The following is a 115,343-nucleotide window of genomic DNA, read 5'->3' on the forward strand; positions in this document are numbered from 1 at the left end:
AAAACCTTTACCCTTGAAGAACTAAAAGCTCAATTTAAGCATTACACCTATCAGCTAACGCTTGAGTGTGGCGGAAATGGGCGTGCCGAGTTCTCACCGGCCGCTACCGGTAACCAGTGGACAACGGGAGCGGTAGGCTGCCCACGCTGGACGGGGGTAAGGCTAAACGATGTTTTAAAGGCCGTGGGTGTTAAAGATGATGCGGTTTACATTGGTTATTACGGTGACGATCAGCATTTAAGCCGAACACCGGGCAAAGCGGCTATTTCGCGAGGCGTGCCCATCGACAAAGCGATGGAGGACGAGTCGTTAATCGCGTGGGCAATGAATGATGAACCGCTTCCCTTAATGAACGGCTTCCCGCTGCGGCTTGTATTTGGTGGCTGGCCTGCATCAACGTCAGGTAAGTGGCTTAAGAAAATTGTAATTCGAGACCGCGTGCACGACGGTGCAAAAATGCTGGGTAAAGCCTATAGGATGCCGTGTAAACCTGTAGCGCCTGGCGCGAAAGTTGCCGACGAAGACATGTGTATTATTGAAGCTATGCCAGTTAAGTCGCTTATTACCTTTCCAAAGTCTGGCAGCGACCACTCTCTTAAAGAAAAGCTAACCGTTCGGGGACATGCATGGAGTGGTGAAGGCAAAATTGCCAAGGTGTTTACCTCTATTGATTTTGGCCAAACCTGGCAGCTTGCTCAGCTGAACGCACCGGCAAACAGACACGCATGGCAGCAGTTCAGCACGCAGATAAACTTCCCCCAGCAGGGCTATTACGAAGTATGGGCTAAAGCACAAGATGAGCATGGAAAATCACAGCCTATGGTGTTACCTGGATGGAATCCAAAAGGGTATTTAAACAATGCCTGTCATCGTATCGCTGTGCGTGTGGTGTAGGTATATGAGTACGAGATTTTATGTATGTTAAGTGGGGCAATTGATATGGCTAGCATAATGGTTCGATTTATTGCCCTAGTAGGAGTCCTTCATCTACCCGTTGCAGCGGCCGATATTGAGACGAATAATACGAAAAGCATGACAAATTCACCAAAAGAGCACGTGCAGCCTGCTGTGGATCCCCAGTCAGGCCTCGTAAAAGCAGAAGGATTTAACTTAGTGTTAGCCCATTGCAGTGCCTGTCACTCGACTTCTCTTATTACTCAGAATGCCATGAGCCGTGAAAGGTGGCTTGAGACTATCCGCTGGATGCAAAACACACAGAAGCTGTGGTCACTGGGTGAGGCAGAACCAACGATATTAGATTATCTATCAACCTGGTATGGCCCTAAAAAAAGCGCTCGTCGTGCGCCTCTACCACCTCATTTACTGCCTGCAAACTAAAAGCAGAGCTAATAGTTTAATTTATCCCCTCAGTTTTATAATTTTCTGCCGATAATCAAACAATAACGCTACTTCAGACTAATGGCTAAGACGATATAACCTCTGTTAGTCTGAACAAAATAACTCTATAAAAATTATTGGTAACTAAACATGTTTGTATCACGCAGCAAATTCGAAGAAAAAGAAGCGCAAGTTCAGCTACTAGAAAAGCGACTTCAAGAAACGTTAGACAGGGTGTCTTTGCTTGAAGCCGAAAATGCAGAGCTGACTGCCGCTTTAGAGATTGCTAAGCACGAAGATGTTTCATCTGCCAATGCCACAGTAGTTAAATGTCTAGTAGATTCACTGTCACAGGTTGAGGGCGTTCGCGAAACGGTTTTACATTCTTACGAACGCATTAATGCCGAGAGTCAGTCTATTGTTGATATAAATGATTTATTTAGTGAATCGGCCTCTACATTGAGCAAGATTGTATCTGACATGAGCGGCCTGAATGTTCAGATGGGAAGTATGAGCGAGCGTATTTCTGGTCTGTCTACTACAGCTGACAATATCAATAAGTTTGTAACCACTATCACCAGCATTTCTGATCAGACTAATTTACTTGCCTTAAATGCAGCGATTGAAGCGGCCCGTGCAGGTGATGCTGGACGAGGCTTTAGTGTTGTAGCTGACGAGGTAAGAGCACTGGCAACTGAGACAAATAAGTCTGCTACAGAAGTATCAGAGCTTGTAAACGGTATTATCCAATCAACATCGAAAGCGGTGTCAGGTGTTAATGAACTGCGTGGTAACAATGAAGAGTTAGAAACAGGCATTAACCAGCTTAATAGCAGTTACGAGACTATGGTTCAACATTGCGACAGCATGAAGACCACCATTAGCGAAGGCGCAATGGCTACGTTCATTCAAACTGTAAAATTAGATCACGTGGTGTGGAAAGCAGGGGTTTATGAGGTGCTCTGTGGCTTCAGTAACAAATCAGCAGCTGACTTTAGCGATCACGTAAGTTGTCGTTTAGGACAATGGTATAATGAAAATTCAACTAATCCTATCGGTCAGACGACAGCCTTTAGAGAGATTGAAGCGCCGCATGCAAAAGTGCATAGTAGTGGTGTTGCAGCAATAAAAGCAAAACAAGCGGGTAATATTGCTGAGGCAGATGCAAAACTTATAGAAATGGAACAGGCGAGCGAGCGTGTAATGATGCTTCTTGATCGCTTGGCCGGTTAAAACTATCAAGCGCTGAAGCACACAAAATAAAGCGTGCTCTTATAATTGACGGGCACGCACAATGGAGGGCTTTTAGGTGAGTGAAACATCGTATTCCACCGAAAACGAACGCATTCGTGCGCTTGAAGCCCGTGTTAATTCGCTAGAGCGACAGCTTAAGCGTCAAAAGATTGCACGTAAAAACGCTGAATCTTTCTTAGAAACTTATTCGCAAGATGCCTATTTAGCCAATCAGGCATTACGCAAAGCACTCAAAGACTCTAAACAGAGGGAGCGAGAGCTTCTTTACCTTAATCGAACAGCATCCCAACTTACTCAAGCAACATCCGGAGAAAGTTACATATTTTCGGCCCTTGAATCTGCCGTAGAGTTTAGCGGTGCGTTTTGCGGCAAAGCTTTTACCGTAAGAGATGGCGAACTCATCATTGGTAACGATGACAGCGTGCTGGTTCAGGGGCAGGGCTGGATTACGTCACCCACGTTAGCGCAATTTATCAAGCAGGAAACACCATTAGATTTACGAGAAAGCTATTCCCACTGGTGTGTTAGTGCAGTAATACAGCCTGAAACAGAAAAAGAGTCTCGCTTACTTCACTTTATGCATGAAATGTCGAAAGGGGAATATACGTGGTTAGTATTGTTGACCAAAGACGATAACCTAGAAGAAGAAACGCTTTACGTTTTAGATACCACAAAGCACTACCTCAACATCACCTCTCGATACCAAAATAAGAAAAGTGAACTAAATACTAGGCAACGAGAACTGAGTAACGTGAAAAAGGATCGGGACTTCCTTGAAGAAAGATTGGTCAGTGCAGATAAGATGGCCATGCTAGGTCAGCTAGCCGCAGGTATCGCCCATGAAATTAACAACCCTATTGGTTATGTGCGAAGTAATACTGTCGTTGCAAAAGATATCTTTAACGACTATCAGCGTGCGCTTGAGGAAATAGGTAACCTTTGTAAAGACGCTGGTGGTGACGTTGCAGCGCATTTTATGGCGCTTGAAAAGCGTTTTTCGCTTAAAGACAGTGCAACCGAAATTGCGGAAATGTTTGATGAGTCTCATGAAGGTATAGAGCGTATTATCGAAATCGTGAAAGCGTTAAGAAGTTTTTCTTATCCGGGTTCGGGCAAGCATTCCGAAATTAGCGCTATCGAAGCCATGAATACAGCGATTAAGCTTACCAACAATTTGCATCGTTATCGCAATACAGTGCGCTTTGAAGTACCAGAGGAAGATGCTTTCTTTAACGGCAACTCAGGACAAATTCAGCAGGTGCTTGTCAACTTTTTAACCAATGCGATATATGCCACACCTGAAGGGAAAGGCATAACGCTAAAAGTACAGAAGGAGGGTGGCAGTGCCTGTCTCATCGTTGAAGACGAGGGTAGAGGCATGTCAAAAGAAACGCTCAGCAAGGTTTTTACACCTTTCTTCACAACTAAACCACCAGGCGAGGGCACCGGGCTGGGTATGTCAATTTCTATGACCATTGTCGAGGAGCATAATGGCAGGATTGATATTGTAAGTGCTGAAGGCAGAGGCACAAAAGTGTCTGTTGTATTGCCACTGGTCTAAAGTATAGAGTGCTTTTTTAACTCACTGATAAAATGTAAAATTTCTCTAATTTTTTGCTTAAGCTAGACAGCGGCTGTTTATGTTCTAGTCTTATGAGAAAGCAAAGATTCTCTGCTTTAAGGACGAACGCTTTGCAAAATGGAGAAAGTATTCAATGAGAAATAACCAGCCTGTTACCCAAAAAGAGTATAAATTTCCCCCTCACTACCGCCTTATTTCATCCACCGACAAACGTGGTGTTATTCAACATTGTAATAGTGAGTTTGTGGAAGCAAGTGGCTTTACCCGCGAAGAATTAATAGGCAAAAACCATAATTTAATTCGTCACCCCGATATGCCAGCCCCCGTGTTTAAGGAAATGTGGCGTACTTTAGAGTCTGGACAAAGCTGGCTGGGATTAGTAAAAAACAGAAGGAAGAATGGCGATCACTACTGGGTTTCGGCATTCGTGACTCCCGTTTATGAAGGTAAAACAATTGTGGGGTACGAGTCTGTTCGAGTTCCTGCGTTAAATGATGAAATTGCCAGAGCTACAAAGGTTTATGAAAGAATAAGAGAAGGCAAATCGCCAGTATCGCCAGCGGTTCGCCTTATACAAATGCTTTCGCATTTAGCTCCATCATTAATACTCAGTGCGCTAATGGTTTTGATCTTGGCGTTTACACATGGCGCTGTTGCTGCTGGCATAGCGCTACTCGGCGCTATTATTTTAATGTTGGCTCAACAAACTAAAGCCAAAAAAGATTGGCACGGACTACTTGCGCTTAGCCCTGAAAGCTACGCAAATGAAACGGTGTCACAAACCTACTTCCCAGATCCACCACATATAAGCCAAGCTAAACTCGCGCTAGGCTGTGAACTTGCTAGAAATCGCACGGCATTAACCCGAATTAAAGATGCATCAACAGGTCTTGAGAACATAGCTAATACAACCCACCATCAGGCAGAAAGTACTAGCGCCGCCGTTGTACAGCAAAACCAAGCTACTCAGCAAATAGCGTCTGCCGTGACGCAAATGAGTCAGGCTATCCAAGAAGTGGCTGAGCGAGTTGAAGGAAATGCGAAAAGCGCAAAAACAGCCGCAGCTAATGTAGAAACAGGTAACCAAAAAGCTGAACAAGCCATGCAGGCAATTGTTGCTTTGCGCGAGGCGGTAGAGTCAATTTCAACAACGGTAACTGAGCTCGCTCAGTCAACCAGTGATATAGGTGAAGCGGCCAATATTATATCCACCATTGCCGAGCAAACTAACCTACTTGCGCTTAATGCTGCCATTGAAGCAGCTCGGGCAGGTGAGCAGGGAAGGGGGTTTGCAGTTGTTGCCGATGAAGTACGTACATTGGCTTCTAAAACCCGTGAATCAACCGATAAAATTCATAATATCATCAGTGAATTGGCTGAGCGTTCCGATCGCGCTGTGCGGGTATCCACAGAAGGGCTAGCTTCAGCAGAGCACGGCAGCATAATTGTGGAAGAAACCCGAGGTGCATTATTTGAAATAAATAACGCGGTGAAAGGTATTGCTGATGCTACGGTAGAGATGTCTTCTGCTGTAGAAGAACAAAGTACGGTGGCAGAACATATTAATCAACAGTTGGTTGAAGTGGCTGATGGCGCGTCTGAAACTCAGCGCTCCTCTGAGGCATCGCTAGCAGCGAGCCACGATTTACGCGCTACGGTAAATCAAGTTCACGAGCTTATTTTGCGCTTCAGTACAGACAAGCGGGTAGGAGAGTAGCCCTCTCCCCCCGTGTGGGCTTCGTCTAGTTCGTATTGAGCCCAGCATGTAGGCCGCGTTTATAGGCGGCAACGGCTGGGAACAGCGAAACCAAGTAGGTGCACCCCAATATAAGTAAAATGATAATAACGCTGCTTTGCCCAAACAGCGGACTACTTAAAAACAATCCATAGGTACTGCTTAACCAGGGTTTTAGTATGCTCATAAGCCCTGCTACTAAGCCTAAACTCAGTGCGGCACTCACAATTGTAAGCAGCATAGCTTCAATTTGTATGAGTAGCAGTAAGGTAAATGGCCCTGCTCCTATGGTACGTAAAACAGCGATTTCTTGATAACGCTCACGCATAGTTGCAAGTAGCATAGTCGCTAACCCAATTAGCGCGCAAATGACGATAAGACCGGAAAGACCAAGCAATAGCGACTCTACATTTCCCATAATTTGCCAAAGCTCAGCGAGCGCCATACCCGGTAGTATCGCCATAAGCGGCTCTTTTTTACTTTGGTTGATTTGATACTGCAGCTGTAGCGCTGTAACGCGATGTTTTAGCCCAAGCATCACCACAGATACTGACTCAGGCGTAAACGCTTCGCTGTTGTACGTCTCATGTTCACCGGTATGCTCGCCGTGCTCGTGCTCGTGCTCGTGCTCGTGCTCGTGCTCGTGCTCGTCTTCGATGGTTTTATTACTCGATTTACGGCCTAACATTGAGGTGGGCGAATGCTTAGGCCCTGTGTGGGCCTCTTCAAGTCCCTGCAAGGTGACATACACAGCCTTATCCACCGGGGTGCCTGTTTTATCTAAAATGCCGGAAATAGTAAAAGGGTGATCGTCGTGATTATTGAATGAGACACTGCCTAAGCCGTGAGAAATAATAATCTCATCACCCACTTCATATCCCAATGATTCCGCTATATCAGCACCAACTACCGTAGATAGCGGCTGTGTAAATGTCGCTCCATCAGATAATTTTAGTGACTGCATGTCACCGTATTTAAAGTGTTCAAAGAAGCTGTTGGTCGTACCTACCACTCTAAAGCCTCGGTGAGTATCACCTAAAGAAAGTGGAATGAGCCACGAGACCTGTTCGTTGGATTTAAGCGATGCAACACTCGTATATTCAATGCCCTTAGTGGGTGTTCCTATATTAAACACCGACGACAATAGCAGGTTAAGCTGGCCGCTCGGTGCGCCGACAATAAGGTCAACACCTGACACTGTACGCGTAAAGCTGGTTTTCACTTGGCTGCGAATTATATCAACGCATAAAAGCAAACTAATGCTGATGGTAATGCTTAACAGCGTAAGTATTGCCGTTGTTTTTCTGCGCTTTAGACTTTCAATAGCAATAGTACTTAGCATTACGCACGCTCCTGTGCTTGCTCAATGCCACCGAATGAGGATATTGCATGGTTCGAGCTTGGGCTCAATTCACTAATACTGCAATGACGGTCAAAATAGCTCTCCATGGCTTTATCATGGCTAACGAAAATCATTGTGCTCTTACCTGCAACCTCTTTTAACAGCGACATAAAGCTATCTCGCGCATCGCTATCTAACGCCGAAGTAGGTTCATCGACAATTAATAGCTGTGGGTCATTAATGAGCGCTCGGACTATAGCTACCCGCTGCTGTTGGCCAATACTCAAAGCATCTGCCTTCGCATGTAGTACCTGTGAAGGTAGCTGTAGCTTGTCGAGTAAATGGAGAAGTTTATCTTCTCCCGCCGTTTTAGTTGTTTTACTACTTGCGAAGTACACCGCAGCGTTAATATTTTGCGCCACAGAAAGATACGGAATAAGGTTGAACTGCTGAAAGACAACGCCAATATTGCGTGCTCTAAACTTGTCTCGCTGACGGTTTGATAAAGAAGAGAAAGGCTGCGACAACAAAGTTATGTTGCCTTGGGTGGGTGTCAAAGTACCGCATAACAAATTAAGCAAAGTACTCTTTCCGCTACCCGAAGGGCCTGATAGAAAAACATGTTCACCTTGTGGCACCTGCCATGCTTTTATATCAATGACGGGCGGGCTTTCTTTACTGTACGAAAACTGTAAATTGTTTACTTCAATTGCTGGGTTGCACTCTTCTATCAATGCGTTGTGCTTTTCAGACACTGCGTTGCGCTGGGAATGAGTGCTATTGTTTTTATTGATGGTATTCACGCTAAGCCCGACCTGTATTTACGTCTTATATTCACATTAGCAAAGGCGGTACCTTGTTTCTTATTTGTTTTCCTACTTATTCAATCAGCTAGAAGCAAGTAAAGAACATAGCACCGCTTAAAAGTGATGTTATCAAATAACATCACTTTGCAAAGACATGTTATCAGAACTTACGCATTTAAAGCGGCAGTTGCTCTCACTTATTGTTCATCATAACGATATAGAGGGCGAGTTGAGCTACATTATCAGCCGTTGGCCTGCAGCTTTACTACTTCTGCGCTTTCATCTTCTAATACGCTTTCTGCTGTAGCGCCTTTAAATATTTTGCCGACTTTATCTTTGTTTTTCGCCAGCATGATTGTGAGTTCTTCAACCACGCTATCGTCTAGCTTAATGCCTTTAGCATGAATATATTCAGCGAGGTTATCTGCTGCATCAAGCATCTTATCGAACTGATCCGCTTCTTTTTTGTCGGTAGTTACCAATTTTTCTACCCCTTTGTGCGTAACAACATACTGTGTGGTAATGGCCATGGTAGGTCCCCTGTTTATTAAAGACACAAAAACTGTACAGTAAAATACTGTATAAATAAACAGTTATTCGAAAATATTCTTGTCATTATCGGTAACATTGCCGCTGATTATACTTTAGTGTAGTTTGGCTGCTTCATGTACGCTTGGATTCAAAGTCCTCGAAAACCGTAAATTAGTAATTTATTTCGGCGTCCGACACACCTGGAACAGTAGAATTGTCGCGTTCATAAGCACGCGCTCGAAAAAAGGAACTCTAAAGTTATGGTAGTGAGTGAAGCTGTTCAACAAGATATTCAGGCTATCGATGCAATCGAAGCAGTCCCTCATATAATGCAAATATTGGCCAGTAGCTTAGATTTGCGTTTCATCTGTGTTGCGAGAGTCACCGAAGAAGCATGGACAATGTGTGCCGTATTAGATAATGCAGAATTTGGTCTAACGCCTGGCGATCATTTGGAGATTGAAACTACCTTTTGTAGAACCGTAAGAGCCAGCAAAAAACAGATAGTGATTAATCATGCTTCTGCTGATAGTGAATATTGTGATAATCCCATTCCTATTATGTATGGTTTTGAAAGTTATTTCTCCTACCCTATCTACGATGCAAATGGTGACTTTTTTGGAACGCTTTGCGGCCTAGACCCAGAACCTAGAGAGTTACGTAACGAGCTTGTTCACGGGCAAATTAGCGCTTTCGCTAAACTTATATCTAGTCAAATTTTATTAAAAGACCAGATGGAGCGTTCACAGGCTCAGCTAACCGATGCAAGAAATATTGCCCGCCTTCAAGAGCAGTATATTGCTATTTTAGGTCACGATATTCGGACCCCTTTATCTTCCATTCAAATTGGTATCAGCTTTCTTGACGACATAATAAAAGACAGTCAAATAGCCAGTACGGTTCAAGTACCTGTATTCAAAGCTGTATCGAGAATGAAGAATAGTGTGCAGAGGATGACGCGTTTAATTGAAGATGCTATGGACTTTACTTATAGCCGTATGGGCGAGGGGCTACCTGTGAAAATGGCAGAGGCAACCAGTTTAGCGCAACAATTGAATTACACGGCTGAAGAGCTAGCTTCTGCTTACCCTAATTGTACTATCAGAACACATATCGATATTACCGAGCAGTTGGTCTGTGACGAAAAACGGGTGTGTCAGCTTTTATCTAACTTATTGAAAAACGCTCTGGTTCACGGCGACCAAGCGCATCCGGTATATGTGAAAGTCATCACCAACCGAAACGATTTCATTCTCAGCGTGCAAAATAGCGGTACACCAATATCTGATGATGCTAAGGCGCGTCTTTTTCAGCCTTTCTGGCGTAAAGAAAGCAGTGCAAAAAACGACGGGCTAGGGTTGGGGTTATTTATCGCATCAGAAATTGCAAGGGCGCACCAAGGTTCGTTGAGCGTGACTTCTGATTTTAACGGCACAGAATTTACCCTTTGCTTTCCTTTAACCCGTGTTTCTTCTCTTCCATTTGAAAGCGTTTCGCAATAACCGCGAAGCGCGATTGATACAAGCACTGTCAATACGAGCTCTGTCAATAATAGTTAGCGCAAAAATAATCGCCAAAGTTGATTAATGCTTGTGCAACGATGTTTGTGTGCGTATAATGCGCGCCCTTACAGCCATCCCAATTCGTTCCTTGTCTCCATACAGTCGGCTGTACTGTCGAGGCTACAACCGTAAGGAGCTATAATGCGTCATTACGAAATCGTATTTATGGTTCACCCTGATCAGAGTGAACAAGTACCTGGTATGATCGAGCGTTATACTACTATCCTAAAGCAAGACGGTGGTCAGATTCATCGTTTAGAAGATTGGGGCCGTCGTCAACTGGCTTACCCAATTGAAAAGCTGCACAAAGCCCACTACGTACTAATCAATGCTGAAGCGTCTGCAGAAGCTGTTGATGAATTGGAAAATGCTTTCCGTTTCAACGACGTGATCCTACGTAACATGGTTATGCGCACTAAGACTGCTGTGACTGAGCCTTCTCCAATGATGAAAGAAGAGCCTCGTCGTGAGCGTCGTGACGATTCTGCTCCTCGCCAAGATCGCGCGGAAAAGAAAACTGAAACCACTGAAGACAACGCTTAAGGAGATCACCCATGGCTCGTTTTTTCAGACGTCGTAAGTTCTGCCGTTTCACTGCAGAAGGTGTGACTGAGATTGATTACAAAGATATCGCTACTCTTAAGAACTACATCACTGAGAGCGGTAAAATTGTCCCTAGCCGTATTACTGGTACAAGCGCAAAATATCAGCGTCAGCTGTCTTCTGCGATCAAGCGCGCACGTTTCCTTGCGTTGCTTCCGTACACTGATTCACACAAGTAATTTGGCGAATATAAGGGTTAGCTAAGATGAATATCATCCTACTAGATAAAATCGCCAACCTTGGCGGCCTGGGCGACCAAGTGACTGTTAAGTCTGGTTACGCTCGTAACTTCCTTTTCCCACAGGGTAAAGCGGTTCCTGCAACTAAAGACAACGTTGAAAAGTTTGAAGCACGTCGTGCTGAACTTGAAGCGAAAATTGCTGAGCAACTAGCTGCTGCTAACGCACGCGCTGAAAAAGTTGCTGAGCTTGCTGAAGTTACAATCGCAGCTCCTGCTGGTGACGAAGGTAAACTATTTGGCTCTGTTGGTACTCGTGACATCGCTGATGCAATCACTGCAGCTGGCGTTGAAGTACAAAAAGCAGAAGTTAAACTACCTACTGGTACTCTTCGTGAGACTGGTGAGTATGACATCGACTTACAACTTCACTCTGACGTTATCACTTCAATCAAAGTGATCATCATTGCTGAAGCGTAATCGCTGACGTATTTTAAGAAAGCCGCTCCTAGAGCGGCTTTTTTTTGCTCTAAATTTTTGTTCGATACTTAAGAACAATACCAATCCGTATAGATAATTGCCCACCCAGAAGGTGCTGGCAAGTTTAAAATATCCCTACCCTCACTCCACGTCGCGACGCCTAATTAACGGTGGGTGTAAGCAAATATGTCCAGTGCCGACAAATGGCGTATTTTTGAGGTCCACTCATCTGCGATAAATAACGTTTTTTAAACGGTATTTAAACAAAATGTTAATAATCGCTGAAATTCTTAGTGTCATGGCTTTAAACTTTTTCTGTCATTCCTGCGACCTATAGTAAACCAAACAATAAAAAGCATAAGTGCCATCTTATGGACATCACTAAGCAAGCAATAAAAAACGCGACTGGGGTAGGTATCGGAATAACGCTACTGGTATTTTTAGGTCTATATAGCCTGTTTAATTTACCGGTACAGCTATTTCCTGACATCGAACGCCCCAATATTAACATCCAGACCTCTTGGCGCGCTGCGTCGCCCCAAGAGATTGAGTCGGAAATTATTGAGCCTCAAGAGGAAGTGCTGCAGGGAATTCCAGGCCTTGAGTCGATGAATGCATGGGCAAACCAAGGCAACGCGTGGATAAACCTAGAGTTTGGTTTAGATACGGACATGCAGAAAACGCTTATTGAAGTGATTAGCCGCATGAACCGTGTGCCGCCACTACCTCGCGATGCACTATCGCCGAATATTATGCTTGCTGGAAGTGGGGGAGACGCGCCCGCTTTGACCTACTTTTTTCTTCAGCGCCTACCGGGCAATCCAAACGAAATTAATACCTATGTCACCTTTTTTACTGATGTCATTAAACCTCAGCTTGAATCTATCCCGGGTGTTGCAAGAGCGCGTATGGAAAGCGGGGTTGGCGGCGTCGAGGAGTTTCAAATTGTTTTCGACCCGTTTAAAGCGGCGCAGTTAGGCATTGACCTAACGGCAGTCGCTAACGAGTTGGGTCGTGCGAATGATATTTCAGGCGGCTTTGTCGATGTGGGTAGAAGACGCTATACCCTGCGTTTTGAAGGTCGTTACGAGCCTAAGCAAATGGGTGAAATGATCCTTGAATGGCGAGATGGTAGCCCAATTACTCTAAATGACATCGCCGAAATTAAAATCACCCGCGCTGACGGTGCAAACTACAGTGTGCAAAACGGCAATCCGGCTATCTCTATTCGCGTAGACAGACAAAACAACGCCAATGTTCTTGCTACCTTAGAAGCCGTAAAAGCAAAAGTAGCGCAAATAAACGAGCAGGACTTGGCCCCTGAACAGTTGGTGATGGCGCAAAGCTTCGATGCCTCAGTATTTATCTATAGAGCGGTGCAGCTAGTTACCAGCAATTTGTTTATAGGCGTGCTGCTTGCTATTGCCGTGCTTTGGCTCTTTATGCGCCAGCTGCGGGCAACGCTCATTGTGGCATTGGCCATTCCTATCTCACTACTTAGCACTTTTGTGGTGCTTCAGATTACTGGTCGCTCGCTCAATATCATTTCGTTAGCAGGACTCGCCTTTGCGGTAGGTATGGTGCTAGATGCCGCGATTGTCGTGCTGGAAAACATTGTAAGAACGCGCAAGAGCGCCGAAACCGTAGTCGACAATAACAACCCAAATTCACAAACGCACATGGAGGATTGTGCCCATCGGGGAACGAGGGAAGTTTTTGGTGCCCTCATGGCGTCAACAGCCACCACCGTTGCCATTTTTATTCCCGTCATGTTTTTGGAAGATGTTGAAGGGCAATTGTTTGCTGACCTCGCTCTTACCATTGCCATTGCAGTGTGTATGTCGCTAGTGGTTGCGGTAACGGTATTGCCTGTCGTTGCCGCTAGATACCTTAATGGCAACATGCCAGCTGATAGCTTACAGCGGGTATGGGCTAAGATAACCCACGCTATTATGTCGCTATCAAGCACGCCGCTTCGCCGCCTTGTATTAGTCATAACGCTCATGGGCGTGCCTATTACAGGTAGTGTTTTGCTTATGCCTTCCATGGATTATTTGCCGCCCGTAAAACGCGATGCCGTTGACGCCTTCTTAAGTTTGCCTGCAGGTGCCAGTGAAAACTTTATTAGTGAAGAAGTGATGCCAATTATCGTTGAGCGACTGCAGCCCTATATGGACGGAGAAAAGCAGCCAGCGCTTAAGAACTACTACATTATTACGTGGCCAAATGGCGGAAATTTAGGCGTGCGCGCTAAAGATCAGTCTAAGGTCAAAGAGTTAGAAGCCATTGTTCGCGATGAAATTTTAAAGGATTTGCCGGATACTCAAACCTTTTCACAACAAGGCAATTTGTTTGGTGGCTTTGGAAACGGTCGGTCAATCGACATTCATCTACAAGGCACCGATCAGGCCATGCTCGGCATTGCTGCTCAGGCAGGTTTAGACAAATTGAGAGAAGTTTTCCCTAACGCTAATGCGCGTTCGAATCCCCCACTAGAGCAAGCCGAACCCGAGCTACGCTTTTACCCTAATGATAGCCGAATGATGGAAGTCGGGTTAAATCGGGGCAGTATGGGGAACCTAGTACGTGCCATGGGTGATGGTATGTATGTGGGGGAGTATTTCGATGGCACCAAACGCATGAATATTATCTTCCGCTCAGCACCTTGGTTTACACCCGAAGACTTAAATAGCACGCCAGTCATGACGCCGTCAGGAGAGGTGGTGCAATTAGGCGAACTGGTAGGTATTGAAAGAGCGGTAGGACCAAGCCGTATTCAGCGCATTGATGGTCGAAGAACCCTTACGCTAAACGTAAATCCGCCAGAGGGTATGAGTTTAGAAGAAGCCATGAAAGTGATTACCTCTGAGGTTGAGCCCGCCATTATGGCCATGATGCCTATCGATGGCGCTATTAATTATGGAGGGAGCGCGGATAGCTTAAAAGGCGCTATTGCCTCGATGGCTGACAACTTTCTTTTTGCCATGGTGTTACTACTGCTATTAATGGCGGGGCTGTTTAAGTCGTTAAAAGACAGCGTACTGGTAGTACTTTCTATTCCGCTAGCCACGGTGGGCGGGGTGATCGCTATTCGTATCATGAACATGTTTACCTTTCAGCCCATGGACTTGCTGACCATGATTGGCTTCATTATTTTGCTCGGGCTCGTAGTAAACAACGCCATTTTGCTTGTGCATCAGACTCGCCTAGGAGAGCAAAAAGGGCTGACCCGTGACGACGCTGTAGAACAAGCCATCAAACTACGTTTACGACCTATCTTTATGAGCACGCTGACTTCAATCTTTGGCATGCTGCCGCTGCTGTTACTACCTGGTGCAGGCAGCGTTATTTACCGAGGTCTTGCGGCTGTTATTGTGGGAGGAATGACGGTGAGTACCGTATTTACCTTGCTATTACTGCCTACCTTACTGCGTATGACGGCTTCAAAGTCATCTGTAAATATACTCAGACCCTTGGCCGAGCGCATAGAGAGATCTGGCGCTTCGCCGACTACCTCATCCACCGTAAAACAAAACAAATACAACGACCATGTGTAAGGAAAAGACAACCATGAAAGCAATGACTTCTACTCTCGCCCTTAGTTTGTTTACCTTATTTGCAAGCAGTGTATCGTTGAGCGCACAAGCACAGGATAGCAATCAACCACCGCCGGTGCTGGTTCAAATAGATGAAGCAAGAGAGCAAGCGATTTCACAACTAACCTGGGTTCCTGGAACGGTACTTAGCGTTATCGATGCGAACCTAGCCTCTGAGGTAGACGGTCGCATCACTTGGATGGCAGAGGTGGGTGATGTGGTAAAAGCGGGGGAGCCTTTAGTTAAAGTCGACGATACTCGCTTAAGCATTACCCGCAATCAAAATGCCTCGAATATTGCCAGATGGCAGTCGCAGGTTGAACTGTTTACCAAACGTCTTACAAGGTACAAAAATCTTCAGGCCAGTCAAAACACGTCCAGAGGTGAGTTAGAGGAAGTGGAAGCTGACTTAGAGAATGCTAAACAAGAATTAGCGCAAGCCAAATTGGACTTAGAATTTACCGAATATCAGATTGCACAAAGCAGTATTCGTGCTCCCTTTACAGCCTTAGTGGTTGAAAGGTTGCAGTCGCCGGGTGAATACACAGGAGTAGGGCAAACCCTACTTCGCGTGGTAAACCCTGATAGCGTTGAAGTTCAGGTACGCGCACCGCTTAACGTATTACCCTATATTGCTAATGGCATGAGTGTAAGTGTTCACAATAACGTGAACCAAGTAGAAGAATCTATTCGCGCCATCGTACCGGTAGGCAACAGTACATCGCGTATGATGGAGTTACGAATTGCCATCAACCCCGGTGACTTTCCTATAGGCAGTGCAGTACGCGTGGCGTTGCCTAGCAGCGATACTCATGATGGTGTCACCATACCCCGCGACGCACTGGTACTAAGAAAGTCGGGCACCTTTATCTATCAGCTCAATGAAAATAATGAAGCGGAGCAAGTAAAGGTGACAACAGGAGTGGGCATGGGCGATAGAATTGAAGTGTTTGGCGATGTGAACCCGAAGCGTTCTGTTGTTGTGAGGGGGGCAGAGCGTTTACGTGCGGGCCAGAAAGTGCGCTACAGCGATGAGCGGAAGTCTTTGACCGCGAAAAATTGAGGAAGTGTAACAATTGTAAAAGTGCTATCCATTTAAACAAAACTTAATGAGAATGTTTCTTATTTGTAATTGTTGATTGTCAAATGGAGTTACCCTTGAAAAAGTTAGTCTTAGCTGGTGCAGTGTGCACGCTATCCAGCCCAGTAATATTCGCGCAATCCTTAGATAACCAAAACGAAGAAGCCAAGTCTATAGAGCGAGTTGCTGTGGTAGGCGCAGCAACTAACTTAAGCATTACTGCGGAAGATATTGACCAGTTTCAGGCAAATGACTTAGCGGATATTTTTAGAGAGTCGCCGTCGGTCAGCGTTGGCGGTTCAGTGGGTGTAGCACAAAAAATCTTTATTCGCGGGCTAGAAGACGCGTACTTGAATGTAACCGTAGATGGCGCGCAGCAAACCTCAACGCTGTTTCACCACATTGGTCGCGTTACTTTAGACCCTGATCTTTTAAAGCAAATTGATGTGCAGGCTGGTGCCGGCGAAGCGACAAGCGGCCCAGGTGCTATAGGCGGTTCAATTCGCTTTAAGACCAAAGATGCACAAGATTTATTAAAAGACGACGAACAATTTGGCGGCCGAGTAAAGGCGAGTTACTTCTCAAACGATGGTACCCGATATAGCGGTAGCCTTTATGGAAAGCTAAGCGACTCTTGGGGCTTACTAGGTTATTACAGCACGGTAGATAGAGATAACTTTGAAGACGGCGACGGCAATGAAGTACTAGGTACTGCCGCAGATCAAGATCTCATGTTCCTCAAAGCCAGTGGTTACATTGCGGATAATCAGTACCTTTCGATAAGCGCAGAGCAGCGCGATGAAGAGGGTGAGTTTTCGGCAAGACCAAACTGGGTAGTACTGGAAGGTGCTCCGCTTTATCCTAGTGAAGCAGAGCGGGATACCTATGTAGCGAACTACCGTTTTGACCACAGTGCGATGGTATTTTTAGAAGCTACAGCATATCAAACTTCATCGTCATTCCGTGGCGGACGTTTTGACTGGCTGTCTGAGATTGACACCTATGGGTTTGATATTAGAAATACGAGCGACGTTACTAACCACGTATTTACCTATGGTATCGATTATCGCAAAGACGAAGTAGAGAGTGGCCCAGGAACAGGCCCTGTTCAAAATGCAGAAGAAGGTAGCGTACTAGGTATCTATGCTCAGGCTCATAGCAATATCACGCCAGAGTTGTTGCTAAGTTATGGCGTACGTTATGACAATTTTGACTTCCAGCAAGAAATTCTTATTGATGACTATTACGGCACACCCGTTACCGATGAGCCATCTGGACTAGACGACAATGAACTTAGTTTTAACGTGGGTCTTGAATACCAGCTAACCGAAGCTTGGACCCTTGGCCTTGGCTACGCAGAAGCGGCGCGCGGCAAGCAAATTGGTGATGGCTTCACCCTAGATGAGTACTTATACGACGGTGAAGACGTTCCTGTTGTTGCTAGCGACGTGGTGCCTGAAACTGTTACCAATATCGAAGCGTCAATTGAATACAGCGCCAATAATCTTAACGCGCGTCTTAGCGCTTATGAGTCTACCATTGACGATGTGCTATTTAGCGGTTATCAAGGTAACTCGGTATTTAATAATATCGGCGACCTAGAATCATCTGGCGTAGAGTTTAACCTTGCGTATCGCTGGGATTCTGTTGACCTGTACTTCGGTTTCTCTAGCGTAGACGTTGAGCTGATGCCTCGTGAAGGTCTGTACAGCGTACCGTATAACAGCATCGATATTAACGGGTACGAGTTTGTTGGCTTAGGTAATAGCCGCGGCGATACCTGGGTGCTTGGTGCAGATTATACCGTAACGGCTGACATCAGCATTGGCTTCAACATTACTATGGTTGACGACATCAACATAGATACCCTTCATCAAGCCTTAGAAAATGGCTGGACTGATTCGCTTTATTCACTTAACAAAGCAGACTACACCCTAGTGGATATTTATGGCGAATGGGAAGTAACAAATGACCTTAGCCTCAACCTTGCTGTTACTAACCTGTTTGATGAAGCCTATATCGACCATTCAAGTGTGGGTGATTACAGCGAAGTATTCCCTATCGTTGTTGGCCCTCAAGAAGCTGGGCGTGATATTCGTTTGTCAGTGACTTACGATTTCTAAGTAACGACTTTAGATGAACTTTTCCACGTTTAAAAGGTGGGTCTTTTGGACCCACCTATTTGCTGGCTTAATGGCCAGCATTGTCGTTTTCATTATGGCTTTTACTGGGGTATTGCTAACTTACGAGCGCCAGTTTAAAGAGCTAAGTGAAATGGCTTATGCGCAAACCATTGATATTGAAAAGCCGGTGATCTCGACTGACCAAGTTGTATCACTACTTCGCAAAAAGCACCCTGACGAAGCGCATATCTTCGTTCGATGGGTAAATAGCGAAGGAGCGGCCATTCCGGCGTGGGCGGGCGAGCATAGTTATCTTATTCACCCATATACCGGAGACATATTAAGAGAGGGAGAAGGGGTTGTTGAAGAAGTATTTCATTTCATCACTGACCTCCATCGATACCTCTTAATGGAAGGCGATTACAAATTAATTGGCAAAACCATAACGGCTTATAGCAATCTTATTTTTATTTTTTTGCTGTTATCGGGTGTCATCATTTGGTTGCCAAAACACATATCGAAAAAGTCCTTAAAGCAGCAAATGTGGCTGCGACAAAAATACACAAACAAACAACATCGACGCCGACATTGGCATTTTGTTTTTGGTATGTGGTCACTGCCTTTTTTACTTGTGATTGGAACGACGGCTACGCTGTTTTATTTTGAATGGGCTAACAAGGCACTGTATGGCATGTATGGTGAACAAGTACCTGCACGCGAAAAGAAGGCAATGCCCGAAACGCTAGACGCCGACGTTGTCAGTTACCACATGTTATTTAATAAAGCGCAGCAGCACGCCAATGAGCATGGCTATCAGGATTGGTACTCCATGTGGATGGAAATTGGTAAAAGTGAGGGCGTTGCACGATTTTATATTGATAAGAGTATCGGGCACCGTCAAGAGCTAGCATATTCTCTGTATTTCGACACAGGTACTGGTGAAATCGCTAAAGTTCTACACAAAACAGATTGGCCAAAAGGAAGTCAGGCTTGGGGCACTTCTCGGTTTCTACATACCGGAGAATACTTTGGCTTTGTAGGCCAGACTATAGCAGGATTGGTTAGCTTGCTTTGCTGTATCTTAGTTTATACCGGCACACTACTTGGTGTGAAAAGGCTTCTCAATTTGCGAAAGCCGCATCAGAAAACTTAGGCAGGGTGATGGTGACCATCAGTCCTGTCTGCTTTGTTGCGCCAGTTAGATAAGAGTTATTGCTTTGCTCATCTCCTTTGTTGACGCGATTGCACGCAGATATGTCACCGCCTACAGCGGCAATTTGGCGTTTCGCCAACGCAAGCCCAAGGCCAAACCCAGAGCGCTTTGCAGCATGAACATAGTTTTTCGTTGCACGCGCCTTGTCTACCCTGAAAAAAGGTTCAAATATGGCGTCAAGCATTGATTCAGGGACACCAGTGCCTTCGTCTGTAACAGTGATAACGTAGTTATTGTTATCGCTGACCAAGGTCACGCTTACTTTGCTTTGTTGCGGGGTATGGCGCAAAGCATTGCGGACAATATTCTCTAATGCCTGCCCCAAAGCAAGCTGACTGCTTTTTTCTATACTCGCACATTCCGGCGTGCTTACGCATAAGGTTCTATCAGGGTATTCAAAGCGGGCATCTTCACAAATAACATTAATGAGCTCTACCAAGTCAAAGTCATCGCTATTTAATTGTGGAGATTCTGTATTTAGCCATGCAAAAGTTAGGGTATCTTCAACAAGCTCTCTCATCGTACTTGCTTCATAGCGCAGGCGTGAAAGGGCTTGTTCACGATTAATGTCTTGCTCTACAAAGTCTATTGCCATATCAATGCGGGCAAGAGGCGTGCGAAGCTCGTGAGAAAGGTCTGCAAGCAAACTTCTTTGGTTATAAATGAGACTGCTCGTTCTTTGCGCCATTTTATCGAAGGTTTGAGCTAGTGTAGTCAGTTCATCATTTCGCTCGGGCATCGTAGCCATTGCCCGAGCTTCTAAGTTACCGTTAGCAAAGTCTTTTGTTGCCTTTTCTAGCTGCTTAAGTGGTGTCATAACATGCCGATAGAGCATAAAACTCAATAGACTTAGTATGACTAGGGGTAGTGCAATTTGTAATGATAGACGGGTGGCGAGTAATAACGAGCCTGGGCGCATCCGCTGTGGAAGCTGAATCAAAAAGTGCGTGTTGTTGTCTACAAAAGGCACTTCCATTACAGGGTTTTCAGAGAAATACAAATGTATTTTCCATTCAGGGCTGCGCCCAATTTGAAACCTATCTGCAAATTCATCTAACATCTTGGTATCAGCGAATGTTGTCATTTCAGAGTTAAGCACAGCAAGCCAGGTGTTCTCTTTCGCTCTTATCTCTTTTAAGAAAACGGCTAACCCTTCTTCTCCCTTTTCCAGATAGATTTTTTCGGCATTCTTTCCATAGGTATAAAGAGTTTCTTGATGAGCCTTATCTAAAAAGCTCATGCTAGTTTCGGTGTGATTAGTAAGCCAAGCAATGGCCCAAAATAGCAAAACAGTGCCAACAGCGATGAATGCACATAGCCGCCAAAGCAATTTATTTTTCACGAAAAGCGGTATCCTTGTCCATGAACCGTGGCAAGGCGCTCAGGGGGCATACCCGTTTCAACTAACTTTTTGCGTACTCTAGAAAGGTGCATATCTAGGCTTCGGTCATATCGAGAAAAGGGTTTATTGAGCACACTGTGGTAAAGAAATGCTTTGCTCAAGGTTTCGCCCTTGTTTTCTACAAGCATCCACAGAAGCTTAAATTGTATGGGGGTGAATTCGAGCAATTTAGCGTGATACTTAGTTACTTGTTGAATGCGATTTAGGTAAAGCACATCAACTAATATTTCTGACTTTTGCGTACCCGAACTATTCATCGCTTTGCTACGCCTTAGTATTGCGTCGATGCGAAGCATCATTTCTGTATAATTGAAGGGCTTAGGTAAGTAGTCATCTGCGCCTTTGCGGTAGCCTTCAATTCGCTCTTGCTCGGCACCAGATGCCGTAATCATCATTACGGGTGTTTGTTTAATTTGCCTGAGTTGATGCAGTAATGAGAGACCATTTAACGATGGAAGGCGTATGTCGAGTAATACAAGGTCAAAGTTTTCTTCAAGTGCGGCGTGTAATCCGGCATGACCATCGTTTTCGTGGCGAGTGTCAAATCCTCGAGCCTGCAGTAGCTGAGTAATCTGTTCACTTAACGTGGCGTCATCTTCAATAATGAGTATTCGGGTTTTACACATAACGGCTTAAGAAATAAATTTTAGTTTATATTATTAATAATAATTATCATTTGCAACTTCTCGGTTTTGCTCTATTCAACTTTTTATCTTGTTACAAATTTACTGTTAAGCGATTGTTTTCTTGTCTTACAATGGTGGCTATCGTGATGCTGTGTTCTAGCGCAAGCTTTTCAAAAGCGGCTTTCTTATAAGGGAGTTAATGGAATATAGATATAGCGACAGATTTAAGCCTTTATCTGCAAGAGTTGAATTACAAGGACGGAATACTAAAAATGATGAGCTGTTTAGATAAGCTAACAAAGCAGAGGACGTTTTTAGCGACTGTTGCAGCCACTGTTTTAATTTCAATCATTGTGACAGGGTGCGCAATGCCGAATAAGGTTACTCAGGTTGATAGTGACGAAGCGGTAATTAAGTACTCAGATACACCGGGCTTAGAGGATAGATTTAGCAATATTTACGGCCGTTTTAAGACTTACCCCGTCACTTGCACTAATGATTGCTACCCAGCATCTGCCGATATTGAATGTGAAAGTAACATGCAAGATTGTCAATTCGTTGGCAATAACCCAGTAGTTAATTTACACACAGGCTTTACCGTTACCTGGTTAGGGCACGCAAGCTTTATACTTAACACTGCAGGTGGCGAACAAATACTTATCGACCCTGTGTTTGGACAGTTTGATTGGCCCGTTAATTGGGCTTTTCGATTGGCGGAGGGGTTCAGCCGCAACGAACCCGCTAAGGTAGATGAAGACAAACTCGCTCAAACCGATGCAGTGGTCTATTCCCATATTCATTACGATCATTTTAATAAGGCCGATATTGCCGAATTAGGGACAAAGCCAGAATATCTTGTTCCGTTAGGTTTCGCAGCGCATTTTCCTAATAGAGGCTATACGGTTAATGAAATGGCGTGGTACACCAGCAAAAACGTAGGCAAAACCTCTGTTCACTTCGTGCCAGCTCATCACTTCAGTAACCGAATTTGGGTGCCGTATTTATATGAGGACGACAATGCAACATTATGGGGCGGCTGGGTCTTTGAACATGAAGGTAACACCTTATTTTTTGCGGGGGATACAGGGTACTCACCTCACTTCAAAGATATTAAAGCTCGCTTTGGTGATATTGATGTTTGCCTGTTACCCATAGCGTCTTATTTCAGCGAAACCTCACCTAAATGGTATCGCAAGGTACATACTACGCCAGAAGATGCCATTGTTGCCGCTCAAGACCTGGGCTGTAAAGTCGTAGTGCCTTGGGGGTATGGAAATGCCAGCTGGATGATGGGCGACAAAACCTCACATTCTGCACTATTTCGACTGATGAAAATGAAAAAGCAGCTCAATCCTTCAATGCCCTGGGTTGTTTTGAATGAAGGTGAGAATGTCTCTTTTTAATAGCTATCTGTCATACAGGTAATATCACTAATAAACTTGCCTAAGTTTACTGTTGTGGTTATTCTTTAATCAAATAAGAGCTGGTTTTATTTTCAAGGATTGAAGGTGTCTGAACTAAGAAGTAGTGCTTTTATTACTTTATCTATTGTACTTTGCAGTTATCTCGGAATTTGGGCATATCTGATAAACGAGCGGCCTGCTCAATTCTCAGCGCCTTATAAAAGCTGCATAGACAACTGCAGGGTTAATATGGAGTACCTGCTTTCTAATTCCGAGAATTATCAGTACGCTTCAATGCATAACGCACTCAATCAAATTTTCGAGCCGTACGCTAAAGAGGAGGTGGGCTATTACATTTCCTGTAACTCAAAACGCTGTGCACTTTGGGTTTATGTAAATACGCCATCAAAATTGCCTCCCATACTTCGCCGCCTAGAAAATGAAGTTTCTCCGTTTTTTTACAATGAATTTCCTCTTTTTCAAGAGGAAGATGGCAAGGCTATCTACTCAAACTATTCTATTTATCCGCAACTCTATCCGCAATCTTTTGGCATTTTCCGCGCCACTCATCATCAAGCGGTTTTAGCTTAGCTAGCTTTTGAGCCAATGCTTTGTCGGCTTTCGTATGGGCACACTGCATTAAGGTGTGGACATTGACGGTATCGTCCTCACGGTGCAGTAGTGTTACTTCGTCGCCAACGTTTATGGTACCGGTTTTAATCACCCGGTAGTACCAGCCAGTAATGCCTCGCTCTCCAACAAATCTATCTAAGTTGGGAATGCCAAAGCGTTGAGATATTTTATTGCAAGGGGCACGCGGTGCGCTTACTTGCAGCTCTACATCGCCGAACTTCCAGATATCTCCGATATAAACGGTGGCATCGTCCATGCCCTCTACACTGATGTTTTCGCCAATACTGCCTAGCGAAAATTCGCCTTCAGGAAAGTGCTTTCTTAAAGTCAGGTAGTTGGTCGGATTGAACTGATGTAGCACTTTTTCCGGTCCACCGTGAAGGCGTTTGTTGGCCTGCTCGTCTTCATCGGTTCTATCCATATGTACGGTTAACGTGTCAACGGGGGCTTTAACAATGCTACTTGGTGCCCCACGAGGTCCAAGCGGCTGAGGTTTTCCAGCAAACAAAGCGTTAACAGAAAAGGTGGCAGACATGGCAACTCCAAAAAATATTTTTGTGTATTTAAACCTTTCTACTATAGGGTACGACTAACCTTATAACACTAACAAGTGCTAATGCTAATCAGCATCACAAATAACAAAGAGAAAACAATGGAACACACACAACAACGTGTTGTACACGCCAATGTGGTGTTTGGTAACAAAGGCGAACACGAGCTTATATCTAAGGCGAAAGAGGGCGACAAACAGGCGTTTAGGTCTCTTTACGACGAACATATTGGCCGAGTCTATGCACTGTGTTATCGGCTTACTGGTGAAAAGGGTATGGCAGAAGATGCGTCTCAGGAAGTCTTTATTCAGCTATGGAAAAAGCTCGATAATTTCGATGGGCAAAGCCAGTTTTCTACGTGGCTACATAGCGTAACGGCAAACATTACTATTTCCTACATGCGCAAGCAGAAAGGCTGGGTGCAGCGTATGTTTAACTTGGAAAATAGCGGCATTAATGAGATGCCGGCTCAAGAGAACAGCACCGATGTGGATTTAGAAGCATTGATTATTCGCCTACCAGAGCGTGCCAGAATGGTTTTTGTACTTCATGCACTTGAAGGGTACCGCCACGAAGATATTGCCAACATGTTGAACATGGCTGTGGGCTCAAGCAAAGCGCAATTTTTCCGTGCTAAGCAATTATTGAAAGATTTTATGGGAGTCGATGATGAGTGATTTTGATGACAAGCTTGCTCAGCATGTGTCTGGGTTATCGAAGGAGAAACATCCAGAACGGGATTTATGGCGTGGAATTGAGCTAGGCATAGCGTCTCAGCAGAGCGATGCTTCAAATGAAGAGAGCTCACGTTCTACGGTAACTTCAAGACAATGGATGGCTATAGCTGCCAGTGTTTGTTTGGTCACTGTCTTGTGGTTTGCTGCTCCCTTTGCGTTCAAAAGCGATGAAAGTCGAAGCAGTGGATACGCGTTAATTGACGCAATGAGCAGCCAACAGCAGCAGCAGGTTAGCAGCCTACTAGCAAGTTATGAAAGTACACCTGCGCTAACCCAAGACTGGCAGGAACAGCTGAAAGAATTAGATGATGCCGCGGATGTTATTAAAGCGGCGTTAAAAGACGATCCAGACAACTCAGCATTAATAAAAATGCTGCATCACGTATATCAACAGCAAATTGCCTTAATTGAGCGAGTGCACGCGCCAAAGTGGCAGCAAATTTAATAAGGGCTTCAAAATGAATACAAATATGAAAAACACAATATCGGATAAGTTAACGCACACGTTCAGCACATCTAACGGGGTTAAAGCTGTGCTAACTACGGCATTACTAAGCATCGCGACTGCCGCCTTTGCGGGCGAAAAAGTTGATAAAACCATCGATACCTCATCCTCTCCTAAAATTGATATTGAACATATTGATGGAAAGGCTGATATCCGAGTGTGGGATAAAGCTCAGGTTCGGGTAACAGGAGAGCTTGGTGATCAAACCGAAGAATTTATTTTCGAAAAGCGCGGCGATGTTGTTGTTATTCACGTAGAGGTGGAGCACCACTCAAAGAGTTGGTATCAGAAGAGTCGAGATGGTGATGACCTAACTATTTACGTGCCATCGGCAAGCGATCTTCATTACACCGCAGTTAACGCAGATGTGAAAGCTAAAGGAATAACAAAAGCGGTAGATGTAGAGGTCGTTAACGGCAATGTGACACTGGAAAACATTGGCGAGCGCGTTGAGGTTGAATCTGTAAATGGCGATATTTTATTAAAGAACGTCAGAGGCCGGTTAGAAGCAGGCACGGTTAACGGCGATATAGAAGCTACTCACGAAGGCAGCACGCCTGTAAGTTTTACGGCGGTAAATGGAAAGCTCGATATCGCATCAAGCAGCCCTGACTTGTCAATTGAGACAGTGAATGGACGTATTGATCTATCGTTGCAAAATATTGATAGCTTGCAGATAAATACAGTCAACGGTCGTACTTTTGCTAAGTTGGGGCTGAATGCGAATGGCAGTATTAAAGCTAATTCGGTTGGTGGTGCGATGGAATTTATTTTTCAAGATGATGTATCAGCCCAGTTTGATATAGAGACACATGCAGGTGGAAATATTGTGAATAATATTAGCGGCGAAAAAGCACAAAAGCCCAAGTATGGGCCTGGAAGCTGGTTGCGCTTTATACACAATGGCGGTGCTGCGAGCGTCGATATTTCAACGGTACACGGGCGTATAGAAATAGATCGAAAATGAATAAGCTATAGTAAGCTTGATAGGGACTTTAGCTTGAAAAAAGTAATTTAGACCACATTTATTAATTAGCTTATGTGGTGGTGATAGAAAAGCTGCGTATAAACGCAGCTTTTTTTGTTTAGTCGCTAAATGTTGATATTTGGACGCTTAGTTAGAACTATAGGGAAAGTTTAAAGCTCTATACTCAAGTGGCTTCAAGTGAACTTTTTATATAGCTTTTACGTTAAACCACCTGATTTTAATAAATTTTATCTACGGAGAGTAAATTGAGTATTGTTGGACACGTCAAAAGGTTTTGGCGATTTCATAGCCTAATTATCGGTGCGTTTGGGATATGTGCGCTAACCTTAGGTTGTGCTGTTCAAGAGCCCGCTTATTACGAAGGAACCTGGGTTGTTACTAAAGCTTACAACGTAGGCATTACCGCTCACTCAACAGCTGAATCAGAGCAGTTTCTTGGGCGCTCTGTAACCTACGAGAAAGATACGGCGAAACTTGATCAAGCCTTTTGCGAGTCGCCTGTGTATACATCCGAAGAGATGAGTGGTAGTGACTTTTACGCTATTTTTGGCACGTCTCCGTCTTCACTAGACTTCAGTGATGACACAATCACCCGTGTGAGTTTGGCTTGTTCAGATAACGGCGCCACCATGGGGTCGACACTAATTTTTCAAGAAAATATCAACACTTATACCTTGGTAGATGGCACTTTTTTGAAGCTAGAAAAAACGCTTTAGCCTAAGCTGCCTTTTTAGGCAATCGTGATAAAAGACCTGCTTCCTTTGTTGAGAGATGTGCGTTAAAAGCGCATAATATCCAACTGACTTTTGTGCATTGGAATAGGCTTTACTTGTGGCGTCTGCGTCTAACAACGATAAAAATGTTGATAAATTGAAGGTTCCCCCTCATAGCATTGAGGCCGAGCAGTCTGTTTTAGGCAGCATGCTTATCGACCCTGAAAGCTGGGATAAGGTCGCGGAACTCGTTACCGATAACGACTTTTACAATCGTTCACATCAAATAATCTTCCGTGCTATCACACGATTGCTCAATAGCAGTCAGCCGATAGATCTTATTACTGTATCAGAAGAGCTTGAAAAGCACGATGAACTGGAAGATGCGGGTGGTTTTGCTTATCTCGGTGAGTTGGCAAAAAATACCCCAAGTTCTGCAAACGTAGTTTCTTATGCGCAAATTATTAGCGAGCGTGCTATTACCCGTGAACTTATCGGTGTTGCGCACGAAATTGCTGAAGTAGGTTATAACCCTGAAGGCCGGGACAGTGCAGATATCCTCGACCTTGCTGAAAGTAAAGTTTTCGAAATAGCAGAGCGAAGAACCGGTGAAAACGAGGGGCCTCGTGATGTCGAATCTATTCTAGGCAAGACCATCGATCGTTTAGAAGAATTGGTAAAAACCAATAAAGAAGTGACGGGTGTCACAACCGGCTTTACCGATTTAGACAAAATGACCAGTGGTATGCAGCCGTCAGACCTTATCATTGTGGCGGCGCGTCCATCGATGGGTAAAACAACCTTTGCCATGAACTTGATTGAAAACGCCATGATGGCAGAAGAAAAGCCAGTACTGGTTTTCAGTCTTGAGATGCCGTCTGAACAAATCATGATGCGTATGTTGGCATCGTTAAGTCGCGTAGACCAAACTAAAATCCGTACTGCACAGCTAGATGATGAAGACTGGGCACGTATATCCAACACCATGGCTATGCTCAAAGACAAAGACAGCTTATTTGTTGATGACTCTTCCGGTCTAACACCAATGGACGTGCGAAGCCGAGCCCGTAAGCTTGCACGGGAGCGCGGCGGGATTAGCCTTATCATGGTGGATTACCTTCAGCTAATGCGTGTACCTTCGCTAAGCGATAACCGTACATTAGAAATTGCCGAAATATCACGGTCATTGAAAGCGCTGGCTAAAGAACTGGAAGTGCCCGTAGTCGCACTATCGCAGCTTAACCGTACGCTAGAACAACGTGCCGATAAACGCCCAGTTAACTCTGACCTTCGTGAGTCTGGTTCAATCGAGCAGGATGCCGACCTTATCATGTTTATCTATCGTGATGAGGTTTATCACGAAAACAGTGAATATAAAGGCATTGCTGAGATCATTATTGGTAAACAACGTAACGGTCCGATCGGTACCTGTCGACTTACCTTCCAAGGCCAGTTTTCTCGTTTTGATAACTACGCAGGCCCAGCCATCGCAGATGAGTATTAACGCCCTATCTTTGGTCGAGTTAATTGTCTAACTAATTTCCAAGCTGTGGTTGAATAGCGTGCTGCATTCGTTTCTGCAAAACGCTATTTAGGACGGGTCGAAAGATACAAAAAAGGCGCCTTTCGGCGCCTTCTTCAATTCATATAGTATGAATTACTTTTCTTCAGCTACTTTCACTGTGTCTTTAACTGTCACTGAAATGCGACGGTTAACACGGTGTGCTTCAGCATTCTTACCATTGTCTAGAAGCTGAGTTTCGCCGTAACCGATAGTCTCTAGGCGAGAGCTGTCGATACCGTACATGTCTACCATTACTTCTTTGAAGTTAGCAGCACGACGCTTAGAAAGGTCCATGTTGTACGCTTCAGAACCTGGTGCAGAAGTGTGACCTTCTACTACTGCAGTTGTTGAAGGATACTGCTTCATGAACTCAGCAAATTCAGAGATTTCTGGATCTTTAGGCATTTTAACAACAGCGCTTTCGTTGTCGAATAGAACGCGTAGTGTGATTTCTACTGTCTCTTCGTCAAATACTGTACAACCTTTAGCGTCTACTTTTACGCCAGCTGGTGTATCAGGGCACATGTCTTTGCTGTCTACAACGCCATCGTTGTCAGCATCTTTAAGCGCACAACCTTTAGCATCTACTTTAGTGCCAGCTGGAGTGTTAGGACACTGGTCAACACTGTTTAGAACGCCGTCGTTGTCGTTATCAACGCTACAGCCAGTCGCATCAACGCGAACGCCAGCTGGAGTCATTGGACACTGATCTTTGCCATCTACAACGCCATCGTTGTCGCTGTCTTTAGGTGCAGAAGGAGTTGCTTTACCAAATGGAATCGCAAGACCAACTTTTACACTGAAGTCGTTATAGCTTTCACCAAAATCATGATATGTAGCAATTTCTGTAATTAAGCGAGCTGTTTCACCCACTTTCCAGTGTTTACCAATACCAATGTTACCAAGTGTTGTAGAGTCACCAACTGATTGGCGCTTAACACCACCAAAAACAAACCATGCGTCATCCGGCATGAAGTATAGCGCGTCAACACCAGTCATTTCGCCACTGTCGTCGCCGCCGTCACGGAAATCTACAGACAATTTCGTGAATTCTACACGGGCAGCCCAGCTTTGGGTGAAACGGAAACCGTATTCGAACGTTGCACCTAAACCGTCGTCGTATACTTCACCTTCGGTAAGAGAAAGAGGGCGCGACTCGTCAGTATTGTAGTGCATGCCCGAGATACCAAACCAGCTTTTGTACTCTGGCTCAGAAGAGTCTTGAGCAAATGCACTGGTAGATGAAAGTACAGCTAGAGATAGCGCTGCCATTTTAAAGTGTTGTTTCATAGTCACATCCTGTTTAACGTTGAGTGATTATCGATTTTAGATAATTTTGTGTTGTGCTTAGCGAAATACGCTAGCACAAATTGTGCCATTTATAATATGGGTTAGGCTGCGATCCCTTGTAATGTGGCAATAATTGTTCGTCTTCCACCATGATCTCGGTGTTCACCGAGCATGATACCCTGCCACGTGCCAAGTGCAAGTTTGCCTTGTTGGACAGGAATGGTAAGTTGACAGCCTAGTATACTCGATTTTAAGTGAGCAGGCATATCATCTTTACCTTCATAAGTATGCCTGAAGAAAGAAAGTTCTTCTTTTACACTATGGTTGAAGAAAGCTTCCATATCATGCCTTACTGTAGGGTCGGCATTTTCGTTTATCGTTAAGCTTGCGCTGGTATGCTGAAGCCATAGGTGTAGCAGCCCAACTTCAACATGGCGAATATTCGGTAGTGCAGATTCCACCTGGTCGGTTATTAGGTGAAATCCTCTGGGGTAACTGTCGAGTGTAATTTTTTCAGAGTGCCAGAAATTATTTGTCAAAGCAGATTTCCAAATGCGCTAACCCTTCATCGCACATAAAGGGGAGAATGATTTTAGCACCATCAACCTGATGGCTGATAGTGTGTTGCTTTCCCGATACAACGATAGGTGTCGCCATTCCAAACTCGAACCCGCGTTCTGCAAGATCTCGTTTTGCGTTTCCGCAAATCATATTGGTAACTTCACCAACCATATCACCCACTTCAGCATCGAGTTTCTCAGGGCGCTCTCCAACCATTCGCTCCATAATAGTAAGGGCTAGTGATTCATCAAACGTGATAGACATAGAACCGCGAACGTCTGGACCTACCATGCCTATCAAACCAGAAACGTCACCTTTCGCGATATCACTCTGTTTGCGTTTGGGCTTGCCCGGTGTCAACTTTGTTTGTGCCATCGTTTCTAGCACGTTTAGCAGGCCGGCAATAAAAGGGTTCACAAAATCAGCATTCATGTACACTCTCCTGGTCAGTGTGCTCTTCGGTTTGTTGGCAGTCGGCACATAATCCATGGGCCTCGATCGTTTGTTTTGAGACTTTAAAACCGTGCTGTTTGGCCTGATTATCGAGAGTATCTTGAAGACCTTCAGATTGAATTTCAGCAACATCACCACAGCTGTCACAAATTAAGAACTGAACGGGGTGGTTACATCCGAAATGGTAACAAGCTACGAACGCATTGGTAGACTCTAAGCGATGAATGAAACCAAAATCGAGAAGAAAATCTAAAGCGCGATACACGGTGGCAGGTTTTGCACTGGATTCCGTTTCTTTTAATGAGTCGAGTAGTTCATAAGCACCCATGGGGCCGTGCTTTGATACAAGAATCTCGTACACCTTTTCTCTAAGCGGTGTAAATCTAGCGCCGCGCTGTTCACAATACGCGCGTGCCTTATGGATAAGTGTGGTTTTGTTCATTTATGATAACCGTAAACTCGACTTTCATTGTTATATTAAAGCGTCACTTCTGGATCACGTTTGTTTGTGTGAACGTGAGCAATTAACTCATCTTCCAAGGCAAAACGCTCTTCTAATGTTTCTCCAAGCTTGGCTAAGGCAGAATCGAAGCCTGCAGCCTGCTCGGGCGTCACTGCTTGCGCAAACGTATCATTGAATTCCAGTGCAGCGTCAGTGGTTTTTGTCAATCTGGGGTAAAGTTTATCACGCAGTTTTATACCTTCGATGTCGCTTTCAACTAAAATATCAAAAACTTCGAAATGGCCTGCAGAAAGGTAATCAAGTAAAGCACTACAAAAGCTCGCTATATCATCGGCATCGGGCAAGCATTCGCTATGGTTGTTAATGCCAGCAAGTTCACAGTACGAGACTAATAGGGCTTGCCTGTCTAACAGCCAACGGTCTACGACTTGGCTTTTGCCACCCCATTTAGATTTTACGCTTTCCAACTGTTGCAACATTGTATGTGCTACCCGTTTAGCGACAATAAGTTTCAGTATAACACCGTGCACTAGCGACACAAATTTTGCACGAAAAAGTTTGCAGTAAAAACATGGTGCTAAGGCAGACTCACACGCAGTGGACGGGTTATTTGTCCCGAATTTACAAATTTTGGTCAGAATGTACAGTAACCTTTATCAGCCCTAGTGTATTATGAAGTACAGAAGCGTAGGAGTAACACAAGATGATGATAAAGTTAGATGAAGGGAAGTTGTCCTCCCAGCAGGCGATGTGGGTGGTTTTTAGTCGTGGAAAAGTTCTAGTACAAGAATCATCAGAGTCTATTCCCGTTGCTTATCTGAGTGAAATTCCTTTCCTAGCGTCATATGTTAACGAAATACATCAACTCCCGCCGCTAAACGAAACAGCACACAGAGAATTACCTGTCTTTGTTGTAGATTTAGGCGCTGAACACATAGATGAACCCGGTTGGGAAAAAGTATCGCTTAGACAACTTTTGTTTGCAGAATACGACATTGCTTTTTCTGTTATTGGTAGAGCTTGGCAATACATTCACTTTTTACGAACACACCAGTTTTGTGGCCAGTGCGGTGCGAAAACCGAGCGTGTAGATTGGGAGATGGCTATGCAGTGTTACCGCTGTCAGCATCGCACCTATCCAAGGGTGTCCCCATGTATTATCGTTTCTATTCACAACAATGAAAAAATACTATTAGCAAAAGGGGTTCGCCACAAGGAGTCTAATATGTATTCGACCCTTGCCGGCTTTGTTGAAAGCGGGGAGAGTTTAGAGCAAGCCGTCCATCGAGAAGTATTTGAAGAGGTTGGTGTAAAAGTTAAAAACTTGCGTTACTACAACAGCCAGCCTTGGCCGTTTCCTCACTCTCTTATGGTAGGTTTTATTGCTGAGTATGATGGCGGAGAAATTCGTTGCCAAGAAAACGAGATAGATGACGCACAGTGGTTCGAAGTGGATGCACTGCCGACTATTCCGCCTAAAGTGTCTATCGCTGGGCAGCTAATCGAGAAAACAGTGTCTCTCATCGGAGACAAATAAAAAACCCTGCCGAAGCAGGGTTTCAATACGTTTAGCACGGTCCCATAAAGGGCTTCTTTTGTTTAACGGTTATAGTAATAGCAAACACTCACTTTAAGTGCAAGTTACTTTTTAAACAATGTGCAAGGAATGTTCGTCTTTAATTATCGACACTACGTCGATTTGTCATTAAAACATCGACTTTTTAATTCAGGTTTTAGCACACCTTGTTCAGAATGCTGGTATACTCCGCGGTTCAAATATATACAGTTATTTAGGTGAGTTATATGTCGCAAAATTTCCCCAGTGTTGATAAGCCCGCGTTGAAGAATGATCGTTACTTACGTGCATTACTTAAGCAGCCGGTTGATATGACACCTGTATGGATGATGCGACAAGCAGGACGTTACCTTCCAGAGTATAAAGCGACCCGTGCAGTAGCAGGCGACTTTATGTCGTTATGCAAAAATGCAGAGCTTGCCTGTGAAGTAACGCTGCAGCCTTTACGCCGCTTTCCTCTTGATGCTGCTATTCTTTTCTCTGATATTTTGACTATCCCAGATGCAATGGGGCTTGGTCTTTACTTCGAGACAGGTGAAGGTCCACGTTTTAAAAATCCAATCACATGCAAAGCGGACGTAGATAAAATTGGTCTGCCGGATCCAGAAGGTGAGCTGCAGTATGTAATGAATGCTGTTCGCACCATTCGCCGAGAGCTAAAAGGTGAGGTACCACTAATTGGCTTTTCTGGAAGCCCTTGGACACTAGCCACCTATATGATCGAAGGTGGTTCAAGTAAGGCCTTTACCAAAATTAAAAAAATGGCATTCGCGGAGCCAGCCACGCTGCACGCATTGTTAGCCAAACTAGCCGACTCGGTAACTGAGTACCTCAATGCTCAAATCGCAGCGGGCGCGCAGTCAGTCATGGTATTTGATACCTGGGGCGGCGTATTGTCTCCTCGTGACTATAAAGAGTTCTCGCTTCAATACATGGAGCGCATCGTAAGTGGGCTAACCCGTGAAAATGAAGGTCGTAAAGTGCCTGTTACCTTGTTCACTAAAAACGGTGGTATGTGGCTTGAGTCGATTGCGGCAACAGGTTGTGACGCAGTAGGTTTAGATTGGACTATCGATATTAAAGAAGCTCGAGCACGTATTGGCGATAAAGTCGCGCTTCAGGGCAACATGGACCCTTCTATGTTATACGCTCAGCCGCAAAGAATTGAACAGGAAGTGGCGTCTATTTTAGAAGGCTACGGCGAAGGAAGCGGTCACGTATTTAATTTAGGCCACGGAATTCATTTAGACGTACCACCTGAAAACGCCGGCGTGTTTGTTAACGCGGTGCACGACCTTAGTAAGCAATATCACAAGTAAGCGACTTCAATAAAGGAAGTGGAATGAAAGCGTGGCTTGTGTTGTTGCTGATAGCGTTTGCATTGGTAGCGGGGTATAAATTCTCTGGCTATCAACACCAACTCAGTGAATCCAATGCAGAGAAAGAGCGACTAACCAGTGTGTTAGCGCGCTCTCGCGCCACGGAAACCAGTGAACTTAAAGTCATTAAGCCTGCCGCTAAGTTAGTAAAGAACGAAGTCGCAACAACTAACTCTGGAATAAGTGTTGTTGATGAAGAGCAAGCTAGCGTACAGGCAACTGATAGTGTTCAACCTGGGACTCTTGACCCGTTTTATATGAAAACAGAGGGGTCACTCAATACCTTTTTTGCTTTACCTCCTAACAAAGAACGCTTTGTGTTGGAAACGGTAAAATGTGGAAATGGGCTTTGCGAAATAACCGGAGAGTACGATGGCTCTGAAACCGAATTATCTTTGGTTATAGAAGCGTTAGAGAGAGAACCATGGTGGCAATTTGGCTCACCGACTATTACTACTGAGGTTGCACAGCGCGGCCTAAGACTCAATGTTTCTTTTGTTGCTTCACAGTTGCCAAGCGCTCGCGTGCAAAATCGAAGCCGTGCCCAAGAGCAAAATCAAAATAGTGTTCAGTCTGACTCGGACAACCAAATTGCATCAGCCCAAATAACATCTGCGGGATAGCCTTTAACCTTAGGTTTATTGCTTGAATTTACATTCAAATCCTATGCGTCTCTGGGTAAGCCTTTTTCAACAACGCGAATAAGTCGAGCTTGCTGTCTACTGTCGGCGCTAGAGGCCTGTTGTTTGCTTTGCTGTTGCGCAATAGCCCAATCAATGTGCCTATCTACTAAGTCGCTTACACAGCCCCGTCTTTCTTCTAAAAGTTGAATACTATCTTCATTATAGGGGGCATTGCCTAACGCCACGGCGATGTTTCTCTGCCATTTCTCAAAGCCGATACGCCTGATAGGCGAGCCTTCGGTATTGCGTAAAAAGGTTTCTTCAGACCAACTAAACAAATCGTTAAGACTTTGACCATGCAATACCTGCCTAGGATGAAAGTCTTCTTCGCTAGTGATATCGGCGAAACGATTCCAAGGACAGACAAGCTGACAATCATCACAGCCGTAAATACGATTGCCCATTTTTGGTCGTAAGTCTTCGGGTATGTCCTTATCCGACTCAATGGTGAGGTATGATATACAGCGTCGACCGTCCACTTTATAGGGGGCTACAATCGCGTTCGTGGGGCATATAGTCAAACACGCTGTGCAGCTTCCACAGCCTTCTTCGATAGGGGCATCCACTGGCAGCGGTAAATTAATAAAAAGCTCACCTAGGAAGAACCAAGAGCCCGCTTCTTTATTAAGTGTCAGGCTGTGCTTACCGGTCCAGCCAATACCCGCTTTTTCGGCGATGGCGTGTTCCAGAACTGGTGCTGAATCCACAAACGGGCGGTATTGGGTATGCGCAAGGGAGGTGGTTATTTTTTCGCCGAGCAGCTTTAAGCGCTTACGTAACACTTTGTGGTAGTCACGGCCTAACGCATAGCGGCTGATATAGCCTATTTCTGGATTCTTCAAATGCTTAGCAAACGAGGCATCAGGAGGTAAGTAATTCATGCGAACACTGATTACACGCAATGTACCTGGAACCAGTTCATCTGGCCGGGCACGCTTCATCCCATGGCTTTCCATAAAGGCCATATCACCGTGGTAGCCATTGTCTAACCATTCCTGTAGGCGTGACTCGTGCTGATGTAGATCAATATCGCTGATGCCAACCTGTTGAAAGCCTAGCGCTGTACCCCAAGCCTTGATATTGTTGGTCAATTCAACAAGGTCGATAGAACTAATTTCGGACATTTGCTTATGCTAGATACTCAATTAACGTCAAGTTTATCATACAAACTATTTCGGGCCGATCAGGTTAGGGAAAATGAAGGGCAAGCCGCCGCCGACTCTGGCTGTGATATGTTCACCTTAATGCAAAGAGCCGGTGACGTGGTATTTAAACAATGCTTAGAGCTAATGCCTAATTCAGACGTTTATTTAGTATTGGTGGGCCAAGGTAATAATGCGGGCGATGGCTACATTGCAGCAATCAACGCAAAACTCGCGGGTAAGCAAGTTCACCTATGTGCGGTAGAGCCTGAACGTACTCTCGACGGCGATGCGGGTAAAGCACAGCAGCGCTGGCTTGATGCTGGCGGCAGCATTAATGGGTTTGACGCTACGCTCCTCGATAAGTCTGACGTAGTTATTGATGCGCTTCTTGGTACAGGTATTAACAGTTATATACGCAATGAGTTTGCTGATGTTATCGATGCCGTAAACTCGTCATCGACCCCCGTGGTGAGCGTGGATGTGCCCTCAGGACTAGATGCTAACACAGGTCAAAGTCTAGGACGCTGTGTTCAGGCTGATATAACGGTGACCTTTGTGGGTATAAAGCCCGGGCTTGTCACAGGTGCGGGCAAACAATCATGCGGCAAATTGGTTTACGCTGATTTGGGTATAGGTAAAGCCTTCCAAGCATTAGCCAAAGCTAGCGCGACCATGCTGAATATCGATCACTTCAAGGGAATGGGTCCTCGGGAGATCAACAGCCACAAAGGCACTTACGGGCGACTGTTATGCATTGGCGGAAACCGAGGTACTGCAGGGGCAATTCGACTTGCCAGCGAAGCGGCCCTTCGAAGTGGCGCGGGTATGGTTCGAGTGTATACCCATGAATCGTCGGTAGTTCAGGTAAGTGCAGGCAGACCTGAACTTATGGTGACCGACTTCAATTTGGAAGATGCATTAGCTTGGGCGACTTGCGTAGTTATCGGGCCAGGTCTTGGGCAAGATGAATGGGCCAAAGAAGCATTCGAAACCACAATGAAACATTGCCAAAATCAGAATAAGCCTGTAGTTGTCGATGCTGACGCGCTCAACCTCTTGTGCCAACAGTCCACAGCGTACACCTTGTCAGACAGTATATTAACGCCTCACGCGGGTGAAGCTGCGCGCTTACTGGGTGTTTCTATTGACGATGTAGAGAGCGATCGTTTCAACTATGCAAGACAGTGTTCACAGCGATATCACGCCGTTTGTGTACTGAAAGGGGCAGGCACACTTATCGACAATGAAAAGAAAACCTGGGTTTGCCGTCACGGTAACCCCGGCATGGCAACGGCAGGAAGTGGTGATGTGCTAAGCGGAATTTTAGGCGCACTGCTTGCGCAAGGCGTTGAAACAGATATTGCAGCAAAATATGGCGTAGTGCTTCATGCTAAGGCTGGTGATGATATTGCCCAACTGTATGGTCAACGTGGTATGATAGCGAGTGATTTGTTCGACGCAGTACGTGCGCTTATCAACCACTAAATAGGTTGGTTTTGTCTTAAACGGGCAGGCATCTACTGTGTTTCTTTATACTACTGTGGAATATTGTTGATGTCTTACCCGCATACCTCTTTTTTTGCTAATGAAGTAGATGATACTGCTCAGCTTGCCAGGGATTTAGCGCAAGCGGTTTCGAGTCAACTCCCTACCGATGCTGTTATTTATCTTGACGGCGACTTAGGGGCAGGGAAAACAACATTTAGCCGTTATTTTATTCAGTCCCTAGGTCATTCAGGTAGCGTTAAAAGTCCAACCTATACATTGGTTGAACCTTATGAGTTGGATAGCGTCAATATTTATCATTTCGATTTGTATCGCTTGGCCGATCCGGAAGAACTAGAGTTCATGGGAATTCGAGATTACTTCGGCTCCGGGGCAATCGCGCTTATTGAATGGTCGGAAAAAGGCGGCGAATACTTGGCATCCCCAGACTTAGTGATTAGTATAAATATTACACCAGCGGGTAGGCAGTTCAATTTGGAAGCGAAAAGTGCCCACGGTGCTAAATTGCTTCAGCAATGCAAACGCGTGTAGCGAATATTTGAGCTGAAAGAGACATTGAACAATTAGTGGCTCCGACGTTTACGAGAGCGGCATGACAATAACAAAAAGGCTAATTATGGTGCGCAGTATAGTTTCGGTATTATTCTTGTGTTTCGTAGTGCAGTTTGCACACGGCGCACAAAATAACATCGACGGAGTAAGGATATGGCCGTCGCCGGACAATACACGTGTCGTTTTCGATATGAAAGCCGCGCCAGAATTCACCTATTTCACCCTCAAAAATCCCCTTAGACTGGTTATCGATCTTAAAAATACCAGCGATTCAGCAAAGCTTTCAGGCTTAGAAAATAGCGGAGATTTAATCAAAAAGCTGCGCTATTCAACGCCTAAAAATAAGTCATCGGCTAGGATAGTTGTCGAACTTAACAGAAATACAAAGCCCTCGTTGTTTGCTGTAACGCCCGACGGCTCTCTTGGGCACAGGCTTGTGGTTGATTTGCCCGACAGTGCACCTAAAACATCCGCAACACTGTCGGCATCGACATCAACGGGCTCAGTAGTGATTGACGATAAAAGTAGCGCACGTGATAGAGATATTATTGTCGCCATTGATGCTGGGCACGGTGGACATGACCCAGGCTCAGTTGGGCCCGCAGGAACATATGAAAAGCATATCACGTTGAGCATAGCCAAAAAGCTTGAAAGCAAGATCAATCGGGAACCCGGTATGCGTGCAATAATGACACGCGGCAGTGACTATTATGTATCACCTAACCGTCGCCCTGAAATTGCCAGAGAGAAAAAAGCCGACTTACTTATCTCTATCCACGCCGATGCGTTTAGTCAGCCACAACCGCGAGGCGGCTCGGTATGGGTACTCTCAACGCGCAGAGCTGACACCGAACTAGGCCGTTGGTTAGAAAAATCAGAGCGTCACTCTGAGCTGTTAGGCGGAGCTGCTGAAGTCATTAATGATAAATCTAGCGAAAGATACCTTACGGAAACTATTCTGGGCTTATCTATGGATCACAGCATGGCGACTAGTCATGACTTAGGCAATAAAGTGGTAGAAGAACTAAAGCAAGTGACCAGTCTTCATAAAAGAAAGCCACAAGCTGCAAGCTTTGCCGTGTTAACTGCGCCCGATATCCCTTCAATTTTGGTTGAAGTTGGTTTTATATCGAACCCGCAAGAAGAGAAAAACCTAAACTGGTCTAAACATCGCGAACGCTTAGCGAATGCAATGTTTAATGCGACTAAGCGTTACTTCAAGCAAGTTCCCCCTGATGGTACACTATGGGCACAAGAAAGGGCGAACAACCGTACGCACAAAGTAAGAAGCGGCGAGTCGCTTTCACTATTGGCACAGCGCTATAACGTGAAAGTAAGCAGCATTAAAGCAGCTAATGATCTCTCAAGTGATGTTGTACGCGTTGGGCAGGTACTAAATATTCCGAGAACATAAACCCGGGTTTTGTTTCATCGGCTTTTTCAGCGCTCGTTGCACTTACATGTTGTATCGCCACCAATCCATACAGTTATTATCATAGGGTAGCCCTTTGCCTATACAGCTTTTATCTCCCCAACTCGCTAACCAAATTGCCGCTGGTGAAGTGGTTGAACGACCTGCCTCTGTCGTGAAAGAGCTGCTGGAAAACAGCCTCGATGCCGGCGCTACCAAAATAGAGATCGATATTGAAAAAGGCGGCCACAAGCGCATTCGAATAAAAGACAATGGGTCAGGCATTGTAAAAAGTGAACTGCAGTTGGCATTGAGTCGCCATGCGACAAGTAAAATTACTACCCTTGATGACTTAGAACAAATTTTGTCCCTTGGTTTTCGCGGTGAAGCACTTGCTAGTATTAGTTCGGTGAGTAGGTTGACTCTGACATCTCGAACAGAGTCTCAAGCTGAGGCGTGGCAGGCGTATTGTGAGGGCAGGGAAATGGCGGTAAATATTCAGCCAGCGGCCCACCCTGTTGGCACCACCATTGATGTAGCAGACCTTTTTTATAATACGCCAGCAAGACGTAAGTTTTTACGCACTGAAAAAACCGAATTTCAGCATATCGAAGACGTTATTAAGCGTATTGCGTTAAGTTACCCCAAAGTTTCTTTTGTTTTAAAGCACAACGACAAAGTGATTAAGCGCTTTATCGCCGACAAAGAAGGCAGCTTACAAACACGGATAGGCGCCGTAGTTGGGCAGAAGTTTGTTCAAAATGCTGTGCACATAAATACGGAATATGAAGGTCTTCACATAGACGCATGGCTCGGCAACGAAGCTATGTTGCGCAGCAGCAATGATTGCCAGTTTAGTTTTGTGAACGGTAGGGGCATGCGCGACAAGCTTATTATGCATGCTATCCGGCAAGCGTATGAAAGCGTCTGGGGCGTTATCGAGCAACCGAGCTTTGTGGTGTATTTAGATGTTAATCCTAAAGATGTTGATGTGAATGTTCATCCTGCTAAGCACGAAGTTAGGTTTCAGCAAGGCAGGCTGGTGCATGACTTTATCTGTAAAACGGTGAGTGATGCACTACACGCCATGACCGACGAGCAGCCACTGACAGGAATAGATACAAATCGCGCTTCGGGCTCTGATTTCATGGCTACACAGGTAGAACACGACTACATTAGGCCCCTACAAGAACAAACGCCTGATAACGCACGCGCTTTTAATGAAACCTCTCATTATCCTGCGGGGGCATATTCGCAAAATGCTACGCAGAGTCACGGTCAATATCCCGGTAGTGCGAAACCTTCGTCAGCGGGAAGCTTTAGTGGGGGCGGCGGCGCTAAGCTTTTGCAAGGCAGAGGGCAAAGTCGAGGGCCAGGCGCGGCTTATCAATCTAGTTATAACGCCTTAATGACGCCAAATAGTAACATCGCCGATAGTGATAACGGCGAACAGCGGGCTCATGCTCACGTTAATCTTTCTCCCTTGTGTAGAATTTACCCAAAATCAGAAAAAATTTACCTTCTTTTTGCAACTAAAGTTGCAAGTATCTGGTTAAGCGAACTATTTTTAAAAGCGAAGCATGGGCAGCCGCTATTGATGCCTGTCGCCGTTTCACTTGAAAATGTGGATGAAAAGCTTGTCGAATTATTAAACGCATCGCATTTTGAAATTAACAAGGTAGCTGGAAAGTACCGCTTGCAGCAGGTGCCTGCCGGAACAAGGCATTTACCTTGGCTAAAATGGTTTGAATCCTTTTTATCCATCAAGGGTAGCGGTGAATTAGATTCTCTTGAAGGTGCGATGTCATCGCTCGTTTTAAAAGAGCAAGTGTTCGACGACGATGTATCAAATATGCTCTGGTACTGGTTGGATCAGCAAAGCGAAGCGAAACAATGGGAAATTATTGAGCAATTTGCTAAAGTGCGCCCCTTAAATTTAGTGCTAGATGTGTGGGGAGAATAACGTGTCCAATGGCATAAATTCTGCATTACCTGTAATAGCAATTATGGGCCCCACAGCGTCAGGCAAGACGGGGTTGGCGTTAGATATAGCAGCTCAGGTCGATAGTGAAGTAATTAGTGTAGATTCAGCCCTTGTATACAAAGGCATGGATATTGGCACAGCGAAGCCGACGCAGGAAGAGCAAGCGGGGGTAGTGCACCACTTAATTGATATTATCGACCCGGCAGATAGCTATTCGGTGTCGCAATTTGTAAACGATACGAATGGGCTTATCGGCGATATTTTAGCTCGAGGCAAGGTGCCAATTCTGGCTGGAGGCACAATGATGTACTTTAATGCCTTGATAAATGGAATTTCGCCACTACCTAAGTCAGATGAAAAGATACGCGATGAGATAACACAGCAGGCACAACGCTTGGGTTGGTCTAAATTACACGATGAATTACGTGGTGTAGACCCAATCAGTGGTGAGAGAATCCACCCCAATGACCCACAGCGTATTACTCGTGCACTGGAAGTGTATAGAAGTACCGGCAAGACGTTGACATATTGGCAACAACAAGAGGGTGAAAAGTGCCCTTATAACATTGCACAATTTGCCATAGCGCCCGCAGACAGGGCAGTGTTGCACGAACGGATCGCGACCCGGTTCGATATGATGTTAGAGCAAGGGTTCGAAAAAGAAGTATCGAAACTTTATGAACGCAGTGATCTACATGAAGATCTACCTTCTATACGTTCAGTAGGGTATCGACAAATGTGGCAGTACCTAGACGGCCAATTGAGTTACGCAGAAATGCGTGAAAGAGGTATTATCGCTACAAGGCAGCTTGCCAAGCGCCAGCTTACGTGGTTACGGGGCTGGGAGCAGGTTACATGGCTTGACACATTTGCTAACGATAATTTGATTAAAATTACAGCGAAAGTCACACTTTAAATGTTTGAGTGTGGTATACATTAGACGTGCAGTGATAGTGACATTTCTATCATGAATAATAAAAACTAAGGATATCAAATGGCTAAAGGGCAATCTTTACAAGACCCATTCTTGAACGCTTTGCGTAAGGAACGTATTCCAGTATCAATTTATCTGGTAAACGGTATTAAACTTCAGGGGCAGGTTGAATCATTCGACCAGTTCGTTATTTTACTGAAGAACACAGTAAGCCAAATGGTGTATAAGCACGCGATTTCTACTGTTGTTCCAGCACGCGCTATCACTATGCCTAGCGCAGGAGATTCTGAAAATACTAAAGGTGAATAATTTAAAAGGTAACGCGCTTGTTTGACCGTTATGAAGCCGGTGAACAGGCTGTACTTGTTCATGTTAATTTTTCCGACGAGAACAGTAAAGAAGACTTAAGTGAGCTTGAATTACTTGTGTCTTCAGCAGGGGTAAATGCGGTCGAAGTCATCACGACGTCACGCAGTGCGCCTCATGCTAAGTTTTTTGTCGGATCAGGTAAGGCAGAGGAAATAGCAGCAGCGGTAAAAGCACACGATGCCAACGTTGTTATTTTTAACCACGCGCTTTCTCCTTCTCAGGAGCGTAATTTAGAAGCGGTGTGTAAATGCCGGGTGTTAGATAGAACAGGGCTTATTCTCGATATTTTCGCGCAGCGCGCGCGAACTCACGAGGGTAAGTTACAGGTTGAACTAGCCCAGTTGAGACATATCTCAACCCGTCTCATCAGAGGATGGACTCACCTTGAGCGTCAAAAAGGTGGTATTGGTCTTCGCGGTCCGGGTGAGACACAGCTAGAAACTGACCGTCGATTGCTTCGTGGTCGTATCAAAGCCATTCTTCGTCGCTTGGAAAAAGTGCAAAAGCAGCGTGAGCAAGGTCGTCGCTCGCGCAAACGCGCTGAAATTCCAACGGTATCCTTAGTTGGCTATACGAATGCGGGAAAGTCGACGCTATTTAACACCATTACCGACTCACACGTTTACGCTGCTGACCAGTTGTTCGCAACGCTAGATCCTACGTTACGTAAAATCGAGTTAAAAGATGTTGGCCCCGCAATTTTGGCCGATACGGTTGGTTTTATTCGTCATCTTCCCCACGACCTAGTTGCTGCGTTTAAAGCAACGCTTCAAGAAACACAAGAAGCTGATTTACTGCTTCATGTTGTCGATATTGCCGATGCAAAATATCGTGAAACCATGGACGAGGTGAACGACGTACTTGAAGAAATTGAAGCAGGTGACATTCAACAATTACTAATCTGTAATAAGATTGATAAACTAGACGACGTTCAGCCACGTATAGAAAGAAATGACGAAGGCGTTCCCGTTAGAGTGTGGTTGTCTGCACAGACGGGTGAAGGGACGGAATTGTTAAGCCAAGCTTTGACTGAATGTTTAGCTAAAAGCATGGTGAACTATACGTTGAAGATTCCACCCGCACAAAGTCAATTGCGTGGCGTGTTGTTCGAGCTAAACTGTATTGCAAGCGAAGAATATGACAGTCAGGGAGACTGGGTAGTTGATGTAAGAATGCCCACTGCCGATTGGAACAGGCTTGAAAAACGTCTGGAAAACGGAATATCAGAGTATGTTGTGCGACATTAAGCAGTGCTAAACACTGTATTGAGCATGCAAAATTCAAAAATATAACAGTAATCTATGGAGTATCAGCATGGCTTGGAATGAGCCGGGTGGCAATAATAACGACCCGTGGAAGAATCGCGGTGGGAAAGAGCAAGGTCCCCCAGATTTGGACGATGTTTTTAAAAACTTATTTGGTAAGTTTGGAAAGTCAGGTGGCAACGGTGGTGGTTCGGGCAAAAGCCTAGGCGGCATCGGTGCTGGTATTCTAGTAGGTTTACTTGTCGTGATCTGGTTCATTAGTGGTTTTTATACCATTCGTGAAGCTGAGCGCGGCGTAGTCCTTCGCTTTGGTGAGTATCACCAACAAGTTGAGCCGGGTCTTCGCTGGGCGCCTACGTTCATCGACTCTGTTATTCCTGTTGATGTTCAATCAATACGCGATCAGTCGTCATCAGGCTCTATGCTTACTGAAGATGAAAACGTAGTGAGCGTTCAAATGGAAATGCAATTTCGCGTTGTTGATCCATACCGTTGGACGTTTGCCGTTGAAAGCCCTGAGCAAAGCTTAAGTCAATCTCTTGATAGCGCTATCCGTTATGTGGTTGGTCATTCTACAATGGATGACGTTTTGACTGACGGACGTGAAGTAACCCGTCAGCGTGTATGGGAAGAACTACAAGCTATCATCGAACCATACAATATGGGTGTTTCTATCATTGATATGAACTTCCGTGATGCTCGTCCACCTGAGCAAGTTAAAGATGCATTTGATGATGCTATCGCTGCCCAAGAAGACGAACAGCGTTTCATTCGTGAAGCAGAAGCTTATGCTAGAGAAATTGAGCCTCGTGCACGCGGTCAAGTCAATCGCATGAATGAAGAAGCTCAAGCCTATAAAGAGCGCGTTACGCTAGAGGCACAAGGTGAAGTGGCTCGCTTTGAAGAGCTGCTTCCTCAATACGAACGCGCCCCTAAGGTTACTCGCGAGCGTATTTACCTTGAAACCATGGAAGAAGTACTTAGCAATACCAGCAAAATCATGGTTGATAGCAAAGGTGGCAATAACATGATGTATCTACCGCTAGATAAAATTATGGAACGCCAGCAATCTACAAGTAACAAAAATACGCGCAACACGCTGGAAGGCTTACAAGCACCAGTAACCGATGCTAATGGCCGCAGCCGCAACAGCTCGCCAAGTTCAGGCTTGCGTGGCGATAGCTACAGAGAAGGGAGATAAGCATAATGAAGAATATTTTTATTGCAGCATTCGTTCTTCTTGTTTTGCTTGCATCAGGTTCTCTGTTTGCAGTTAAAGAGGGCGAACGCGCCATTGTTATTCAGTTTGGTAAAGTTCAAAGAGACGACGCGACTGGCGATACGAAAGTGTTCGAACCAGGTCTTCATTTTAAACTTCCGTTTATCGATTCAGTACGTGTGCTTGATGCGCGTATTCAAACGTTAGATGGTTCACCAGACCGCTTTGTAACAAGCGAGAAAAAAGACCTTATCGTTGATTCTTACGTTAAATGGCGTATTGAAGACTTTGCCCGTTACTACCTATCAACAGGCGGTAATAAGCTTCAAGCCGAAGCACTACTTAAGCAAAAAGTGAACAACGGCCTACGTTCAGAGTTTGGTACACGTACTATTGCGCAAATCGTTTCTGGCGAGCGTTCAGCATTAATGAACCAAGCAATGGAACAGGCGTCTACATCATCAGACGAGCTAGGCATTGAAATTGTTGACGTACGCGTTAAGCAAATCAACCTACCTACTGAAGTGAGTAACTCTATCTTCCAACGTATGCGCGCGGAGCGTGCTGCTGTTGCTCGTGAGCACCGTTCAGAAGGTCAGGAACAAGCTGAAGTAATTAAAGCTAACATTGATGCAAAAGTAACAGTAATGCTAGCAGATGCTGAGCGCAATGCTCGTCAATTGCGAGGTGAAGGTGATGCAATTGCAGCTCAAATTTACGCTGACGCTTATTCTAAGAATGCAGATTTCTACAGCTTCTTGCGTAGTATGGATGCATATAAAGAGAGCTTTAACAGCAAACAAGACGTTATGGTAATTGCACCTGACAGTGACTTCTTTAAGTATATGAATCAGTCTAACGGCAACTAAAAACCAAATGTTTTTATAAATATAAAGGCCAGTCTTTTAGACTGGCTTTTTTATATCCACTCGAAAGGTAACTTGCTGATTCAAAGAAGTTATTTTTTTATTTCACGAGGCCAATTTGGCAAAGTGTACAGTGAGTTTACCTCTCATTTTCCCTATCCACTGCCAAATTTTCACTAAATCGGGTAAAATACCGCCTGAATATTATTAAAACACGTCACTCATTAAGTACGAAGTTAGCGCCGTCCCAGCGATAACTTTGATGCAGTAGGCGTAAATAAACGACAGAGGGAAGATTTTGACAACGGAAAACAAGAATACAGCGTCTGCCGATAATAACGGCGGACAAGGTGGGTTATTCTCGCGATTTCTCGCTACGGTGGAATGGTTAGGAAATCTACTTCCACACCCAGTAACATTATTTGCGCTGCTTTCACTTTTCATAGTGGTACTAAGCGGCATATTAGGTTACTTCGACATTGCGGTTGCCGACCCTCGCCCTGTTGGTGCGAAGGGGCGTGAAGAAGACGGCATGATTGAAGTCATATCGTTAATGAGCGCAGAAGGTTTGCAGCGAATAGTGACTGGCCTTGTCACTAACTTCACCGGGTTTGCGCCACTTGGCACCGTGCTTGTTGCCCTTCTTGGTGTATCGGTAGCTGAACATTCGGGCCTTTTGTCGGCAGCAATGCGCGCATTAGTTATGAATGCTTCAAAACGCGCTGTAACCTTTGCTATTGTTTTCGCCGGCATTATTTCAAACACTGCCTCTGAGCTCGGTTACGTGGTACTCATTCCGCTTGCAGCCATGATTTTCCACTCCCTAGGACGTCACCCGCTAGCCGGTCTTGCGGCGGCCTTTGCAGGTGTTTCTGCAGGTTACAGTGCAAACCTATTGTTAGGGACGGTCGACCCACTATTGTCCGGCATAACAGAAGCGGCAGCGCATATGATTGACCCTGATTACATGGTTGGGCCAGAAGTAAACTGGTACTTTATGTTTATCAGTACTTTTGTAGTGGCCACTATGGGGGCGCTAGTTACTGAAAAAGTGGTAGAGCCAAGACTGGGAAAGTTTGACCCATCTGAGGCATCAATCGATTTAGGTAAGCAATCAATGGATGCGCCTACAGACTTAGAAAAGAAAGGTCTGCGTTGGGCGGGAATATCTTTTGTTGTGGTTTGCGCAATACTGGCGTTAACAGTAGTACCTGAAAACGGTATTTTGCGTCACCCTGAAACGGGTGAAGTGGCGGGCTCTCCGTTCCTTAAAGGCATTGTTGCCTTCATCTTCATTACTTTTGCCATTCCAGGTTTTGTTTACGGTAAAGTGACTAAGTCGATGAAAAATGACAAAGACGTTATTGATGCCATGTCTAAAAGCATGGGCGCTATGGGTCTTTACATAACGCTAGTATTCTTTGCTGCGCAATTTGTTGCGTTCTTTAAATGGACGAACTTAGGCACAGTCTTAGCCGTTAAAGGTGCTGCACTATTGCAAGCGGCAGGGTTAGATGGCCCAGCCGTATTTATCCTATTCATATTGATGTGTGGTGTGGTTAACTTATCGTTAGGTAGTGCATCTGCGCAGTGGGCAGTAACGGCGCCTATTTTCGTACCTATGCTTATGTTAATTGGTTACGCGCCAGAAGTGATTCAGGCGGCCTATCGTATCGGTGATTCAGTAACTAACGTCATAGCACCTATGATGAGCTATTTTGGACTTATCCTTGCCATGGCTGCTAGATACAAAAAAGACTTAGGTATGGGCACGCTTATCGCCATGATGTTGCCTTACTCTATGGTCTTCATAGTGGGTTGGACTATTTTATTTTACATCTGGGTATTTTTACTTGGCATGCCCGTAGGTCCAGGTGCAGCCACTTACTATCAGCCATAAGTAAATAATTAACTTTATTGCCACAATATTTGCTAGGTGGCAGTTAAACAGCGGTATGTGTTTTTAAATATTATTTTTAAACATCTGCCGCTTTTTTAATGCCTAAAATCTATTAGTGCAATCGCAGTTTTTTGGCGTTATAGCAGATCATAATCTAAGGTAATTCAGTATAATACGGATATAGCGCAGTACTTCTCGGACTATCAATACATGAAATACAAATCAAACAAAGGCTTTACCCACGGGCAATCAGATAAAATTGGTGTACTTGTAACGAATCTGGGGACGCCAGAAGCGCCAACTAAGCAGGCTCTACGCCCATATTTGAAAGAATTTCTATCAGACCCTCGCGTGGTCGAAGTACCTAAAGCGATTTGGTGGTTTGTATTAAATGGCATCATTCTAAACTTTCGCCCGAAGCGCTCGGCAGAGGCCTATTCTACCGTTTGGACCGAAGAAGGTTCACCGCTAATGGCTATTACGAAAGCGCAAGCATCAGCGATAGCAGAACGTTGTAAAGCACAATACGGTGACGATGTAATTGTCGACTTTGCTATGCGCTACGGTAAACCTGCTATAAGCGACACTATCGATGCTATGCTGGCAAAAGGCGTACGCAAGCTTGTAGTGCTTCCGCTCTATCCACAGTACAGTGCGTCGACGACGGGCTCTACCTTTGATGCTATTGCAAAAGATTTTACATCGCGCCGCTGGCTCCCAGAGCTTCGTTTCGTTAACCACTACCACGACCGCGATAACTTCATTACTGCACTTGCCAATAAAGTAAAAGCACACTGGGAAGTGCATGGCCGCGCAGATAAACTCATCTTGTCTTATCACGGCATTCCGAAGCGTTACTTGATGAACGGCGACCCTTATCACTGTGAATGCCATAAAACATCGCGTTTGCTTGCCGAAAAGCTCGGGCTTTCGCACGACGAGTATATGACAACTTTTCAGTCTCGTTTTGGTCGTGAAGAGTGGTTAACACCGTATACAGATGAAACATTGAAATCATTACCTGAAAAAGGGGTTAAATCGATTCAGGTTATGTGCCCCGGTTTTTCAGCCGACTGTTTAGAAACCATTGAAGAAATTGGTGAGGAGAATCGCGAATACTTTATGGAAGCCGGCGGTGAGCGCTATGAATATATCGCGGCACTTAACAGTGATAAAGAGCACATAGATGTGCTTTTTGACATAGTGAAAGAAAATCTACATGGCTGGGCGGTAGAATCAGACAACGGTTTACGTGCGGGCTTAGCGAGAGCGCTGGGCGCTGAAAAGTAGCGTTTGAAAAGCTGACAGCAAACGTTTCGAGAAAAACCAATAGGGAAATCACTCTTGGTGGCGCAGTGATTAAATTAAAAGGGAGATAAGGTCGTGGAAGGCAAAGCACCAAAGGAATTACTTAAAGCGCAAAAACTGGCGAACTTGCTGGACACTGCCGTAAAGCTCCCTTTTATTCCGATAAAAATAGGCTTGGATTCAATCGTGGGCCTTATCCCTGGAGCCGGTGACGCGCTGATGCTCTTCGTTTCACTTCGAATAGTTTGGCTGGGAAAATCATTGGGTATGCCCAAAGCGTTAATAGCTCAAATGGTAAAAAACTCAGCAATCGACTTTGGCTTAGGTTTTATACCATTTGTTGGCGACATCGTGGATATATTCTATAAAGCCAATCAGAAAAATGTTCGTATCATGGAGCGCTGGTGGATAAGCGAAAATAAACATGAGGTAGATAAAGTAACACAGAAGGCGCTATCCGAATGGAGTGCTGAATAACCTAGGTTTAGTTACCCAAATACCTGCGCTTTTTTCACTTTGCTTATTTACTGTGTAAAGCTACGTAAAGCTTGAGTAAATAAGAGAACCTTGTCCTTTAGCTAAATGTCTTTTTTGCAAAGACAACCAAGGGCAACGTACGATGACATCAAACAAATTAACGGAAGAGCCGCTCAAACGACGCCGCTTTATGAAAGCAGCGGTGGGACTTACATTGGCTCCTATTGCGATCGGGTTGTGGGGTTGTGGAGGTTCTAATTCCACCTCTGCAAGTTCCACAGCATCTACCTCCTCATCTTCCAATAACGACACCGATTCAAATGCCGAACCTGAAGAAGATTTTGACGGTTGGGCAAGCGGTGGCACGTCAGCTATGACGTCAGACTTTCCAGACGATAGTTTATTTGACACTGCTTCTGTATGCAGTGTGGCTCTCACAGGTTCTCAAACGGAAGGCCCGTGCTATTTTCAAAGTGACTATCTCGACGACATATCATATGAGCAAACAGGTTTGCCGATGATGTTGTGTCTTCAGTTAATTGATGAAGCGTGTAATCCCCTATCGGGTTATGAAATTGAAGTATGGCATTGCGATGTAGACGGCGTTTATTCAGGAGATACCAGTGATAGTGCTGATGCCAGCGGATTCAATTCGGCATTTTGCACGGGAAATGAAGTGGATGCATTAAGTGCGAAGTGGTTCAGAGGTATTGCGGTGACAGATACTAGCGGAAGAATAAACCTAAAAAGCTGTTTTCCCGGCTGGTATAGCAGCCGAGCTATCCACATTCATTTTCGTATACGTCGCAACAACACTGATCAATTGGTTTCTCAATTTGGCTTTTCCGATAGCTTTTGCCAAGATATTTGTACCAATCATCCCGACTATAGTCACCGGGGTGAGCCAGACACGTTGCTGGGGCAAGATACAGTGTTTGGCAGTGACTACAATGAATATACATTTAGTGTGTCACAAAACGAAGATGGTTCTTTGCTCGCATACAAGCGCATAATAATCAGTGATTAGACTTCCATTTTCTCTCTTATACACTATTTTTTAACATGCCCGTTAGCAACGGGCATTTTATTACGCACAGTAAACCCATTCGCAGCATTGTTTCGTAGCACATCTCATAAGAACTTTATTTTCTGCTCAAATTACTAGGAGCGTGCAGCACATGAAAGCGTCCGATTTATTTGTTAAAGCGTTAGAAGCAGAAGGCGTGGAATACGTCTTTGGTATCCCAGGTGAAGAAAACCTCGACTTACTTGAGTCGTTGCGCGAGTCCTCTATTAAACTGGTGCTGACTCGTCACGAGCAAGGCGCTGGTTTTATGGCTGCTACATATGGCAGGCTTACCGGAAAAGTGGGCGTGTGCCTTTCGACCTTAGGGCCTGGGGCCACTAATTTAGTCACGCCCGCTGCCTATGCTCAGTTAGGCGCCATGCCAATGTTAATGATTACTGGGCAAAAGCCAATCAAAACCAGCAAACAAGGTCGCTTTCAAGTTATCGACATAGTGGACATGATGCGACCTATCACCAAATTTACCAATCAGGTTGTTAGTGGAGACAGAATTCCTTCAACGGTTCGAGAAGCGTTCCGTCTTGCTTCTGAAGAGCGGCCTGGCGCGGTGCATATTGAGTTACCCGAAGATATAGCAGCAGAGCAAACTAACGCGCAGATATTAACGCCAAGCAGTACGCGAAGACCGATAGCTGAATATAAAGCGATTGCTTCGGCAATTACGATGATAGAAGAAGCGCAGTCTCCGCTTTTGCTTATAGGCGCAGGTGCGAACCGTAAACTTACTGCAAAAATGCTAAGGGAATTTGTCGATAAAACCTGTATACCTTTTGTTACCACACAAATGGGTAAGGGTGTGCTTAATGAAAGCGATCCCCGTTTTGCCGGGAATACGGCATTATCTGATGGCGACTTCGTGCACCGAGCGATAGAACGGGCTGATCTTATCATTAATGTGGGTCATGATGTGGTAGAGAAGCCGCCGTTTTTCATGCATCACAACGACAAAAAAGTTATTCACGTTAACTTCGACTCAGCAGCCGTTGACCCCGTCTACTTTCCTCAATTGGAAGTCGTTGGCGACATCGCTAACAGCATTTGGCAAATTAAAGAAGGCATCACCCCCCAAGACGATTGGAAGCTAGATTTCTATAAAGATGTGCATCAGGCGTATGTAGAACACCGCGCTGAAGCAGAAGATGACAATCGTTTTCCTATTTTACCCGAAAGATTTGTTAGAGATATTCGCAAGGTCATGCCAGATAACGGCATTGTCACCTTAGATAACGGTATTTACAAAATTTGGTTTGCGCGTAATTATCCTGCTTTTCATCCTAACACCCTGCTATTAGATAACGCTCTTGCCTCAATGGGAGCGGGCTTACCATCTGCCATTGCGGCTAAATTAGTAAAACCGGAGGCGCCAGTACTCAGCGTATGTGGCGATGGTGGTTTTATGATGAATAGCCAAGAAATTGAGACAGCTGTAAGGCTCAACCTTGACCTCGTGGTGATCATCTTGCGTGACGATGCGTACGGAATGATTAAGTGGAAGCAAGCAAACATGGAGTTTGACGAATTTGGTTTGGACTATGGCAACCCAAATTTTGTTAAGTATGCGCAAAGCTATGGTGCTCAAGGCTGGCGTGTGGACGATACAGACGTGCTTATTCACATGGTAGATAAGTGTTTAAACACAAAAGGTGTGCACATTATCGATTGCCCTGTTGATTACAGCATGAATGACGAAACATTAAACCACACAATAAAAGAGTTGAGTGCCAAGCTTTAAACACAGTATTGAAAAGGTAAGGAGTTAAAAAATGTTGAAGGAAAGCTACCCATACTATTTAGCCAGTGAACCCGAATACGCGAACACCGACCTAGAGGTAACCAACAAATATACCGGCGAAGTAGCGACTAAAGTTGCTATGGCTGGTGCTGATACCATTGATAAAGCCATAGCTGCGGCAGAGAAGGCGCAGCCGGCCATGGCCGCAATGGCACCTTTTGAAAGACAGGCAGTGCTAGAACACTGTGTTAAACGATTTACTGAGCGTGCAGATGAACTGGCCCAAGCTTTGTGTATTGAAGCAGGTAAACCGATTAAAGATGCCAAAGGCGAAGTGACCCGATTAATAGATACCTTTAAAATTGCTGCGGAGGAGTCGGTTCGTATCAATGGCGAAACGGTAAACTTAGAAATATCAGCGCGGGCAAAAGGTTATCAAGGCATGACCAAAAAAGTCCCCATTGGTCCGTGCTCGTTTATATCTCCTTTTAACTTCCCGCTAAACTTGGCTGCCCATAAAGTAGCACCTGCCATTGCCGCAGGTTGCACATTTGTGCTTAAACCGGCCTCGCGAACACCTATTGGCGCACTTATTATTGGCGAAGTATTGGCAGAAACAGATTTGCCCAAAGGGGCGTTTTCAATTCTGCCGTGTAGCCGTGATGGCGCTGATTTGTTTACCACAGACGAAAGACTAAAACTGCTCAGCTTCACGGGCTCTCCGGATGTGGGTTGGGCACTTAAAGCAAAGGCCGGTAAAAAGCCAGTTGTGCTAGAGTTAGGTGGTAATGCCGCTTGCGTTATTGATGAAGATGCTGACATTGAAGACGCTATCGAGCGCGTGATTGTTGGGGCTTACTATCAGTCTGGTCAAAGCTGTATCAGTGTTCAGCGCCTTTTAGTACATAGTAAAATATACGATGAATTTAAGTCGCGTTATGTAGAAAAGGTAAAAGCATTGGTGTCTGGTGACCCTTCAAACGAAGATACTTTTATCGGCCCAATGATTTCTGAGGGTGAAGCTGAACGTTTGCATGGTTGGATTACAGAGGCCAAAGAAAAGGGCGCAACTATCTTGTGTGGCGGTACTCGCGAAGGGGCAATGCTTGAAGCTACGGTTATGGAAAACGTGCCCAAAGACTGTGATGCCAGTGCCGAAGAGGCGTTTGGTCCGCTATCTATTCTAGAGCCTTTCGACAGCTACGACGATGCGCTTAAAGAAGTAAACAACAGTCGCTACGGACTTCAAGCTGGTGTATTTACTCGCGATATCTATAAAGCGCACAAAGCATGGGATGAGCTAGAAGTGGGCGGCGTTGTCATAGGTGATGTGCCTAGCTGGCGGGTAGATAACATGCCTTACGGTGGTGTCAAAGATTCAGGACTAGGTCGTGAGGGTATTCGCTACGCGATAGAGGATATGTCGGAGACGCGTCTTATGGTTATTCGAACGCCCCAGTAAGCTAAGAAAGCTTTTTATTAATAAATAAAAAGAGCATGTTTAGGCAAACATGCTCTTTTTTTATGGTTAGTTTCATCAACCAATACCTGGTGTGAAAGGCTCACGTTGAGGCTCATCAGTGGAAAATATCTTGTCCAATCCCCTAGTTTTTGTCAGCCGCATATTCTTCTAATAAAGATAGCGGAATGATATCTAGGGCTTTTTCATGGGTAGCTTCCAGTCGCACCTTGGGCGCAACACCGGCTTCGTAAGCCTCTAACCAACGAGCAGCGCACAAGCACCATCTGTCGCCGTCGAGTAGACCGGGGAAAGACATGCTAGGCCAGGGGGTTATTAAATCGTTACCCTGTCGTAAGGAAAACTGTAGAAATTCATCGCTAACCACAGCGCATACACTGTGATTGCCCACATCAGCATCGGGTACATAGCAAAAACCTTCACGGGTAAACCCCGTATTTCCGCAGCATAGCTGGAGCGGTCGACCATATACATTTTTTGCGTTTGCCAAAATCAGAACCCTCTTTCACAACGTATATTCTTATAATGTGTTTTTATCTAGGTGCCTATTTAGAATATAAAGGTGTACGCCTTAAATGCTCACCCTAATGTATTCACCTTATGACCCTGAACATTATGGGTCAATAGAAAAGCACTAGTGTACTTACGTTTAAAGGTAAAAAATCGTGCTCGATAAAAGTAAAAAAACCGGGGAAGTTAACTTTTCTGAAGAAGAAATTTCGCGCTTTGACTCACTGGCAGAGTCATGGTGGGATCCCAGCGGCAAATATAAAACAGCCCTTGAGTTTAATCGAGCGCGCTTGGATGTCATTAAAGCGCAAATAGAGGATCATTTCGGCAAAGGTAACCTCCCACCGGATTATTCGTCTTTGTCTATTGTTGATATAGGTAGCGGCGGCGGGCTTATTAGCGAGCCTCTGGCCAAGCTTGGTGCAAAGGTAACTGGCATTGATGCAAGTGCGGTAAGTGTGGAAGTGGCAAAACGCCATGCTGAAAAAAGTGGAGTATCGGTAACTTATAAACACATGTTGTCCAGTGAACTAGTTAAAGAAGCACAGCAATATGACATTGTTATAAACGCTGAAGTGGTAGAGCATGTGCCTGATCAGCAGCAGTTAATTGATGAATGCGCTAGCTTGGTCAAACCGGGCGGGCTGCTTATTCTTGCCACTCTAAACCGAACACTTAAAAGTTTTGTAATTGCTATTGTGGGGGCTGAATACGTAATGCGGTATTTGCCTGTGGGAACCCATGATTGGCAAAAGTTTGTAAAACCTAGTGAATTAGAAAAATGGGTCGGTGAAGACTTTACACTGAAGCATCAGATAGGTATGAAACTCAACCCTTTCAAGGGAGAGTGGCTAACCACTTCTAGCCTTTCGGTAAACTTTATCCAATCCTATTCCAGAAGTTGATAACGGTTTATTAATTGTGTTTATGGTTCGTATTTCGAGTGAAAATGGTATGGGCGAGTATACTCTCGCGTGAGTACTATCTTGCTGAATTTAATAGTTATTAATAGTTAGATGACGATAAATATCACAACTTGATGTTTATTTTCCTTATTAAAGTTTCAACACAAAGGTTGATCTTTACAGTATGTTTACATAATTATAACAAAGGTCTGACCACAGACCACAGACCACAACGTCATAATTATGAGGCACACACACGATGAGAATATCCAAAAATAATAGAGCAAGGAATGCTCTCATTGTTACTTTGCTTGCCATAACAGGCGCTGTCAGTACACTAGTTGTAGGGGCAGGACAAGCCTTCGCAGGAACATACGCAAAAACTGAAAACCCCATAGTATTGGTCCACGGCCTGTTCGGCTTTGAAGACATACTCTTTGTAGATTACTTTTATAAAGTTCCGCATAAACTCAGCCGCAACGGCGCTGTGGTATACATTGCCGAAGTTTCACCAGCAAATTCCACAGAAGTGCGCGGCGAGCAGTTGCTAGAGTATATAGACGAAGTACTCGCCCTATCAGGCGCAGACAAAGTGAATCTTATTGGGCATAGTCACGGTGGCCCAACGGCACGTTACGCCGCAAGTGTGGCACCAGAAAAAGTCGCTTCGGTAAGCTCTGTCGCCGGTGTTAATTGGGGCAGTAAAGTCGCAGATGAATTACGGGATGCTTTCGCTGAGGGCTCAGTGGGAGAAGGCGCCGCTGGCGTCGTTGTTAATGCATTTGCCAACATTATTGAAATTGCGTCTGGGTCAGATCCACGTGACAAGCCCACCGACTCAATCGCTGCACTTGATTCACTGTCGACGGAAGGCTCAGTAGCGTTCAATCAAAAATACCCTGAAGGCATGCCTACCGCCTACTGTCGCAACGACGGTAAGATGTTGGCTGAAAATGGCGTGTATTATTTCTCATGGAGCGGCGGAAGAACTTATACCAATGCTTTAGACATTGTCGACCCTTTCCTAGCTATTACTGGCACTGCGTTTAAAGAGCCAAACGATGGCTTAGTCTCAACGTGTAGCTCGCACTTGGGCAAGGTGCTAAAAGATAACTACAAAATGAATCACCTCGATGAAGTAAACCAGAGTTTTGGAATTACGCACTGGTTTGAAACCGACCCGGTAGATGTGTTTGTACGTCAAGCTAATCGTCTTAAGAGATTGGGCTTGTAGTGACAAAAGGTAAAGTACGCCATGCGTACCCAATACTCACAGGGTTAGTTGCTCTGTTAGTATTGGGTACTATTGTTTATATCCTATTTGCACCTGACACCAAAAAAAATGGTGCTGGGCCTTCCACCGAACGCTTGGAAGTTAGCAGGCAAAAAGAAACCAGTGAAAAGCTGGACGAGAGTGGAACAACGCGTAAGAAGACAGATGCGCGCCTCCATCTAAAGAGCGAAGCAGAAAGCGCAAATAAAAGCCTTACTCCTTTTAAGCTTAACTATTCAACCAAAGACGCTTTCGACCGCTTTATATTTACTCGTAAAACAAAAGATCCGCAAACCGTTAAGTTTGCCTATACCACCTACGTTAGCAACGTGTTTACGCCAACTACCCAAGCGGTAGCGTCTGACTTATTTACCCGATATGTAGATTATAAAGTGGCGCTTTCTTCCATCAAGACGGAGGTCGACTTGGCTACTCATAGTTTACAGGATGTGTCTTACAAACTTGATGAGCGCGAGGGGATAAGACGCACCTACTTCAACGACACCGAATACCATTATTTATTTAGCCAAGAAGCGCAGGCGGACGAGGCGGCGCTAGCGCGTTTACAACTTGCTCAGGAAAGCACGCTGTCTAGGGATGAAAGAAAAGCGCTTATTGTTGAGTCACTGAAAACGGGAAATCAAGCCGAACGCGATGTTTTCCAGCCAACGCTGAATATACATCGCATCAACGAGATAAAACGCAGTTATAGCAATATTAATGATCGGTATAACGCAGTGGCGGCAGAGTTTGGGAGTACGGTAGCAGACCGCTTTGCGAAAACATGGGAAAAGCAGGCTAACTGGAAAAACAAAATTGCTGACTATGAAAAATATCGCGACAACTTATCGAAGCAGTCAATTACGGTTAGCGAGTTAGAAAGCGCGCTACAGGAATACCAGATTGCACATTTCACCGACAATGAGATAAAGCGTCTAAAAGTTATTACAGGGTCGTAAACTGACAGTAGCGCAATATAGTTGTGAAAGACTAGACGTTAGCCTTTTCCCCTGCAAATGGTAATGCAGAGGTATAACCATAAAAATACTGAATAGTTCTATACATAGGCAGAGTGATTTGAAAGCGGATTGTGCAGTTACTAATCTAGAACCAACCCTATATTTAACATTCTGTCATAAGGTCTGTGGCAATCATTATGAAAATATACGAAACGAAAACGGCACCTAACCCGCGTCGAGTACGCATGTTTTTAGCCGAAAAAGGCATTGATGTTGATTACGTGCAAGTCGATATTCAAAAAGGTGAAAACCTAAGTGCAGAAATGCGCGCTAAAAACCCATTAGGGAAAATACCCATTCTAGAGTTAGATGACGGTACCTGTATTGCAGAAACCGATGCGATCTGTACTTACTTTGAAGCATTGCAACCAGAGCCCCCTTTAATGGGAACAACGCCCGTTGAAAAAGCAACGATATCTATGTGGCAGCGCCAAGTAGAGTTAGCCTTCATGATGCAAATTGGCATGTGCTTTCAACATACCACAGGTTACTTTAAAGATCGTATGACACCTGTACCTGAATATGGCAAAGAAGCGGGTATCAACGCGTCTAAATATCTCAATATTCTAGAACGCCGACTTGGTGTAAAAGAATATATCGCTGGCGATACCTTTTCTATCGCCGACATAACCGCGTTATGTGCTATGGATTTCGCCCGAGTGGTAAAAATTCGTATGACTGACGACCACGTTAATTTAGGGCGCTGGTATGAGTCAGTGAGTAACAGAGCGAGTGCAAAAGCCTAATGATAGATTTATACACTGCAGCTACGCCGAATGGCTGGAAAGCCTCGGTAGCGCTTGAAGAAATGGGACTTGAATATACAGCTCATGCTGTAAACTTAATGAAAGGCGAGCAGAAAACACCAGAGTTTTTGGCGATGAACCCGAACGGACGCATACCGGTTATTGTTGATAGAGAGGCCGATGGTCACGTGGTTTTTGAGTCTGGCGCCATCATGGTTTATCTGGCTGAGAAGACGGGAATGTTTTTACCCAGTGATGCCAAGCGTAAAAGCCAGGTTATGCAATGGGTGATGTTTCAGATGGGCGGCATCGGACCTATGATGGGACAAGCCAACGTGTTCCATCGTTATCTAGAAGAAAAAATCCCGGTAGCAATAGCGCGTTACCAAAACGAAGTGCGACGTTTATTCACTGTACTGGATGGCAGGTTAGAAAATCGCGAATATCTGGTAGACGACTACAGTATTGCTGACATGGCTAACTGGTGTTGGGTGCGCACTTACGAATGGTCTGGTGTTAGCATTGAAGGCTTGGACAACCTAATACGCTGGAAGAACAGTATTGAAGCGAGGCCAGCAGCAAGGCGTGGCGTAGAAGTGCCCAATAAAATTGATAAAGAGGCGCTTCTTAAAGGCGCCAAAAATGTGGTTACTAAATAACGCTTTTAACTGAATCGACAAACCGATTGAGCCAGCCTGATGCCATACTCGGTTTGTAAATCAACTCAAAATGCTCTCTATGGCAAAAGTCATAATCTGATACGGACACGCAAGTAAGATCATGACTTTTCGCTATGAAGTCAGGTACGTAGGCCAAAGCCAGTCCTTGCCTGATAATAGATAGCAGTGTGCCAAAATCATTACATCGATAGTGTATAGAGCGGGGGACTTTGTCGTCTCTCCACCCATCAGAGCCTATGCCCCGTTTTATGCCACAAAAAGGTGAAACATCAGGGCATGCAAAGGCGTAAGCTAACAAACTTTGAGTTGTTAATTTCCCCTTGTTTGCTTCAGCTACCGCAGGGTGGCTTTTTGCGGCCGCAACCACATAGGTAGACGACCCTAATAATATGCGATGCAGTGACGGGTCTTTCTCTCGTTCTTCCATTGCAAAAGAGGTGGCGATAGCCACATCGCTACCCCCTTTAGAAACGCTATCCAGCGCTTTCCCTTCCCAGCAAGCGTGGATATTGACGTGAAAGCGATCTTGTGAAGAGGAAGGTTTAGCAAGCAAAGCTGGCAAGTAATATTGAAGCAAGAGTGATGGGCCAGAAACGGTAATGTTGTATAAAGCAGTATTACCCCTAAACTCACTGAGTGCCTGATCGGCTTCGTGCACAAGATGAGTGGCATAAATAAGGAATTTGTTTCCCCGTTGGTTGAGTCGAATATGTTTACCTACGCGGTCAAACAGTTGGCTTTCTAACTGTTGTTCTATGCGTTTCACCACTTTAGACAATGCGCCTGTGGTAACTGATAAGTGCATAGATGCTTTATTCAAGTTCTCATGTTGGGCAACAACAATAAATTTTCTTAAGTCTTCAATATCCACAGCTTTGTCGTCTCTTTGTTTCCGTTTGGGAATTAAATGCGTATTTATTGTAGCTTAATTGTAGGTGGTTATTGTGCCAGTATCACCATTATAAAATTGTTATTAAGCGTATTAGATTTATGAAACGTTTTTATTTGATTGTCTTGTGTTTATATATGGTGGGCACAGGGGCAACAGCGACAACCACAAAAGAACTAAGTGCAGATGGCATTAGTAAAGCATCCAATGCTAGTTCTTCTATACACGCCGGTCATAAAAACCACAAAAGAGTTGGTTCTCACGGTATGGTGCTATTTACAGATGGCACTGAACTCTATGCGAGTCACTTACCCCTTTATTATTCGCCACATGATTACCAACTTATTTATGCAGTAGGAAGTCCGCATAAAGCTACGCTAATTGCGTATCTACAAGCAGGCTCAACCTCTCACAGCAACATGGTGACCCTGTTACCAGAAAATTTTGATTTAAATAAACTTGTTGATGGTGAAAGTTTTTCTATCTCAGCACAGTTTTATAAAGGTCATTTTGAGCGAGGCGGCACTAAGTGGTTGGGTAAATCGGAACTGACATTTGAAAAGCTGATGTTTCAACGTCGTATGGTAAAACAATACAAACCGCCACATTCTGACGAAGATAGCGTTACAAATGAGCCTGATGAAAAGTGGACTAGCATCAGCCTCGGTGACAAGTATTTATACATTCACCTCATTGGCGAACGCCCATCCTTTGATGCACTGTTTATCGTTGACGATTGTCAGGAAACCTTAGGAAACATGCTGGGCGAAAGTGTTCCGAGCAAGGCGCAAATTAAAGAGGTTTTTACTCACTGCGAATCGCCTTTTCTAGTGTACTTTGAAACACAGGATTTTGCGCACTGACGCCGCCGATCTGCACTAGCGTGATTTCAGTTTTAAGATTTTACGCTATCACTTATGGCTTTGATATGCTCAGGGCCTATGCCGCAACAGCCTCCAATGATACTGGCACCTGCCGCTAGCCATGATTGAGCGTAATCCGCATAGCGTTGTGGGGTAATATCGTCACGCAGCTCTGACAAAAGGGCGTTAGCTTCATGCTGACGCTTCCTTTCTGAAAAGCTATTGGCGTATGCACCAGTAGCAATGTTTTCATTCAACTGTCGCGTAATTGTTAGTGCATTTTCCATTTCTTCAGGCTGTGAACAATTAAAAAGTACGCTTTCAACACGCTCCAGTAGAGGCGCGATTTTTTCTAGCGGCTCGCCTAAACGAAGAGTCACAGGCTCGTTTGACGACGCTCTATTATTCAAAGAAAACGACAGCCAAATGGGACGAGAAGACAGTGTTTTTATTAGTGAAACTACGGCATCAGCTTCTTCAATAGAGCAAGCCGTTTCAATAAGCCAAACATCCACAAAAGGCGCTTGCGCTTTGATAAGAGGCGTTAAAATCTCTGCCACTCGTTCTGCATCGAATAAGTCTGGGCGGTACGAGCCAAAAGCAGGTGGCACACAGCCCGCGACTGATAACTTGTTGCTTTTATCCTGCTGAAAAGTAACGGCTTCCTTTGCTAGCTTAGCCGCAGACTCGGCCAGCGAGAATGCTTGCTCGTTAAACGCGGTTTCACCAATATGAAATGGAACGAGGGCATAGGCATTTGTAGTGATGACAGTGGCACCAGCATTTAGAAAGTGGGTATGAACCTCACGCACTAGTTCAGGGGTCTGCATTAATGCCAGTGCGGACCATTCCGGCTGCCTAAAAGGTGCACCAATCTTTTCAAGTTCACGACCCATACCACCATCTAGAATATGAATCACTTTGCTACTTACTGTCATGAAAACCTTAACTGCACATCTGAATAGTTAAAAATAGTTAGCCTGAAGCGCTAAGTTTGCGCTTCCAATCGATTGGGCCTTTACGCCCACGTGACCGGGGCTAATTTGCGCGGGAGTAATTCCTCGCATATCCAAGTCTTTCAGCGCACTTTGGGTTGCTTCAACTAATAATTCTTTTATGTTGCTGGGTATGGCGCCGTCAATGATTACGCCATCTAAATCCAAAAGGCTCATCGCGCACTGTGAAGCGAATGCCAGCCCTTTGGCTGTCTCGCGCACCCAATTTTTTACAAGTGAATCATTGCACTGCCAGTAAGAGGGTGACTCATAAATGTGCTTAGCGTTTTCCCCCGCTTTTTCTAACTCGCTTTCCAATAGATAAAGTGAAGATTGCGTTATTAACTGACGCTGCTGATTTTGACTAAAAAAAGGCAACGAGCCAATAGCGCCGGCATTACCTGTTTTGCCATTGATAAGCTGATTGTTAAGTACCAGTCCGCCGCCTAAAAACGTACCAACAAATATGTATAAAAAGCTATCGTAACGCTTTGGATTGCCGAACGACATCTCCGCGCTACACGCTGCTCCTGCATCATTTTTAATGAAAACAGGTAGGTTTAATAAGCTTTCAAGTTCGGTTTGTGGGTCAAACTCTTTCCATTCTTCTAACTCTTTTTTCGGCGCGCCTGCTTCCTCTGCCCAACTCCAAATTTCAAAAGGCATAGCTACGCCTAAGCCTCTAACCATCTTTTGCTGTGCTGCATCTAGGTTTTTGATTAAAACATTGAATGCACGCTCTGCAAAGTTCAGTAGGTTGCTTACCGTTGGATAGGCGAACTTTTCGTGAAGGGTGGCTTTAACATTGCCTTTTAAGTCGAGCAAGGTTATGTCGAAACTACGGCGACCAACTTTGAGGCCGATACTGAACGCACCGTTAGCATTCAATCCGAAAGGTACCTTAGGCTGCCCTACACCGCCTTTTATAGGCTTTAGGCGTTTGACCAATCCATCGGTTTCTAACTTTTTGATAATTACCGTTGCAGACTGCGCCGACAGCCCAGTCAATTGTGCAATTTCAGCTTTAGGTAAGGCAATGCGTTGCCGTATTAAGGTTAAGATAGCGCGCTCATTCGCAGAGCGATCATCAAGTAATTCTGGTGCGTTTTGTTGTGGCAGGTGAAAAGCCGATTCAATATTCAAAGTAATTACTATCTACCGTTAAAAAATGAAAGAGTTTAATAATACCAATGCGCATAGATAATTGCCCATTCAGAAGACGCTGGCAAGTTTCCTAGCGAAGCGTGGGAATGCAGGAATGTGTCCCTTTTCAAACTCCCAGAATGAAGCTATGAATCTTACCAGACCTTTCAAATAAAAATTTTAATCTTTTTAATACAATAGGTACACATCCTACAATCCTTTTAAAAAAAGTAAATCAATTGGGTTGATTTAATGGTTTTGTTCGTCAATACTATGCCGCAATTAATTAACGATTCGTTAACCTTACGTATTGTGCGCACTAGGTGAACGTCCTTTATTGACATTTTTTGAGTGAGGCTGGTATGAAAATCTTGTGTTTAGGTGAAGTGCTTATTGATATGTTAAGCCAAGGTGCAGCGCCCAAAGATGGCAACATACCAGCCATGAAGCCTTTCCAGCCTTATGCTGGTGGCGCGCCTGCTAACGTGGCGGTTGCTGTTGCCCAACTGGGTGGCGAAAGTGCGATGGTATCGAAGGTGGGTGACGATACTTTTGGCGCCTTTCTTAAAGAAATGCTTGAACACTACAAAGTAAATACTGACTTTGTGTGGACAACTCAAGAAGGCAATACGGCGTTGGCGTTTGTAAATTTAGATGAAGACGGCGAACGTTCGTTCGACTTCTACGTAGATAATGCCGCGCATAAGCACATTTCAGAACAAGACTTGTCGACGATTGACTGCGACAAAAATACAGTACTGCACTTCTGTTCGGGTTCAATTTCTGGCCCTGAACTTATTCCTGGCACCGAGTTTATTTTAAACAAGGCGAAGGAAAACGGCATGATGGTGTGTTTAGATATCAACTATCGCCCAGCGTTTTGGGATGACACGGCCAATGCTCCAGCACGTATTGATGAGGCTGCTAAAAAAGTTTCTGTGTTAAAGGCAAGTCGGGAAGAGTTAGCAGAGCTTTATGGCGAAGAAAATGCCGATGCAAAAGTACAGCAGTGGCTAGATAGCGGTGTGAAGGTTGTATTGGTAACAGACGGTGGCGAGCCAATTCACTATATTACTCAGTCGTTCAGCGGCACGCTGGCATCGCCAAAAATGGATGTGAAAGATACCACCGCAGCCGGTGATTCATTTATCGGTGGGTTCCTGTATTTCCTTTCGACCAAAGTCAAGAACGCGGATGAGTTCGATGCGTGGGCTGAAAACTTTGAAAATGTTAGCGAAGCGACTGAATTTGCTATTCGATGTGGTGCTTACACAGTAACCCAGTACGGTGCATTTAGCGCGCTGCCTACGCAGGCTAATATTGCTAAGCAATAAGCGGTGAATAACCTTTTCAAAAACTGAGTTAATGGCAATAAGAAAGGGTTCGATTGAACCCTTTTTTGTCTTTTAAAGCTATACCAGCAGCATAAGCTAACGCGTTAAGTCGGCCTAGTGCTTATCGGCTCTGCTTTGGAACTTACGCTCTTCGGTATTAACCTTAATCCATTCACCGGTACTGATGTATTCTGGCACTTGTACTACTAGGCCGGTCGAAAGCGTCGCTGGTTTGGTACGAGAAGTAGCAGACGCACCTTTAATAGACGGGTCGGTCTCAACTACTTCTAGCTCTACGCTCATTGGCAAGTCCAAGGCAACCGGGACTTCGCTAACAATGACAACTTGAATGCCATCGGTTTCTTCGTTAATAAACAGAGCTTCGTTCTCAATGCTCTCTTTGTTCAAGTGATAAGGGGTGTAGTCTTCCTTATCCATGAATACATATTCTTCGCCATCAATATACGAAAACATAGCAGGGCGACGAATTAAGTCAGCCATATCTAGGGTGTCTGAGTCTTTAAAGGTTTCATCGTATTTGGCGCCTGTTACTACATCGTACATGCGCATGCGATAGATGCTGCCACCAGCACGACCTTGAGGGACAGAGCGTTCAATGTCTCGCACGATGCAAGTTTTTCCGTCAAATACCACAGTGTTGTTCTTTTTAATTTCACTAGCCTTAGGCATGGCGATTTCCTATTGTTTTATTTTCTTAAGGTGCAAGCCTTGTTTCTATCTCAGCCCATTCTCTGCGATTTTAGACGACTAAGAAAGTCTTTTTGCTGGCTCAGCCTTCTATCAGCGCTTTAACGTTCGCCAAGGTATCAGCTTCATTGGCGGGCTTGTCCCAACGAATTCTATGTATACGGGGAAAGCGCAGCGCGACCCCTGATTTGTGCCTTGACGATGGGTGTACAGCGTCAAAAGCCACTTCAAGTACCAGCTCTTTTTTCACTTCTCTTACCGGGCCAAACCGCCCCACGGCGTTGCGCCTTACCCAGTTATCTAGTTTTTTGAGTTCTTCATCGGTGAACCCGGAATAGGCTTTTCCGATAGGTAGAAGCTGACTGTCTTCCCAAGCGCCGAACGTGTAGTCAGAGTAAAAACTGGAACGCTTGCCGTGTCCTCGCTGTGCATACATCATTACCGCATCCACAACCAGCGGGTCGCGCTTCCATTTAAACCACTGGCCCTTAGGCCTGCCAGGTACATACTTACTATCTAAGCGCTTGATCATCAGACCTTCTACCGCACGATTTTGGCATACTTGGGTGTGAAGCTGGCGCAAAGTTTCAGGTGAAGTGGCATTAAGTGTTTCAGAAAGAAACAAACGACTGTTATTCGTTTTGCTAAACCATTCTTCAAGGGCGTCGCGCCTTGCTTTTAGTGTTTTATCGGTTAGATCTTCACCATTAAGCACTAATGCATCGTAAACGATTAGTCCCACTGGAGAGGAAGACTGTAACGCTTTACTCGGTTTCTTTTTATTAAGGCGTTGCTGAAGGGCATTAAAAGTATCCACGTCTGGCTGTGTGGCGGATGAAGCCTGTTTACCGCTTTTATCACTACTCGTGCGTTGACTAACCGCACCTTGGGCAGTCGATGCTTCAGATGGATGAAAGCCATGTTCTGCATTATGGATAACCAGTAGCTCTCCATCTAGCACCATATTACCGCTTACAGACTCAAGCAGATCAGGAAATGAGTGGCTGATATCATCGCCAGTACGAGAGAAAAGAGCTTTTTCAGCTTCATCGCCATCGACCTCACTATCTTTCTGAGTCTTATCATCAACAGTTTTATTCGACTTAACAACAAGCTGCACGCGAATGCCATCATACTTGTTCTCAATTTGCCAAGCGTCTTTGGTGAAAGCGTCGATATCGCCATCTTCAATGGGGTGAGAAAGCATAACTGGATGAAATGTGACGGCATTTTCAATATCAGGCTTGTCAGCTTTTCCTTCTAGCCAGCTAAGCATATCAACGTAAGGAGGAGTAACCGCATGCCACAGTGTTTCTATTTCTTTAATGTCTTTATTGCCATAGTCGGCCAATATTTGTTTTATAGAGCGCGCCGACACGCCTATACGTAACCCCCGTGTGCCCAACTTTAGCAACGCCCAGCGTTGAGCCGGCGTCATTATTGTTAGGTAGTGGGCTAGCGTCTCAGAAACTTTATGTTTACTGACCGAAGCGAACGTTTCTACCACCTCGGTTAGCGTGGGTAGCGAATCTGTTGGCTCGCTATAGGGCCATAAATGGGCTACGGTTTCACTAACCTCACCCACATAGTCATAGCTCATGGCAAAAAGCGCAGGGTCGGTATGTTCGGTAATAAGCTTTTTTACCGTGTTTCGTTTAAAGAAGTCGAACCGCAATGTACCTGCCATAGCAGCAATCGCCCAGCCCCGGTCAGGGTCTGGCGTATTGGCAATGTAGTTAGCGATGAGCTGCGCCTTGGCTTTGTTTCCAGCCGTGAAATACAGCTGTTCAAGTAAGTGACTGAATGCTTCCACTAATCGCCTCCTTGCTCTTCTTCATCATAACCGACTAGCGATAGCGCTCTGGCTTTAAACCCCATTTTTTCTGCCTGATACATTAGCGCATCTTCTCTGCCGTGGGTTACCCACACTTCTTTCGGATTGACTTCTTCAATGGTTTGCAGCAATTCAGGCCAGTCGCAATGATCAGAGATAATAAGCGGTAGCTCGGCATTTTTTTGCTTAGCGCGAGCGCGGATCTGCATCCAGCCAGATGCCACGACAGGTCGCACGTTAGGCAAGCTTCGCGACCACCTATCGGCAAGTGCCGAAGGGGGCGCAATGACTATCTCACCGTCTAAGGACTTTTTATCTGCAACCTCAGACACTGGAATCAACTCACCTAAGTCTATTCCTAATTGCTTGTATAGGTCACACAGTTTTAGCTGCGCACCATGTAAGTAGATGGGTTTGGTGTAGCTTGCTTCTCGCAGCGCTAGTATAACCCGTTGACATTTACCCAATGCATACGCGCCTACAAGATGGCATCGCTCGGGAAACACGCGTAATGAGTGAAGGAGCTTTTCAATTTCATGTTCAATAGGCGGGTGCTTAAAGACGGGAAGCCCAAAGGTGGCTTCGGTTATTAATACATCGCAGGGGACAACTTTAAAGGGCGGGCAAGTAGGATCGTGACGGCGCTTATAATCACCGGACACCACAACGCGGTAGCCTGCATATTCAATAAGAATTTGTGTAGAGCCCAGAATATGGCCAGCAGGATAGAACGTGGCTTTTACATCGTTAAAATTAATGCTTTCACCCATTGCTATAGCGTGCTGATGAATAGCCATATCTTCCCCGTAGCGGGTTTGCATAATAGCTAGTGTTTCTGAGCTTGCGAACACACTGTTATGACCTGCCCGTGCATGGTCAGCGTGACCGTGTGTGACAAGCGCGGTGGCGACTTCATTCATTGGGTCGATGTAAAACTCACCGGGCTCGCAATAAAGGCCAGTATCGTCAGTTTTTAACCAGGTTGATGGGTGCACTAGTTATAGTCCTGCCAAATCAGAGAATGCTTGTTACTACGTATTTAACCCCCTGAATCGACCACTTGAATTAGGCACTCACTACTGGTTTAACCCGCATTCATCTATTGAATTTGGGTTAGGCTATGATACTGACGAAAACCAATTAGGCTCGGCTACTTTGCTAGGCACTTTCAGATTCTAGATAGTTACGCCAATATGCCAAAGGACCAGGTTTTACCTTGGTCCTTTTTGGTTGAATCGGATTTATATAACGTATTTTAGTACAGATGTTAGCTATGAGGTTTTGTTTGCCTCTGTCGCCAATTCTTGCTCTGCAACTAAGCCGTCGTTTTGCTTGCTCTGTTGCTTCTTATAAAAGCTGCGCAGGTATAGCCTTCTCCATGCCGCTTCAAATGGCCCTTGTTCAGAATGCTTAGTTATAAAATTCGCCAGCAACATTTGAATTGCTGTGAGCGCAAGGGTAATTAACATCAAATCGAGCAGCGTCACGGTATAGGCAAATTCGGGGTAGTAAGCGGGCATAATCACACGAAACAGCACAGCCAGAACAATGGATTGTGTTAGATAGAGGGTAAACGCCACCTTGCCGCAGTTAATAAGTGACTGATACCACCAAGTGGTTGTATTTTTTACTTTGATTAACAGATGAGCGTAGGCAAAAGCACAGAAAATAGCGGGAATACTGGTAAACATAGGGATAACATCTGAGGTTACTTGCTCAAACATTATCTGAGGAATAACAGTAATAACCGAGGTGGCTACGGCAACTATAGCCACTTTTTTAAATACAGTAGAAGAAAAGCCAAGGTTAAAGAAATCGCTTCTATAAAGGTAGGCACCAAACATCATAAGCCCCATCGACTGCCAAAGCATGGTAAAAGGTGCTGCAATAACGGTAGCGAAAACAAAAGAAGCTTGAACGCCAATTTGGAACAAATAACTACTTTGCCATTGTGTAACCTCTTCGGCGTAAGCTTCGCTAGACCTAAGTGGAAGTGCGCCACCGTAGTCGTATCCAAGCGTAAGTACTATGCCAAAAACAAGCATAATGATGCTTCCCACGACTAAATATTTAATGCTTTTTGTGCGAAGCGCTTCTTGGTCTAACGTTAAGTGTTTTAGTACAAAGTAGGCGCAAAAACTGTAATAAAGCAGTATGTCGCCGCCAAATATAAACACGCCATGTATTAACCCAAATAAAAATAGCCATTTAAGCCGAGATTTAGCAAAGTCTAAAAAGTTGTGCCCTCGCTTTTGGCAAGCGTCGAATTGAATAGCTAAACCTGCTCCAAACAACAGGCAAAATAAGGTGCGAAATCTTCCATCTAAGAAAAGCGCGCTAAGTGTCGAGATAATCTCATCTGACAAAAGTGGCTCTTCAAAAAACGCGTAGCCGGTGTGAAAGTTTTGATGGTATGCAATGTTTAAAAACAAAATGCCAAGGATTGCTAAACCTCTAATGGCATCTATGGATTGAATTCGCATTTACGTTCCCTGTAATCATATTTTGTAGTTTAACGAGTGTAGTGTACTCGTTTTCGAAGTGTCGATAATTAAAGTGTATCCGAATATTAACTATTGCTAATAACTTTAATGCACTGATAAATAAAAAGTACAGGAGATACTTATTTTTTCAGGAAAGCTATATTGCGTTGAGTTTGGGCGCTGAGTTTGGGCGCTGAGCTTTGACGATTATTGCAAAGGTAAAAGTAAGGTGTTGGCGTATATAAACTTAACTAAAGAATTGGCGTATAAAGCGGAAAAGGCATAACAGATACTGTAAATGACATTACTTCCCTGCGCTTTCGCTAAGTGGTTTAAGCAAAAAGGCTGGCAACTACGTGATTATCAACAGACCATGTTGGTGGAAAAAGATAAACATGACTGTACGTTACTGATAGCACCAACAGGGGCGGGTAAAACCTTGTCAGGTTTTCTGCCGAGTTTGGTAGAGCTGAGTGAGTTAAATGAAGTAAATGAATCAGCTGAAAACTCAGCTAAAAACAAGGGTAAGCAAGGTGGGTTTAATGGTTTGCATACCCTGTACATTTCACCACTTAAAGCGTTGACTCAGGATATTCATCGCAACCTGTTGCAGCCTATTGAAGAAATGTCGTTGCCTATTACTGCTGAAACGCGTACTGGCGATACGCCTTCTCATAAGCGTCAGCGACAGCGTAAAAAGCCGCCTAATATTCTACTTACTACCCCCGAATCCCTTATGCTGATGTTGAGCTACGCCGATGCCGATAAGCTTTTCGGCAAGCTAAAACGCGTGATAATCGATGAAACCCACAGCTTAATGGCGAATAAACGCGGCGACTTTTTATCTCTTGCCTTAGCGCGATTAAGCGTGCTATCTCCAAGCTGCAAACGCATAGGTTTGTCAGCGACCGTGGCATTTCCTGAAACTTTGGGCGCGTGGCTGGCAGGCAGTGACAGCTTTGCCAATATCATTAAAGTAAAAGCTGGGGAGAAGCCAAAAGTTGAGATGCTGCACTCTAAAGCACGCATGCCTTTTGGTGGCTTTATGGCTCGTTACGCCATTGATGATATCTATGCGGCCATAGAAAATGCACAGACCACGCTGGTTTTTGTCAATACACGAGCCCAGTCCGAGCTTCTATTTCAAATGCTATGGGAAGCAAATAAAGCGGCGCTTCCCATTGCGCTTTATCACGGCAGTTTGAGTAAAGAGCAAAGGCGCAAAACCGAAGCTATGATGGCGAGCGGTATGCTAAGAGCAATTGTGTGTACTTCTGCGTTAGAGTTAGGTATCGACTGGGGCGACGTGGATAAGGTTATTCAAGTTGGCGCACCAAAAGGTGTGAGCCGATTGCTGCAGCGTATAGGGCGAGCGAACCACAGGTTAGATGAGCCTAGCGAAGCGTTACTTGTACCAGCCAACCGTTTTGAAGCGCTGGAATGCCAAGCGGCCATTACGGCCATTGAAAAAGGTGAACTTGATGGCGAAAGCCCTCAGCCTGGAGCCCTAGATATCATTCCGCAGTTTATCTTGAACTGTTTATGTAGCAAAGCTGATAGCCCGGGTGCCTTGTATCAAGAGATACTTACCGCTACGCCTTATCAAGGGTTAGATAGAGACGATTTCGATAAACTGTGGCGCTTCACCCAAGACGGAGGCAGTGCCCTTAATGCTTATGAACGATATCAGCGCTTAACGCAAAACGACGACGGCACTTTTGCGCCTGCAAATCGACGAGTTATACAAAGACACAGGCAAAACATAGGCACAATTGTTGAGGCAGGACGACTCAAAGTAAAGCGCATTAGAAGAGGGAATCAGGGCAAAATTATCGGTGAAGTAGAAGAATATTTCGCCCAGCAGTTAACGCCCGGAGATACCTTTTATTTTGGTGGAGAAGTACTGCGCTTTGAAGCAATCCGTGACATGCAACTTCACGCCAAGCCGGCAAAAGCCAAAGAGCCTAAAATACCCAGCTACGCGGGTGGGCAAATGCCGCTATCTACCTATTTGGCGGAAGGCGTACGGGCAATTCTGGCTACTCAGAAATCATGGAAAGCACTGCCCGCACAGGTACAAGAATGGCTGAAGCTTCAGCAGGCGTTTTCTCAGTTACCTAGCCCTGAAAAGGTGTTGGTGGAGCAGTTTCCATTTAGGCAGGCGCACTATACCTTGTACTACACCTTCGACGGTCGCAAAGCGAACCAAACATTAGGTATGTTGCTAACGCGGCGAATGGAAAAAATGGGCATAAAGCCACTGAGCTTCAGTGTGACTGATTACGGGTTATCGGTAGCATCAGTGAACGCCATCACACAAGGGCAGTTACAGCAGCTTTTTCAGCCGGATATTCTAGGCGACGAGCTAGAAGATTGGATGTTACAAGCGCCTATGCTAAAGCGTTCGTTCAGGCAAGTAGCGGTAGTTAGCGGGTTGACCGAACAGCGTTATCACGCCAGTCAAAAAACCATGAAGCAAGTAACGTTTTCTACCGACCTTATTTACGATACATTGCGTGAGCACGACCGTGACCACATATTACTTAAAGTAGCTCGGGCTGATGCTGAGCGTGAGCTTCTCGACTTACGGCGACTCGCTAACTTACTAATTCGGTATGTAGATTCAGCGACATTAGTGAACCTTGAAAAACCGTCGCCCATGGCTATTCCTATAGTGCTTGATGTGCGCAGTGAACAAGTAAAAGGCGCTGGCGCACAGGCCATTATTGAGCAAGCTAACTTATACGCCGAAGCCGAAACTATGTTAGACGAAGTACGCGCACTGCTATCAGGGACTAGCATTGAATAGGTTGGGACTAAATAGACTATTTAAACTTCGCTTTCCCATATTGACGATGTACCTTTCGCCAAATGCTTTATTTAACAAACATTTGCGATAAGTCCGTTAAGCAGGAAAGCTTAATAATATTTCGCTAAATAAACGAGCAGCGTTACCTAGGTACTAAAAACTCACAAACGAAAAGTAAAGAGGATAATTTGGCAATAACCGACGCGTGGCTGACGGAGAAAGTCAGTCAGCGCCATATCACTATTACGAAATATGCAGACTACTTGTGGTTATTAGACGCACGTGGCGTCGCATATTTACCCGCATGCGACTGGCTGATTGTGTCTGATCTTCACTTAGAAAAAGGTAGCTATTTACGCAGCTATGCGAACCCCATACCTAGCTTAGACTCCACCGCCACGCTTAAACGCTTAGAAAGCATTATTGATGATTACCAGCCTAAACGAGTAATCAGCCTAGGCGATAGCTTTCATGACAAGCATAGCATGTCTCGTATGACCTTTGATGACCGTCGGCATTTATGTAGGCTTGTTGATAGCGTCAATGAGTGGATATGGGTTGAAGGTAACCATGACCCTGATTTACCTGAAGGCATTCCAGGCACGCCATGCTTTGAAGTATTGCTAGATAATATGGTATTCAGGCATGAGTCGGATTTCAACGAAAAGCGACCGCAAGTTATCGGCCACTATCACCCTAAAAAGCGCACCACTATTTCTCGCCGCCGTTACTCTGGTAAATGCTTTACTAACAACAACAGCCTATTTGTGATGCCTGCCTTCGGGCAATTCACCGGCGGGTTAGACATAGACGAAGATGTAATGCTAACGCTTCTGCCCAAGTCGACCCGTCAGGTTTTCATGCTCTGTGACGGCATAGTCTTCAAAATATAGCACACCAAAAATGGGGTCAGAGTCAGCGGGACATTTAGACATTGACCTTCCTTCTAAAAGCCGAAGTAAACAGTGAGGGGGTCAGAGTCAGGACTCTGACCCCCTCATTGTTTTAAGCCTAGTTTAGCGCGCTGAGTTCCCATATACTTTTTCAACTGAACAAAAAAGGAACAGGAAAATGTATCGATTCGGAATTGTCGGCGCAGGAATGATTGCGGATTTTCATGCTCAGGCCATCCACGCTATTCCCAATGCAGAACTAACAGGGATTTATTCACGTTCAATTGATAAAGCAAATGCGTTCTCTCAAAAGCATAGCTGTACACCTTACGACGACTATACGTCGTTTATAACGTCTCCTGAAATTGACATCATTACTATATGTACGCCTTCAGGCTTTCATTTAGAGCCTATATCCGCCGCCGCAAAAGCGGGCAAGCACATCATTTGTGAAAAGCCGCTGGAAGTTACAGCTGACAGAGTCGATGAAATGATTGCGGTGTGTGCTGAAAACAAAGTGATACTAGCGGGCATTTTCCCTCGTCGGTTTAATGCGTCGTCACAGTTACTTAAGCAAGCTTTAGAAGCAGGGCGCTTCGGCAACATTGCCATGGCAGATGCCTATATTAAATGGTGGCGAACCCAAGAGTATTATGAAAGCGGTGCCTGGCGTGGTACTTGGAAGCTTGATGGCGGTGGCGCGTTGATGAACCAGTCAATTCATACAATTGATTTACTCCTTTATGTAATGGGGGATGTAAAGTCTGTGCGAGCAGAAACCAGGCTGGTGGCCCATGATGGTATAGAAGTGGAGGATGTTGGAATTGCGATGCTAGAGTTTGAAAACGGAGCATTAGGCGTTATTCAAGGTTCAACAGCTTGCTGGTCTAAAAGCGGTCATCCGGCAGAGATACAAATCACTGGCTCTCAGGGCTCTGTTTTTATGAGTGACGACAAATTTCGAGTCTGGGAGTTTGCTGACGAAAGTGAGGAAGACGAAGAGATCAGATGCAAGTATGGGCTTTCTGAAAATGAAGCGGGAGCTGGAGCGGCTGATCCATCCGCTATCGATTTCGTGTGGCATCAGAGAAACTTCGAAGATGTATTAAATGCCCTTGATAACGGCACCAAGCCGCTTGTGGATGGATTTGAAGGGCGTAGATCGATTGCGCTACTAAACGCTATTTATCGCTCAGCGAAAAACGGCGGTGAAAAAGAAATGGTGTAAAAATGGGGTCAGAGTCAGCGGGACATTTAGACTTTGACCTCTCTTACAAAAGCCGAAGTAAACAATGAGGGAGTCAGAGTGCTGACTCTGACCCCTTTGTTTGGGTTAGTCGCGCCAGCGCTTGGTTAGTTCTTCGTAGGCGTCTATACGGCGGTCACGGAAATAAGGCCAAATGCGCTTAACCTGCTCGGTACGTTCCATATCAAGCTCTACTGTTAGCGTAGTTTCACCATCAGCTTCGGCTTTTGCCAAAATCTCACCTTGCGGGCCTGCTACAAAGCTTTGTCCCCAAAACTGAATGCCTGGGTCACCTTCAACTGGTGACGCTTCAAAACCAGTACGGTTTGCCACGATAACCGGTACCGAGTTTGCCACAGCGTGAGAGCGCTGAATGGTTTCCCATGCACCGTGTTGGCGGCTACGCTCTTCTGCTGTGTCAGTTAAATCCCAGCCGATAGCCGTAGGGTAGAACAGCAAGTCTGCACCTGCCATTGCCATCAGGCGAGCTGCTTCTGGGTACCATTGGTCCCAACATACCAAGACGCCAAGTTTGCCTACACTGGTCTCAATCGGTGTGAAGCCCATATCGCCCGGCGTAAAGTAAAACTTTTCGTAAAAACCCGGGTCGTCAGGAATATGCATTTTACGGTATTTGCCCGCAATTTCTTTACTGCGGTCAAACACGACTGCGGTGTTGTGATACAAACCTGAGCCGCGTTTTTCAAAAAGCGACGTCACTAAAACGATATTGTGCTTTTCGGCTAGCTCACCAAAAAAGTCTGTCGCTGGACCTGGTATTGGTTCAGCCAAATCAAAGGCGTCAGTATCTTCTTGCTGGCAAAAATACAGGGTACTGTGCAGTTCTTGTAGCAGAATGCACTCGCAGCCCTCAGCCGCTAATTTGGCAATTTGCTCGGCACTTTTATTCCAGTTCGTTGCTTTATCGTTATCGGCAACGGCCTGTTGTACCAGACCCACTTTTAGCTTAGCTGGGCGCATGTAATGACACTCCTTTCTTTAAGGTGGTGATAATCGAATCTTTTAACGTATCTATGGGTACTTGCATAGAAATACAATGCAAGCTGCCGTATTGTCTTACGAGTACACTACAATCAATTGGTTCAACAATATGATTGGGGTGTGCTTTTTGCACAGTCTCGATGGCTTCAGCATCTTCTTTTTCACCATACACAGGCAACAAAATCGCGTTATTACAAATCAAGTAATTTGCGTACGATGCCGGCAAGCGATCTCCTTCATCGTTTACTATATGAGGCAGCGGTAAATGAAATTGTTTATGTTCAGGCAATTCAAGGGCGCACTCCTCACATAACGCCTTCAAACCTTCGAAGTGACTATCATTAGGGCGGTTGTTACACGCTTGAATCACTAAGCCTTTACTCGGGGTGAAGCGCACTAAGGTGTCGATGTGACCGTCAGTATCATCGCCTTCTAAATGCCCATGCTGCAATATGGTGACCTTACTGCAGCCCAGCATATCTTTAAAGGTATCTTCGTAAGCGCTTAGCGACATATCTCCGTTGCGTTCAGGGTTCAGTAGGCACTGAGCAGTACTTAATAGGTGTCCGTCTTCATCAATTTCCAGCGCGCCACCTTCAGCCACAATAGGGCTGCTGCGCAGTGCAGAATTGCACATGGCGGCGAGGTAACGCTGATTGACAAGGTTATCTTCTGAAGCGTTGAACTTGTTACCCCAACCGTTGAAACGAAATTCTACGGGCGAGCCGTTACCTTCACTGTCTTTACACGTGATAAAGCTGTAGTCGCGCATCCAGGTATCATTAAAGGATGCAGGAACAATAAGCACTCGGGCATTTTCGGGTAAACGGGGCTTAAGATCATCAACGTCACTTGGCGCGCATAATAAAATGACACCCGCGTTATTGCGGTTCACTGCTGCAATCACATTCAGGTAGGTTGCTCTTGCTTCTTCCAACCATGGAGCCCAATCGGTTTGTGCATGTGGCCATGCCAACATAACAGCATCAATGTCGTGCCATTCAGGCGCCATAATACGGTTGCCGTTCATAGTAGAAATCCAAGTCGCTTTAAAATAGGGAGTGGATTATAGCCATGCCGCAGTACCAGACCAAGGCTAATGGCGATGAAATTAATTGGCGGTGACGATTAATTTAAACCACCTAAAACGTAAGCCTAGCTTAAAGGCTATAATTTCACTTCAAATGTCGCCCACCATTAAGGTGAAGTGTTTGGCCTGTCACGTAGTCGCTGTCAAATAGATAACGCATGGCTTTAACAGCCTCTTGGGCACCCGGTACTATTTCGAGTAGCGACTTCTTCACTGCTTTTTGTTTATAAGCTTCATCGTCACCTTCATTAAACATGAGTAGAGCCGGTGCAATACTATTCACTTTCACCTTTGGAGCCAGCTTTTTTGCAAAAGACAAAGTGAGATTATGCAACGCAGCTTTACTCGCCGCGTAAGCCATATGCTTTTCACTGCCGGTATCTTGCACATAATCAGTCATGTGAATAATGTCAGCTTGTTCTTCACAACCGCACAGCGCTTCTTCTAATGCTAAATTAATGCGATAGGGAGCAACCGCATGAATCATCATCATGCGTTCCATTAAGTGTTGCTTATTACCATTATCTTTCTCTTGAGCCCAATCTGATGCATTGTGAATGATCCCTCGATAGGTTTTACTGATTGCCTTAATCTCATCAATTGCTCGATCAATAGCCGCCTCAGTGCTAAAATCCGCCTGTAAGACTGTTGCACCTTTTTCTTCAAGCATTGCAATACTAGAGCGATGCGTTCGATAAGTCACAACAACGCGATGACCTTGTTCGAGTAAACTTTCGGCCATCGCTAAGCCCAATCGTTGGCTGGCGCCTGTTATCAGTACAGGTGAGTTCAAGATAGTGTCCTTCTTTTCTAAGAGGTAACAGTTTTATTATTCCGTGCTAAATGCACGTGTGGTAGCAACAACATTAAATAAAAGTCATGTTGTCGTATAACCGAACTTTTACGAGTTGAAAGGCGTATCAGTTCAAAAAAAGCAGTAACAACGGATAAAGCAATGTTAGCAAAAGAAGCGGTAATTGTGCGTGATGCACTAGACCCCTCTATATCAGAGCCGGCACAACGTGTACGTGAAGCATTAGAAGCCAAGGGTTTAGAAACGCCTATGGTGGCTAATGGTCTTTCTGACGAACAAAAGCGCCAACGAATTGAAAGTGCTATGCGTGACGTAATGGACACGCTTGGACTTGACCTTACTGATGACAGCTTGTGCGACACGCCTAGCCGTATTGCCAAAATGTACGTCAATGAGATTTTTGGAGGCTTGGATTACCGCAAGTTCCCTAAGATTACTGCTATTGAAAACAAAATGCAGATAGACCAGCCTGTTCAGGTATCTGACATTAGCTTAACAAGTACCTGCGAGCATCACTTTGTAACCATTGATGGCACAGCCACAGTATCTTACATACCTAAAGATACGGTGATTGGTCTTTCAAAAATAAACCGTCTTGTAGGCTTCTTTGCTCAACGTCCTCAGGTACAAGAGCGTTTAACGCAGCAGGTGTTAGTTGCACTGCAAACATTAACGAATTCAGAAGATGTTGCTGTAAGTATTAACGCTACGCACTATTGCGTAAAAGCGAGAGGAATTCGAGACACTAATTCCTATACGAAAACGTCAGCGTTAGGTGGCCGTTTCTTAACAGACAGTGAATTAAAACGAGAGTTTTTCCGTTAAGTAAGTTGGGAAAGCCCTCACAGACAAATTAGAAAAGCCGCTTTTTAAAGCGGCTTTTTCGTAGATACCTAGCATGATTTCTTACTTGAAAAGGTGTTCGCTATCTAAAGCGTCAACAACAAGATTAATTCGGCCACCAATACCATCGGCGGGAATAAGACTGAGTACTTTGTTACAACAACCACAAGACTCATGTTGTTCGAGGTACATGTCTCGAGATGCGTTTAGTTGAAAATCATTAATTGCGCCGCAATAGGGGCACATGTATTCCAATGCTTTAACACTTTGCATAGCTTTATCCGTTACCATGTTTTACATATCCATATGACGTAAGTCGAAAACCAGTGTGTGAAAAAGTAATTTGTATTACCTCGACGTTTTAGCTTTTAAAAGAGAAAAGCTAAAAATCTGCAAGATACAAACCACACACATCGGTTAAGCGCTACTTTCGCGTTAACTAGCCTGTAAATAAGCTGAATAGCCGCCTTGCGGGATTATCTCACAAAGATTTTGGATAACCCTTATCCACGACTAAAGTATAGTCCGTAATTCTTTTGCTGCCTGTGTAATTTAAGGTTATTTCGTAAGTCGTTGGCTTCGAAGCTAATTAATTTTTATTGGCGGTAACCCACCCGCCGCGATGGGTACAACGAGTGGGTCACAATGTATGAAAGGTCGCGTTAGTTGGCCAAAAGCCATAGCTGCTGATAGGGGGCGAGTAATAAAGGTGCAGCTTCCATAGTCACAGTTTCACCTGACAGCAGGTCTGTGGTCGATGTACAGTTGACTGTCGCCAATAGAGAACGCTGAAGCTGTTGCTCATGTTCACTGAAATTACAGATAACAAGGAGCTTTTCACCTGCATCATTCTCGCGCATAAAAACAAAACAATGTTGATTGTCAGCATTTAATATATGTGTTTGAGCTTGGCCAAAAACGGAATACTGTTTTCTAGTTTCGATCATTTTTTGCAAGCCTTTAAATACGCGAAGGCTCGCGACTTCCGCTTCACTAGACGGTGCTGTCTTACCTAGGGCCAATGCGGTATCTTCTTCATTAACCGCGATGCGATTAACCCATCTGTCGTCATGCTTTTTACTTTCGTCTTTGCAGTAGCTGTAGTCGTTTAGCTTTCCAATTTCATCGCTGGAATAAAGTAAAGGGATGCCGCCGATACTGAAAGTTACTCCATATAACAACAACATGCGTTTAACGGCTTCGTCGATACCTTGTGCGTCACCGTTTTTAAGTGCGCCTTCTAAGCCGCACAGCGATGCCAGTGAACCACATACACGACAATCGCCATTACTTGGGTTTTCTGCAAATGGCACACCGTTAGCAAAACTTCCCTCAAAGCGACCAGTATAAAATTGGTTGAGGAAATAGCGATGATCGAAGGGGTTTATACCCAATTGATTAGCGACAGCATCATCGAACGTCCAGCCTATGTCGTCGTGACAGCGTACGTAGTTAACCCAAGTACACTCGTTTGAAATAGCGAAGCTCTTTTTCATAGAGTGTGTAAGCAGGCGTGTTTTACGTGTAGCTAGAGAGTTCCACAGTAATGCCATTAATAACGGGTTATAAGAAAGCTGGCATTCATCTTTATCGATATACTTCAGCACCTCATCTGGATGAACAATAGCTTCTGACTTAAATACCACCGCTGGCGCAACAATTTGCAAACAGCAGTTGAACGCTTGAATCAGTACGTGTGCTTTCTCCTGATTTTCGCAGTCGGTCCCCACTTCTTTCCAAATAAACGCAAGTGCGTCTAAACGTAACGCTGCGCTACCAATGTTAGCTAGAAATAGCATTTCAGAGGTAATGGCATTAAAAACTTCAGGGTTGCTGTAGTTTAAATCCCACTGAAAGCTGTTGAAGGTCGTCCAAACCCATTTTTCAATCTGTTCGTTAAAAGTAAAGCTGCCTCTTCTAACTTGAGGAAAAATCTCTCTTAACGTTTGTTCATATTGATCGGGAATAGTTCTGTCATCAAATAAGTAGTAGTAATTTTGATATTGCTTGTCGCCATTTAATGCCGCTTTTGCCCACGCATGTTCATCAGAGGTGTGATTAAACACAAAATCTAGCACCAGGTTAATTCCTTCCTTTTGCAGGGCCGACGAAAGCTTTTCCAAATCTTTTACAGTACCTAAAGAGGGATTTACCTTGCGGTAGTCCGAAACAGCATAGCCGCCGTCACTGTCGCCTTGCGGCGCGTCATATAGCGGCATTAAATGTACATAGGTTACACCTAGCGCTTTAAAATAAGGAATTTTATCGTGTAAGTCTTTTAGCGTTGGCCCCATTAAATCTACATAGCAGGCCATGCCTACCTGTCGCTCGTCGCGATACCACAAGGGAGCTTTTAGCCTTTCATTATCAAGCTTTTTAAGCGCTGGCTTTCGACTTTTTAACCCATCTCTTAATATTTCAATGAGTTTTTGTAAATGAAAATAGCAGTCATACTGATGTCCATAGACGCAGGTATAATGTTTAAAAAGTCGAGGGAAATGCGCTTTTAATCGCTGGGTAAACGTCGTTGCATCTTTCTTGGTAAGTCCAGATAAATCGGTAGATGCCAAGATGCGCTCTAAACACATACTGCTATCGGCAGCGTAGCTCATAGAAAACTCCATAGTATGACGCGGTTGAAGGGCTAGCGAACCTATTCTAATTAACAGGTTTACAGGCTTTTTAAATTCTGTTAACTTTCATCTTAAACGATTAAGTTAATTTTTCCAAATGAGATGTTAAATTTGTTATCAAATTTATTACATCGTCGTTTTTAATTACTAAATATGTGAAATAAGTCAGTGCTTCAAACATCTATTGTTTGTCAAAACTGACATGTTTTTTTATACGTGCATACGGATATAAATTTTCGTTATGCCGCTGTTGTGAGACTGACTATGCCTAACCAAGACCGTAGTAGCAGAATTATCCGGTGGTTAACCTACCTAATGTTTATGATGTTTGCGATGACATCAGATTCAGTAGGCGAGATTATCAAAGAAGTGAAGGTGGCGTTTTCCGTCACGAATGCGCAAGCAAGTTTAATGCATTCTCTGCCTATGCTGGGTATCGCCCTTTCTGGTTTGTTCTTGGGGTTTCTAGCCGATAAGTTAGGTCGTAAGCCAACCATTATTATAGGGTTAGCATTGTTTGGGTTAGCTTGTTACAGCTTCCTTATTGCTAATGACTTTATGTTGATTGTTAGTTTGATGAGCTTGTCAGGGGTGGCCGTTGGTATTTTCAAAACAGGTGCGCTGGCCCTTATTGGTGACATTTCAACTTCAACAAAACAACATACTGCAACGATGAACGGTGCAGAAGCTTTCTTTGGTGTTGGCGCGATTATAGGCCCTTTAATTGTAGCCTACCTTATCCATCAAGGGGTAGCATGGCAATGGCTTTACGTTATTGCGGGCGGCGTTTGTACTGTTCTTATTGTCGGTGCGCTGCTGGTCAAATACCCGGCTTATTCTCGTGACACGTCTTCTGGTGAAAATAAAGTATCCATTGCGCAAAGCTTAAAACTCGTAAAAAACCCTTACGCGTTAGGCTTTTCAATTGGCGCATTTTTATATGTTGCGGCAGAGAGTGCTATCTACGTGTGGATGCCTAGTTACCTAGTATGCGACGCAACTACGCTTAAAGCGACCTACGACTGTTACAGTGAGGGGTTTTCTCAGACTTTGGCTATTTATTCGGTAACCGCATTTTTTATTTTGCGTGCCGCAGGCCGTTTCTTGGGAATTTGGATGATGTCTCGCTTCAACTGGGCGTTGGTGTTGATGTTGTTTACAGGCGCTATAGTACTGTGCTTCGGCTTGGGGTTATGGGGTGGAAAGCAGCTCGCGCTTTATTTGTTCCCACTCACAGGTATTTTCATGTCGGTCATTTACCCTACGTTCAATTCGAAGGGAATAAGCTGCTTCCCTAAACATCAACACGGTAGTGTGGCAGGAGTTATATTGTTCTTTACTGCTGCTGGCGCAGCGGCTGGCCCTTTTATCATGGGGCTTGTAAGTGACGCTAACGGCGGTGATGCAAAATACGGCTTCATGGTCGCCACAGGTTTTGCCGCGTTGCTGTTTATCGGCTTAGTATATAACTTCGTTAAGAACCCCACCAAAGTGCGTTTAGCAGAAATTGAAGCGAGTGAGTACGCTAACTAAGTGAAAATAACCGCGAGGCTAGTCGCTCGCGGTGTTAGTTAACCTAAACGTGCCGGACTTATGTTCGGCACTGGTTTTTCGTAGCGTTGTTGTTTAAGCTTCCCAATATTCCCTCATTTATCAATCTGTAATAACGTCCCATGGATGAATTAAAACAAGCCCAAGCCCTTTACGACACGCTGGTTGAATTTGCTGTGACCTACAGTTTCCAAATTGTAGGTGCCATTATCATTTTCTTACTTGGCTGGTGGGTGGCAAATAAAATAGGTCATGTGGTTGAAAACCTCATGGTGAGCAAGAAGATTGATATCACGCTTAGCCGATTTACCGGTGGTATATGCAAGCTGGTAGTACTTGGTATAGTCATCATTATCGCGCTTGGGAATGTGGGTATCAGCGTAACGCCTTTAATTGCTGCACTTGGCGCTGTGGGGCTAGGTGCCGGTCTTGCTATTCAGGGCATGCTGGCAAACTATGCCGCAGGTTTTACGATAATCATTACCCGCCCGTTTGTCGTTGGGGATACTATTCGCGTTCGTGGCGTAGCTGGTGTTGTTGATCAAGTCATGCTGCCTTATACCATTCTTATTGATGAAGATAACGTGCACATACAGATTCCCAATAAGCTAATTGTTGGGGAAATCTTGCATAACTCTGCTGAAAACATGCTTATAGAACTCGAGATAGGCGTTGCTTACTCCAGTAATGTAGATAATGTCATTGAAGTAATTCGACATGCAGTTGCATCTGTTGACGGTGTTAGTGCAGAAAAAACACCTGCTATTGGTGTCGATAATTTTGGTGACAGCAGTATTAATTTTGGAGTTCGAGTTTGGGCTCCTGCGACAAGGCATTTCGAAGTGCGCTATGCGCTTAATCAAGCCGTTTTTAATGCCCTTCAACAGCACAATATTGATATTCCATTCCCACAACGGGAAGTTAGAATGTTGGACTAGGACAAGGGAATCTACGCAGACTTATTGTCAGATAAATGCCGAACAGCCACTCAGCCGTTCTGCATTTTTTTATAATTCGTAAAGTTCTAGCGGTAACCCGTCAGGGTCTTGAAAAAACGTAAAGCGCTTACCGGTATATTCGTCGGTCCTAACCGGCTCACATTCCACACGCTTGTTAGTTAAGTGATCAAACATTTCATCAAGGTTGTCTACTTTAAATGCCAAGTGTCTAAGCCCTTGTGCTTCCGGGCGCGAAGGTCTTTGCGGTGCCCCTGGAAACGAAAATAACTCAATTTGACTACCGTCAGGCAGGCCAAGGTCGCATTTATATGAGTCCCTGGCTTCTCTGTAATTTTCGTCAATGATGGAGAACCCTAACACCTCGGTATAAAACGCTTTTGAACGGGGATAGTCACTACAAATAATAGCAACATGGTGAAAGCCTTTTAGCATGCTATTTCCTTACTAGTGCTTACGGCATTTCTTGGCCACGAGCGACTTCAAACAACTTGTACCAGTGTTCGCGAGAAAGGTGAACGTCCATCGCTTTCTGACTAGATTTGATACGTTCTACATTGGTGCTGCCTAACACAGGCGCGATATTGGCAGGGTGTCGCATTATCCATGCTAAAACAATGGCTTCAGGCGTTGTTTGATATTCGCTTGCAAGCTGTGCCACTAAATCTGCGGTAGCTGCATCTGCACTAGTCTCGGTTTTCGCCCCTGTATATTTTCCTTGAGCCAAGCTTCCCCAAGCCTGAAGCTGAACATTATTCATCATGCAGTATTCAAGGGTTCCTGGTGCATAACCCATATTGCGATTTGCCGCGCTGTTGCTGGTTATTCCGTCTTCTAACCAGTCTCTAAAGCCAAGACTCATTTCAAGTTGGTTAGCTACAATAGGTGTCGACAGTGCTGATTGAAGGTAGTTTATTTGGTGCCCATGCATATTAGACACACCTACGTGCTTAATCTTTCCCTGTTGCTGCAGCAGTAGTAAGGTGCCAGCCACTTCTTCTAGCTCCATAAGCGGGTCGGGGCGGTGGAGCAACAGTATATCGAGTTGCTCGATACCTAAACGAGAAAGTATACCTTCGACCGAGGTGTGAATATGATTTGCCGAGAAATCATAGCGCTTTGGTCCTAAATCGTCCTCAAAGCGTATTGCACATTTAGATTGAATAAGCATTTTGTCTTTAAGCTCTGGGGCTTGCTTAAGCGCTTCACCAAAGGCAGTTTCTGCCTTACCGAATGTGTAAATATCAGCATGGTCAAAAACGTTAATATCTAAGTCTAGTACAGCGTCGATGATTGATCTTGCTTGGGTAACATCGGCTTTAGTGACGGGGTCATTATTCCAACCACCCCCTAAGCCCATACATCCATAAATTAGGCGGCTTGCATGTGGAAAGTGTGCATTCATATAGTTTTCTCCCTTTAAAGGTGTGAGTGAACAAAATTGCCTTTGCACTCATAGAAGCTTTGGCGCTTATTCTTATTATCAACTGGGCTGTACTCTAGTATGACGTGTTGGATAATAAAAGCTTGATTAGTCGAGTGTCTTTTAACTAGCGACAGTTAACGCTTAGGATATTTATGGTGTGAATTAGCAATAAAGATCACAACTGCTGGTGTAGGCGTTTTAATATCGTAGTGAATATTCATCGCTACAAACTCATCACAAGAGAAGAGGGTTTATGTTGAAAAAATGGTTTTTATTGGCAATTGCACTACTTGTTGGGTTAGCTGGCTGCACCGGAGTACCGGAAAACGTAAAGCCAGTTAAAGGTTTCGAGCTTCCTAGGTATTTAGGGGAGTGGTATGAAATAGCGCGCTTTGACCACAGTTTTGAAGAAGGGTTAAGCGAAGTCACAGCAACATACAGTATGCGCGAAGATGGTGGCGTGAAAGTGATTAATCGCGGTTATTCAAAAGAAGAAGGTAAGTGGGATGAAGCCGAAGGCAAAGCGTATTTTGTAGAGAACGAAACCACAGGACATTTAAAGGTGTCCTTCTTCGGCCCGTTTTACGCGAGCTATGTCATTATGGAACTAGACAAAGAAGGTTATCAATATGCACTGATAACAGGCCCGGATAAAGATTACCTTTGGATATTAGCGCGGACACCTTCAATTTCAGACGAAGTTCGCATGCGTTTATTAGAAAAAGCGACCGCGGCTGGGTACGATGTTAGTAAGCTTATTTGGGTAGAGCACGGCCAAGTGAAATCATAGCTGCTATCAAGCGAGTTGTTCTGCGCGCAAATTGGGAATTGTGCTATTATTGCGCGCAATTCCCCTCTGTTTGAATAAGTATTAAGAGAGACAAGGCATGCAAACGCTCAACATTACTACGCCAGACGATTGGCATCTTCATTTTCGCGACAACGAAATGCTGGCTGAAACAGTGCCTGCAACTGCGCGTTGTTTCCAACGCGCTATCGTTATGCCGAACCTAGTACCACCCGTAGTTAATGCTGAAATGGCGATGGCATATAAAGGGCGAATTGAGGCTGCGCGACCTGAAGGCAGTAACTTTGAGCCGTTAATGACTTTATTTCTTACCAACCAAACTACGCCGCAGGATATTATCGATGCAAAGCAAGCAGGCGTAACCGCATGTAAGCTTTATCCAGCAGGCGCGACGACTAATTCAGACGCGGCGGTAAAAGGTATTCAGGCTTTATATCCGGTATTCCAAGCCATGCAAGAGCAAGGTTTGCTTTTGCTGATTCATGGTGAAGTTACCGAGCATCACATTGATATTTTTGACCGTGAAAAAGTGTTCATAGACACACATTTAGGTCCCATTGTTGAAGCATTTCCTAAGCTGAAAGTGGTGTTTGAACACATTACCACAGCAGATGCTGCTAGCTTCGTAGCGGGCGCGAGCGAATTTGTGGGCGCTACTATCACGCCTCAGCACTTATTGCTTAACCGCAACGATTTACTGGTTGGTGGTGTACGCCCTCACAACTATTGCCTGCCGGTGCTTAAGCGAAATACCCATCAAAAAGCCTTACGCGATATGGTGGCAAGTGGTAATAAGAAGTTCTTTTTAGGTACTGATTCTGCACCTCATGCTAAGCATAAAAAAGAGAATGCTTGTGGGTGTGCAGGTTGTTACAGCGCATGGTCTGCAATAGAGCTTTATGCAGAAGTGTTCGAGCAGTTAGGTGCAATAGACAAGCTTGAAGGTTTTGCTAGCTATTACGGTGCAGACTTTTATGGTTTACCGCGAAATACAACTACAATGACGTTAGTAAAAGAGTCGTGGACGGTGCCAGAACAGGTAACCCTAGCTGATGGTACCGACATGGTTCCATTTTTTGCGGGGCAAACACTACAGTGGAAATTAGAAAAGGCATTTCAAGCGTAAGCTTATTCTATATGTTTTGTACGCGTGCCCTGTGGAACGTTTCCATAAGGGCACAAACGCTCTTCTACACCCATTCAAACGATTTTACTGACACTTTTCCATCATCTCACTTTCTTCGAAAGGTGGCATGATGAACCAAGAATATGGCGTAGCTCATCATATAGAACATGGTGTAGTTAACTTTTGGAACCCAAATTAATGACCGTTGAAACAGTTAAGCATTTAGATATAAACCCTGCCATCGTTAAAGCACTAGACTCTCAAGGCATTCACCAACTTTCTCCAATCCAGGCGCAGTCGCTTCCCGAAGCGCTTCAGGGAAAAGATGTGATTGGTCAGGCACAAACAGGTAGCGGTAAAACCTTATGCTTTGTGATCCCAGCCTTGCAGCACATTGAAGTTAATGATTTTACTACACAAGCCATAATGCTTTGCCCAACCCGTGAGCTTGCCGACCAAGTAGCGCAGCAGTGCCGTAGTGCGGCTAAAAATATCGGTAATATTAAAGTAACCACCTTATGTGGCGGGCAGCCTATGGGGCCGCAAATTCAGTCGTTAAAGCACAGTCCGCACATTATTGTAGGTACTCCTGGTCGCGTGATGGATCATGTGGAAAAGCGCCGTATTGATTTACGCAATGTAAAGCTGCGTGTGCTTGATGAAGCCGACCGCATGTTAGATATGGGCTTTGAAGATGATTTACGCATTATCTTCGGACAGACGCCAACGCAAGTGCAAACACTATTGTTTTCCGCAACTTTCACCGAGCAAATTGAGCGTGTGGCGAAGCAGTACTTGCATGACCCAGTAACCTGTAAAGTAGAAGCGCAAGAGAGCAAGCCGGCAATTACTCAGTTAGGCTATAACGTGTTGCCTCATACTAGAACGCAGGCGCTAAAAGCCGTATTAACCGAATATCAGCCTAAAAACGCCATTGTTTTCTGTAACCGTAAAACGCAGGTAAATGAAGTTGTTGAAGAGCTTATAGAAGATGGATTCAGCGCTAAAGGGCTTCAGGGGGATATGGAACAGCACCAAAGAACTTCAGTGCTTATGCAGTTTGCAAGCGACGCGCTACAAGTGCTTGTTGCTACCGACGTTGCTGCCCGTGGATTAGACATCGATGATATTGCCTGTGTTATTAACTACACAGTAAGCGAAGAGCCGGAAACCCACATTCACCGCATTGGCAGAACGGCACGTGCGGGCGCTCAAGGTATGGCGATAACGCTAGTAAGCGAGGAAGAAGAACACTTTTTACGAAAGATCGAAGTATTGCAAGAAAGTGATATTCCGCTTAAAGGTGCGCAAAGCTTACGTTTTCATAAAAATAAAATTACCCAGCCTGACTTTACCTGTATTTCACTAAGCGCGGGTAAAAAGGAAAAGCTTCGCCCTGGCGACTTGGTAGGTGCACTTACCAAAGATGCGGGCATTCCTGGCGACGACTTAGGCAAAATTAAAGTGCAAAACAGCATGAGTTTTGTCGCAGTGAAAACGCGAAGCGTGAAAAAAGCCATGACCCAGTTTAGAGAAGGTAAGATCAAAGGAAAGCGTATTCGAGCCCGAAAGCTTTAATAAGCGCTTCGATCAACGCTTTAACAGATAAGTATTATGTTATACGAAGGAAGGTGAGTGTGGTTGCTGAAACTGACTTGAATGTTTTACTAAAAAATTTGAGCCCTGTGGCAAATAGTGAAAATTACGTCTTCACAACTTTGCCTGCTGACAGATTAACCAGTACGTTAATGTCGTTAGCTAAGGGTATGTTTCAGGAACGCGAGGGCACCACGCTTATTCTTCCGGTTGCTATAGCCGAGAAAGCTAACCTGCAATTTGAGGGTTATTACCGCTGTATAACCTGTGAAGTACATTCTAGTTTGGAAGCGGTAGGCATGACGGCAGCTATGTCCACCGCGTTGGGTAAGGCAGGAATTAGCGCCAACGTGGTGGCCGCTTATTATCACGACCACATTTTTGTGCCAGCTGAAAAAGTCGACTTGGCGATAGAAGTTTTAACTTCGCTGTCTCACTAGGCCCTCCCATTCTCTTCCTGCTTTTTTTCTTTTCCCGAGAACGCATTAACCAGCCCCATGGTTAAGCAATATTGTGCTCCATAGTAAGTTGTCATTACCCAAAAGGTAGACAGTGGAAGCGGGGTTTTGAAAACCGATTGAGCGAGAATGGCATCTGATATCACAAAAAGTAACGCACCGGTTACGATTAGCTTGGTTTGAGCTAACCACACCGCGGTTAAGCCCATCAGCGTGATTACGCTAATGTATGCCACTACAGGGTAAAACAACGAACCTGATGCAGGCAGAATATGACCGGCCATCACTGCCGTAAAACTAACAATGGTAAGGCTAATTAGCCATTTCACATTGTGTGAAATAATATCGCTTGAGAGCGCTTTGGGTTTGTGGTGATTTAGATTGGCAAAACACGCGGCATAAGATAAGTGCGCGAGAAAAAAGCAAGACAGGCCTGATATAAAACTTTCTGCAAAGGGCAATGCCAGACTAACATCTCCGGCAAGACTAAAAAGTAACGCCGTCAACACCATGTATCGCGGCATGGCGCTAAGTTTTGTATAGGCGAAAACTGCCAGTACCACAATAGGCAGGGCTTTGGGTAAGAATTGCGCCACGTAGGGGGTAAGCGGCAACGTCACCAAGTAAATCAACGCTAAGCTGCTAAAGACAATAGTTGTTCTTACATTCATATTTAGCCTTTTTGAAACTGCTCAGTCATACACTTCAACACGAAAAAAAAGCCCCAGTTTGACGAACAAAACATGGGGCTTTAACTGTCGTATTATCTACGCATGCATGTGTGTGCAAATTACCAAATTTTCACGCGTTCTTCTGGCGGCAGATACAACGCATCGTCTTCGGTAACGTTAAAGGCTTCGTAGAATTCTGGTACGTTGCGCACAGCACCGTTGGTACGGAATTTAGTAGGAGAGTGCGTATCGGTCTGCACTTGGCTGCGCAACGCTTCTTCGCGGTATTTGCTGGCCCATACCTGACCATAACCGATGAATACGCGCTGGTCGCCAGTAAAGCCATCTAGCTCTGGGGCTTTTTCACCATCAAGAGACAAGTGGTAAGCTTTAAGCGCAATACTAATACCGCCTAGGTCACCAATGTTTTCACCTAAGGTATATTCGCCGTTTACGTGCAAATCAGGTAAGACCTCGAATTGATTGTATTGCTCAATCAAGTTTGCCGTACGTGCTTCAAACTCGCTGCGATCTTCATCGGTCCACCAGTTTCTAAGCACGCCATCACCGTCAAAGGTTGAGCCTGAATCATCGAATCCGTGACCTATTTCGTGTCCGATTACTGCGCCAATACCACCATAATTCACAGCGTCTTCTGCGTTCATATCAAAAAACGGAGGCTGCAGAATAGCGGCAGGAAATACAATTTCGTTAAGCGGTGGATTGTAATAAGCGTTAACGGTTTGAGGTGTCATACCCCACTCGTGGGTCCACACTGGGCCGCCTTGTTTCTTCAGCATCTCTTCGTATAGCACGTCAGAAGAACGCTTAAGGTTACCGAATAAGTCACCAGCATTAACCGTTAGTGCTGAATAATCTCTCCACTGATCTGGATAACCAATTTTGACGGTAAATTTAGACAGTTTGTCCAGCGCTTGCGCACGAGTTTCGTCTGTCATCCAGTCTAGGTTTTCAATACTTTCTTTGTAAGCCAGCAGTAGGTTGTTAACCATTTCCATCATGCGGTCTTTCGCTTCTGGCGGGAAATGCTGTTTTACATAAACCTTACCGATTAGCTCGCCTACATGGGCATTTGAAAGACTCACTGCACGACGCCATTGTGGCTGCTGCTCTTCTACGCCGCGAAGCACTTTGCTGTAGAAATTGAAGTTTGCTTCATCAAGTTCGGCATTTAAGCGACTGGCTGAAGCATTTAACAAGCCCCACTTAAGGAATGTCTTCCAGTCCTCAAGTGAAGTTTCGGCTATAACACCATCAATGTTTTGCATGTAGTCTTTTTGCAGAATACCTAGCGAAGGAATGTCGCTAATGTCAGCTTCAGCAAGATAGGCATCCCAGTTAAACTTAGGCATCAATGCTTTAAGTTCTTCAATCGAAAGCTTGTTATAGTTTGCGGCAAAGTTACGGGCTTGCTCTTTCTTCATGTGCAGTTGAGCAATTTTAGTCTCAAGCTCGAAAAGCATATCGGCACTTTCTTTTGGTGCTTCGAAACCCGCAAGTTCAAACATAGTTTGAATATGCTTAACGTATGCGTCACGAATGGTTTGTGATGTTTCGTCGTCTTTAAAATAGTACTCGCGCTCAGGAAGTCCAAGGCCGGCTTGCCACGTGTACATCAGATATTCTTTCGGCGACTTAAGATCTGGGTACTGAGTTAGGCTAAACGGTGTACCGTAGCCATAGCGAGCAGCATAAGCAAAATACTCAGCAAGGTCAGTGTAGTCTTCAATGGCTTCAATCTTAGTTAACTCAGGCTTTAGCGGCGTCGTACCAAGTTCGTTGCGGGTTTCCATATCCATATAGGCACGGTAAAAATCACCCACTTTTTGTTCGTCACTGCCCGCTTTAAAATCACCTTCGGCAGAAGACTTAATAATATCCATTACGTGGTCTTGCGCTTCATCACGTAGAATAACGAAAGAACCGTAACTAGACTTATCAGCTGGTATTTCAAAATTATCAAACCACTTACCGTTTACGTAGCGGAAGAAGTCATCACCGGGGTCTACAGACAGGTCCATATTCTCTTTAATGACGCCTGAAGAAAGCTGCTGCTGAGCTTCTTCAGTGGCAGCGCTTTGGTTTTGTTGTTCTGTCGATGAATTTTGTGGGCTACAGGCCGTTAAGGCCAGTGCCACGCTTAAGCTTAAAACGCTACGTAACATTTAGAGTTTTCCTTTTCATTCTGACTGGGCAATGTTTGGACTTGCCGCTTATAGTTTTTAGCGCGTTGTTAGGCCCTTTACATCCATAAGAATGACCTTTACATCCATAAGAATGACCTTTGCATCCACAAGAATATCGGGGCGCAACACGCACGGTTTTTCTAACGTTTTAGCATGATGGTAGGGATAGAAAAAGTGTTTATAGTGAAAATACACAGCTTGTAACAACTTGGCAGACTAAGTTCGCTATAGTGTTCTGTATTGACCTCATCACAATATTCAAGGAACGGCAATGGACTTACATAAAACTCCTTTTGAAAGCGTATCACCGTGCGAGTACGCAGACGCCCTGCCAAGAGAGCAGTTCATGCACTACGGGATTAAACCATTGTGGTACGGTATGCCTCGTATTGCGGGTCCAGCATTCACCGTTAAGTGTGAGCCGGGTGACCATCTTATGCTGCATGCGGCGATATATCGCGCAAGCCCTGGTGATATCATTGTGGTTGAAGCTGACGATGAATTTGCTGTTGCGGGCGGTAACGTCTGCGCAATCGCCCAATCTCGAGGGATTAAAGGCTTCGTAATTGATGGTGTTATCCGAGATATTGCTGAAACCCGTAACAACAAGTTTCCAGTGTTTGCTAGAGGCGTTATACCCAAGCCTGGAGCGAAAAAGTGCATATCGCCGTTAAATGAGCCTATCACATGTGCTGGTGTAACTGTTCACGCGGGAGACATCATTGTGGCGGACGAGGAGGGCATTGCAGTAATTCCAAAGGATGAGGCGCTAGCAGCCTATGACATTGCCCAAAAGCGCGCACAAAAAGACGGTTCTATGTCGTTAGAACAGTGGCAGGCTGAACACGCTGAAAAAGTAGAAAGCATACTCGCTAAATTAGGGTTTGCAGAGTAAAGGTTTATAGAAAATTAGCTATATTTAGACTGGTTGTTGATAAGCGCTTCATTAAGCCCTTCACTAAGCAAAAGTATTAACCAAAATTAAATGAGCTTTGCGGTAAAAAAGCACCGCAAAGTTCAACACACTTTCAGTTATCGTGTAGAATTGTGACCCAGCAATTTGGGGCATACGTAAACGTGCTCTGTCACCGAATAATTAACGAGTTCTACATGTTTTCATTTTTTGAAAAGCTGACCCAGCCTTTCCCCGATACACCGCCTACTCAACCGCCAACAGGTATCATTGCCTTTTGTAAGTACTACACCAAAGGCATGTGGGGCGTCATCCTTACAGTTTCGGTGCTTAGTGCGATTGTGGCCATGTTAGAAGTAGCGCTGTTTGGATTTCTAGGCCAGTTGGTTGACTGGTTCTCAGAGCAAAGCCGAGAAACCTTTTTAGAGGACCAAAAATTCACGCTTATTGGCATGGGTTTAACGGTTCTGGTTTTCATTCCTTTGTTTATTTTGTTGCGCTCGCTGTTTTCTCGCCAGTCCTTGATGGGTAATTACCCCATGCGCATTAGATGGCAGGCACACCGCTACTTACTTGGGCAAAGTTTAACTTTTTTCCACGATGAATTTGCCGGCCGTGTGGCCACCAAGGTAATGCAAACCGCATTATCGGTTCGTGAAACGGTAACTAAAGTGCTCGATTTGCTGGTGTACATCAGCGTTTACTTTATTTCCATGGTTGTGCTTATCTTCAGTACTGATTGGCGCTTAGCCATGCCGCTTATCGTGTGGTTTTTTGTGTATATCGGTATCTTGAAGGTGCTAGTACCAAAACTAAAAGAAGTCTCTCAAAAGCAAGCCGACGCGCGCTCATTAATGACTGGCCGTATTGTGGATAGTTACACCAATATCACCACAGTGAAGCTGTTTTCGCATAGTCGCCGTGAAGCTGATTACGCAAAAGAAAGCATGGATGGTTTTCTTAAAACGGTTTACCCGCAAATGCGTTTGGTTACCGTATTGGAATTTTGTGTGGAAATGGCTAATGCCATTCTTATTTTTACCATTGGCGCTCTGTCTGTGTATTTGTGGATGGAAAACATTGCGAGCCCCGGTGATATCGCCATTGCTATAAGCCTTTGCCTGCGACTAAACGGTATGTCGCACTGGGTAATGTGGGAAGTATCTGGCTTGTTTGAGAACTTAGGTACAGTGCAGGATGGTATGAATACCTTAGCACAGCCGATTGCGGTTAAAGACAAGCCTAAGGCTAACGCCCTTAAAGTAAATGGCGGCGGGATTAACTTCGACAACGTGAACTTTTCTTATGCTGGGGCCGATGAAAAACCTATTGATGTGTTTAAAAATTTAGATTTAGACATTAAGCCTGGTGAAAAAGTAGGGTTAGTGGGGCGCTCTGGTGCAGGTAAATCAACGTTAGTGAACCTATTAATGCGCTTTTACGATACCCAAAGTGGCAGAATTATCATTGATGGGCAAGATATTACCCAAGTGGGGCAGGAAACCCTACGAGCTAAAATCAGTATGGTAACGCAGGATACCTCGTTGATGCATCGCTCTGTACGCGACAATATTTTATACGGGCGTACGGATGCGACAGAAGAGGATATGGTAAGGGCGGCTAAGCAAGCCGAGGCGCATGATTTTATCCTTACACTTACCGATAGTTACGGTAGAACAGGCTACGACGCGCATGTAGGTGAGCGCGGTGTGAAGCTTTCAGGAGGGCAGCGTCAGCGTATCGCTATCGCCCGTGTATTGCTAAAAGACGCACCTGTACTGGTACTGGACGAGGCGACATCGGCACTAGATTCAGAAGTTGAAGCGGCCATTCAAGCCTGTCTGGATAAAGTGATGGAAGGTAAAACCGTGCTAGCCATTGCACATCGCCTATCTACCATTGCACAAATGGACAGGTTGCTTGTTTTGGATAAAGGTAACATCGTAGAGCAGGGCACACATGCTGAGCTTATCGCTCAAAATGGTATTTATGCGAAGCTTTGGGCTCACCAAACCGGCGGATTTATTGGTGTTGAATAGGAAACTCGCGAAATAGTGTTCAATCGCAGAAGGGATGGATAAACCGCTTGTATCTTGAAAGTGGTTAAGTATAATACGCGTCCCTCCCTTGCGATACCGCACTTTCCTTAGAAAAGACGCACAACTCACAAGGGCAGTGTAAGTAAATTTTGTCTTTTAGACACCACAGGGGTGTAGTTCGAATTGGTAGAACAGCGGTCTCCAAAACCGATGGTTGGGGGTTCGAGTCCCTCCACCCCTGCCAAATTTACTTAAACTAAGAATTTTTAAATTGCGCATTAAATGAGTGCGTAAAACAACGACGCTGTAGTGCTAGGATCGTAACATGAGCGAAAAGACGGAAAATCAGTCCAATGCATTGGACATGTTTAAATGGGTAGTGGTTTTTGCACTACTTGCCGGTTTAGTAACCGCTAATACAATGTACGGTGAGATCTCGGTACTATACCGTGCTATCGCTATTGTTGTAGTAGTTGGTATAGCTGGTTTTATCGCGGCAACTACCGAAAAAGGTAGCACCTTCTTGAGCTTTGCTAAAGAGTCTCGCACAGAAGTTCGCAAGGTTGTGTGGCCTACTCGCCAAGAGGCGAACCAGACTACCCTTATCGTGCTTGCAGCGACGTTAATCATGGCACTAATTTTATGGGGACTAGACGGCATCATCGTTCGTGTAGTTGGCTTTATTACTGGAATAGGAGCATAAACGTATGTCTGAAGAAGAAGCAGTAAAGAAAAGATGGTACGTAGTACAAGCCTATTCGCAATATGAGTCTCGTGTAAAGAAGACCCTGCTTGAATACATCAAAATGCACAACATGGAAGACTACTTTGGTCAGGTACTAGTACCAACAGAAGAAGTTGTTGAGATGCGTGCGGGTCAGAAGCGTAAATCTGAGCGTAAGTTCTACCCGGGTTATGTATTGGTAGAAATGGCGATGACCGAAGAGTCATGGCACTTGGTGAAAAGCGTTCCTCGCGTACTTGGTTTCATCGGTGGTACATCTGACCGCCCTATGCCTATCACGCAAAAAGAAGCTGATGCTATCTTAAATCGTCTTGAAGAAAACGTTGATAAGCCAAGACCAAAGACATTGTTCGAGCCAGGCGAAGTTATTCGTGTAACCGACGGTCCATTTGCAGACTTCAACGGTGTGGTAGAAGAAGTCGACTACGAAAAGAGCCGCGTAAAAGTATCGGTACTTATCTTCGGTCGTTCTACACCGGTAGACTTAGAATTTGGTCAGGTAGAAAAAGGCTAAGCCTTCTCTGCTAAGCACATTTAAAAAAGCCCCGTTCAACGGGGCTTTTTTGTAGGTAATTACTAGTTAAACGGCGTAGGCTTAAGAATACTGACCTTTCGATGGTTTTTTATTCTAATTAGCCCTTGCATAGTAATTAATCACCTTATATAATGCGCGCCCTTTTAAACGGAAACGGGAAGCCGATTGAGCAAATAATCTCTGTATTTGCGAGGCGTTAGACCCAAACAAGAGAGCATGTAAAATGGCTAAAAAAGTAAGCGGTATTATCAAGCTTCAGGTTGCAGCTGGCGCTGCTAACCCAAGTCCTCCGGTTGGTCCTGCACTAGGTCAGCACGGTGTAAACATCATGGAATTCTGTAAGGCTTTCAACGCGAAAACTGAAAGTCTTGAGAAAGGCGCTCCAGTACCAGTAGAAATTACTGTATACGAAGATCGCTCTTTCACATTCGAAACTAAGACTCCTCCTGCGTCTTACCTGCTTAAGAAAGCAGCGGGCATCAAGAGTGGTTCTGGCCGTCCTAACACTGAAAAAGTGGGTAAAGTTACTCGCGCTCAGTTGGAAGAGATTGCTAAAACTAAAGAGCCAGACCTTACTGCAGCTGATCTAGATGCAGCGGTACGCACTATCGCGGGTTCTGCTCGCTCAATGGGCTTGAACGTAGAGGACTAATCGAATGGCTAAATTAACTAAACGCGCTCGCGTAATCCGCGACAAAGTTGACTCTACTAAAGAGTACGAAATCAACGAAGCAGTAGCGCTTCTTAAAGAACTAGCAACTGCTAAGTTCGCAGAAAGCGTTGACGTATCTGTAAACCTTGGTATCGATGCGAAGAAATCTGACCAAAACGTTCGTGGTGCAACTGTACTACCTAACGGTACTGGTAAAGACGTTCGCGTTGCAGTATTCACTCAAGGTGCAAATGCTGAAGCAGCGAAAGAAGCTGGTGCAGATATCGTTGGTATGGACGACTTAGCTGAGCAAGTTAAGAAAGGCGAAATGAACTTTGACGTAGTAGTTGCTAGCCCAGACGCGATGCGTGTTGTTGGTCAACTAGGTCAAATCTTAGGTCCACGTGGCCTTATGCCTAACCCTAAAACTGGCACTGTAACGCCTGACGTTGCAACTGCAGTTAAGAACGCTAAAGCTGGTCAGGTACGCTACCGTAACGATAAGAACGGTATCATCCACGCTAGCATCGGTAAGATTGCGTTCGAAGCGAACCAAATTCAAGAAAACCTTGAAGCGTTACTTGAAGCACTGAAGAAAGCTAAGCCTTCTTCTGCTAAAGGTACATACATCAAGAAGATCAGCCTAAGCACTACAATGGGTGCTGGTGTTGCTCTTGATAAGGCTTCTGTAGGTCTTTAATTTCGCTGAGCTTAGGCTCATCGAAATCTCTTAAAGGTTATGGGTTGGAGCTGTGACAATTAGCAGTGCTAATAAGCAGCTCCCGTCCAAGACCGCAGGTGCGGTGTGGTGAAAGAGGTAAGAGAACTTTCACAGTCAACACACTGCTTAATACAACAACCTGCGCAGACGGTGGTTTGACTCAGACTCTCTGGGGTAACAAACACCGTAGAGCGGTATCAACCATGAGGGTTGGTATCAATCTGTGAACCCTGACGGCGTAAGCGGGTAACCGTAAACAAAGTCAGATACAAAGAGGTGAACTCAGTGGCACTAGGTTTAGCAGCAAAAAAAGAGATCGTAGCAGAAGTTTCTGAAGTTGCGTCTCGCGCTCTATCCGTAGCCGTTGCTGAATACCGTGGGATGGAAGTTGCAGAACTGACTGACCTACGTGTTAAAGCTCGTGAGCAAGGCGTATACCTTAAGGTTGTACGTAACACTCTTGCAAAGCGTGCTCTAGCAGACAGTCAATTTGCAGACTTAGACAGCGCCCTAACTGGCCCGCTTATCTATGGTTTCTCTATCGACGCACCAGGCGGTGCGGCACGTCTTTTCAAAGACTTCGGTAAGACTAACGATAAGCTTAAAGTTACAGCACTATCTATTGGTAGCGGTCTTCTTGGTCCAGAGAAATTGGACGCAGTTGCAGCACTACCTACCCGCGACGAAGCGCTTGCGAAACTACTTGCAACCTTCAAAGCACCAGTTGGGAAATTCGTTCAAACAATCAACGAAGTTCCTGGCAAGTTTGTGCGCGTATTGGCGGCGGTCAAAGACACCAAGTAATTGGCGTTTTTGGCATATTGATTTTTTTAACATTTTATACCCAGGAGTTTAGAGAACATGGCTCTAACTAAAGAAGATATCTTAAACGCAATCGCTGAAATGCCGGTAATGGAACTGGTAGAACTAATTGAAGCGGCTGAAGAGAAATTCAACGTATCTGCTGCAGCTGCTGTTGCTGTTGCTGGTCCAGCTGCTGGCGGCGACGCTGCTGCTGCAGAAGAAAAGACTGAATTCGACGTTGTAATGACTTCATTCGGTGGCAACAAAGTTGCAGTTATCAAAGCAGTTCGCGGCGCGACTGGCCTAGGTCTTAAAGAAGCTAAAGAAGTAGTTGAGTCTGCTCCTAAAGCTATCAAAGAAGGCGTAAGCAAAGATGAAGCTGAAGCACTTAAGAAAGAGCTTGAAGAAGCTGGTGCAGAAGTAGAAATCAAGTAATCTGACCTAGTCAGATTATTGCCTGAGACGGCAAGGCTGGTGGTTTTTTGAACCACCAGCCTTTTTGCGCTGTATAGTGTGTAGAAACTAACCCTTGGTTACACTACTTAAAGCGCCATTCGGAAATACCCATAAAAAGCATAAAAATCCAACAAGTTAACTAATAATTGGTTAAATTTTGTTGTATGCTGGTGTATCTGCCCGAAAAAGGGTTGTGGAAGTTTGTTGCTTAGTGCGCCATTTGAAACGCAGCTTTTAGCCCATAGCACGCGTTTTAAAGCATTTTGCAGCAGGTTGGGTCATAAATCAGCAGGCTGAGGAACCCATGGTTTACTCTTATAGCGAAAAGAAACGTATCCGTAAGGATTTTGGCAAACGCCCACAGGTACTGGAAATTCCATACCTTCTTTCAATTCAGCTTGATTCTTTCAAAAAGTTTATTGAGACCGATCCGGAAGCTCAATACGGTTTGGAAGCAGCATTTCGTTCCGTTTTTCCAATTAAAAGCTACTCAGGTAGTTCAGAGCTTCAATATGTAAGCTACCGCCTGGGAGAGCCAGTTTTCGACGTTAAAGAATGTCAAATTCGTGGCGTAACTTTCTCTGCTCCGTTAAGAGTAAAACTACGGTTAGTGTTGTTCGATAAAGACGCTGCCCCAGGTACCGTAAAAGATATTAAAGAACAAGAAGTGTACATGGGCGAGATCCCATTGATGACTGAGAACGGTACGTTCGTTATCAATGGTACTGAGCGTGTTATCGTGTCACAGCTACACCGTTCACCTGGTGTATTCTTTGATCACGACAAAGGTAAAACCCACTCGTCAGGTAAAGTGCTTTATAACGCACGTGTAATTCCTTACCGTGGTTCGTGGTTAGACTTCGAGTTTGACCCGAAAGATAACCTGTTTGTACGTATTGACCGTCGTCGTAAATTGCCTGCAACCATTATCTTGCGCGCACTTGAAATGACGTCTGAAGAAATCCTTGATACTTTCTTCGACAAAGTTGGCATACGTATCAACAAAGACAAGTTGATGATGGAAGTGGTTCCAGATCGCCTTCGTGGTGAAACTGCTGCATTTGATATCATTGACGGTGAAGGCAACGTTGTTGTTGAAACGGGTCGTCGTATCTCAGCACGTCATACTCGTGCACTAGAGAAAGCAGGTCTTACTGAGCTAGAAGTTCCAGCTGATTACCTAATTGGCCGCGTGTATGCTGCTACTTATGTAAATGAAGATACTGGCGAAGTTATTGTAAGCGCGAACGAAGAACTTACCCTTGAGAACCTAGCGGCGCTAAGCCAAGCGGGTATCAAAGAGTTCGAAACGCTTTACATCAACGAACTTGACCACGGTTCATATATTTCAGATACACTTCGTATCGACTCTTCAACTAACCGCCTAGAAGCACTCGTTGAAATTTACCGTATGATGCGCCCTGGTGAGCCACCAACAAAAGACGCAGCTGAAACCTTGTTCGATAACTTGTTCTTCTCTGACGAACGTTACGACCTATCTTCTGTTGGCCGCATGAAGTTCAACCGCCGTCTAGGTCGTGAAGAACTTATCGGTTCAGGCACGCTAGATAAAGAAGACATTATTTCTGTAATGAAGCAGCTAATAATGATTCGTGACGGTAAAGACGAAGTAGATGATATCGATCACCTAGGTAACCGTCGTATCCGTTCTGTTGGTGAAATGGCAGAGAACCAATTCCGCGTTGGTCTTGTACGTGTAGAACGTGCAGTTAAAGAGCGCCTAAGCTTAGGCGATCTAGACAACGTAATGCCACAGGACCTAATTAACGCTAAGCCTATCTCGGCTGCGGTTAAAGAGTTCTTCGGTTCATCTCAGCTTTCTCAGTTCATGGACCAAAACAACCCGCTATCAGAAGTAACGCACAAGCGTCGTATTTCTGCATTAGGCCCGGGTGGTCTTACACGTGAACGTGCAGGCTTCGAGGTTCGAGACGTACACCCGACTCACTATGGTCGTCTATGTCCAATCGAAACGCCGGAAGGCCCGAACATCGGTCTTATCAACTCATTGGCGAGCTTCGCGCGCACCAATGACTTCGGTTTCCTTGAAACACCTTTCCGTCGCATTGTTGACGGTGTGGTAACAGACGAAATCGATTACTTATCTGCAATTGAAGAAGGTCAATTCGCAATCGCTCAGGCTAACATTGCGCTGACTGAGAATGGCGAGTTGGTAGACGACCTAATTCCATGTCGTCACCGCGGTGAAACTACTTTGATGCCAACTGAAGACATCAAATACATGGACGTTTCACCACAGCAAATCGTTTCAATTGCTGCGAGCATTATTCCATTCCTAGAGCACGATGACGCAAACCGTGCACTTATGGGTGCGAACATGCAACGTCAGGCAGTACCTACACTACGCGCTGATAAGCCGCTAGTTGGTACCGGTATGGAAAGAACTATCGCGGTTGACTCAGGTGTTACTGTAGTTGCTAAGCGCGGTGGTGTGGTTGATTATGTTGATGCCAGCCGTATCGTAATTAAAGTAGATGAAGATGAAATGCTTCCAGGTGAAGCGGGTATCGATATCTATAACCTGACTAAATACACGCGTTCTAACCAGAACACTTGTATCAATCAGAAGCCTACCTGTAGTGTTGGCGACCCGATTGTTACTGGTGACGTGCTAGCTGACGGTCCTTCAACAGACCTAGGTGACCTTGCACTTGGTCAGAACATGCGTATCGCGTTCATGCCGTGGAATGGTTACAACTTTGAGGATTCAATCCTTATTTCTGAGCGTGTAGCACAGGAAGACCGCTTCACTACAATCCACATTCAAGAGCTTAGCTGTATCGCTCGTGATACTAAGCTTGGGCCAGAAGAGATTTCTTCTGATATCCCGAACGTGGGTGAATCTGCACTAAGCAAACTCGATGAATCAGGTGTTGTTTACATTGGTGCGGAAGTGAAAGGTGGTGACATCCTAGTAGGTAAAGTGACACCTAAAGGTGAAACTCAGCTTACGCCAGAAGAGAAACTACTACGTGCAATCTTCGGTGAAAAAGCGTCTGACGTTAAAGATACGTCGCTACGTGTGCCTAACTCTGTTCACGGTACCGTAATTGACGTTCAAGTATTTACCCGTGATGGTGTAGAGAAAGACAAGCGCGCGCTAGAAATTGAAGACATGCAGCTACGTCAGGTTAAGAAAGACCTTACTGATGAGTTCGAAATTCTTGCTGACGGTATCTTTGCCCGTGCGCAAACTGCGCTTCTACGTGCTGGTGTTGACCAAGCTAAGCTTGACAGCCTACCGCGTGAAAAGTGGTTTGAAATTGCACTTAACAGCGAAGATGCACAGCTAGAGCTAGACCAAATCGCTGATCAACACGCTGAAATTAAAGCGGACTTCGATAAGAAGTTTGAAACTAAGCGTCGTAAGATCACACAAGGTGATGACCTAGCGCCTGGCGTACTTAAGATTGTTAAGGTTTACCTTGCAGTTAAGCGTCACATCCAACCGGGTGACAAGATGGCCGGACGTCACGGTAACAAAGGTGTTATCTCGACTATCCAGCCTGTAGAAGACATGCCATACGATGCTAACGGTACGCCGGTAGATATCGTTCTAAACCCACTAGGTGTACCGTCTCGTATGAACATCGGTCAGATCCTAGAAACTCACTTGGGTATGGCTGCACACGGTCTTGGTGTGAAGATTGACCGCATGATTAAAGAGCAGCGTGAGCTGGCTGAACTGCGTGAGTTCTTGAAGAAGGTGTACGAGCTTGGTGAAAATCACCAAGAAGTTGACATCGATAACTTCACAGACCACGAAGTACGTCGCTTAGCAGAAAACCTTCGTAAGGGTGTTCCGATTGCAACGCCTGTATTCGACGGTGCTCGTGAATCAGAAATCAAAGAAATGCTGAAGCTTGCTGATATTCCAGAAAGCGGTCAGATTTCATTGTTCGACGGTCGTACCGGTCGCGAATTTGAGCGTCCAGTTACGGTTGGTTACATGTACATGCTGAAACTGAACCACTTAGTAGACGACAAGATGCACGCGCGTTCTACTGGTTCTTACAGCCTTGTTACACAGCAGCCTCTTGGTGGTAAAGCACAGTTTGGTGGTCAGCGCTTCGGTGAGATGGAAGTGTGGGCACTTGAAGCATACGGTGCAGCGTATACCCTTCAGGAAATGCTTACTGTTAAGTCAGATGACGTTAACGGCCGTACCAAGATGTACAAGAACATCGTCGATGGCGACCACAGAATGGAACCTGGCATGCCAGAATCATTCAACGTACTACTTAAAGAAATTCGCTCGTTGGGTATCAACATCGAGCTTGAAGAAAAGTAATACGGCAATCGCCGCGTAATGTTATGAGATGGCCCGGCGCTTGCGCCGGGTTCTAGAGACTGACTCCGCTGGGAGAGTAATGTGAAAGACTTATTAAAGTTTCTAAAGCAACAAAACAAGACCGAAGAATTCGATAATATTCGAATCGGTCTGTCTTCACCTGACATGATTCGTTCATGGTCATTCGGTGAAGTTAAAAAGCCTGAAACAATTAACTACCGTACGTTCAAGCCTGAGCGTGACGGTCTGTTCTGTGCGCGTATCTTTGGTCCGGTTAAAGACTACGAGTGTCTTTGCGGTAAGTACAAGCGCCTTAAGCACCGTGGTGTTATCTGTGAGAAGTGTGGCGTTGAAGTTACACTGACTAAAGTACGTCGTGAGCGTATGGGTCACATCGAGCTAGCTAGCCCGGTTGCACACATTTGGTTCCTTAAATCACTACCGTCTCGTATCGGCCTTATGCTTGATATGACACTTCGTGATATTGAACGTGTACTTTACTTTGAATCATACGTGGTTACAGAGCCAGGTATGACTACACTTGAGCGCAGCCAACTTCTTAACGAAGAAGAGTACTTGGATGCACTTGAAGAGCACGGTGACGAGTTTGAAGCGAAGATGGGTGCTGAAGCAGTATTCGATCTTCTAACAGTACTAGACGTAGACGCAGATGTTGCGGCTATGCGTGAAGAACTGCCTTCAATCAACTCTGAAACCAAGCGTAAGAAGATTACTAAGCGTCTTAAATTGCTTGAGTCATTCCAACAATCTGGCAACAAGCCAGAGTGGATGATTATGACGGTTCTTCCGGTACTTCCACCAGATTTACGTCCTCTAGTACCACTAGATGGCGGCCGTTTTGCAACGTCTGACCTTAACGACCTATACCGTCGTGTAATCAACCGTAACAACCGTCTTAAGCGTCTTCTAGACCTAGCTGCTCCAGACATTATCGTACGCAACGAAAAGCGTATGCTTCAAGAGTCTGTAGATGCGCTTCTAGATAACGGACGTCGTGGTCGTGCGATTACCGGTTCTAACAAGCGTCCACTTAAGTCGCTTGCAGACATGATCAAAGGTAAGCAAGGTCGTTTCCGTCAAAACCTTCTTGGTAAGCGTGTTGACTACTCAGGCCGTTCTGTAATTACCGTTGGTCCTACGCTACGTCTTCACCAGTGTGGTCTTCCTAAGAAGATGGCACTTGAGCTATTCAAGCCGTTTATCTACGGTAAGCTTGAAGGTCGTGGTCTTGCAACAACAATCAAAGCAGCTAAGAAGCTAGTAGAGCGCGAAGCACCAGAGGTTTGGGACGTACTAGACGACGTTATCCGCGAACACCCGGTACTACTTAACCGTGCACCTACACTTCACCGTTTGGGTATCCAAGCATTCGAACCTACACTAATCGAAGGTAAAGCGATTCAGCTTCACCCGCTAGTGTGTGCGGCGTACAACGCCGACTTCGATGGTGACCAAATGGCGGTACACGTACCGTTGACAATCGAAGCACAGCTAGAAGCACGTGCACTTATGATGTCAACGAACAACATCCTGTCACCAGCGAACGGTGAGCCAATCATCGTACCTTCACAGGACGTTGTATTAGGTCTTTATTACCTAACGCGTGACAAAGTAAACGGCTTAGGCGAAGGCATGGTATTTACCAGCCCGAATGAAGCAGAAAAAGCATACCGTACAGGTAATGCTGAGCTTCACTCTCGCGTTAAAGTACGTATTACTGAATATGACATCGATGAAGATGGCAACAAAACTGAGAAAGTAACCCTAACTGACACTACTGTTGGTCGTGCGATTTTCTCATTGATCCTTCCAAAGGGTCTGCCATTTGAAATCATCAACCAAGCGATGGGCAAGAAGCAAATTTCAAAACTATTGAATGCTTGTTACCGTACGCTAGGTCTGAAAGATACAGTAATTGCTGCTGACCAAATCATGTATACCGGTTTCCACTACGCGATGATCGCGGGTGCGTCTGTTGGTATCGACGATATGGTTATCCCTGCTGCTAAGAAAGAAATTATCGACGCGGCGGAAGCAGAAGTTATTGAAATTCAGGAACAGTTCCAAAACGGTCTTGTTACCGCGGGTGAGCGTTACAACAAAGTTATCGATATCTGGTCAAATGCCAACGAAAAAGTTGCTAAGGCCATGATGGATAACCTTAAGACTGACATCGTAATTAACCGCGATGGCGAAGAAGAAGAGCAATCATCATTTAACTCAGTTTACATGATGGCCGACTCGGGTGCTCGTGGTAGTGCCGCTCAGATTCGTCAGCTAGCTGGTATGCGTGGTCTGATGGCTAAGCCAGATGGCTCAATCATCGAAACCCCAATTACGGCCAACTTCCGTGAAGGTCTGAACGTACTACAGTACTTCATCTCAACTCACGGTGCTCGTAAAGGTCTAGCGGATACCGCACTTAAGACAGCTAACTCGGGTTACCTAACACGTCGTCTAGTAGACGTTGCACAAGACTTGGTAATTACAAACGACGACTGTGGCACATTCGAAGGTGTTCAAATGACACCACTAATCGAAGGTGGTGACGTTGTTGAGCCGCTACGCGAGCGTGTACTAGGTCGTGTGGTAGCAGAAGACGTACTTAAGCCAGGTACTGACGAAGTACTAGTTGAGCGTAATGTTCTTCTAGACGAAGCGTTAGTAGACATGCTTGAAGCTAACTCAGTTGACCAAATCATGGTTCGCTCGGTAATCACTTGTGACAACGACTTCGGTGTTTGTGCTAAGTGTTACGGTCGTGACCTTGCACGTGGTCACATGGTGGGTAGCGGTGAATCGGTTGGTGTTATTGCAGCACAGTCAATCGGTGAACCAGGTACACAGCTTACCATGCGTACGTTCCACATCGGTGGTGCGGCATCAAGAGCATCTGCTGAGAACAGCGTACAAGTTAAGACAGCGGGTAGCCTTAAGCTACACAACGCGAAGTTCGTACGTAACTCTGAAGGTAAAGTGGTTATTGTTTCTCGTTCAACAGAGCTTACTGTAATCGACGAGCAAGGCCGTGAGAAAGAGCGCTATAAAGTACCTTACGGTGCTGTACTTAGCGTGGATGACGGTGCATCTATTGCAGCTGGCGACGTTGTTGCTAACTGGGATCCGCATAGTCACCCAATCATCACTGAACGTGCAGCTAAGATTAGCTTTGCAGACATTGATGACTCTAACACCGAAATGCAGCAAGACGAGCTTACTGGTCTAACCCGTATCGTTGTTAAAGACCTTGCGAAAGTTAACGCTAAAGAGCCTAAGCTAATTCTTGAGAGCGATGAGTTCGGTCTTCAGGAAATTCGTCTTCCAAGCTTTACCACAATTGAAGCGTCGGAAGGCAAAGTGGCTAACGAAGGTGACGTGCTAGCACGTATTCCTCAAGAAAGCTCGAAGACTCGTGATATCACGGGTGGTCTACCGCGCGTTGCGGACCTATTTGAAGCACGTAAGCCTAAAGAGCCTGCAATCCTTGCAGAAATCTCAGGTACTATCGGCTTCGGTAAAGAGACCAAAGGTAAGAAGCGTCTTGTAATCACACCTGCTGAAGGTGACGCATACGAAGAGATGATTCCTAAGTGGCGTCAGCTTAACGTGTTCGAAGGTGAGAAAGTGGAAAAAGGTGAAGTTATCGCCGATGGTCCAGAGTCTCCACACGATATCCTACGTCTACGTGGTATCTCAGCAGTAGCAAACTACATCGTGAACGAAGTTCAGGAAGTATACCGTCTACAGGGTGTTAAGATTAACGATAAGCACATCGAAGTAGTTATTCGTCAGATGCTACGTAAGTGTATTATCACTCACCCAGGCGATACGCAGTTCCTTGAAGGCGAACAGGTTGAAGTATCGAACGTTAAAGTGGCTAACCGTGAAATTGAAAAACACGGCAAGATCCCTGCGCAGTACGAAACACAGCTGCTTGGTATCACTAAAGCGTCACTGTCTACTGAGTCATTTATCTCGGCGGCATCGTTCCAAGAAACAACACGTGTTCTAACTGAAGCTGCGGTTCAAGGTAAAGAAGATGACCTACGCGGTCTGAAAGAAAACGTAATCGTTGGTCGACTTATTCCAGCGGGTACCGGTTTCGCTTACCACGAACGCCGTGCACAACGTCGCAAAGAGCAAATCGAAGAAATGTCAGTTTCTGCTGCTGAAGCAGAACAGGCACTAACCGAAGCGCTTAATGCAGGTGCAGACGAAGATACTGCCGAATAAGGCAAGATCATAGGAGTACGTTAACGTACTCCTAACAATTTGGCAGTGAAGTTGTACAGATTACAGATAAATTAACTGCTTAAGCTTTGTACACCTTGACAGTCAGAGCGATGATCTTTAATATTCCGCGACCCGATTTTGGATAGCCATCAAATGGCTCGATAAACGGTCGCGGTTTTTCGTATCAGCGCTCAGTGAATATTGACGAGCACAATGTTCACAAACAAGCGCGATTAATAGATTAATCGCATTAATATGGACCCAATCGCAGTGATTGGGTTTTCGTAGTTTTTAATCAGGAGCTAGTTAATGGCAACAGTTAACCAGTTAGTGCGCAAGCCGCGTAGAAAGCCCGTTGAAAAAAGCAACGTAGCTGCTCTACAAGCTTGTCCACAAAGACGTGGTGTATGTACTCGTGTATATACTACTACGCCTAAGAAACCAAACTCTGCACTACGTAAAGTATGTCGTGTACGTCTAACTAACGGTTTTGAAGTTTCTTCATACATCGGTGGTGAAGGTCACAACCTACAAGAGCACAGTGTAGTACTTATCCGTGGTGGTCGTGTTAAAGATCTACCAGGTGTTCGTTATCACACAGTTCGCGGTACTCTTGACTGCGCAGGTGTAAACGATCGTAGACAAGCCCGTTCTAAGTACGGCGCGAAAAAGCCTAAGTCTTAACGGTTCTCCGTTAGTAAGGCCAAACTGAAGTTTAAGAGTTTTGGGTTTTCCCTGAATTCATACGGAGAATAGAAAATGCCAAGAAGAAGAGTCGTAGGTCAACGTAAAATCCTACCAGAGCCAAAATTTGGTTCACAACTGCTTGCGAAATTCATGAATGTCGTAATGCTCGACGGCAAAAAGTCAGTCGCTGAAAGAATCGTTTACGGTGCGCTTGATATTGTTGCTGAAAAAACCGGCAAAGCACACCTAGATATCTTCGAGGAAGCGCTTGATAACATCCGCCCAACAGTAGAGGTTAAGTCTCGTCGTGTTGGTGGTTCAACTTATCAGGTTCCAGTTGAAGTACGTCCAGTTCGTCGTAACGCGCTAGGTATGCGTTGGATGGTAGAAGCTGCACGTAAACGTGGCGAAAAGTCTATGGCACAACGCCTAGCGGCTGAAATGCTAGACGCAGCAGATAATAAAGGTTCAGCGGTTAAGAAACGTGAAGACGTTCACCGTATGGCCGAAGCAAACAAAGCGTTTGCTCACTACCGTTGGTAATCAACGTTATTTAACTGAGAGAGATTTATGCCTCGTAAGACCTCGATTGAGCGTTATCGCAATATTGGTATTGTGGCTCACGTGGACGCGGGTAAAACCACGACCACAGAGCGAGTCCTGTTTTATACAGGGCTGTCTCACAAAATCGGTGAAGTGCACGATGGTGCTGCTACCATGGACTGGATGGAGCAAGAGCAGGAGCGTGGTATTACTATCACGTCTGCTGCAACGACTTGTTTCTGGTCTGGTATGGAGCAACAGTTCGATCAGCACAGAATTAACATCATCGACACCCCTGGACACGTAGACTTTACTATTGAAGTAGAGCGTTCATTACGTGTACTAGACGGTGCAGTAGTTGTTTTCTGTGGGTCTTCTGGGGTAGAACCTCAATCAGAGACGGTCTGGCGACAGGCTGACAAATATGAAGTGCCACGCCTAGTGTTCGTTAATAAAATGGACCGGGCTGGCGCTGATTTTGAGCGCGTTGTGGGGCAGATCCGCAAGCGTTTAGGCGCAAACTGTGTTCCGATTCAAATCAACATGGGCGCTGAAGAGAATTTCCATGGCGTCATCGACCTTGTGAAGATGAAAGCCATCAACTGGAATGAAGACGACATGGGTATGACATTTACCTATGAAGACATTCCGGCTGAATATCTTGATACCGCTGAGCAGTACCGTACCGAGATGATCGAAGCGGCTGCAGAAGCGTCTGATGAGCTGATGGACAAGTATTTAGAAGGCGAAGAGCTGACTGAAGAAGAAATCCGTTTAGGCCTTCGTACGCGTACACTGAACAACGAAATTGTTCTTGCCACTTGTGGCAGTGCCTTCAAAAACAAAGGTGTTCAGGCTGTACTAGACTCTGTAATTCACTATTTACCGTCTCCAACTGAAGTTAAAGCCATTACAGGTGTGCTTGACGATAAAGACGAGACTGAAGCAGAGCGTCATTCAAGCGACGATGAGCCTTTCTCAGCACTAGCATTTAAAATAGCAACTGACCCATTTGTGGGCACGTTGACCTTTTTCCGCTGTTACTCAGGTGTAGTTAATACGGGCGATACTGTATATAACCCAGTAAAAGGTAAACGTGAGCGATTCGGGCGTATCGTGCAAATGCACGCAAAAGACCGCGAAGAGCTTAAAGAAGTACGCGCAGGTGACATTGCCGCCGCTATCGGCCTTAAAGATGTTACCACTGGTGATACGCTTTGCGATCCTAATAACGTTATCACGTTAGAGCGTATGGAGTTCCCAGACCCTGTTATTTCAATAGCAGTAGAGCCTAAATCTCAGGCTGACCAAGAAAAAATGGGTATTGCCTTAGGCAAACTTGCGGCAGAAGATCCATCGTTTAAAGTTAAAACTGATGACGAGACGGGTCAGACAATTATCTCAGGTATGGGTGAACTTCACCTTGACATCATTGTCGACCGCATGAAGCGCGAATTTAAAGTTGAATGTAACGTAGGTAACCCACAGGTTGCTTATCGCGAAACCCTTCGTAAATCTGTTGAAGTGGAAGGGAAGTTCGTTCGTCAGTCAGGCGGTCGTGGCCAGTTTGGTCATGTATGGTTACGCATTGAGCCTCAGGAAGAAGGTTCAGGCTACGAATTTGTGAACGAAATCGTCGGTGGTGTTGTACCAAAAGAGTTCATTCCAGCGGTCGATAAAGGAATTCAGGAGCAGATGCGAAGTGGTGTTCTTGCAGGGTTCCCAGTACTAGATGTAAAGGTTACTTTGTTTGATGGCTCTTACCACGATGTTGACTCTTCTGAAATGGCGTTTAAGATCGCCGGCTCTATGGGTTTCAAAAAAGGCGCCGCAGAAGCAAATCCGGTGTTGCTTGAACCCACAATGAAAGTTGAAGTGACTACTCCAGAAGACTGGATGGGTGATGTAGTTGGTGACATTAACCGTCGCCGCGGCATGATCGAAGGTATGGAAGATGGCGTAGCAGGTGTTAAAATAATACGTGCAAAAGTGCCGCTTTCAGAAATGTTTGGCTACGCAACTGATTTGCGTTCACAAACACAAGGTCGTGCTTCATACTCAATGGAGTTCTTCAATTATTCTGAGGCGCCTAACAATGTGGCGCAGGCTATTATTGAATCTAGAATTTAATCTAAATGAAGGTTCGGTCCGGTCTATTGGTGGGTCGGACTTTTAACTTAGGAAACGAGAAAAATGGCAAAAGAAAAGTTTGAACGTACGAAACCCCACGTAAACGTGGGTACAATCGGCCACGTTGACCACGGTAAAACTACCCTTACTGCAGCTATCACTACAGTTCTTTCAAAGACTTACGGTGGTTCTGCTCAGGCTTTCGATCAAATCGATAACGCGCCTGAAGAGAAAGCTCGTGGTATCACCATCTCTACTTCACACGTAGAGTATGACACTCCTACTCGTCACTACGCACACGTAGACTGCCCAGGACACGCTGATTACGTTAAAAACATGATCACTGGTGCTGCTCAGATGGACGGTGGTATCCTAGTAGTAGCTGCGACTGATGGCCCTATGCCTCAGACTCGTGAGCACATCCTACTTGGTCGTCAGGTTGGTATCCCTTACATCATCGTATTCATGAACAAGTGTGACATGGTTGATGATGAAGAGCTTCTAGAGCTAGTAGAAATGGAAGTTCGTGAACTTCTTAACGAATACGAATTCCCAGGTGATGACCTACCAGTTATCCAAGGTTCAGCTCTTAAAGCGCTTGAAGGCGACGCAGAGTGGGAAAAGAAAATCATTGAGCTTGGTGAAGCGCTTGATTCATACATCCCAGAGCCAGAGCGTGCAATCGACAAGCCGTTCATTCTTCCAATCGAAGACGTATTCTCAATCTCAGGCCGTGGTACTGTTGTAACAGGTCGTGTTGAGCAAGGTATCATCAAGGTTGGTGAAGAAGTAGAAATCGTAGGTATCAAAGACACTACTAAGACTACTTGTACTGGTGTTGAGATGTTCCGTAAGCTTCTTGACGAAGGCCGTGCGGGTGAGAACGTTGGTGTTCTTCTACGTGGTACTAAGCGTGATGAAGTTGAACGTGGTCAAGTACTAGCTAAGCCTGGTTCAATCACTCCACACGTTAACTTCGAAGCAGAAGTATACGTACTGTCTAAAGATGAAGGTGGCCGTCATACTCCATTCTTCAAAGGCTACCGTCCACAGTTCTACTTCCGTACAACTGACGTAACTGGTGCTGTAGAGCTTCCAGAAGGCGTAGAAATGGTAATGCCTGGTGACAACCTTAAATTCAAAGTTGAGCTAATTGCTCCGATCGCGATGGAAGAAGGTCTTCGTTTCGCAATCCGTGAAGGTGGTCGTACAGTAGGTGCTGGTGTTGTATCTAAGATCCTAGACTAATCTAGACTTAGCAACACAAGCCAAAAAAAGCGCACTTAGGTGCGCTTTTTTTATGCCTAAACATCAGGCGGCGCTTGTTCAATCTAGAACACGCCGTGAACCCATCCATGGGGGCTTCGCAGCTGCTTCCATGCAGCTGAGAGTTCTAGATTGAACAAGCTCCCCCTTTACATCTATTTAGACTGTGCGGAGAGGAAGAAACACGCCGTAAACCCATCCATGGCGGCTCCGACACCGCATCCCTGCGGTGTAGGGTTTCAGAGGGCATACACTCACTCCCTACTCAATCAGCATAAAAAAGCTAGGCATTTGCCTAGCTTTAGCTTTGTTAACCCTGTGCCAAAGGCGAATTACATTTGTTCTATCTTGTAACCTTTAGCTTCCAATAGGGCAATCACGCTGTCATCACCCACTAAATGTCCTGCACCCACTAAAACAAACTCTTGGTCTTCATCGCCGAACATAGCTTCGATTTGAGGTAACCAGTTTTGATTACGCTTGGTAAACACATCATCATAAGAGGTAGGAGATTCACGTTTGAATGTGTCTACCACCAACTCGTCAATTTGATCAGTGTCACCGTTTCGCCATGCTTTAATAGTGCTTTGTAGCATGTCTTTTAGCTCTGGTAAGGTTTCTAACGTTTCAGAAATAAGGCGATCTTCTTCACCCGCGCCCATGTTCGCAAGCATGTTGATTTGAAAATCTAGTGATTCTAAGTATTCACTTGCTTTACCGTCACGTGCCGCCAACTGCATAAAATAGGCATCTACCCCTTGCCCGGCCATCTGAGAGCGTTGTGCTTCCATAGCAACTAGCATTGATGCAACCATGCCTGGCTTAAATCGAGCTAACTGGTCAGCAGTAGCGCCGAAGTTAGCTAAATAAGCATTAAGGGCTTGATAGGTTTCTTCTGATACATCATCTTTAAGCGACTTGCCTTCTGCATACGCGAGCCCTGCCATCATTTTCTGTTGGCCTTCAATGTCTGTGGGATCCGGCATTTTGACTTCGAATACTAGTGTGTCTGCCTGCTCATAGACGTCGGTAAATTCACTTGGCAGAGGGAATTCAGAGATAGGTAAAATATGGATAGTGCCACCTACATATACGGCATCTTCCCCATTGGATACTTTCCAAACTGACGTTTGGCTATCATCGTCGGCAATAACGGTTGTTACTGTTGATACAGCGAGTCCTAGTGAGAACAGTAGTTTGTGTATAGAAAAGCTTTTCATCTTCATCCCTAATATATGTACTTATTATTAGCTAAAGCGTGCGATTTAGTATCCCTTCGCTTTTAAAAAATTCGTAATCATTTTAACGGTAGTGAGTAAATTATAAGCTAGCGTAGCAAAATGCAATCTAGATATAACCTGTACTTAGAGCTATTTTTTCAAACTACCTAGAAAAGGCGCATCTAGGTCTAGGCGAATGCTAGCAATTGAAGCCGCAAATCAGACTAAGCTTTACATTTACGCGGATTGGTATTACAGCTTTGTTCACGTACCTTAACTCTTATAGAAAGCTACACATTTACGTAAGGCGTTTATTCATTATGAAATTTACATACCTACTGATGTACGTACTTACGTTGTTATTTACTCCTACTACATTAGCTACTACAAGCCCTATGCAAAATAATAAGCCACCATTACCCCAAGCAGCCAGTGAGGCGCTGATAGAAAGCATCTCAGCATTTCCCCACTTCACCAAAGAAGAAGTAATAGCGAGTACGCCTCGTACCATTGATGCGTGGAGAGACTATGTTCACGCTAGAAATAGCGAGCAAAAGAAAAAGACTAAAAAAATGAAGAAAGAGCTTAACGTGGATGTTGAGCTTATTGATTTAAATGATGTGGTAGTGCGCAAGCTGACACCTAGAACGATTACTCCTGAATTTAAAGACAAGGTTTATCTTGATATTCATGGTGGGGCGTTTGTGCTTTTTGGCGGTTTGCCGAGTATCGAAGAAGGGCTGCTAGTCGCTGAACGGTTAGGTATTGTGGTGTATAGCGTTGACTATAGGATGCCACCAACGTTTCCTTTTCCCGCTGCACTGAATGACGTAGTTGCAGTTTACAATGCTTTACTCGACCGAGCTGGTAAGGGAAATGTATTTGTGGGAGGAACATCGGCTGGAGGTGGTCTAGTGCTTTCACTTGTCCAGTAGCTCATCAGCAGCAAAAGCCCTCTACCCAAAGCTGTGTATGCAGGCACGCCTTGGGCCGACCTTACCAAAACCAGCGATAGCTTTTCTACAAATGAGGGTATAGATGGTGTGTTGGTGACCTACGATGGGGTACTTGAAGCTGCCGCAAAACTATATGCTGGCAAAAAAGCACTAACAGACCCTGCTATATCGCCACTTTACAGTTCTTTTGAAGCATTCCCGCCAACTTTGCTGGTGACAGGGACGCGAGACATGTTTTTAAGTGATACGGTAAGAGTGAGCCGTGCAATACGTGATAGTGGAGGTGTTGCGCAAATAGAAATCTTTGAAGGGCTATCCCATGCCGAATATTTGATTTTTTATAAAACCCCAGAGTCGGAGACCACTTACAGGTCGATGAAATCCTTTTTTCTCTCTGCTATCTAATCAGTTTAGTGCGCATACCGTTAAGTATGCGCACTAAAAGCGCCATAACACAGACTTAACTAAACAAATATTTCGAAACAAAAGGTTCGAGGTAAAAATTACGAGCCAAAAATTACGGTTAACACGGTAACGATAGCTCCGATACCAGCTATTTTTAGCCCGTTCTTGAACATAGGCAGTTTAGGAACAAACATCAAAAACGCGGAAATAACAAAAAATAACAAGCCTACGCCAAAGCTTATATTGAGCCAAAAAAGAGGACTGTTATTCGTCGCTTTGTGAAGCTTAACCATTTTAGACAGAACGATAGGATAGTCTTTTTTGGTGATAGTGGCTTCACCCGTAGCTTTATTGTACAGGCCTACATTAAGTACAATTTTGTCTACGTTTTCACTTGTGACTTTACTGCCTCTCATTTTAAGCAAAGGCAGCAGTTCTTCACCTGATAGGTTTGCTTCAAATTGCCTGGTCTGGACTTGTTCATACTTCAATATATCGGTAGGGCGAAATATTAAAAGAATGCCGCTAATAGCGTATACACCCATTATGCCCGCGAGAAAAAAACCAAGCCAACGGTGATATTTGCGAAAAGCCATGTGAAATTTAGGTGATGCCATTGTTCTGCCTACAGATAAAAAGAGGCGTATTTATAAACGAGAATGCATCTTATTTAAAGCGCTGTTTACCTGTTTGATAGAAAATTTTAGATTAACAGCGTTATTTTTCTCTCTTCCGTAGCGCTGCCTATAATCAAGAAACGCTAAGTGGTATGAAGAGTCGTAAAAAACTACGCCAGAGTTAGACTTTAGTCTTACAATGGCGCTAAACCATGGCGACAAATGGTTTAATGTTAAAAGACAGACTCGGGTTTTTAAGCTTCGATATACAGCGAAGCTTATGAGATCTTATAAAAACAATATTAGGATAGTAAAATGCAGTCTATTGCCATAGTGATACTGGGCATCATTGGAATGTTGCTTGGTTGGT

Annotated in this window: 100 protein-coding genes, 1 tRNA gene and 1 pseudogene (2 of these 102 only partly in view); 71 read left to right on the top strand and 31 right to left on the bottom strand. The window is 44.9% G+C overall.

Features of this window, described 5'->3' with window-relative positions; genetic code table 11:
* The 5 genes from ACYX4N_RS02995 to ACYX4N_RS03015 form a co-directional block, all read left to right on the top strand.
* On the top strand, positions 1–894 hold the 3' portion of the coding sequence (locus tag ACYX4N_RS02995) for a sulfite oxidase (protein WP_474856575.1). 414 nt of this gene lie to the left of the window's left edge; 894 of the gene's 1,308 nt are visible here — the last part of the coding sequence; the start codon falls outside the window, past its left edge; it ends in the stop codon at positions 892–894.
* A gap of 45 nt (positions 895–939) precedes the next feature.
* A complete protein-coding gene (locus ACYX4N_RS03000; protein WP_474856574.1) occupies positions 940–1,338 on the top strand; it encodes a hypothetical protein in 399 nt (132 codons plus the stop codon).
* Positions 1,339–1,488: 150 nt separating this feature from the next.
* Positions 1,489–2,571 (top strand): methyl-accepting chemotaxis protein, encoded by a 1,083-nt coding sequence (locus ACYX4N_RS03005; RefSeq protein WP_474856573.1) that lies wholly within the window; start codon positions 1,489–1,491, stop codon positions 2,569–2,571.
* Positions 2,572–2,647: 76 nt separating this feature from the next.
* Entirely contained in the window at positions 2,648–4,153 is a 1,506-nt protein-coding gene (locus ACYX4N_RS03010; protein ID WP_476055569.1) for a sensor histidine kinase, read from the top strand.
* Between the two features lie 154 nt (positions 4,154–4,307).
* The gene (locus ACYX4N_RS03015; RefSeq protein WP_476055570.1) at positions 4,308–5,891 is read left to right on the top strand and encodes a methyl-accepting chemotaxis protein; all 1,584 of its coding nucleotides are present in this window, start codon (positions 4,308–4,310) and stop codon (positions 5,889–5,891) included.
* A 25-nt stretch (positions 5,892–5,916) separates the two neighbouring features.
* Here the strand turns inward: ACYX4N_RS03015 and ACYX4N_RS03020 are convergent, their stop codons facing one another.
* From ACYX4N_RS03020 to ACYX4N_RS03030, 3 genes are all read right to left on the bottom strand, one after another.
* Positions 5,917–7,251 (bottom strand): ABC transporter permease, encoded by a 1,335-nt coding sequence (locus ACYX4N_RS03020; protein ID WP_476055571.1) that lies wholly within the window; start codon positions 7,249–7,251, stop codon positions 5,917–5,919.
* The gene (locus ACYX4N_RS03025) at positions 7,251–8,054 is read right to left on the bottom strand and encodes an ABC transporter ATP-binding protein (protein WP_476055572.1); all 804 of its coding nucleotides are present in this window, start codon (positions 8,052–8,054) and stop codon (positions 7,251–7,253) included. Before ACYX4N_RS03025 ends, ACYX4N_RS03020 begins: the two co-directional genes overlap by 1 nt.
* A gap of 245 nt (positions 8,055–8,299) precedes the next feature.
* Positions 8,300–8,587 carry a YebG family protein gene (locus ACYX4N_RS03030; protein ID WP_476055573.1) on the bottom strand — a complete coding sequence of 96 codons (288 nt, stop codon included), beginning with the start codon at positions 8,585–8,587 and terminating at the stop codon, positions 8,300–8,302.
* A gap of 267 nt (positions 8,588–8,854) precedes the next feature.
* Here ACYX4N_RS03030 and ACYX4N_RS03035 point away from each other — a divergent pair, with 267 nt between their 5' ends.
* The 8 genes from ACYX4N_RS03035 (at position 8,855) to ACYX4N_RS03070 (ending at position 19,364) form a co-directional block, all read left to right on the top strand.
* Complete coding sequence (locus ACYX4N_RS03035) at positions 8,855–10,090, top strand: GAF domain-containing sensor histidine kinase (RefSeq protein WP_474856781.1); 1,236 nt, start codon at positions 8,855–8,857, stop codon at positions 10,088–10,090.
* A gap of 201 nt (positions 10,091–10,291) precedes the next feature.
* On the top strand, positions 10,292–10,693 hold the full coding sequence (rpsF, locus tag ACYX4N_RS03040; RefSeq protein ID WP_014951120.1) for a 30S ribosomal protein S6: 402 nt from the start codon (positions 10,292–10,294) through the stop codon (positions 10,691–10,693).
* Positions 10,694–10,704: 11 nt separating this feature from the next.
* Positions 10,705–10,932: a 30S ribosomal protein S18 gene (gene rpsR / locus ACYX4N_RS03045; RefSeq protein ID WP_012519954.1), complete on the top strand. Its 228-nt coding sequence runs from the start codon at positions 10,705–10,707 to the stop codon at positions 10,930–10,932.
* Between the two features lie 26 nt (positions 10,933–10,958).
* A complete protein-coding gene (gene rplI, locus ACYX4N_RS03050; protein ID WP_012519953.1) occupies positions 10,959–11,411 on the top strand; it encodes a 50S ribosomal protein L9 in 453 nt (150 codons plus the stop codon).
* A 371-nt stretch (positions 11,412–11,782) separates the two neighbouring features.
* On the top strand, positions 11,783–14,968 hold the full coding sequence (locus tag ACYX4N_RS03055) for an efflux RND transporter permease subunit (protein ID WP_474856568.1): 3,186 nt from the start codon (positions 11,783–11,785) through the stop codon (positions 14,966–14,968).
* Positions 14,969–14,981: 13 nt separating this feature from the next.
* Positions 14,982–16,070 (top strand): efflux RND transporter periplasmic adaptor subunit, encoded by a 1,089-nt coding sequence (locus ACYX4N_RS03060; protein ID WP_476055574.1) that lies wholly within the window; start codon positions 14,982–14,984, stop codon positions 16,068–16,070.
* 95 nt (positions 16,071–16,165) lie between these two features.
* Positions 16,166–18,211 (top strand): TonB-dependent receptor, encoded by a 2,046-nt coding sequence (locus ACYX4N_RS03065; RefSeq protein WP_476055575.1) that lies wholly within the window; start codon positions 16,166–16,168, stop codon positions 18,209–18,211.
* 13 nt (positions 18,212–18,224) lie between these two features.
* The gene (locus ACYX4N_RS03070) at positions 18,225–19,364 is read left to right on the top strand and encodes a PepSY-associated TM helix domain-containing protein (RefSeq protein ID WP_476055576.1); all 1,140 of its coding nucleotides are present in this window, start codon (positions 18,225–18,227) and stop codon (positions 19,362–19,364) included.
* Here ACYX4N_RS03070 and ACYX4N_RS03075 read toward each other — a convergent pair.
* Together ACYX4N_RS03075 and ACYX4N_RS03080 are read right to left on the bottom strand one after the other, a co-directional pair.
* Positions 19,333–20,766: a sensor histidine kinase gene (locus ACYX4N_RS03075; protein ID WP_476055577.1), complete on the bottom strand. Its 1,434-nt coding sequence runs from the start codon at positions 20,764–20,766 to the stop codon at positions 19,333–19,335. The genes ACYX4N_RS03070 and ACYX4N_RS03075 overlap by 32 nt on opposite strands.
* Positions 20,763–21,452: a response regulator transcription factor gene (locus ACYX4N_RS03080; protein ID WP_474804027.1), complete on the bottom strand. Its 690-nt coding sequence runs from the start codon at positions 21,450–21,452 to the stop codon at positions 20,763–20,765. The genes ACYX4N_RS03075 and ACYX4N_RS03080 overlap by 4 nt, the downstream gene beginning before the upstream one ends.
* Before the next feature lie 272 nt (positions 21,453–21,724).
* Here ACYX4N_RS03080 and ACYX4N_RS03085 point away from each other — a divergent pair, with 272 nt between their 5' ends.
* A complete protein-coding gene (locus ACYX4N_RS03085) occupies positions 21,725–22,855 on the top strand; it encodes an MBL fold metallo-hydrolase (protein ID WP_476055578.1) in 1,131 nt (376 codons plus the stop codon).
* Positions 22,856–23,372: 517 nt separating this feature from the next.
* Here ACYX4N_RS03085 and ACYX4N_RS03090 read toward each other — a convergent pair.
* Positions 23,373–24,023: an MOSC domain-containing protein gene (locus ACYX4N_RS03090; RefSeq protein ID WP_476055579.1), complete on the bottom strand. Its 651-nt coding sequence runs from the start codon at positions 24,021–24,023 to the stop codon at positions 23,373–23,375.
* Positions 24,024–24,140: 117 nt separating this feature from the next.
* Between ACYX4N_RS03090 and ACYX4N_RS03095 the strand changes: the two genes are divergently transcribed.
* The 5 genes from ACYX4N_RS03095 (at position 24,141) to dnaB (ending at position 28,486) form a co-directional block, all read left to right on the top strand.
* A complete protein-coding gene (locus ACYX4N_RS03095; RefSeq protein ID WP_474829371.1) occupies positions 24,141–24,716 on the top strand; it encodes an RNA polymerase sigma factor in 576 nt (191 codons plus the stop codon).
* Positions 24,709–25,221 (top strand): hypothetical protein, encoded by a 513-nt coding sequence (locus ACYX4N_RS03100; protein ID WP_476055580.1) that lies wholly within the window; start codon positions 24,709–24,711, stop codon positions 25,219–25,221. The genes ACYX4N_RS03095 and ACYX4N_RS03100 overlap by 8 nt, the downstream gene beginning before the upstream one ends.
* Before the next feature lie 13 nt (positions 25,222–25,234).
* Positions 25,235–26,248, top strand: a complete 1,014-nt coding sequence (locus tag ACYX4N_RS03105) for a DUF4097 family beta strand repeat-containing protein (protein ID WP_476055581.1) — start codon at positions 25,235–25,237, stop codon at positions 26,246–26,248.
* A gap of 266 nt (positions 26,249–26,514) precedes the next feature.
* Complete coding sequence (locus ACYX4N_RS03110; RefSeq protein WP_476055582.1) at positions 26,515–26,985, top strand: hypothetical protein; 471 nt, start codon at positions 26,515–26,517, stop codon at positions 26,983–26,985.
* Positions 26,986–27,100: 115 nt separating this feature from the next.
* The gene (gene dnaB, locus ACYX4N_RS03115) at positions 27,101–28,486 is read left to right on the top strand and encodes a replicative DNA helicase (protein WP_179984856.1); all 1,386 of its coding nucleotides are present in this window, start codon (positions 27,101–27,103) and stop codon (positions 28,484–28,486) included.
* A gap of 153 nt (positions 28,487–28,639) precedes the next feature.
* Here dnaB and ACYX4N_RS03120 read toward each other — a convergent pair whose 3' ends face one another.
* The 5 genes from ACYX4N_RS03120 to rsd all read right to left on the bottom strand — a co-directional run bounded on the left by ACYX4N_RS03120 (position 28,640) and on the right by rsd (position 31,792).
* Positions 28,640–29,836 (bottom strand): OmpA family protein, encoded by a 1,197-nt coding sequence (locus tag ACYX4N_RS03120; RefSeq protein ID WP_474856558.1) that lies wholly within the window; start codon positions 29,834–29,836, stop codon positions 28,640–28,642.
* A gap of 101 nt (positions 29,837–29,937) precedes the next feature.
* The gene (locus ACYX4N_RS03125; RefSeq protein WP_269918476.1) at positions 29,938–30,375 is read right to left on the bottom strand and encodes a secondary thiamine-phosphate synthase enzyme YjbQ; all 438 of its coding nucleotides are present in this window, start codon (positions 30,373–30,375) and stop codon (positions 29,938–29,940) included.
* Positions 30,365–30,829 carry a chemotaxis protein CheX gene (locus ACYX4N_RS03130; RefSeq protein ID WP_118491578.1) on the bottom strand — a complete coding sequence of 155 codons (465 nt, stop codon included), beginning with the start codon at positions 30,827–30,829 and terminating at the stop codon, positions 30,365–30,367. The genes ACYX4N_RS03125 and ACYX4N_RS03130 overlap by 11 nt, the downstream gene beginning before the upstream one ends.
* The gene (locus ACYX4N_RS03135; RefSeq protein ID WP_474804052.1) at positions 30,819–31,292 is read right to left on the bottom strand and encodes a transcriptional repressor; all 474 of its coding nucleotides are present in this window, start codon (positions 31,290–31,292) and stop codon (positions 30,819–30,821) included. The genes ACYX4N_RS03130 and ACYX4N_RS03135 overlap by 11 nt, the downstream gene beginning before the upstream one ends.
* Before the next feature lie 35 nt (positions 31,293–31,327).
* Positions 31,328–31,792: a sigma D regulator gene (gene rsd, locus ACYX4N_RS03140; RefSeq protein WP_474856557.1), complete on the bottom strand. Its 465-nt coding sequence runs from the start codon at positions 31,790–31,792 to the stop codon at positions 31,328–31,330.
* 224 nt (positions 31,793–32,016) lie between these two features.
* Here rsd and nudC point away from each other — a divergent pair, with 224 nt between their 5' ends.
* From nudC to ACYX4N_RS03155, 3 genes are all read left to right on the top strand, one after another.
* Positions 32,017–32,850 carry an NAD(+) diphosphatase gene (gene nudC, locus ACYX4N_RS03145; protein WP_474829384.1) on the top strand — a complete coding sequence of 278 codons (834 nt, stop codon included), beginning with the start codon at positions 32,017–32,019 and terminating at the stop codon, positions 32,848–32,850.
* Between the two features lie 266 nt (positions 32,851–33,116).
* A complete protein-coding gene (gene hemE, locus ACYX4N_RS03150; RefSeq protein ID WP_179984851.1) occupies positions 33,117–34,208 on the top strand; it encodes a uroporphyrinogen decarboxylase in 1,092 nt (363 codons plus the stop codon).
* A 23-nt stretch (positions 34,209–34,231) separates the two neighbouring features.
* The gene (locus ACYX4N_RS03155) at positions 34,232–34,891 is read left to right on the top strand and encodes a hypothetical protein (protein WP_476055583.1); all 660 of its coding nucleotides are present in this window, start codon (positions 34,232–34,234) and stop codon (positions 34,889–34,891) included.
* A gap of 41 nt (positions 34,892–34,932) precedes the next feature.
* Here ACYX4N_RS03155 and queG read toward each other — a convergent pair whose 3' ends face one another.
* Entirely contained in the window at positions 34,933–36,075 is a 1,143-nt protein-coding gene (gene queG / locus ACYX4N_RS03160; protein WP_476055584.1) for a tRNA epoxyqueuosine(34) reductase QueG, read from the bottom strand.
* Between the two features lie 6 nt (positions 36,076–36,081).
* Between queG and ACYX4N_RS03165 the strand changes: the two genes are divergently transcribed.
* The 15 genes from ACYX4N_RS03165 (at position 36,082) to ACYX4N_RS03235 (ending at position 54,168) form a co-directional block, all read left to right on the top strand.
* The gene (locus tag ACYX4N_RS03165; RefSeq protein ID WP_476055585.1) at positions 36,082–37,581 is read left to right on the top strand and encodes an NAD(P)H-hydrate dehydratase; all 1,500 of its coding nucleotides are present in this window, start codon (positions 36,082–36,084) and stop codon (positions 37,579–37,581) included.
* A 69-nt stretch (positions 37,582–37,650) separates the two neighbouring features.
* On the top strand, positions 37,651–38,133 hold the full coding sequence (tsaE, locus tag ACYX4N_RS03170; RefSeq protein WP_476055586.1) for a tRNA (adenosine(37)-N6)-threonylcarbamoyltransferase complex ATPase subunit type 1 TsaE: 483 nt from the start codon (positions 37,651–37,653) through the stop codon (positions 38,131–38,133).
* A gap of 85 nt (positions 38,134–38,218) precedes the next feature.
* Positions 38,219–39,568: an N-acetylmuramoyl-L-alanine amidase gene (locus ACYX4N_RS03175; protein WP_476056412.1), complete on the top strand. Its 1,350-nt coding sequence runs from the start codon at positions 38,219–38,221 to the stop codon at positions 39,566–39,568.
* 94 nt (positions 39,569–39,662) lie between these two features.
* The gene (mutL, locus tag ACYX4N_RS03180; protein WP_476055587.1) at positions 39,663–41,528 is read left to right on the top strand and encodes a DNA mismatch repair endonuclease MutL; all 1,866 of its coding nucleotides are present in this window, start codon (positions 39,663–39,665) and stop codon (positions 41,526–41,528) included.
* Complete coding sequence (gene miaA, locus ACYX4N_RS03185) at positions 41,512–42,465, top strand: tRNA (adenosine(37)-N6)-dimethylallyltransferase MiaA (RefSeq protein ID WP_476055588.1); 954 nt, start codon at positions 41,512–41,514, stop codon at positions 42,463–42,465. The genes mutL and miaA overlap by 17 nt, the downstream gene beginning before the upstream one ends.
* Before the next feature lie 78 nt (positions 42,466–42,543).
* Entirely contained in the window at positions 42,544–42,792 is a 249-nt protein-coding gene (hfq, locus tag ACYX4N_RS03190; protein ID WP_014951092.1) for an RNA chaperone Hfq, read from the top strand.
* 17 nt (positions 42,793–42,809) lie between these two features.
* Positions 42,810–44,099, top strand: a complete 1,290-nt coding sequence (gene hflX, locus ACYX4N_RS03195; RefSeq protein WP_474804077.1) for a ribosome rescue GTPase HflX — start codon at positions 42,810–42,812, stop codon at positions 44,097–44,099.
* A 67-nt stretch (positions 44,100–44,166) separates the two neighbouring features.
* Positions 44,167–45,318 carry an FtsH protease activity modulator HflK gene (hflK, locus tag ACYX4N_RS03200; protein WP_474856551.1) on the top strand — a complete coding sequence of 384 codons (1,152 nt, stop codon included), beginning with the start codon at positions 44,167–44,169 and terminating at the stop codon, positions 45,316–45,318.
* Positions 45,319–45,323: 5 nt separating this feature from the next.
* Entirely contained in the window at positions 45,324–46,205 is an 882-nt protein-coding gene (hflC, locus tag ACYX4N_RS03205; RefSeq protein WP_474804081.1) for a protease modulator HflC, read from the top strand.
* A gap of 295 nt (positions 46,206–46,500) precedes the next feature.
* A complete protein-coding gene (locus tag ACYX4N_RS03210) occupies positions 46,501–48,102 on the top strand; it encodes an AbgT family transporter (protein ID WP_474856550.1) in 1,602 nt (533 codons plus the stop codon).
* A gap of 210 nt (positions 48,103–48,312) precedes the next feature.
* On the top strand, positions 48,313–49,392 hold the full coding sequence (gene hemH, locus ACYX4N_RS03215; protein WP_476055589.1) for a ferrochelatase: 1,080 nt from the start codon (positions 48,313–48,315) through the stop codon (positions 49,390–49,392).
* A gap of 93 nt (positions 49,393–49,485) precedes the next feature.
* Positions 49,486–49,887, top strand: a complete 402-nt coding sequence (locus ACYX4N_RS03220; protein WP_474804088.1) for a DUF4112 domain-containing protein — start codon at positions 49,486–49,488, stop codon at positions 49,885–49,887.
* Between the two features lie 142 nt (positions 49,888–50,029).
* Complete coding sequence (locus ACYX4N_RS03225; protein WP_474856548.1) at positions 50,030–50,914, top strand: dioxygenase family protein; 885 nt, start codon at positions 50,030–50,032, stop codon at positions 50,912–50,914.
* Between the two features lie 151 nt (positions 50,915–51,065).
* Positions 51,066–52,706, top strand: coding sequence for an acetolactate synthase large subunit (locus tag ACYX4N_RS03230; RefSeq protein WP_476055590.1), 1,641 nt, complete (start codon positions 51,066–51,068; stop codon positions 52,704–52,706).
* 31 nt (positions 52,707–52,737) lie between these two features.
* The gene (locus ACYX4N_RS03235) at positions 52,738–54,168 is read left to right on the top strand and encodes an aldehyde dehydrogenase family protein (protein ID WP_476055591.1); all 1,431 of its coding nucleotides are present in this window, start codon (positions 52,738–52,740) and stop codon (positions 54,166–54,168) included.
* A 142-nt stretch (positions 54,169–54,310) separates the two neighbouring features.
* Here the strand turns inward: ACYX4N_RS03235 and ACYX4N_RS03240 are convergent, their stop codons facing one another.
* On the bottom strand, positions 54,311–54,676 hold the full coding sequence (locus ACYX4N_RS03240; RefSeq protein WP_269918491.1) for a DUF2237 family protein: 366 nt from the start codon (positions 54,674–54,676) through the stop codon (positions 54,311–54,313).
* A 175-nt stretch (positions 54,677–54,851) separates the two neighbouring features.
* Between ACYX4N_RS03240 and ubiG the strand changes: the two genes are divergently transcribed.
* The 5 genes from ubiG to ACYX4N_RS03265 all read left to right on the top strand — a co-directional run bounded on the left by ubiG (position 54,852) and on the right by ACYX4N_RS03265 (position 59,298).
* Positions 54,852–55,601, top strand: coding sequence for a bifunctional 2-polyprenyl-6-hydroxyphenol methylase/3-demethylubiquinol 3-O-methyltransferase UbiG (ubiG, locus tag ACYX4N_RS03245; protein ID WP_476055592.1), 750 nt, complete (start codon positions 54,852–54,854; stop codon positions 55,599–55,601).
* Between the two features lie 259 nt (positions 55,602–55,860).
* Positions 55,861–56,835, top strand: coding sequence for an esterase/lipase family protein (locus ACYX4N_RS03250; RefSeq protein WP_476055593.1), 975 nt, complete (start codon positions 55,861–55,863; stop codon positions 56,833–56,835).
* A complete protein-coding gene (locus tag ACYX4N_RS03255) occupies positions 56,835–57,833 on the top strand; it encodes a lipase secretion chaperone (protein WP_476055594.1) in 999 nt (332 codons plus the stop codon). The genes ACYX4N_RS03250 and ACYX4N_RS03255 overlap by 1 nt, the downstream gene beginning before the upstream one ends.
* Before the next feature lie 197 nt (positions 57,834–58,030).
* Positions 58,031–58,639 carry a glutathione S-transferase family protein gene (locus ACYX4N_RS03260; RefSeq protein ID WP_476055595.1) on the top strand — a complete coding sequence of 203 codons (609 nt, stop codon included), beginning with the start codon at positions 58,031–58,033 and terminating at the stop codon, positions 58,637–58,639.
* A complete protein-coding gene (locus tag ACYX4N_RS03265; protein ID WP_476055596.1) occupies positions 58,639–59,298 on the top strand; it encodes a glutathione S-transferase family protein in 660 nt (219 codons plus the stop codon). Before ACYX4N_RS03260 ends, ACYX4N_RS03265 begins: the two co-directional genes overlap by 1 nt.
* On the opposite strand, the gene ACYX4N_RS03270 is transcribed toward ACYX4N_RS03265, so the two are convergent.
* Positions 59,291–60,190 carry a LysR family transcriptional regulator gene (locus tag ACYX4N_RS03270; protein WP_476055597.1) on the bottom strand — a complete coding sequence of 300 codons (900 nt, stop codon included), beginning with the start codon at positions 60,188–60,190 and terminating at the stop codon, positions 59,291–59,293. The two genes, ACYX4N_RS03265 and ACYX4N_RS03270, sit on opposite strands and share 8 nt — an antisense overlap.
* A gap of 119 nt (positions 60,191–60,309) precedes the next feature.
* Here ACYX4N_RS03270 and ACYX4N_RS03275 point away from each other — a divergent pair, with 119 nt between their 5' ends.
* Positions 60,310–61,071 carry a hypothetical protein gene (locus ACYX4N_RS03275; protein WP_476055598.1) on the top strand — a complete coding sequence of 254 codons (762 nt, stop codon included), beginning with the start codon at positions 60,310–60,312 and terminating at the stop codon, positions 61,069–61,071.
* A 32-nt stretch (positions 61,072–61,103) separates the two neighbouring features.
* Here the strand turns inward: ACYX4N_RS03275 and ACYX4N_RS03280 are convergent, their stop codons facing one another.
* On the bottom strand, positions 61,104–62,009 hold the full coding sequence (locus ACYX4N_RS03280; RefSeq protein ID WP_476055599.1) for a homocysteine S-methyltransferase family protein: 906 nt from the start codon (positions 62,007–62,009) through the stop codon (positions 61,104–61,106).
* A 27-nt stretch (positions 62,010–62,036) separates the two neighbouring features.
* Complete coding sequence (locus ACYX4N_RS03285; protein WP_474804119.1) at positions 62,037–63,209, bottom strand: ROK family transcriptional regulator; 1,173 nt, start codon at positions 63,207–63,209, stop codon at positions 62,037–62,039.
* Positions 63,210–63,571: 362 nt separating this feature from the next.
* Between ACYX4N_RS03285 and ACYX4N_RS03290 the strand changes: the two genes are divergently transcribed.
* The gene (locus ACYX4N_RS03290; protein ID WP_476055600.1) at positions 63,572–64,543 is read left to right on the top strand and encodes a carbohydrate kinase family protein; all 972 of its coding nucleotides are present in this window, start codon (positions 63,572–63,574) and stop codon (positions 64,541–64,543) included.
* A 114-nt stretch (positions 64,544–64,657) separates the two neighbouring features.
* Here ACYX4N_RS03290 and efpL read toward each other — a convergent pair whose 3' ends face one another.
* The 4 genes from efpL to ACYX4N_RS03310 form a co-directional block, all read right to left on the bottom strand.
* Positions 64,658–65,233: an elongation factor P-like protein EfpL gene (efpL, locus tag ACYX4N_RS03295; protein ID WP_025257482.1), complete on the bottom strand. Its 576-nt coding sequence runs from the start codon at positions 65,231–65,233 to the stop codon at positions 64,658–64,660.
* A gap of 100 nt (positions 65,234–65,333) precedes the next feature.
* Positions 65,334–67,064 (bottom strand): cisplatin damage response ATP-dependent DNA ligase, encoded by a 1,731-nt coding sequence (locus ACYX4N_RS03300; RefSeq protein WP_476055601.1) that lies wholly within the window; start codon positions 67,062–67,064, stop codon positions 65,334–65,336.
* Positions 67,064–68,080 (bottom strand): ligase-associated DNA damage response exonuclease, encoded by a 1,017-nt coding sequence (locus ACYX4N_RS03305; protein ID WP_476055602.1) that lies wholly within the window; start codon positions 68,078–68,080, stop codon positions 67,064–67,066. The genes ACYX4N_RS03300 and ACYX4N_RS03305 overlap by 1 nt, the downstream gene beginning before the upstream one ends.
* 276 nt (positions 68,081–68,356) lie before the next feature.
* Positions 68,357–69,568: a DUF418 domain-containing protein gene (locus ACYX4N_RS03310; protein WP_476055603.1), complete on the bottom strand. Its 1,212-nt coding sequence runs from the start codon at positions 69,566–69,568 to the stop codon at positions 68,357–68,359.
* Between the two features lie 298 nt (positions 69,569–69,866).
* On the opposite strand from ACYX4N_RS03310, the gene ACYX4N_RS03315 reads away from it, so the two are divergent.
* The 3 genes from ACYX4N_RS03315 (at position 69,867) to ACYX4N_RS03325 (ending at position 74,498) form a co-directional block, all read left to right on the top strand.
* Positions 69,867–72,377 (top strand): ligase-associated DNA damage response DEXH box helicase, encoded by a 2,511-nt coding sequence (locus ACYX4N_RS03315; protein ID WP_476055604.1) that lies wholly within the window; start codon positions 69,867–69,869, stop codon positions 72,375–72,377.
* Positions 72,378–72,565: 188 nt separating this feature from the next.
* On the top strand, positions 72,566–73,270 hold the full coding sequence (gene pdeM / locus ACYX4N_RS03320) for a ligase-associated DNA damage response endonuclease PdeM (RefSeq protein ID WP_476055605.1): 705 nt from the start codon (positions 72,566–72,568) through the stop codon (positions 73,268–73,270).
* 178 nt (positions 73,271–73,448) lie between these two features.
* On the top strand, positions 73,449–74,498 hold the full coding sequence (locus tag ACYX4N_RS03325) for a Gfo/Idh/MocA family protein (protein ID WP_476055606.1): 1,050 nt from the start codon (positions 73,449–73,451) through the stop codon (positions 74,496–74,498).
* A 105-nt stretch (positions 74,499–74,603) separates the two neighbouring features.
* On the opposite strand, the gene ACYX4N_RS03330 is transcribed toward ACYX4N_RS03325, so the two are convergent.
* The 3 genes from ACYX4N_RS03330 to folM form a co-directional block, all read right to left on the bottom strand.
* On the bottom strand, positions 74,604–75,497 hold the full coding sequence (locus ACYX4N_RS03330; RefSeq protein WP_476055607.1) for a carbon-nitrogen hydrolase: 894 nt from the start codon (positions 75,495–75,497) through the stop codon (positions 74,604–74,606).
* Positions 75,484–76,548, bottom strand: coding sequence for an agmatine deiminase family protein (locus ACYX4N_RS03335; RefSeq protein WP_476055608.1), 1,065 nt, complete (start codon positions 76,546–76,548; stop codon positions 75,484–75,486). The genes ACYX4N_RS03330 and ACYX4N_RS03335 overlap by 14 nt, the downstream gene beginning before the upstream one ends.
* A gap of 145 nt (positions 76,549–76,693) precedes the next feature.
* The gene (folM, locus tag ACYX4N_RS03340; protein ID WP_474804150.1) at positions 76,694–77,401 is read right to left on the bottom strand and encodes a dihydromonapterin reductase; all 708 of its coding nucleotides are present in this window, start codon (positions 77,399–77,401) and stop codon (positions 76,694–76,696) included.
* A gap of 162 nt (positions 77,402–77,563) precedes the next feature.
* On the opposite strand from folM, the gene folE reads away from it, so the two are divergent.
* A complete protein-coding gene (gene folE / locus ACYX4N_RS03345) occupies positions 77,564–78,247 on the top strand; it encodes a GTP cyclohydrolase I FolE (protein WP_474804153.1) in 684 nt (227 codons plus the stop codon).
* An 81-nt stretch (positions 78,248–78,328) separates the two neighbouring features.
* Here folE and ACYX4N_RS03350 read toward each other — a convergent pair whose 3' ends face one another.
* Both ACYX4N_RS03350 and ACYX4N_RS03355 read right to left on the bottom strand, forming a co-directional pair.
* A complete protein-coding gene (locus ACYX4N_RS03350) occupies positions 78,329–78,556 on the bottom strand; it encodes a hypothetical protein (protein WP_474856526.1) in 228 nt (75 codons plus the stop codon).
* A gap of 371 nt (positions 78,557–78,927) precedes the next feature.
* Positions 78,928–80,877 carry an alpha-amylase family glycosyl hydrolase gene (locus tag ACYX4N_RS03355; protein ID WP_476055609.1) on the bottom strand — a complete coding sequence of 650 codons (1,950 nt, stop codon included), beginning with the start codon at positions 80,875–80,877 and terminating at the stop codon, positions 78,928–78,930.
* Positions 80,878–81,213: 336 nt separating this feature from the next.
* Here ACYX4N_RS03355 and ACYX4N_RS03360 point away from each other — a divergent pair, with 336 nt between their 5' ends.
* Both ACYX4N_RS03360 and ACYX4N_RS03365 read left to right on the top strand, forming a co-directional pair.
* Positions 81,214–82,431, top strand: a complete 1,218-nt coding sequence (locus ACYX4N_RS03360) for an MFS transporter (RefSeq protein WP_476056413.1) — start codon at positions 81,214–81,216, stop codon at positions 82,429–82,431.
* A 140-nt stretch (positions 82,432–82,571) separates the two neighbouring features.
* Positions 82,572–83,387 (top strand): mechanosensitive ion channel family protein, encoded by an 816-nt coding sequence (locus ACYX4N_RS03365; RefSeq protein WP_474804162.1) that lies wholly within the window; start codon positions 82,572–82,574, stop codon positions 83,385–83,387.
* A gap of 69 nt (positions 83,388–83,456) precedes the next feature.
* Here the strand turns inward: ACYX4N_RS03365 and gloA2 are convergent, their stop codons facing one another.
* Both gloA2 and ACYX4N_RS03375 read right to left on the bottom strand, forming a co-directional pair.
* Positions 83,457–83,840 carry an SMU1112c/YaeR family gloxylase I-like metalloprotein gene (gene gloA2 / locus ACYX4N_RS03370; RefSeq protein ID WP_476055610.1) on the bottom strand — a complete coding sequence of 128 codons (384 nt, stop codon included), beginning with the start codon at positions 83,838–83,840 and terminating at the stop codon, positions 83,457–83,459.
* A gap of 19 nt (positions 83,841–83,859) precedes the next feature.
* Positions 83,860–84,810, bottom strand: coding sequence for an aldo/keto reductase (locus ACYX4N_RS03375; RefSeq protein ID WP_476055611.1), 951 nt, complete (start codon positions 84,808–84,810; stop codon positions 83,860–83,862).
* A 274-nt stretch (positions 84,811–85,084) separates the two neighbouring features.
* Here ACYX4N_RS03375 and ACYX4N_RS03380 point away from each other — a divergent pair, with 274 nt between their 5' ends.
* The 4 genes from ACYX4N_RS03380 (at position 85,085) to ACYX4N_RS03395 (ending at position 88,801) form a co-directional block, all read left to right on the top strand.
* Positions 85,085–85,621: a lipocalin family protein gene (locus ACYX4N_RS03380; RefSeq protein WP_476055612.1), complete on the top strand. Its 537-nt coding sequence runs from the start codon at positions 85,085–85,087 to the stop codon at positions 85,619–85,621.
* A gap of 97 nt (positions 85,622–85,718) precedes the next feature.
* Positions 85,719–86,765, top strand: a complete 1,047-nt coding sequence (pyrC, locus tag ACYX4N_RS03385) for a dihydroorotase (protein WP_476055613.1) — start codon at positions 85,719–85,721, stop codon at positions 86,763–86,765.
* A 198-nt stretch (positions 86,766–86,963) separates the two neighbouring features.
* A complete protein-coding gene (gene dbpA, locus ACYX4N_RS03390; protein ID WP_476055614.1) occupies positions 86,964–88,343 on the top strand; it encodes an ATP-dependent RNA helicase DbpA in 1,380 nt (459 codons plus the stop codon).
* A 59-nt stretch (positions 88,344–88,402) separates the two neighbouring features.
* Complete coding sequence (locus tag ACYX4N_RS03395) at positions 88,403–88,801, top strand: ACT domain-containing protein (RefSeq protein WP_476055615.1); 399 nt, start codon at positions 88,403–88,405, stop codon at positions 88,799–88,801.
* Here ACYX4N_RS03395 and ACYX4N_RS03400 read toward each other — a convergent pair.
* Entirely contained in the window at positions 88,798–89,490 is a 693-nt protein-coding gene (locus ACYX4N_RS03400) for a lysoplasmalogenase (protein WP_476055616.1), read from the bottom strand. The genes ACYX4N_RS03395 and ACYX4N_RS03400 overlap by 4 nt on opposite strands.
* 119 nt (positions 89,491–89,609) lie before the next feature.
* The gene (locus ACYX4N_RS03405; protein ID WP_476055617.1) at positions 89,610–91,676 is read right to left on the bottom strand and encodes a M13 family metallopeptidase; all 2,067 of its coding nucleotides are present in this window, start codon (positions 91,674–91,676) and stop codon (positions 89,610–89,612) included.
* 292 nt (positions 91,677–91,968) lie between these two features.
* Here ACYX4N_RS03405 and ACYX4N_RS03410 point away from each other — a divergent pair, with 292 nt between their 5' ends.
* From ACYX4N_RS03410 to tuf, 15 genes are all read left to right on the top strand, one after another.
* Positions 91,969–92,592, top strand: coding sequence for an RraA family protein (locus tag ACYX4N_RS03410; protein WP_476055618.1), 624 nt, complete (start codon positions 91,969–91,971; stop codon positions 92,590–92,592).
* Between the two features lie 215 nt (positions 92,593–92,807).
* On the top strand, positions 92,808–94,649 hold the full coding sequence (locus ACYX4N_RS03415; RefSeq protein ID WP_269919007.1) for an ABC transporter ATP-binding protein: 1,842 nt from the start codon (positions 92,808–92,810) through the stop codon (positions 94,647–94,649).
* A gap of 167 nt (positions 94,650–94,816) precedes the next feature.
* Positions 94,817–94,893: transfer RNA gene (locus ACYX4N_RS03420), tRNA-Trp, on the top strand.
* 81 nt (positions 94,894–94,974) lie between these two features.
* Complete coding sequence (secE, locus tag ACYX4N_RS03425) at positions 94,975–95,352, top strand: preprotein translocase subunit SecE (protein WP_014951045.1); 378 nt, start codon at positions 94,975–94,977, stop codon at positions 95,350–95,352.
* 4 nt (positions 95,353–95,356) lie between these two features.
* Entirely contained in the window at positions 95,357–95,908 is a 552-nt protein-coding gene (gene nusG / locus ACYX4N_RS03430; protein ID WP_179984807.1) for a transcription termination/antitermination protein NusG, read from the top strand.
* A 244-nt stretch (positions 95,909–96,152) separates the two neighbouring features.
* Positions 96,153–96,581 carry a 50S ribosomal protein L11 gene (gene rplK / locus ACYX4N_RS03435; RefSeq protein ID WP_014951043.1) on the top strand — a complete coding sequence of 143 codons (429 nt, stop codon included), beginning with the start codon at positions 96,153–96,155 and terminating at the stop codon, positions 96,579–96,581.
* 4 nt (positions 96,582–96,585) lie between these two features.
* Positions 96,586–97,281 carry a 50S ribosomal protein L1 gene (gene rplA, locus ACYX4N_RS03440; RefSeq protein WP_014980521.1) on the top strand — a complete coding sequence of 232 codons (696 nt, stop codon included), beginning with the start codon at positions 96,586–96,588 and terminating at the stop codon, positions 97,279–97,281.
* A gap of 306 nt (positions 97,282–97,587) precedes the next feature.
* Positions 97,588–98,106, top strand: coding sequence for a 50S ribosomal protein L10 (gene rplJ / locus ACYX4N_RS03445; protein WP_014951041.1), 519 nt, complete (start codon positions 97,588–97,590; stop codon positions 98,104–98,106).
* A 57-nt stretch (positions 98,107–98,163) separates the two neighbouring features.
* Positions 98,164–98,541 carry a 50S ribosomal protein L7/L12 gene (gene rplL / locus ACYX4N_RS03450; RefSeq protein ID WP_015068303.1) on the top strand — a complete coding sequence of 126 codons (378 nt, stop codon included), beginning with the start codon at positions 98,164–98,166 and terminating at the stop codon, positions 98,539–98,541.
* Positions 98,542–98,866: 325 nt separating this feature from the next.
* Entirely contained in the window at positions 98,867–102,895 is a 4,029-nt protein-coding gene (rpoB, locus tag ACYX4N_RS03455) for a DNA-directed RNA polymerase subunit beta (RefSeq protein WP_474804194.1), read from the top strand.
* Between the two features lie 81 nt (positions 102,896–102,976).
* A complete protein-coding gene (gene rpoC / locus ACYX4N_RS03460; protein WP_179984806.1) occupies positions 102,977–107,149 on the top strand; it encodes a DNA-directed RNA polymerase subunit beta' in 4,173 nt (1,390 codons plus the stop codon).
* Positions 107,150–107,458: 309 nt separating this feature from the next.
* Positions 107,459–107,833, top strand: a complete 375-nt coding sequence (rpsL, locus tag ACYX4N_RS03465; RefSeq protein ID WP_025257518.1) for a 30S ribosomal protein S12 — start codon at positions 107,459–107,461, stop codon at positions 107,831–107,833.
* 75 nt (positions 107,834–107,908) lie between these two features.
* On the top strand, positions 107,909–108,379 hold the full coding sequence (gene rpsG, locus ACYX4N_RS03470) for a 30S ribosomal protein S7 (protein WP_014980519.1): 471 nt from the start codon (positions 107,909–107,911) through the stop codon (positions 108,377–108,379).
* 27 nt (positions 108,380–108,406) lie between these two features.
* The gene (gene fusA / locus ACYX4N_RS03475; RefSeq protein ID WP_474804199.1) at positions 108,407–110,509 is read left to right on the top strand and encodes an elongation factor G; all 2,103 of its coding nucleotides are present in this window, start codon (positions 108,407–108,409) and stop codon (positions 110,507–110,509) included.
* Positions 110,510–110,572: 63 nt separating this feature from the next.
* Entirely contained in the window at positions 110,573–111,757 is a 1,185-nt protein-coding gene (tuf, locus tag ACYX4N_RS03480; protein ID WP_012519826.1) for an elongation factor Tu, read from the top strand.
* Between the two features lie 350 nt (positions 111,758–112,107).
* Here the strand turns inward: tuf and ACYX4N_RS03485 are convergent, their stop codons facing one another.
* Positions 112,108–112,995, bottom strand: a complete 888-nt coding sequence (locus ACYX4N_RS03485; protein ID WP_476055619.1) for a TraB/GumN family protein — start codon at positions 112,993–112,995, stop codon at positions 112,108–112,110.
* Positions 112,996–113,390: 395 nt separating this feature from the next.
* Between ACYX4N_RS03485 and ACYX4N_RS03490 the strand changes: the two are divergent.
* Positions 113,391–114,356: pseudogene (locus ACYX4N_RS03490) on the top strand (alpha/beta hydrolase).
* 98 nt (positions 114,357–114,454) lie between these two features.
* On the opposite strand, the gene ACYX4N_RS03495 reads toward ACYX4N_RS03490, so the two are convergent.
* Positions 114,455–114,973: a hypothetical protein gene (locus ACYX4N_RS03495; RefSeq protein WP_476055620.1), complete on the bottom strand. Its 519-nt coding sequence runs from the start codon at positions 114,971–114,973 to the stop codon at positions 114,455–114,457.
* A 315-nt stretch (positions 114,974–115,288) separates the two neighbouring features.
* Between ACYX4N_RS03495 and ACYX4N_RS03500 the strand changes: the two genes are divergently transcribed.
* Positions 115,289–115,343, top strand: the 5' end (the start) of a protein-coding gene (locus ACYX4N_RS03500) for a carbon starvation CstA family protein (RefSeq protein WP_476055621.1). Its footprint extends 1,631 nt past the window's final position; only the first 55 of its 1,686 coding nucleotides appear in the window; the start codon lies at positions 115,289–115,291; its stop codon lies off the right edge, out of view.

It is taken from the genome of Alteromonas sp. ABH4_452, from assembly GCF_056311825.1.

Bases quoted from the DNA above. Each gene is read 5' to 3' on its own strand.
- ACYX4N_RS03030 (WP_476055573.1), bottom strand. From the start codon at position 8,587: ATGGCCATTACCACACAGTATGTTGTTACGCACAAAGGGGTAGAAAAA.
- ACYX4N_RS03090 (WP_476055579.1), bottom strand. From the start codon at position 24,023: ATGTCTGCCACCTTTTCTGTTAACGCTTTGTTTGCTGGAAAACCTCAG.
- folE (WP_474804153.1), top strand. From the start codon at position 77,564: ATGTTAGCAAAAGAAGCGGTAATTGTGCGTGATGCACTAGACCCCTCT.
- ACYX4N_RS03485 (WP_476055619.1), bottom strand. From the start codon at position 112,995: ATGAAAAGCTTTTCTATACACAAACTACTGTTCTCACTAGGACTCGCT.
- rplI (WP_012519953.1), top strand. From the start codon at position 10,959: ATGAATATCATCCTACTAGATAAAATCGCCAACCTTGGCGGCCTGGGC.
- ACYX4N_RS03325 (WP_476055606.1), top strand. From the start codon at position 73,449: ATGTATCGATTCGGAATTGTCGGCGCAGGAATGATTGCGGATTTTCAT.
- ACYX4N_RS03100 (WP_476055580.1), top strand. From the start codon at position 24,709: ATGAGTGATTTTGATGACAAGCTTGCTCAGCATGTGTCTGGGTTATCG.
- tsaE (WP_476055586.1), top strand. From the start codon at position 37,651: ATGTCTTACCCGCATACCTCTTTTTTTGCTAATGAAGTAGATGATACT.
- ACYX4N_RS03400 (WP_476055616.1), bottom strand. From the start codon at position 89,490: ATGAATGTAAGAACAACTATTGTCTTTAGCAGCTTAGCGTTGATTTAC.
- ACYX4N_RS03105 (WP_476055581.1), top strand. From the start codon at position 25,235: ATGAATACAAATATGAAAAACACAATATCGGATAAGTTAACGCACACG.
- rpsG (WP_014980519.1), top strand. From the start codon at position 107,909: ATGCCAAGAAGAAGAGTCGTAGGTCAACGTAAAATCCTACCAGAGCCA.
- hflK (WP_474856551.1), top strand. From the start codon at position 44,167: ATGGCTTGGAATGAGCCGGGTGGCAATAATAACGACCCGTGGAAGAAT.
- ACYX4N_RS03355 (WP_476055609.1), bottom strand. From the start codon at position 80,877: ATGAGCTACGCTGCCGATAGCAGTATGTGTTTAGAGCGCATCTTGGCA.
- ACYX4N_RS03005 (WP_474856573.1), top strand. From the start codon at position 1,489: ATGTTTGTATCACGCAGCAAATTCGAAGAAAAAGAAGCGCAAGTTCAG.
- rpsF (WP_014951120.1), top strand. From the start codon at position 10,292: ATGCGTCATTACGAAATCGTATTTATGGTTCACCCTGATCAGAGTGAA.
- miaA (WP_476055588.1), top strand. From the start codon at position 41,512: ATGTGTGGGGAGAATAACGTGTCCAATGGCATAAATTCTGCATTACCT.
- ACYX4N_RS03310 (WP_476055603.1), bottom strand. From the start codon at position 69,568: ATGCGAATTCAATCCATAGATGCCATTAGAGGTTTAGCAATCCTTGGC.
- rplK (WP_014951043.1), top strand. From the start codon at position 96,153: ATGGCTAAAAAAGTAAGCGGTATTATCAAGCTTCAGGTTGCAGCTGGC.
- nusG (WP_179984807.1), top strand. From the start codon at position 95,357: ATGTCTGAAGAAGAAGCAGTAAAGAAAAGATGGTACGTAGTACAAGCC.
- hemH (WP_476055589.1), top strand. From the start codon at position 48,313: ATGAAATACAAATCAAACAAAGGCTTTACCCACGGGCAATCAGATAAA.
- ACYX4N_RS03365 (WP_474804162.1), top strand. From the start codon at position 82,572: ATGGATGAATTAAAACAAGCCCAAGCCCTTTACGACACGCTGGTTGAA.
- efpL (WP_025257482.1), bottom strand. From the start codon at position 65,233: ATGCCTAAGGCTAGTGAAATTAAAAAGAACAACACTGTGGTATTTGAC.
- ACYX4N_RS03335 (WP_476055608.1), bottom strand. From the start codon at position 76,548: ATGAACGGCAACCGTATTATGGCGCCTGAATGGCACGACATTGATGCT.
- ACYX4N_RS03250 (WP_476055593.1), top strand. From the start codon at position 55,861: ATGAGAATATCCAAAAATAATAGAGCAAGGAATGCTCTCATTGTTACT.
- secE (WP_014951045.1), top strand. From the start codon at position 94,975: ATGAGCGAAAAGACGGAAAATCAGTCCAATGCATTGGACATGTTTAAA.
- ACYX4N_RS03330 (WP_476055607.1), bottom strand. From the start codon at position 75,497: ATGCGCCCAGCTAAGCTAAAAGTGGGTCTGGTACAACAGGCCGTTGCC.
- queG (WP_476055584.1), bottom strand. From the start codon at position 36,075: ATGTCCGAAATTAGTTCTATCGACCTTGTTGAATTGACCAACAATATC.
- ACYX4N_RS03290 (WP_476055600.1), top strand. From the start codon at position 63,572: ATGAAAATCTTGTGTTTAGGTGAAGTGCTTATTGATATGTTAAGCCAA.
- dbpA (WP_476055614.1), top strand. From the start codon at position 86,964: ATGACCGTTGAAACAGTTAAGCATTTAGATATAAACCCTGCCATCGTT.
- hflC (WP_474804081.1), top strand. From the start codon at position 45,324: ATGAAGAATATTTTTATTGCAGCATTCGTTCTTCTTGTTTTGCTTGCA.
- ACYX4N_RS03315 (WP_476055604.1), top strand. From the start codon at position 69,867: ATGACATTACTTCCCTGCGCTTTCGCTAAGTGGTTTAAGCAAAAAGGC.
- ACYX4N_RS03230 (WP_476055590.1), top strand. From the start codon at position 51,066: ATGAAAGCGTCCGATTTATTTGTTAAAGCGTTAGAAGCAGAAGGCGTG.
- ACYX4N_RS03130 (WP_118491578.1), bottom strand. From the start codon at position 30,829: ATGAATGCTGATTTTGTGAACCCTTTTATTGCCGGCCTGCTAAACGTG.
- ACYX4N_RS03265 (WP_476055596.1), top strand. From the start codon at position 58,639: ATGATAGATTTATACACTGCAGCTACGCCGAATGGCTGGAAAGCCTCG.
- ACYX4N_RS03495 (WP_476055620.1), bottom strand. From the start codon at position 114,973: ATGGCATCACCTAAATTTCACATGGCTTTTCGCAAATATCACCGTTGG.
- ACYX4N_RS03055 (WP_474856568.1), top strand. From the start codon at position 11,783: ATGGACATCACTAAGCAAGCAATAAAAAACGCGACTGGGGTAGGTATC.
- hemE (WP_179984851.1), top strand. From the start codon at position 33,117: ATGTCGCAAAATTTCCCCAGTGTTGATAAGCCCGCGTTGAAGAATGAT.
- ACYX4N_RS03070 (WP_476055576.1), top strand. From the start codon at position 18,225: ATGAACTTTTCCACGTTTAAAAGGTGGGTCTTTTGGACCCACCTATTT.
- ACYX4N_RS03260 (WP_476055595.1), top strand. From the start codon at position 58,031: ATGAAAATATACGAAACGAAAACGGCACCTAACCCGCGTCGAGTACGC.
- ACYX4N_RS03120 (WP_474856558.1), bottom strand. From the start codon at position 29,836: ATGAAACAACACTTTAAAATGGCAGCGCTATCTCTAGCTGTACTTTCA.
- ACYX4N_RS03095 (WP_474829371.1), top strand. From the start codon at position 24,141: ATGGAACACACACAACAACGTGTTGTACACGCCAATGTGGTGTTTGGT.
- fusA (WP_474804199.1), top strand. From the start codon at position 108,407: ATGCCTCGTAAGACCTCGATTGAGCGTTATCGCAATATTGGTATTGTG.
- ACYX4N_RS03175 (WP_476056412.1), top strand. From the start codon at position 38,219: ATGGTGCGCAGTATAGTTTCGGTATTATTCTTGTGTTTCGTAGTGCAG.
- ACYX4N_RS03375 (WP_476055611.1), bottom strand. From the start codon at position 84,810: ATGAATGCACACTTTCCACATGCAAGCCGCCTAATTTATGGATGTATG.
- ACYX4N_RS03235 (WP_476055591.1), top strand. From the start codon at position 52,738: ATGTTGAAGGAAAGCTACCCATACTATTTAGCCAGTGAACCCGAATAC.
- hfq (WP_014951092.1), top strand. From the start codon at position 42,544: ATGGCTAAAGGGCAATCTTTACAAGACCCATTCTTGAACGCTTTGCGT.
- ACYX4N_RS03225 (WP_474856548.1), top strand. From the start codon at position 50,030: ATGACATCAAACAAATTAACGGAAGAGCCGCTCAAACGACGCCGCTTT.
- rplA (WP_014980521.1), top strand. From the start codon at position 96,586: ATGGCTAAATTAACTAAACGCGCTCGCGTAATCCGCGACAAAGTTGAC.
- ACYX4N_RS03405 (WP_476055617.1), bottom strand. From the start codon at position 91,676: ATGTTACGTAGCGTTTTAAGCTTAAGCGTGGCACTGGCCTTAACGGCC.
- ACYX4N_RS03360 (WP_476056413.1), top strand. From the start codon at position 81,214: ATGTTTATGATGTTTGCGATGACATCAGATTCAGTAGGCGAGATTATC.
- ACYX4N_RS03135 (WP_474804052.1), bottom strand. From the start codon at position 31,292: ATGAACAAAACCACACTTATCCATAAGGCACGCGCGTATTGTGAACAG.
- ACYX4N_RS03000 (WP_474856574.1), top strand. From the start codon at position 940: ATGGCTAGCATAATGGTTCGATTTATTGCCCTAGTAGGAGTCCTTCAT.
- rpsL (WP_025257518.1), top strand. From the start codon at position 107,459: ATGGCAACAGTTAACCAGTTAGTGCGCAAGCCGCGTAGAAAGCCCGTT.
- ACYX4N_RS03060 (WP_476055574.1), top strand. From the start codon at position 14,982: ATGAAAGCAATGACTTCTACTCTCGCCCTTAGTTTGTTTACCTTATTT.
- rpoB (WP_474804194.1), top strand. From the start codon at position 98,867: ATGGTTTACTCTTATAGCGAAAAGAAACGTATCCGTAAGGATTTTGGC.
- gloA2 (WP_476055610.1), bottom strand. From the start codon at position 83,840: ATGCTAAAAGGCTTTCACCATGTTGCTATTATTTGTAGTGACTATCCC.
- pyrC (WP_476055613.1), top strand. From the start codon at position 85,719: ATGCAAACGCTCAACATTACTACGCCAGACGATTGGCATCTTCATTTT.
- rsd (WP_474856557.1), bottom strand. From the start codon at position 31,792: ATGTTGCAACAGTTGGAAAGCGTAAAATCTAAATGGGGTGGCAAAAGC.
- ACYX4N_RS03280 (WP_476055599.1), bottom strand. From the start codon at position 62,009: ATGACAGTAAGTAGCAAAGTGATTCATATTCTAGATGGTGGTATGGGT.
- ACYX4N_RS03275 (WP_476055598.1), top strand. From the start codon at position 60,310: ATGAAACGTTTTTATTTGATTGTCTTGTGTTTATATATGGTGGGCACA.
- ACYX4N_RS03165 (WP_476055585.1), top strand. From the start codon at position 36,082: ATGCTAGATACTCAATTAACGTCAAGTTTATCATACAAACTATTTCGG.
- tuf (WP_012519826.1), top strand. From the start codon at position 110,573: ATGGCAAAAGAAAAGTTTGAACGTACGAAACCCCACGTAAACGTGGGT.
- ACYX4N_RS03410 (WP_476055618.1), top strand. From the start codon at position 91,969: ATGGACTTACATAAAACTCCTTTTGAAAGCGTATCACCGTGCGAGTAC.
- ACYX4N_RS03380 (WP_476055612.1), top strand. From the start codon at position 85,085: ATGTTGAAAAAATGGTTTTTATTGGCAATTGCACTACTTGTTGGGTTA.
- ACYX4N_RS03015 (WP_476055570.1), top strand. From the start codon at position 4,308: ATGAGAAATAACCAGCCTGTTACCCAAAAAGAGTATAAATTTCCCCCT.
- ACYX4N_RS03415 (WP_269919007.1), top strand. From the start codon at position 92,808: ATGTTTTCATTTTTTGAAAAGCTGACCCAGCCTTTCCCCGATACACCG.
- ACYX4N_RS03080 (WP_474804027.1), bottom strand. From the start codon at position 21,452: ATGTGTAAAACCCGAATACTCATTATTGAAGATGACGCCACGTTAAGT.
- ACYX4N_RS03155 (WP_476055583.1), top strand. From the start codon at position 34,232: ATGAAAGCGTGGCTTGTGTTGTTGCTGATAGCGTTTGCATTGGTAGCG.
- ACYX4N_RS03020 (WP_476055571.1), bottom strand. From the start codon at position 7,251: ATGCTAAGTACTATTGCTATTGAAAGTCTAAAGCGCAGAAAAACAACG.
- nudC (WP_474829384.1), top strand. From the start codon at position 32,017: ATGATGATAAAGTTAGATGAAGGGAAGTTGTCCTCCCAGCAGGCGATG.
- rpsR (WP_012519954.1), top strand. From the start codon at position 10,705: ATGGCTCGTTTTTTCAGACGTCGTAAGTTCTGCCGTTTCACTGCAGAA.
- rplL (WP_015068303.1), top strand. From the start codon at position 98,164: ATGGCTCTAACTAAAGAAGATATCTTAAACGCAATCGCTGAAATGCCG.
- ACYX4N_RS03350 (WP_474856526.1), bottom strand. From the start codon at position 78,556: ATGGTAACGGATAAAGCTATGCAAAGTGTTAAAGCATTGGAATACATG.
- ACYX4N_RS03085 (WP_476055578.1), top strand. From the start codon at position 21,725: ATGATGAGCTGTTTAGATAAGCTAACAAAGCAGAGGACGTTTTTAGCG.